Genomic DNA, 87,284 nt, shown 5'->3' on the forward strand with positions numbered 1-87,284 from the left:
GGAAGGGATAAACAATCGAATAAAGGTCATCAAACGGATGGCGTACGGTTACCGGGATAGCGAATTCTTTTTTATGAAGATCAAGAGCGTCTTTCCCGGTAATCCGTGAAGAACCAAAAAAAAGCGCTGCCATCCTGGCAGCGCTTTTTACAATCCGTTGTCTTTCTATCCTTTCACCACATCCCACAAAGCGTGCAGTTCGGCCTCGCTGAGCAACCCAGCGGGGTAACGTTCAATGATGATCCGGCGCGGATCAGGTTCCCTGATCTGACGCGTTCCATTGGACTTCAACCATTGCACCAGAACCCGCAGCGACTCGTTGCTCATTGCCAAGGGATGCGATGCCCGCTCGCTGACCCTATTCATTGCAGCGCTCTCTCCTGGTTCCTGAGCGACCTAACTTATCCAAGGTTTATGACAGAACAACAAAGTTCTCCATGTCTCAGAATCACCGCTGGGCAGATACAAGAGCTATGCCAACGTGGGATACGCGCCGACATACGGCCATAAAAAAGCCCGCAACCTGTCTAGGCTGCGGGCCTTGTGCAAACCGGCGAAATTCCCGCGGTTCGAACTACGTCAAACATCCGACCATTTTTGTTACATCGGCACTCAAACCCGTCGCCCGGCAGGTTGTTGCTGGGTAAGGCAATGGATGTTGCCGCCCCCCAGTAACAGTTCGCGCCCCGGCACCATCACCACTTCATGCTCGGGGAACAGCTGCTGCAGAATCGCCTTGGCCGGTTCATCCATGGGGTCGTCGAAACTCGGGGCGATGATCCCGCCATTGACGATCAGGAAGTTCACGTAGGAACCCGCCAGGCGCACCGATGGATTGCGCTCCTGACTGCCTTGCACCGCGTCGACGCCGGCACATTCTTCCTCGGTGGCATACAGCGGGCCGGGGATTGGCATCTTGTGCACCTTGAAGGCACGGCCCTTGGCGTCGAGGGTGGTTTCCAGCACCTGCATGGCTGCCCGGCAGCGAGGGAAATTGGGGTCCTGGGGATCGTCGGTCCAGGCCAGCAGCACTTCGCCCGGGCGCACGTAGCAGCAGAAGTTATCCACATGGCCGTCGGTTTCGTCGTTGTACAGGCCGTCCGGCAGCCAGACGATCTGCTGCACCGACAGTTGCTCACGCAGCACCGCCTCGATCTGTTCGCGAGTCAGGTGCGGGTTGCGGTTGTGGTTGAGCAGGCATTCCTCGGTGGTGATCAGGGTGCCTTCGCCATCGACGTGGATCGAGCCGCCTTCGAGCACGAAACCCTCGGTGCGGTACTCCTGGCAACGCTCGATTTCCAGCACCTTGCTGGCCACCTGTTCGTCACGGTTCCACGGCGCATACAAGCCGCCCTCGAAACCGCCCCAGGCATTGAAGCCCCAGTGCACGCCGCGTACTTCGCCGCTGTCGTTGATCACGAAGGTCGGACCGGTGTCGCGCACCCAGGCATCGTCGCTGGACATTTCCACGATGCGGATATTGGGTACATCCAGGCGCGCCCGGGCATTTTCATACTGGGCGGCGGACACCGCCACGGTCACCGGTTCGAAGCGCGCGATGGCCTTGGCCACCGCGGCATGGGCGGCTTGGGCCGGCTTGCCGCCCAGGCGCCAGTTGTCCGGACGCTCGGGCCAGATCATCCAGGCCTGGGTCTGGGTCGCCCACTCGGCCGGCATGTAGAAACCGTCGGCGCGCGGCGTGCTGTGCAAAATACTCATGTGTTCAGGACTCCAGGGAACCGTCGAGGGTTTTCAGCGCGCCATAGAGGTTCGGACGACGGTCACGGAAACTGCCCCAGGCGCTGCGGATGTGCTCGAGCTCGTCGAGGTCGAAGCTGTGCACAAGGATACCTTCTTCGCTTTGGTTGAGCTCTTGAACCTTCTCGCCGAACTGATTGGCGATAAACGACGAGCCGTAGAAGGTGATGTCGTAGCCGTCCTGCTCTTCGTTGCCGATGCGGTTGCTGGCGATCAGCGGCATCAGGTTGGCGCCGGCATGGCCCTGCTGCACACGCTGCCAGTGATCACGGGAGGAGATGCTCGCATCGTGAGGCTCGCTGCCAATGGCGGTGGGGTAGAACAGCAGCTCCGCGCCCTGCAACGCCATGCTGCGGGCACATTCGGGGAACCACTGGTCCCAGCAGATGCCCACGCCGATCTTGGCGTAGCGGGTGTTCCACACCTTGAAGCCGGTATCGCCCGGGTTGAAGTAGTACTTCTCGTGGTAGCCGGGGCCGTCCGGAATATGGCTTTTACGATAAATCCCCAGGTTGCTGCCGTCGGCATCGATGATGGCGATGCTGTTGAAACGCGCGCGGTTGGAGCGCTCGTAGAAGCTGATGGGCAACACCACCTGCAGCTCCCGGGCGACCTTCTGGAAATGCGCGATGGCGGCATTGCCATCCACCGAGGTGGCCAATTGCAGATAGTCCGGATTGGGCTTCTGGCAGAAGTACGGCGCCTCGAACAGCTCCTGGATCAGGATGATCTGCGCGCCCTTGGCGGCGGCTTCGCGGACCAGCCTTTCGGCACGTTCAAGGTTGGCCTCAAGGTCCCAGGAACAGGCCATCTGGGTAGCGGCGACGGTAACGATACGGCTCATGGAACAACTCCCGGACATGGATACGGTCGATGACAATGGCCACTTTATATCCGATAAATATCGGCTTTAGAAGCGAATAATATGCACTGAACAATAAATATTCGACTTAAAGCCGATAACAATCGAATTAATGATCAATGCAATCGCCGGCAAGCCGGCTCCTACAATGCCCTGTAGGAACCGGCTTGCCGGCGCAAGGGAGGAGATGCCTAGAGCTCTTCGCCCAGCACCCTGGACAGCATGTCGACGAAGAAATCCACGTTCTGCCGGGTGGTGACCATCGGCGGCTTGATCTTGAGAATGTTCAGGTAGTCGCCGGTGGGCTGCATGAAGATTCCCAGCTCCCGCAGGCGATTGCACAGCAGCGCGGTTTCCTCGGTGGCCGGCTCCAGGGTCTGGTGATCACGGATCAGTTCCAGGCCCAGGTAGAACCCGGAACCGTGCACCGCGCCCACCAGTGGATGCAGTGCCTTGAGCCCCTCCAGGCGCTGCCGGAAGTGCTCGCCCACCACCCGGGCATTTTCCCAGAGCCCCTCTTGCTGCATCACCTCCAGCACCGCGATGCCGATGCGGCAACTGACCGGGCTGCCGCCGGACGACGAGAAGAAGTAGCCCTCAGCCTCCAGCGCCTCGGCGATCTCGCGCCGGGTGATCACCGCGCCCAGGGGTTGGCCGTTGCCCATGCCCTTGGCCATGGTGATGATGTCCGGCACCACGCCCTGTTCTTCGAAGCCCCAGAAAAACTCGCCCATGCGCCCGTAACCCACCTGGACCTCATCGGCGATGCACACCCCGCCACGGGCCCGTACCCGCTCATAGACCTCCTTCAGGTAACCCGGTGGCAGGGAGATGCCCCCGGCGTTGCCATATACCGGCTCGCAGATGAACCCGGCCAGCTGGCGGCCCTGCTCATCCAGCTGGTGCAACTGCTGGTCGACGCTCTGCAGGTATTGCGCGGTGCTGTGGGGCCCGCGGAATTCGCCTCGATAGGTGTTGGGCGCGGTCACCGGGTGCACCCAGTCCGGGCGGCTGGTGAGCGCCTGGGGGTTGTCGGCAATGGAGGTGGACACCGCATCGGCCGCCACCGACCAGCCGTGATAGGCCTCCAGCACGCTGAGCATGTCGCGCCCGCCGCTGTAGGCCCAGGCCAGGCGGATTGCCAGATCGTTGGCCTCGGTGCCGCTGTTGACCAGAAACACCCGGTCCATGGAGTCCGGCGCCAGGGCCAGCAAGCGCTCGGAGAACTCGGTGACCGCCGCATAGTGGAAACGCGAGTTGGTATTGAGCAGCGACCACTGCCGCGCCGCCTCGGCGGCCATGCGTGGATGACCGTGGCCGAGCACCGCAACGTTGTTGAGCATGTCCAGGTAGGAACGCCCCTGCATATCGATCAGATGATTGCGCCAGCCACGCTCGATCCGCGGCGGATCGACGTAGTAGTGCTTCTGCGTGCGGGCAAAACTGGCGTCGCGCCGCTGCAAGAGGGCCTGGGCATCCACTTCCGGCTCGGCATCGCAGGCCAGCCCCAGCAAGGCCGCCGGAGACGGGCACAAGGCCTGCCAGGCCGCGGCCCGGGAAGCGCTGCAAAACAGCGGAGGATCGAGCTGCGCCACACGGCACAGTTGCACCTGCAGCCGGCCATCAGCAGCCACCGCCCCCAGCACCTGGCCCTTGACCAGGGCGGCCCCGGGCTGCAGCGAGGGTTCGACGCCCCACAGGTGCAGGCTCAGTGCCGGGCCATCCAGACGCAGCAGGCCGCTGGCACCACGCTGCAGCACACCGGCGAACGGCGCCTCCAGTGTCGTCCCCGTCGGCACCTGCAATTGCACGTGCAGTGGGCAGGTCTCGGGTTCCAGGGCACTGTCGGGACGCGTACGGGACAGGCGGTACTGGCCATAGCGACTGGCGGCCAGGCCATGGGCGGCGCCGGCCTCGGCCAGCAGGCGATCATCGATTCCCGGTTGCTCCCAGTTGCCAGCCTCGAAATGCGCACTGAGCACCCCCAGGTCGATCAGGGCGAACTCGCGGCCCACCAGGCTCGGCAGCAGGGGCGCGAAACCCGTACTGTCGATGGCCGGCAACGACTCCCCGACGGCGCTGAGAATGGCCGCTTCCATCAACTCGAAGGGCACCGAGCTGGCGACCCGGAAGATCTCCCACTCGTGCGCAAGGTTGGCCCGCGAATAGTCATTGCCCGGATCGATGCCGACCTGCTGCTCGCCACTGAGCACCAGCACCACGGCCCGGGCCACGATCAAGGGCCAGAGTGCCAGCAGCTCGGCCCGCTGCAGCGGATTGACCTGATGGTAGGCCTGGATCGCCGGCAGGATGCGCAGCGGATCGCCCTCGGCGTGATGCAACAGCGCGGCGCAGGTGACCGACAGGTCGGTGATGCGCCAGGTGCGGACCAGGTCGCCGAAATCTATCACCCCCTGCAACTGCCAGTGGCAGGCGGCATCGCGCTGCCAGACCACATTGTCGTCGGTGATGTCCATGTGGATGGCCTGCACTGGCAATTGCCCAAGCAGCGGTTGCAGGCGCCGCTCGGCACGCTCGGCGCTGTCGGCGAGCAGGGCGCGTTGCTGCGGGTCCTGGATGACCGGCAACAGATGCCGAATCAGGGCCTGGGCGTGCCGGGCATCCCATTGCAGGGTGCGCTCGAGCCCCGGATGGTCGAAGTCTGCCAGGGCCCGGTCCATTTCTGCGCACAACCGCCCCAGGCCCGCCACCAGCTCAACACCCAGATGCGGCAGGTGGGTCAGGGAACGGCCGTCGATATAGTCCAGCAGGCGTACGTGCAGCGCTTGCCCGGCAATCTCCAGGGACAGCAGGTCGGCGCCGTTGCTGGCCGGGATGACCCTGGGTACCCGCAATTCGGGATGCTGCTGCAGATGCCCCAGGCCGGCATGCTGCGCCTGCAACTCCAGGGTCGAGTAGTCGCCTCGGCAGATCTTCAGGACAAACCGGCCCTGGGGGCTGTCGACACGGAAGTTGAGGTCCTGCTGGCTACCCAGGGAATGCAGGCTGCCCTGCAGGCCGTAGTGGCTTTGCAGCAGTTCCTGCGCCTGCTGGGCGGTGACTTGCGGGCTGGGCAGACTGGCGCGGTGGATCAAGGTGGCGAGCAACATACAACGACCCCTGGAATTGTTATAGGGCGCCTATATCGCCATCCTCCAAAGCAATGCGCAACTGCAAGGTAGTCGAGACAAGACCCTGGTCTGCGATAAACTTCGGTTTGCAGAATATCCGACAGCTTGTAGTCGAACCCACTGCTTATGCCTATTGCACCAGGGGCTTGTTGCCGACAAGCTATGCTGCATTTTTACGGTAAATGACCGTTTTCAAGGACACAGGCCACCTCACATGCGCATTCTCGTTACTGGCGGAGCCGGTTTTATCGGCTCGGCCCTGGTCCGCCATCTGATCCAGAACACGGAACACGAAGTACTCAACCTGGACAAGCTGACCTACGCCGGCAACCTGGAATCGCTGCACAGCATCGCCAGCAACAGCCGCTACGAATTCGTCAAGGCCGATATCGTCGACCAGGCCACGGTCAGTGCTGTACTGGCGCGGTTCCAGCCCCATGCCATCATGCATCTGGCAGCGGAATCCCATGTCGATCGCTCCATCGATGGGCCATCGGACTTTATCCAGACCAATATCGTCGGCACCTACAGCCTGCTGGAAGCCACCCGCGCCTACTGGCACAAACTACCGGAGGCGGAGAAGGCGGCGTTCCGTTTCCACCATATCTCCACCGACGAGGTCTACGGCGACCTGCATGGCGTCGACGACCTGTTCACCGAAACCACACCCTATGCCCCCAGCTCGCCCTACTCCGCCAGCAAGGCGGCATCCGACCATCTGGTCCGCGCCTGGCAACGCACCTACGGCCTGCCGGTGCTGATCACCAACTGCTCTAACAACTACGGCCCGTTCCACTTCCCCGAGAAGCTGATCCCGTTGGTGATCCTCAATGCCCTGGCGGGCAAGCCGTTGCCGGTCTATGGCAATGGCCTGCAAGTGCGCGACTGGCTGTATGTCGAGGATCACGCCCGGGCCCTGTTCAAGGTGGTGACAGAAGGCAAGGTCGGCGAGACCTACAACATCGGCGGCCACAACGAGCAGAAGAATATCGATGTAGTGCGCGGCATCTGCAGCCTGCTGGAAGAGCTGGCTCCGGAAAAACCCCAGGGCGTGGCGCATTACGCTGACCTGATCACCTTCGTCCAGGACCGCCCCGGCCACGACCTGCGCTATGCCATCGATGCCGGCAAGATCGAGCGTGAGCTGGGCTGGGTACCGGAAGAAACCTTCACCACTGGCCTGCGCAAGACCGTGCAGTGGTACATGGAAAACCTCGAGTGGTGCCGCCGCGTACAGGACGGCAGCTACCAGGGCCAACGCCTGGGTTCCACCGACATCAAGGATCTGATTGCATGATTAAAGGCATTGTTCTGGCGGGCGGCTCCGGCACCCGCCTGCACCCCATCACCCTCGGCGTATCCAAGCAACTGCTGCCGATCTACGACAAACCGATGATCTACTACCCGATCTCGGTGCTGATGCTGGCCGGAATCCAGGACATCCTGATCATCTCCACTCCCCATGACCTGCCGCAGTACCGCAACCTGCTGGGTGACGGCAGCCAGTTCGGGGTGCGCTTCAACTACGCCGAGCAGCCGTCGCCGGATGGCCTGGCCCAGGCCTTCCTGATTGGCGAGGCGTTCATCGGCAACGACCCGGTGTGCCTGATCCTCGGCGACAACATCTTCCACGGTCAGTACTTTGGCGAACAGTTGCGCAAGGCCGCCAAGCGCAATTCCGGGGCCACGGTGTTCGGCTACTGGGTCAAGGACCCGGAACGCTTCGGAGTCATCGACTTCGACCACGAAGGCCGGGCGCTGTCCATCGAGGAAAAGCCCAAGAAGCCGAAGTCAAGCTATGCCGTCACCGGCCTGTACTTCTATGACAACGACGTGGTGCAGATCGCCAAGGCGGTCAAGCCTTCGCCTCGCGGCGAGCTGGAGATCACCGACGTCAACAATGTCTATCTCAAGCGTGGCGACCTGCAAGTGGAACGCTTCGGCCGCGGCTTCGCCTGGCTCGATACCGGCACCCACGACAGCCTGCTGGAAGCCTCACAGTATGTGCAGACCATCGAGCACCGCCAGGGCCTGAAAGTCGCTTGCCTGGAAGAGATCGCCTACGAGAACAACTGGATCAGCCGTGAGCACCTGCTTGAGCGCGCGGCCTACTTCGGCAAGACCGGCTATGGCCAGTACCTTTTCACCCTGGCCGGAGAGCCTGCATGAATGTCATCCAGACGAACCTTCCAGGTGTGCTGATCATCGAACCCAAGGTATTCGGCGACGAGCGCGGGTTTTTCTACGAGAGTTTCAATGCCAAGGCATTCGAAGAAGCCACTGGCCTGAACAAGCAGTTCGTCCAGGACAATCACTCGCGCTCAGCCAAGAACGTTCTACGTGGCCTGCATTATCAGATCGAACACGCTCAAGGAAAGCTAGTGCGGGTGATTGCCGGCGAGGTGCTGGATGTGGCTGTGGATATCCGTCGTGGGTCTCCCAGCTTCGGCCAGTGGGCCAGCGTCCGCCTGTCTGCTGCCAATAACCGCCAATTTTGGATTCCCGAGGGCTTTGCCCACGGTTTCGTGGTGCTTAGCGATTTCGCCGAATTTCTCTATAAAACCACCGATTACTACACGCCGTCCGCGGAGCGCTGTATCCGCTGGGACGATCCGACCCTGGCGATCGATTGGCAACTGGAAGGGACGCCAACGCTTTCCGCCAAGGACCAGAATGGCAAGAGCCTGAACGAGGCCGACCTGTTCCCATGAACCCGCCCTTGAAAATCCTGATCAACGGCCAGCACGGCCAACTCTCCCGCGAGCTGCGACAGCGCCTTGGCGACCTCGGCGAGCTTGTGGTCCTGGGTCGCGACCAGCTGGACCTGAGCCATCCGGAACAGATCCGCCAGCAGGTGCGCAGCCTGCGCCCGGGCCTGATCATCAACGCCGCCGCGCACACCGCCGTCGATCAAGCCGAAAGCGAGCCGGAACTGGCGTTCGCGATCAATGCCGTCGCCCCCGGGATCCTCGCTCAGGAAGCAGCGACCCTGGGCGTACCGCTGATCCACTACTCCACCGACTACGTCTTCGATGGCCGCAAGGACGGGCCCTACGTGGAGGATGACGAGCCCAACCCGCTGAGCGTCTATGGCCAGAGCAAGCTGGCCGGGGAACGGGCGATCAACCTGGTCCAGGGGCAGCACCTGATCCTGCGCACCAGCTGGGTCTACTCCAGCCATGGCAAGAACTTCCTGCTGACCATGCAACGCCTGCTGCAGGAAAAACCGGAGCTGCGGGTGGTGGCCGACCAGATCGGCGCCCCGACCTGGGCCGGCACCATCGCCATCAGCACCCGGGCGCTGATCCAGCGCTGGCTGGCCGGCAACCCCGGCGCCTGGGGTTCCTACCACCTCACGGCCCAGGGCGAGACCTCCTGGTTCGGCTTTGCCCAGGCCATCGGCGAACAGCTGCTGGCACTGGACAAACCGTGCGCGGTGCTGGAAGCCATCCCCTCCAGCGCCTACCCGACGCCGGCACCGCGGCCACTGAATTCGCGCCTCGACTGCAGCCGCCTGGCGCGCGAGTGGGGCGTGACCCAAGCCGAGTGGCACAGCGCATTGCGCGAGTGTCTTGCCGAGCAGGGCTAGGCATAATGCGCCTGTATCCACAGGCGCTTTTTCCATGACCACAGCCCTTCCCCGTCGTCCCCGCTGGCGCAGCCTGGCCTTGCTGGCCCTGTGCCTGGCGCCGCTGCTGTGGCCACTGGAACACCTGGCCGAGCGCTACTACCGCAACGAACTGACCAGCCAGAACCGCCAGACCCTCGACCTCTACGTGGCCAACCTGCTGGGCACCTTGCACCGCTATGAAGTGCTGCCACAGATCCTCGGCGACCTGCCGGCCCTGCGCGCGGTGTTGGGCGCGCCGGACGACGGCGTGACCCAGGGCAACGCCAACCGCCTGCTGAAGAACATCAGCGCCCAGAGCGGCGCCGAGGTCATGTACCTAATGGACACCAGCGGCAACACCCTGGCGGCCTCCAACTGGGACAAGCACGACAGTTTCGTCGGCCGCAACTTCGCCTTCCGCCCCTACTTCAGCGAAGCCATGGCCGGGCGCCTGGGACGCTTCTTCGGCCTGGGCACCACCTCGGCCAAGCGCGGCTATTTCTTCGCCGCCGCAGTCCGCGATGGCGAGCGCATCCTCGGCGTACTGGTGGTCAAGGTCGACCTGGACCACACCGAAAGCCTGTGGGGCAAGACCCCGGAACAGCTGCTGATGACCGACCACAACGGCGTGGTGATCCTCACCTCACGCCCGGAATGGCGCTTTCGCGCGACCCGGCCGCTGAGCGCCGAGGAGCGCCAGGCGATAGTCGCCATCCAGCCCTACCCGACCCGCGACCCTCGCCCGCTGAACCTCAACCCCGATGCCTGGCTGACCCAGACCCAGCAGATCGAGGAAACCGGCTGGAACGTCAGCATCCTCGCCCCGCGCACCCTGATCGACCGCCCGGTGCGTACCGTGGTGGCGGTGGGCGCCGCCACGCTGCTGGTGCTGATGCTGCTGCTCGGGCTGATGATGCAGCGCCGCCGTCACTACCTGGAGCGAATCGCCTTCGAGGCCAAGGCCCGGCAAGAACTGGAGCGCCGCGTGGCCGAACGCACCAGCGACCTGGAGAGCCTCAACCGACGCCTGAAACAGGAAGTGCTGGAGCGCGAGACCGCCCAGCAGGAACTGGTGCGCGCCCAGGACGACCTGGTCCAGGCCGGCAAGCTCTCGGCCCTGGGCACCATGTCGGCAAGCATCAGCCACGAGCTCAACCAGCCCCTGGCGGCGATCCGCAGCTATGCGGAAAACGCCGAGGTGCTGCTGGACCACCAACGCACCGATGACGCCCGCGGCAACCTCAAGCTAATCAGCGAGCTGACCGGCCGCATGGCCTCGATCATCGCCCACCTGCGGGCCTTCGCCCGGCGCGATCACCACGCCCCGGAAAGCGTCGCCCTGCAACCGGCCCTGGACGATGCCCTGGCGCTGCTGGCCAAGCGCCGACGGGCCATGGAAGTGGAACTGATCCGCGACCTGCCGGCTGCCACCCTGTGGGTCCAGGCCGGGGAAACCCGCCTGCGCCAGGTGCTGGGCAACCTCTTGGCCAACGCCCTGGATGCCCTGACCGAAAAGGGCCCGCCGCGCAAACTCTGGCTGAGTGCCGAATCCACTGCCAGCGGCGTCAACCTGTACATCCGCGATAACGGCCCGGGCTTCTGCATGGAAGCCCTGGGCCGCGCCGGAGAGCCGTTCTACACCACCAAGACACGCACCCAGGGCCTGGGCCTGGGCCTGGCGATTTGCGACACCCTGATGCGTGCCTTCGGCGGTGAGCTGTCGTTCGCCAACCATCGCGAAGGCGGCGCGCTGATCACCCTGCGTCTGCGCGCCGGGGCGCCCGGGGTCAACCTGCAGCCCTCCGAGGATCGCGGCGTATGAGGTACGTAGGCAGCCTGCTAGCCATCACAACCGGTGCGGCAGCGCCGACCATACCCTCTCTGGAAAGTGACCGATGAGCCGTCCCGATACCCTCGACCCGCAGTTGCAAGTGGTGCTGATCGATGACGACCCGCACCTGCGCCAGGCCCTGAGCCAGACCCTGGACCTGGCCGGGCTCAAGGTGTTGTCCCTGGCCGAGGCCCAGGGCCTGGCGCCGCGCCTGGAGCGGGACTGGCCCGGGGTGGTGGTCAGCGATATCCGCATGCCCGGCATCGACGGCCTGGAACTGCTCGAGCAGTTGCACGCCCAGGACCCGGAACTGCCGGTGTTGCTGATCACCGGCCACGGCGACGTGCCCCTGGCGGTGCAGGCCATGCGTGCCGGCGCCTATGACTTCCTGGAAAAGCCCTTCGCCAGTGATGCCCTGCTGGACAGCGTGCGTCGCGCCCTGGACTGGCGGCGCCTGGTGCTGGACAACCGCAGCCTGCGCCTGGCCTTGAGCGACCGCCAGGAACTCAGTGCCCGGCTGGTGGGCCAGTCGGCGCCGATGCTGCGCCTGCGCCAGCAGATCGGCGCCCTGGCCGCGACCCGCGCCGATGTGCTGATTCTTGGTGAAACCGGTGCCGGCAAGGAGGTGGTGGCCCGTGCCCTGCACGACCTGTCACCGCGACGCAACGGGCCGTTCGTGGCGATCAATGCCGGGGCCCTGGCGGAGTCGGTGGTGGAAAGCGAGCTGTTCGGCCACGAGCCAGGGGCCTTCACCGGCGCGCAGAAACGCCGCATCGGCAAGTTCGAATTCGCCAATGGCGGCACCTTGTTCCTCGATGAAATCGAGAGCATGAGCCTGGATGTGCAGGTCAAGCTGCTGCGCCTGCTGCAGGAGCGGGTGGTGGAGCGCCTGGGGGGCAACCAGCAGATCCCGCTGGATATCCGCATCATCGCCGCCACCAAGGAAGACCTGCGCCAAGCCGCCGACCAGGGACGCTTTCGCGCCGACCTCTACTACCGCTTGAACGTTGCACCGCTGCGCATTCCACCGCTGCGCGAGCGCGGCGAGGATGCGCTGATGCTGTTCCAGCACTTCGCCGACGAGGCCGCCACGCGCCATGGCCTGCCGCCCCAGGAACTGCAGCCCGGGCACCGTGCATTGCTGTTGCGTCACGACTGGCCGGGCAACGTGCGCGAACTGCAGAATGCCGCCGAGCGCTTCGCCCTGGGCCTGGAACTGGCCCTGGACCACAACCACCCCGAGCAGGTCGCCACTAACGCCCCGAGCCTGATCGTCGGCGGCTTGAGCGAACAGGTGGAGCACTTCGAAAAGTCGCTGATCGCCGCCGAACTGGCGCAGCCTCACAGCTCCATGCGCAGCCTCGCCGAAGCCCTGGGCATTCCCCGCAAGACCCTGCACGACAAGCTGCGCAAGCATGGTTTGAGTTTTGCCGACGGCGGCGCCAGCCACCCCGGCGATGAGTCCGAATAAGCCGCACCCGTGATCCCCTGACCCTTGAGGCCCGTGCATGAACCGCGACAGTCGATACCTGGAATCCATCCTCCATCACGACATCCCCCTGACCCGGGACATGGGCCTGAAGGTAGTCGACTGGCAGGCGCAGCAACTGCGCCTGCAACTGCCCCTGGAGGCCAACGTCAACCACAAGAGCACCATGTTCGGCGGCAGCCTGTATTGCGGTGCGGTGCTGGCCGGCTGGGGCTGGCTGCACCTGCGGCTCAAGGAGGAGGGGATCGATGACGGGCATATCGTCATCCAGGAAGGCCAGATCAGCTATCCGCTGCCGGTCACCGGCGATGCCGTGGCGATCTGCGCGGCGCCTGATGACAAGGTCTGGAAGAAATTCCTGTCGATGTACCAGCGCTACGGCCGTGCTCGCCTGACCTTGCACACCCGGGTGGTGAACGCCGGCAGCGACGAGGACGCCGTGCGCTTCGCCGGCCAGTACGTGCTGCACCGCTAGAAGCCAGCCCCCTGTAGGCGCTGGCCGGGCGATCAGCCGCGGGCCAGCTCCAGCAGCTTGCCGCGCCACGGCGCCTTGGCCGGCAACGCCAGGAAGAAGCCATTGAGCAACGACTCCCGCGGCGGGTAGCAGAACGCCGCGCCCATCAGGTCCAGCACTTCGCCACCCGCCCCTTCGAGCACACCCTGGGCCGCCGCCGTGTCCCACTGGGACGTGGGCGCCAAGCGTGGATAGCAATCCGCTGCACCTTCGGCCAGCAGGCAGAACTTCAGCGAACTGCCGATATTGGCCAGTTGCAGCTCACCCAGGGCCGCGCTCAAGCCACTGAGCAAATGCTCCTGCTCCGGGCTCGAATGTCGGCGGCTGGCCACCACGGTGAATGCTTCACCGGCACTCGGCTGCTCGCGCACGCGGATCGCCTGCGGCGCTTGTCCCGGGTCTTGGCGCCAGGCGCCAAGGCCGGCACCGCCGAGGTAGCAACGGCCATTGGTCGGCATCGACACCACGCCGAACACCACCCGCCCCTGCTCGATCAGAGCGATATTGACGGTGAACTCTTCACTGCCGGAAATGAATTCCTTGGTGCCATCCAGCGGGTCCACCAGCCACCAGCGCTGCCAGGCGGCGCGAGTGGCCTGGGGGATGTCGGCGTCCTCTTCGGAGAGCACCGGGATGCTCGGGTCCAGTGCCTTCAGGCCAGCCACGATCAAATGGTGCGCAGCCAGGTCGGCGGCAGTCACCGGCGAGGCGTCGGCCTTGTGCTCGACTGCCACTTCAGCACGCCAGAACGGCAGGATCGCCTCTCCGGCGCGCAACGCCAGCTCGACCACCGGAGCCAGCAAGGGATGGGGAAAATTCATCGATACGGTGCTCATGCAGGAAAGACTCCACGCTGGCTCAGCAGGTCGCGGGTCAGGTACAGCGCGGCCAAGGCTCGGCCTTCGCTGAATTGAGGGTTTTGCGCCAGGCTGGAAAGGTCCCGCAGGTTGACCTTGTCGACCCGCATCGGCTCGGGCTCGTCGCCCTCCAGGCGCTCTTCATACAGATCGCTGGCCAGCACCACCTGGATCTTCTGGCTCATGTAGCCCGGTGACAGCGACAGCTCGGTCAAGTGCTCCAGCTGCCGGGCGCCGAACCCGGCCTCTTCCTTGAGCTCGCGCTCGGCCGCCGCCAACACGTCCTCGCCCGGCTCGATCAGGCCCTTGGGCAGGGACAGCTCGTAGGCATCGGTGCCACCGCAGTACTCCTCCACCAGCACCGCGTGCTCGGCGTCGAGCATGGCCACCACCATCACCGCGCCGTAACCTGCGCCCTTGCCCACCAGCCGCTCATAGGTGCGCTCCACGCCATTGGCGAACCGCAACTGCACCTCTTCGACACAGAACAGACGACTGGTGGCGACGATCTCGCGGGCGAGTACGGTGGGTTTCTGGCGCATAGCGGGCTCCTTGGCGATGGCGGGTTACTATACAGCCTGTTGGCCGGCGACTGGGTTGCAGATTAGTGCTGCACGGGCCCAGTCGCCGGCCTATTGTTTACTGCGTGTGACCGCTCTGTTCAGGGCGGTTCTACTGCCGCTGGAGAAGTGTTCAATGGCCCTGCTGCCCTGGCGCGATATCGATACCGTCCTGTTGGATATGGACGGCACCCTGCTGGACCTGCACTACGACAACCATTTCTGGCTGGAGCACCTGCCCCAGCGCTACGCCGAGCTGCACGGCGTCAGCCGGGCCATGGCCGAGCTGGAACTGCAACCCTTGTTCGAGCGTAACGCCGGTCGGTTGCAGTGGTATTGCCTGGATTTCTGGAGCGCCGAGCTGAAGCTGCCGGTGCGCGAGCTGAAGCTCGAAACCGCGCACCTGATCGCCCTGCGCCCGGATGCCGACACCTTTCTTGCGGCCATCAAACAGGCCGGCAAGCGGGTGATCCTGATCACCAACGCGCACCGTGATTCCCTGTCATTGAAGCTGGAGCGGATCGAACTGGCGCCCTACTTCGAACGCCTGATCAGCTCCCACGACTACGGCTTTCCCAAGGAGAGCCCGCAGTTCTGGGATGCGCTGCAAGCCGATATCCGCTTCGACCCGGCCCGCAGCCTGTTTATCGACGACACCCTGCCGATCCTGCGCAGTGCGCGGGATTTTGGCGTGGGGCAATTGCTGGCGGTGAGCCAGCCCGATAGCCGCAAAGGGCCGAAGGACACGGCGGAGTTCGCGGCGGTGGGGGATTACCGGAAGTTGCTTGAAGGGCTGTGAAGCCTTTCGCGGGCAAGCCCGCTCCTACGAGGTTGTGTAGGAGCGGGCTGGCCCGCGAAGAGCACCGCTCATTCAGGAATACGCAGCACCTGGCCCGGGTAGATCTTGTCCGGGTGCGACAGCAGCGGCTTGTTGGCCTCGAAGATCTTGTTGTACTTGTTGGCGTCGCCGTACTGCACCTTGGCGATGGCGCTCAGGGTGTCGCCCTTCTTCACCGTGACGAATACCGCCGAGACCACCACCGGGCCGCTGACGCTGATCTGGTCCTCGACGCTGCCGACTCCGGCGATATTGCCCAGGGCCAGGAGGATCTTTTCCTTCTCTTCCTGTGTCGCCACTTCCCCCGTGACTATGACCTTGTCACCTTCGACCCTGGCCTGGACATTGGGGTTGCCCAAGCCGACCTTGGCGATGTGTTCCTTGAGCTGCTCGCTGGCATTGGCATTGCCCGGGGTCAGCAGGTCGATCAGTTTTTCACCGGCTTCTTTCACAAAGCTGAAAATACTCATGTCGCACACTCCTTGGTTGTTGGGTCCGGACGCGAAAGACTAGACCAGTCCCGCCGAATGAGGTTCCCCCGTGACCCAAGGCCGGGCCAGCGCGGTAGAATCCCGGCCTTTTGCCACCCGGGAGCGACGATGGACATCAAGCAGCTGAAATTCCTCGTCGCCCTGGATGAAACCCGCCACTTCGGCCAGGCCGCCGCCCGCTGCCACATCACCCAGCCGACCCTGTCCATGCGCCTGCGCAATCTCGAGGAAGAGCTCGAACTGCCGCTGGTCAATCGCGGCCAGCGCTTCGAGGGTTTTACCGCGCCCGGGGAACGGGTGCTGGCCTGGGCCCGCAGCGTGCTCACCGCCTACGACGGCCTGCTGGCCGAAGCCGCCGCCTGCCGCGGCAACCTGGCCGGCACCCTGCGCCTGGGGGTGGTGCCACTGTCGAACTTCGACCCCTCACCGCTGCTGCAACGCCTGCATGCCGAGCACCCGAACCTACGCTTCGAGCTGTGCGCCCTGAGTTCGGAGCAGATCCTCGAGCAACTGGCGAGCAATCGCCTGGACCTGGGGGTGTCCTACCTGGAGCGCCTGGACAGTGAACACTTCGATTCCCTGCCCCTGGAGGCAACCCATATGGGCCTGCTCTATGACCAGCGGCATTTCAGCTTCGGCGAGCAGCCATTGAGCTGGGAAGCACTGACCGAACTGCCCCTGGGCCTGCTCACCAGCGGCATGCATTTTCGCCAGTCCATCGACCATCACTTCCATATTCGCGGGCTGCAACCGCAGCCGCTGTTGCAGACCGATGCCGTGCATCAGCTGGTGCAGTTGGTCCACGGTGGCCTGTGCTGCGCGGTGCTGCCCCTGGACAGCGGCCTGGAGGTGCTGACCGAGCACCTGCGCCTGCAACCCATCAGCGATGCCCAGACCCTGGCCCGCCTGGGCCTGATCATGCGCCGCAGCGCGCCGCGCTCGGCCCTGGCGCAAGCCTGCTTCGCCCTCTACCAGGAATTTCTCGGCAAGCCCTGATCGACGCCATCTATCAATAGATCAGTACTAGCAATTAGACGCGACAGATTGCCGCGCTTAGGCTTGGGCCCCAATGTGCCACTGGCCCCTCAAGGGCACCGCCAGCCCCGCCATCCCTGCAACCGCGCTCGACGCCAGCCCGCCCCACAGCAACCTTGAGCGTGCATTAGCGGATGGCCACAGCCTGGCCGTGTTCCGGCCGCGCCCGCTCCGCCTCAACTTGCCCACCTGCCGCACAACTGTGCGCCGCGGGCCCACAGCCCCGCGATGGAGAATCCCCTGTGAGTACACACCACCAAGCCGATCAGAAACCCGTGGCCCGCTACAAGCCCTACAAGGGTCCGGCCGGTGGCTGGGGAGCCCTGATCAGCGTGGCCCAGGCCTGGCTGACCAGCGACAACGCGCTGAAGAACATCCGCATGATGCTCAAGACCAACCAGAACGGCGGCTTCGACTGCCCGGGCTGCGCCTGGGGCGACTCGCCGGAAAGCGGCATGGTCAAATTCTGCGAGAACGGCGCCAAAGCAGTGAACTGGGAGGCCACCAAGCGCCGGGTGGACGCGGCCTTCTTCGCCAAGCACAGCGTCACCTCGCTGCTGGAGCAGAGCGACTACTGGCTTGAATACCAGGGCCGGCTGACCGAGCCCATGAGCTACAACGCCGACACCGACCGCTACCAGCCCATCAGCTGGGAAAACGCCTTCAGCCTGATCGCCAAGCACCTGCACAACCTGCCCAGCCCGGACATGGCCGAGTTCTACACCTCGGGCCGGGCCAGCAACGAGGCGGCCTACCTGTACCAGCTGTTCGTGCGCGCCTACGGCACCAACAATTTCCCCGACTGCTCGAACATGTGCCACGAGGCCAGCGGCGTGGCCCTGGCGCAAAGCGTCGGGGTCGGTAAGGGCACCGTGACCTTCGATGACTTCGAACACGCCGACGCAATCTTCGTCTGGGGCCAGAACCCCGGCACCAACCACCCGCGGATGCTCGAACCCCTGCGCGAAGCGGTGAAGCGCGGCGCCCAGGTGGTGTGCGTCAACCCACTGAAAGAGCGCGGCCTGGAACGTTTCCAGCACCCGCAGAGCCCCATCGAGATGCTCACCAACGGCAATCGCCCGACCAACACCGCCTACTTCCGCCCGGCCCTGGGCGGCGACATGGCGCTGCTGCGGGGCATGGCCAAGTTCCTCCTGCAATGGGAACGCGAGGCGCAGAACGCCGGCACCGAATCGGTGTTCGACCACGACTTCCTCAATGCCCACACCGCCCAGGTGCTCGACTACCTGGGCAGCATCGACGACACCCCCTGGGAGCAGATCGTCGAGCAGTCGGGCCTGACCCTGGGGGAGATCGAACAAGCCGCGCGCATGTACACCAAGGGCAAGAACGTGATCATGTGCTGGGCCATGGGCATCACCCAGCATCGCCACTCGGTGGCCACCATCCAGGAAATCGCCAACCTGATGCTGTTGCGCGGCAACCTCGGCCGGCCCGGTGCCGGCCTGTGCCCGGTACGCGGCCACAGTAACGTGCAGGGCGACCGCACCATGGGCATCAACGAGCGGCCGCCGGTGGCCTTCCTCGACGCCCTGGAGCGGCGCTTCCAGTTCAAGGTGCCGCGGGACAACGGTCACAACGTGGTCGAGGCGATCCACGCCATGCTCGATGGCCGCTCCAAGGTCTTCATCGGCCTGGGGGGTAACTTCGCCCAAGCCACCCCGGACAGCCAGCGCACCTTCCAGGCCCTGAGCAACTGCGACCTCACGGTGCAGATCAGCACCAAGCTCAACCGCAGTCACCTGGCCCACGGCAAGGACGCCCTGATCCTGCCGTGCCTGGGCCGCACCGACATCGACCAGCAGGCCGGCGGCCCGCAAGCGGTGACCGTGGAAGACTCGTTCAGCATGGTCCACGCCTCCAATGGCCAGTTGCAGCCGCTGTCGTCGCAGATGCGCTCCGAGCCATGGATTCTCGCCGGTATCGCCGCCGCCACCCTGGGCAGCAAGCCGGTGGACTGGAACTGGCTGGCGGCGGATTACGGGCGCATCCGCGACCTGATCGCCGACACCATTCCCGGTTTCAAGGACTTCAACGAACGGCTCAAGCACCCGGGCGGTTTCTACCTGGGCAACAGCGCTGGCGCCCGGCAGTGGAACACCCCTTCGGGGCGCGCCAACTTCCGCGCCAATCGGCTGCCCAAGGACCTGATCCACGAGCGCACCCGGGCCACCGGCCAACTGCCGGACCTGATCCTGCAGTCGATGCGCTCCCACGACCAGTACAACACCACCATCTATGGCCTCGATGACCGCTACCGCGGGGTCAAGGGCCAGCGCGACGTGCTGTTCGCCAACGAGGCGGACATCATCCGCCTGGGCTTCAAGCCGGGGCAGAAGGCCGATATCGTCTCGCTCTGGGATGATGGCCGCGAGCGCCGGGTCAAGGGCTTCACCCTGCTGGCATTCGATATCCCGGCCGGCCAGGCCGCGGCCTACTATCCGGAAGTGAACCCCCTGGTGCCGCTGGAAAGCACTGGCGACGGCAGCCACACCCCGACCTCGAAGTTCATCGCCATCCGCCTGGAAGCGGCCAGCGACAATGGCCTGATCATGGCCCGCTCGGCCTGACTCCTGGCTTGAGGGCCTCTTCGCTGGCAAGCCAGCTCCTACAGCTAGCACAGGAAGCGTAGGAGCCGGCTTGCCGGCGAACGCCTCCCCACGGGGCTGAATCGCAGGCACAAAAAAGGCCGCTTTTGCAAAAAAGCAGCCGTTCCGAAGTAGCTAAAGACCGGCGAAAAGCAGTTAAGTTCCGCCCTAAAAACAATAAGTTACGCGATTGTGTACAACTCGTGCTATTCGTCGGATTTCGTTTGTAAGCACCCTGCTACAAGCCTCAGGATCGCGCCGTCATCCCTTTGAGGTTCCCCCATGAAGTTCTCCTCGATTCTCTTGTTGTCCCTTGGCCTGGTCAGCGGCTTCGCCTCTGCCGGTGGCACCACTGAAGCAGGTGTGGGCGGCGCATTGGGCGGGGTTCTAGGCTCGGTGGTCGGCCAGCAGCTCGGCGGCAATACCGGTTCGGCCATCGGCGCGGCCCTGGGTGGCGCAGGCGGCAGTGCGGTGGGTGCCGACAAGCGCAGCCGTGGCCAGGCGGCCATTGGTGGCGCCCTGGGTGCGGCCGGCGGCAACGTGGTGGGCCGCAGCATGGGCGGCAACACCGGCAGCCTGATCGGTGCCGCGGCGGGCGGTGGCGCCGGCGGCGCGCTGGGCAACTACATGGGCAATGAAAGCGCCCGGGAAGATCGCGACTACCGTGGCCGCGACGACCGCCGCTACTACCGCGACGGCCATCGTGGCCGTGGCCATGCCTACGGGCATCGCAAGCATCGCCACTGGCGCGACTGATTCAGCCGCTGCCGATCCAGGCGGTCAACCGACCAGCAGGTGCTCCAGGGCCGCTCGCAATGCGGGCGGAATGGGCACCGGCTGGTTCGACCGCCGATCCACGAACACGTGGACAAAACGCCCCGCCGCACAAGCATCCGCTTCCCCCGCCTTGAACACCGCCAACTCGTACTGCACCGAACTGTTGCCCAGCTTGCCGACCCGCAGGCCGATCTCGATACGCTCGGGAAAGGCGATTGAGGCGAAGTAATCGCACGCGGAACTGACCACGAATCCCACCACCTCGCCGTCATGAATATCCAGGCCGCCCTGTTCGATCAGGTAGGTGTTCACCGCCGTGTCGAAGAAGCTGTAGTAGGTGACGTTGTTCACATGACCGTAGACGTCATTGTCGTGCCAGCGCGTGAGGATCGGCTGGAAATGGCGGTAGTCACCGCGTTGCGGCATAAGCTCGGACATCAGGGCGGGTCTCCCATCGATTGCAGGCAAGGCGATCGGTCGATCGCCCAGCATTTCACCGCAGACGGTTAAGCCTGGGCAAGGGCCACGGATATCAGCCTTGGGCCTGGCACCACTGGCGCACCGCGGCGTAGGGGTAGTCTTCCAGGGCACCAAAGCCACGGATGCTGCGGGCCTTGAGCTTGGTGAACAGCGGCACGCTGATTCCGCAGAGAAAACGCGTCAGGCGTTGCGCCTCGGGCACATCGCCCGTGTGCTGCTGGTGCCTGTGGATAAATTCGCCGCACAGTTGATCGAAATTCTTATCCACAAGCGCGGGCAATGCCGGCGGCTCCGGCAAGCGCGCCACCCGGCCCTCGCACACCGAACAATGCCCGCAGGCCTGCGGCACCTGCTGGTCGCCAAAATACTGCGCCAGGCGCTGGCTCAGGCACTGCTCGCTGGCGAACAGATCGAGCATGGCGTGAATCCGTGCGATCTCGCTGCCCTCGTGCCGAGTGAAATAGGCATGCAGCTCGGCACTCAACACCGAGGCGTCGAAGTCGGTCTGCAACAGGCTGTAGACCTCGGTCATCTGCTTGCTTTCCAGCTCCACCCAGCCCTGTTCCTGGAAATAATCCAGGGCCTTGACCACTCGGCTGCGCGGCGCCTGGTACTGCTCGTAAAGCGCCTCGAAGTTCACCGTGGCCCAGGTCCGGGCCCGGCTCGAGGTATGGAGGATGGCGGCCACGAAGTCCCGGCGCTCGCCTTCGAAACGCGCCAGCAGCACCTCGGGCTCCAGCAGCAGCTTGAAGCGGTACTCGGCGAAATAGGCGTAACGCGGCGCGATCAGGCCGCGCAATTCAAGCTGCACCAGCAGGGTCTTGAGCGGCAGTTGGCGAATATTGCTCTGGTCCGCCAGGGGCCCAAGCAGAAACTCCCATTGCCCCTCGGGCGCCGACGCCTGCAATTCCTCCAGCACACAGCGAATGCCGCTCAGTTCCGGAGTGTCGCCGTAGACGAAGTTTTCCAGCACGTTGAGGCTGTCGCGGTTGGCCAGCACCAGGCAGTCCGATGGCTGGCCATCGCGCCCGGCACGACCGACTTCCTGGCTGTAGTTCTCGATGGACTTGGGCAAATCGAAGTGCAGCACATTGCGGATATCGCTCTTGTCGATGCCCATGCCGAAGGCAATGGTGGCGACTATGCAGTGGCTATGCCCTGCCATGAACCGCCGCTGGATCGACTCGCGCTGCTCATGGGGCAGGCCGGCGTGATAAGCCTCGGCGGCGATGCCCTGCTGGCTCAGGTGCTCGGCAACCTGCTCGGCGGTCTTCTGCAGGGTCACGTAGACAATGCTCGGCTGCCCGGCCCGCTCCCCCAGCCACTGCACCAGGCGCCGACGCTTATCGGCGCCACGCACCGGCTCCACCAGCAGCTTGAGGTTGGGTCGGTAGAAGCCGGTGGTGACTACATCCCTCTCCTCGATGGCAAACCTGGCCTGCATATCGGCGATCACTTTGGGGGTTGCGGTGGCCGTCAGCAGCAGCACCTGGGGAATATTGAACTGGCGCTGGTAGTCCGGCAGCTTCAGGTAATCGGGGCGGAAATTGTGGCCCCATTCGGAAATGCAGTGGGCCTCGTCCACCACCAGCAGGGACAGGGGCACCTGCTGCAGGAAGTGACGAAAGCGTTCGTTCTTCAGGCGCTCCACCGAGATCATCAGGATCTTCAGTTCCCCGGAACGGGCACGGGCCATGACCTGGTTGGCTTCATCCCGGCCCTGGGCCGAATCGATGCTGGCCGCGGCAATGCCATGACGCTGGAGAAAGGCCAGCTGGTCTTGCATCAGCGCCAACAGTGGCGACACCACCAGGGTCAGGTGCGGCAACAGCAGCGCCGGCAATTGATAGCACAGCGACTTGCCCGACCCCGTGGGAAAGATCGCCGCCGCCGAGCGCCCGGCCAGCACCGCGCTGATGGCCGCTTCCTGGCCCGGACGGAACTGTGGATAACCGAAGACCTGTTCGAGGGTGCTGTGCATAAGGGTCACTCCTGGGACCGCCGACCTGAGCCTGAAGACTAGCGGGACGGCGCGGCAGTTCGAGAAAAGGTCGCGGAAAATCCACTACCGGATGCTACCGCCAGGGCTGGCGAACCCGCATCTACAGGCTCCGGCAGTCCAGCCACTGCACGCCGTTGTAGCGGTTGCCATCCAGCAGCGCCGGCACCGCCAGCGCCGCCTTGGCGTGGGTGTCATGGAACAGGATGATGCCCCGGCGCCAGAGCAGCATCAGGGTCTGTACCCGCTGGGCGGCGGCCGTGGCACTGACCTTCTTGCTCCAGTCCTGGGAGTCGATGTTCCACAGCATCAGCTGCATGCCCTGGGCCTTGAAGAACCCGGCACTGTCGCTGCGCCGTTGCCCGTAGGGCGGTCGAAACAGCGGCTGGTATGCATCCGCCAGGGTACGGCTGGCCAGGTTAGCGCTATGGATTACCGAGTTCTGCCATTCGCCCCACGACGCATGGGATTTATGTTCCCAGCCGTGTATGCCCACGCACTGGCCGTCGTACAGGCCGCGCATCTGCACCTCCGACGACTGGTTCAAGCGCGCCTGGAACGAGTCCCCCAGGACAAAGAACAGGCCGTGCAGATCCTCGGCACGCAGCACCTCCAGCAATTGATCCGTACGTCCATCCCGCGGGCTCGGACCGTCATCAAAGGTCAGCAGGAACTGGCGGTCCGCCAGTTCATCGCCCAGGTGCTCGGCCGGGGCCATGCGCCGGATCTCGCTGCTGACGCTGGGAAACAGCGCCGCCAGCCGCAGCTGCTCGTGCAGGTACTGCTGATGAAAGCGCGCGCTGGCCTCGGCCCAGGCGCCGTAGGTGGCTTTGCTGTCGCCGGTGAAACCGGCCGCCAGCTGGCGCAGGTCCCCCAGGTTGCGCACCGGTGGGCAGAACGGCGCGCCGTCGCAGTCCTGGCTGGCCAGGCGGTAGTTTTCCAGCAGCAGCTCCCAGAAGCGCTGGCGCACCTGGTTCACCGAGGCCAGGTCCAGCTGGCGCACGCCCAGGCGCTGCTTCAGGGCCGACTCATCCAGTGCCTCGCTGGCCAGCAAGACCTTGGCGAACATCAGAATCTCGCCCCGTGATGCGGTGTCGAACTCCACAGAGCTGGTCAGGGAATTCGGCCAGCCACTGCGATCAATGGTGGCAAACTCCAACGGCCCAGCTGCTTGAGCCACGCCCATGGACAGGCACAGCGCCAGCAACCAGGAAAAAACAGCAGTGCGCATTACAACCTCCATAAATGCACAACGCGCCACTGCCGGCGCGTTGTGGGATAACTTTCGCCTGTGCGATCAGTGGCTGTTCAGCCGCTCTATCGCCTGGTCGTAGACCGGGTTGGCCTTCTGTTCCCGGGCCTTCCGATAGTGTTCCAGGGCCGTGGCCAACTGCCCGGCATCCTCGTAGATGCGCCCCATGTCGTAGTAGGCACTGGCGCGCACGGTGGATGCATTCGGGCCGCTGGCCAGGGCAATCGCCTGGCGGTCGGCGACTATCGCCTCGTCCGGCCGGCTGTGCTTGCGCGCGGCCAGGGCCAGGTTGCTGTAGGCCTGGGCATAGCCCGGCTCCAGCTCGATGGCTTCGCGGTAGTAGACGGTCGCCCCGCCGAAGTCACCCTTGCGGTAAGACGCCTCGCCTTTCTGGTTGAGGCTTTTCGCGGTGACCGGGCCCAGGTCCTTGGCCACTACTTCTTCGATGGTCTTGGACTTTTCCAGCAACGGATCGAACTCGCTCATCAGCGCATCCGGCTCCTGGCTGCTTTGCAGCATGCGGTCGATATCCTGCAACTGGCCATCGGCGCTCAGGCGAAACACCAGCCACAGGTTGCCCTGGCGGTTCTGCGGCACCCGGTAGCTGCGGATCAGCGCTGGGCCCTTGTAGACAAAGACCTGGGCCTGGCTGCGGCCCAGGCGCAGCGAGTCGGGGTTATTGCCATTGGTGAAATCGTGCACGGCATAGAGATAGGCATCGCCCGTCACACGCTGGTCGATGGTGATGGTTTCCGGCCCGCGGCTGTCGCTGCTGTCCGTATCCAGGTGGGCGCCGGGCCCTTTGCCATTGGCGAAGTACAGCAGCTTGTGGGGGTAGCTCAGGTGCGCGTCCAGGTCCTCCCCGGGTGCGCTCCAGCTCAGCACCACCCGCAGGCTCTCGGGGTTTTCCAGCAGCGGGCTCAAGGCATAGCTCAAGCCCTGGCACGGGCATTTGACCCGCAGCTCGCTGTACCCCGCCTTGCGCAGCAGCAGCTCAGTGGCCGAGGTATCGGCCGCATCCGTGGCCAGGGTCACCCGGCCCTCGGCGTCAGTACGCCCTGCCGCCCGGTTCGCCGCCTGTTGCACCTGCACGTCGGCATCGGCCAATGGTGCGCCCTTGGCCACGGCATCCAGCACCTGGATCGACAACGGCTGGGCCTGGGCCAAACTCGCTAGCATCCCTAGCCACAACAACGCCGCGAAGCGAAACAAAGCCATAACAAAATCCCTGTAGATAAAGGTGGCCAGGCCTCTGCCCCAGCCCACCCGCGAGCGGCGAACCATACACAGTTTTGCCCGCCAATGCTCGGCCCGAAATGCCAGAGGGGCCATGACGGGACAGTCACCAGTGCCTGCCTGCAGTCCACCTCGAGCACTTGCAAGCCAATCGGCAAATCGCCGTACACTGCCCCCTCTCAAAAGCTGCCAATGGACTGCGAATATGCACCTGGCCCCCGATTTTCCCGACGACGCCACCATGCGCCAACTGATGCAACTGCTGCATGAGGAGATCGGCCTGCCCGAGCGCAAGACCCTGCGCCTGAGCAGCGCGATCAACCTCGACCTGGGCTGCGACGGCGCCGATGCCCGGCATTTGCTGCTGGCCCTGGAAGAACAGTTCGACATCGACTTCGCCGACTTCGACAGCTACCGCTACTTCCAGCCCGAAGGCCATGACCCGGCGCTGAAACGCCGGGCCAAGGGCCGTGACGACAAGCTGCCGCTGACCATTGGCATGCTCTACCAGGCCATCAGGCACGGGCGTTGGGACACCGAGGAACTGGAGGGGCTCTGAGGCTGGGCGACTGAAGGGCTGAAGCTCAATATCAGCGAAGCCGACAACGCCCTGGACCTTGAACTGGCACGGGAAGTCGCGGCATATTTCCGCCTCTCTCGCGCAGAAGCCCAGGGCATTATCGAGCACTGCCAGAACGTGGTTCGCCAGTGGCCAACCCTGGCCCAGGCGCTCGGGCTGTCCCGGGCGGAACAGGAGCGCATGGCGCCGGCCTTTCGCCTCGCGGATCAGTAGCCAGCACGACCGTTGGACTTCTCCAACCGGTCAATCGACAAGGACAGTCAGTGGACGTATTGATGGGTTTGCTCGCTGCCCTGCTCTGGGGCGGCACCGATTTTCTCGTGGGCCTCAACGTGCGCGCCGTGGGCGTGAAACGTGCGGTGTTCTTCGGCCAGGCCCTGGGCGTTTGCCTGATGAGCCTGTTGCTGGTGATCTTTCCCGCCTACCTGTTCAAGGCCATGGCTGCGCCTGTGGAGGTCTGGTTGATGGGCGTGCTCGCCGCGGCCTTTACCGTCACCGGCGCCCTGGCCCTGGGCAAGGCCTTCGCCCTAGGCAAAGCATCCATCGTGGCGCCGCTGGTGACCTCCTATGGCGTGGTTACCACCCTGCTGTCCTGGGCCAGCGGCGAGCAGATCAGCCTGATCCAGCTGCTGTGCATCCTGTTGTGCGTGCTTGGCGTGATCCTCTCCAGCATGCACGCGGACTCCAAGCTGCCCCATAGCACCGACTTCGGCCGCTCAATCATCTACGCCCTGCTCTCGGCCCTTCTGTATGGCGCCAGCTTCTGGCTGCAGGGCCGCTTCACCCTGCCGCAACTGGGTCCCATCAGCATGCTCTGGCTGGGCTATGTGGTGGGCACCAGCGTGATGCTGTTGATGGTGCTGAGCATTCCCGATGGGCTGAAGATCCCGCCGCTGAAAAACTGCGGCACCCTGGCCGCCACCAGCCTGATGAACCTGGGCGCCTTCTTCGCCTTTTCCTGGGGCGCCATGAGCGGCTCGGTGTCGGTGGTGACGGTGATCAGCACCCTGTCCGGCGGCATTGCCGCAGTGCTGGGTTATCTGTTCTTCAAGGAGCGCCTGACGGCGGTGCAGGTGACGGGGGTGGCGCTGGTGCTGCTGGGGGCGTTGTTGCTGCACCTGAAGGCCTGACAGGCATAAAAAAACCGCCCCGAAGGGCGGTTTTTTTCATGGCGGGTCGAGGCTTACAGCTTCGGACCAGCAGCCTTGATCGCGTCGCTTACGTCGAACTTCTTGAAGTTCTCGATAAACAGGCCGGCCAGGGCCTTGGCGGCTTCGTCGTAGGCGGCTTGGTCAGCCCAGGTGTTGCGTGGGTTGAGCAGGCCGGTGTCGACGCCTGGAACGGCTTTCGGCACGTCCAGGTTGACGATGTCCAGGTGCTCGGTCTCGGCACCGATCAGTGCGCCGCTCTGGATCGCTGCAATCACGCCACGGGTGGTGGGGATGTTGAAGCGCTTGCCCACGCCGTAGCCACCGCCGGTCCAGCCGGTGTTGACCAGGTAGACCTTGGAGCCGAAGCCGCGGATACGCTTGATCAGCAGCTCGGCGTATTCGCCTGCAGGACGCGGGAAGAACGGCGCGCCGAAGCAGGTGGAGAAGGTCGACTTGATGCCCGAGCCCGAACCCATTTCAGTCGAGCCCACCAGCGCGGTGTAGCCGGACAGGAAGTGGTAGGCCGCTTGTTCTTCGCTGAGGATCGACACTGGCGGCAGTACGCCGGTCAGGTCGCAGGTCAGGAAGATCACCGCGTTGGGCTCACCACCGAGGTTCTTCGGTGCGCGTTTTTCGATCAGCTCGCGCGGGTAGGCGGCGCGGCTGTTCTGGGTCAGGCTGTCGTCGGCGTAGTCGGCCTTCTTGTTGGCATCCAGAACCACGTTTTCCAGAACGGCGCCGTGCTGGATGGCTTTCCAGATCACCGGCTCGTTCTTCTCCGACAGGTCGATGCACTTGGCATAGCAACCGCCTTCGATGTTGAACACCACGCCCACGCCCCAGCCGTGTTCGTCGTCACCGATCAGGTAACGGCTTTCGTCGGCCGACAGGGTGGTCTTGCCGGTGCCCGACAGACCGAAGAACAGGGTCACGTCGCCTTCTTCGCCCATGTTGGCGGCGCAGTGCATCGGCAGTACGTCGACCGCCGGCAGCAGGAAGTTCTGTACCGAGAACAGGGCTTTCTTCATTTCACCGGCGTAGCGCATGCCGGCGATCAGCACTTTCTTGGCCGCGAAGTTGATGATCACGGTGCCGTCGGAGTTGGTGCCGTCACGCGCAGGTTCGCAGACGAAGTTCGGCGCGTTGAGGATCTGCCACTCGGCCTTGCCACCGGCGTTGTACTGCTCTGGGTTGATGAACAGGCAACGGCCGAACAGGTTGTGCCAGGCAGTCTCGGTGGTCATTTTCACCGGCAGGTAGTGCGCCGGGTCGGAACCTACATGCACATGGGAAACAAAACGCTCACGCTCACCCACATAGGCTTCAACGCGGTCCCACAGGGCGTCGAACTTGGCCGCCGGGAACTTGCGGTTGATCGGGCCCCAGGCAATGGCGTCCTGGGTGCTGGGCTCTTCAACGATGAAACGATCCACTGGCGAACGGCCGGTACGATGACCGGTGCGTACCACCAGAGCGCCGGTATCGGCCAGTTCGCCCTCACCGCGGTTCAGGGCTTCTTTGACCAGATCATCCACACTCAGATCGGTGTACACGGCGTTATTGGCTTGCGTCATGAGGTTCCCCGTCGGCCAGTGGCCGAGTGCTCCAAACGTTTTGTAGTAGAAAGTCGCGCACTACTACCGCGAAAAAAGTGCGCCGGATTATGCCAGAAAAGCCCAAAAAAAGTAGGGTCCTCCCGTCAGTACGGCGTAATTCCGGCGTTTGCCAGGTAATTTACCTGCGCTGAACCGTTTTAGTGACGAGTATCTGACGGTGTATCCACACCCGCTCCGGCGAACAATTGCGCAATATCCGCGGCATCGAACAGGTAGCGTTCGTTGCAGAACTGGCAATCGATCTCGATGCTGCCGCCATGTTCCACCACCAGTTCCTGCGCATCTTCCAGCCCCAGGCTGACCAGGGCATTGCCCGAACGCTCGCGGGAGCAGCTGCAGCGGAAGCGCAGTGGCTGCACGTCGAACAGGCGCACGGCCTCTTCGTGGTACAGGCGATGCAGAATGGTTTCGTTGTCCAGGCTCAGCAGTTCATCAGCGCTCAGGGTGCTGGCCAGGGCGGTGAGGTGCTGCCAGTTGGCGTCGCGCTCTTCGGGGTCGCGCAGGCGGTCGGCGGGCAGCTGTTGCAGCAGCAGGCCACGGGCATTGCGGCCGTCGGCGTAGAGCCAGAAACGGGTGCCGGTCTGCTGCGACATGACGAAGTAGTTGGTGAAGCATTCCGCCAGGGTCGCGCCGTCCAGGTCGACGATGCCCTGGTAGCGCTGGCCCTGGGTCGGGTCCACGGTCAAGGCCAGGACGCCATCGGGCATCAGGTCGGCAAGGGTTGCATCCGGGGCGATCTGCGCGGCGTCGTAACGCGCCAGGCCGCGAATCTCGCGCTCGCTGGAGCACTCGATCATCAGCAACGGCACCGGGCCTTCGGAGCGCGCTTGAAGAATCAGCAAGCCATCGAACTTCAGGGTGCCGACCAGCAACGACGCCGCCGCCATCAGCTCGCCGAGCAGTTGCGCAACCGGCTCGGGATAGGGGTGTTTGGCAAGGACTTCAGCGTAACTGCGCTCCAGCGCCACCAGCTCGCCGCGGGCGTCGCTCTCATCGAAGATGAAGCGTTGAGTGAAGTCGGTATCCGGCAAATCAGTCATAGGTCTGGGTATCTGAATGATGACAAAAAGGTTACAAGCACCGAAAATTTGCGATCTGCACCATGAGGGTGCAGTTTTTTTGCGGTGATTGGAGATATTTTATGAACAATCCGGGTTTGTTCCAAGCAAGGTGGAACCTCGGCAAGCTGGCTCTGTGCAATCTACTCCCTTTGGCCCTGCTGGGTTTCTGGTTATGGCCCACCGGACAGACGCTCTGCTTGACGTTCGACGAATGGCTGTTCCATCACCTCAACGCTCCCCTCGCCACCCACTCCACCTGGCTGCATATCTGGGCCGTGGCCAGCCTGCGCCCCTTCGACGTGGTGGTGGGCCTGATCATGCTGGGCCTGCTGATTCGCGGTGACTGGGTGTTCAAGGCGGTGGACGTACGCCGAGCCTTTTTCGGCTTTCTGTCGATCCTGATTCTTATGGTGGTGATTCGCGCGCTGTTTTCCAAGTTGGTGGCGCTGATGAACTGGCAGCACAACAGCCCGTCCATGGTGCTCGACGGCGCGGTACACATGAGCGACTACTTCCCGGGCTGGGAAAAAACCTGGGAACTCAAGGACCGCTCGAGCCAGAGTTTCCCTGGCGACCATGCTTCGGTGCTGCTGATCTGGGGCTTGTTCATGGGCATTTTCGCCCGCAGCGCCGGCCAGTTCCTGACGGTCTGGGGCCTGACCCTGCTGTTCATGATGCCGCGCCTGGTGGCCGGTGCGCACTGGGGCCAGGACGACTATATAGGTGGCGTGCTGCTGGCGGTGCTGGCCCTGGGCTGGGGCTTCTACACCCCGTACGCGGCGCGGATGTCGAACTTCCTGCTGCGCCTGACCTACCCACTGTTCAAGCTGCTGGGTCATATGCCGCTGCTGTCACGCATGAGCGTGGTGCGCGCCAGCAGCCTGCTGCGCTAAGCAGCTCTGCAGGGCTTGCCAGCGAAGGCGTCCTCAAGGGCCCATTCGCCGGCAAGCCGGCTCCTACCGTCTTACTCGTGGCTGCTGCCATGGAACTTGAACAGGTCACGGCGCTGCTTCTTGCTCGGTTTGCCATCGGTGCTCACTCCCAGGGCGCCGGCCTTGCGCTGGGCGGCGGCGGTTTCACGCTTGGCGATACTGGCCGCGGTTTCCTCATACAGGGTCTGCGCCTCGGGAGCGCCGCGGCGCACGATGGACAGCGCCTGGACCACCACGGTGCGCTCATCGAAGCCGGCGCGGATCTGGTATTCATCGCCAATGCGCGGTTCCTTGCCCGGCTTGCAGCGCTCGCCACGGTGATGCACCTTGCCGCTTTCGATGGCGGCCTTGGCCAGGGCACGGGTCTTGTAGAAGCGCGCCGCCCACAGCCACTTGTCCAGGCGAACCTTGTCCTCTTCGTCTTCCTGCTTGTGCGCCACGGAAATTCCTCTGCTGAAAAATGCTGCAACTGTACAACCGCGCAGCCAATACTCATAAAGCTTGCCGTTCACCTAAAATACCGCAGCCGACAAGTCCCTCCAGCGCTGGAAATCCGACGTCGAGAAAGCTATCGCCATTTGCCGCGGATTCTGCGTGAATACCGCGAATCCGGCCCGGGCGGCTATTGTCACAATCTATGCCCAGTCGAAGGTTAGAGTTCAGCGCTGAACAAGACGCTCTCGGCAACGATAAAATTGGGCCACTGGCTCACCAACGCTGTATTCAACACCCTGGCCCCGGCCTGGAAAGGCTCATTGTGGATTGCCCTTATTGAAGACTTTTGACCAATTGACCGTTGTCGGTCTGCGCGAGTGGGTGGCGCTCCCGGATCTGGGAGTGGCCGGCCTGCGCGCCAAGATCGATACCGGCGCCAGTACCTCCAGCCTGCATGCCACCGAGATCGAGCCCTTCGAGCGCGACGGTGAGCAGTGGGTGCGCTTCAATGCCCATCTGGGCAGCGTGGTGCAATTGCGTCATCGGCGTTGCGAAGCGCCGCTGGTGACGATGAAAACCATCAAGAGCTCCAACGGCCAGGCCCAGGTGCGCTATGTGATCAGCACCACCCTGGCCCTGGGCGATCGCGTCTGGCGGGTGGAATTCACCCTCGCCTGCCGCAAGGCCATGCGCTATCGCCTGCTGCTGGGTTCCAAGGCCCTGATCCACGGCCAGTTGGTGGTCAATCCGGGTATCAAGTACGTACAAGACAAACCGGTGTTCCCGGTATCCACTACCTCTGCCACAGGTGTTGCATGAAGATCGCTGTGCTGTCGCGTAACCCGCGTCTGTATTCCACTCGTCGCCTGGTCGAGGCCGGCACCGAGCGTGGCCATGAAATGGTAGTGGTCGACACCCTGCGCGCCTATATGAACATCGCCAGCCACAAGCCGCAGATCCACTACCGCGGCAAGCCCCTGGAGGGCTTCGATGCGGTGATCCCGCGGATCGGCGCATCGGTGACCTTCTATGGCTGCGCAGTGCTGCGCCAGTTCGAAATGATGGGGGTGTTCCCCCTCAATGAATCGGTGGCCATCGCCCGCTCCCGGGACAAGCTGCGCTCGCTGCAGCTGCTGTCGCGGCGTGGCATCGGCCTGCCGGTGACCGGCTTCGCCCACTCGCCGGACGACATCCCCGACCTGATCGAGATGGTCAACGGCGCGCCGCTGGTGATCAAGGTGCTGGAAGGCACCCAGGGCATCGGCGTGGTGCTCTGTGAAACCGCCACCGCGGCGGAGTCGGTGATCGAGGCCTTCATGGGCCTGAAGCAGAACATCATGGTTCAGGAATACATCAAGGAAGCCGGCGGCGCCGACATCCGCTGCTTCGTGGTGGGCGACAAGGTGATCGCGGCGATGAAGCGCCAGGCCAAGCCGGGGGAGTTCCGCTCCAACCTGCATCGCGGTGGCAGCGCCAGCCTGATCAAGATCACCCCGGAAGAACGCATGACCGCGCTACGGGCGGCCAAGGTCATGGGCCTGAGCGTGGCGGGGGTGGATATCCTGCGCTCCAATCACGGGCCGCTGGTGATGGAAGTCAATTCCTCGCCAGGCCTGGAAGGTATCGAAACCACCACCGGCAAGAACGTGGCGGGCATCATCATCGAGCACATCGAGAAGAATGGCGGGCCAAACATGACCCGCACCAAAGGCAAAGGATAGGAGCAGGGGCGAGCTGTTAGCGGCAAGCGGCAAGAGAAAAGCACGCAGCCTTTCTCTTGCCGCTAGAAGCTTGCAACTTGCCGCTGCCCTTAATCTGCATCCCGTGGCAGCAGCAGTCCCAGCGGCAGCCGCACCCGGGCTTCCAGGCCGCCATCCGGACGGTTGCGCAGTTCGACGTTACCGCCATGCATCGCGGCAATCCGCTTGACGATAGCCAAACCCAGGCCGGTGCCCTTGCCGCCCCGGGCGCGGTCGCCGCGGGTGAAGGGGTTGAAGATCGCCTCCAGCTCCGAAGGATCGATCCCCGCGCCACGGTCCATCACGCTCAGCACCACATAGGGGGCACTGGTGTCGCCGGAGACATAGGCGGCCACGTCGACGTCGGTGCCCGCGTGGTTCAGGGCGTTGCCAATCAGGTTGTTGAGCAGGCGCTTCATCGACACCCGGCGCAGCGGAAATGGCTGGATCGGTTCCAGGCGCAGGTGCACCCGCTCTTGGTTCTGGTTATAGGGCGCCACCACTTCCTGCACCAGGTCGCCCAGGTCCACCTCTTCCACCGACTCGTCGCGACCATCGCGGATAAAGGCCAGGAACTGATCGAGAATGGCGTCCATGTCCTCGATATCCCGCACCATGTCGTCGGTCAGGTCGGTGTGATCCCCCATCAATTCCAGTGATAGGCGCAAGCGCGTCAGCGGCGTGCGCAGGTCATGGGACACCCCCGCCAGCATCAGCTCCCGTTCGCGTCCCGCCTGCTCCACGTCCTCGGCCATCTGGTTGAAGGCGCGATAGACCTCGGTCATCTCGCTGGGCGTATCGCTGATGGGCAAGCGCACGCTGCGCCCCTGGCCCAGTTGCCGCGCGGCATACACCAGGCGCTTGAGGGGCTGGTTGAGCTGGCTGACGAAAATCCACGCCGAAGCGGTGGACAGCAGGCCGATGGCCAGGAACCAGCCCAGCACGCTCCAGATCTTCTGCCCGCGCAGCGGGTGCGGGTACAACGGCACCTTGAGCCAGCCATCCCCCAGGCTCGGCGCCCGTACCCAGAGCGCCGGCGGCGCATGCATGCGCAAGCGCACCTCGGTGTCGGCGCCCAGCTCGGCCTGCATCTGCCGCTGGTAGATCTCGCTGTAGGGCCAGTGCTGTTCGCCGGCCGGAACGCCGCTGCCCACCACCTTGATCAGGCCGGCGGCCTCGGCGATCTGGTCGCGGTTGGATTCATCGGCAGCCCAATAGGCGCGCAGGGTCAGGGCCACGCCGTGGCTGTACTGGCGGTCCACCAGCACGTCCTCGTTCATCAACAGATAAACCAGGGTCAAGGCCTTGGAAAACAGCACCACGATCAGCACCAGCCACAGGGTGCGGGAGAAGAAACTCTGGGGGAACCACAGCGGGGTTTTCATAAACAGCCATTACACACTTTGCAGGAGCGAGTCGCGCTCACAGGGTGGCGGAATGCGAACGCCCGGGTCGACTGCCCGGGCGCTCGCTCCTACAAATCACCTATCACTTGGTCGCCGTGCCATCCGGCACAAAGACGTAACCCACGCCCCAGACGGTCTGGATATAGCGCGGCTTGGAAGGATCGGGCTCGATCATCCGCCGCAGGCGGGAAATCTGCACGTCGATGGAGCGCTCCAGGGCGTCCCACTCGCGGCCACGGGCCAGGTTCATCAGCTTGTCCCGGGTCAGCGGCTGGCGTGCGTTCATCACCAGGGCCTTGAGCACCGCGAACTCACCGGTGGTGAGCATGTGCACTTCATCGCCGCGCTTGAGTTCGCGGGTGGCCAGGGACAGCTCGTAGTCACCGAAGGTCACGCTTTCGTCTTCGCTGCCCGGTGCACCCGGCACCGGAGCCGACTGGCGGCGCAGCACAGCCTTGACCCGGGCCATCAGCTCGTCAGGGTTGAAGGGCTTGGCCAGGTAGTCGTCGGCCCCCAGTTCCAGGCCCTTGATACGGCTCAACTCGTCGCCCTTGGCGGTGAGCATGATGATCGGGATCTGGTTGTTCGCGCTGCGCAGGCGGCGGCAGGCAGTCAGGCCGTCTTCGCCGGGCAGCATCAGGTCGAGTACCACCAGGTTGAACACTTCGCGACCCAGCAGGCGGTCCATTTGCTCGGTGTTCGGAACTGCGCGGGCACGGTAGCCCTTGCTGACGAAGAAACGCTCCAGCAGGCTGCTCAGCCCTGGATCATCGTCAACAATAAGAATTTTTTCGCCTTCAGCAGTTTGTGCAGTGCTGCTCATTGGATGCTCCTCTAATCTCGGTGCGCATTATGGCGTAGCTGCCGTTATACGCACCGTGTGCATTGTTAGCAGATTTTTCCTCTATCGCCAGCAAACCCGCTGTCGGCCGGGCTTGCGCAAGCCCACCCGATTTCGGTCACGCTGGGTATAATGCGCCGCCTTTGGTGTTGGGCAATATTTGATCAGTACGTCTGCGGCCGGTTTATTTATGTGCCTGGGCCGGCAGTATTTTTTCGATTTCACGGGTCAACAGGCAGCCTTTTGATCCAGGTGGCGGCGCGCGCCAGGCCGCTCAACCAGACCCACCGGGAGCGCCAATCGTTCCCCCGGGCCTGCTTTCACACATTTGTCAGGTGGTTTTATGGACAGCATCAACAGCCGCATTGCCGAGGAACTCGGCGTACGCCCACAGCAGGTCGAAGCGGCCGTCGCACTCTTGGATGAAGGCTCCACCGTGCCCTTCATCGCCCGTTACCGCAAAGAAGTCACCGGCAGCCTCGATGACACCCAGCTGCGTCATCTGGAAGAGCGCCTGCGCTACCTGCGCGAACTCGACGAGCGGCGGATCAGCATCCTCGCCAGCATCGAGGAGCAGGGCAAACTGACCCCGGAACTGGCTCGCGAGATCAAGCTGGCCGACACCAAGACCCGCCTCGAAGACCTCTACCTGCCTTATAAGCAGAAGCGCCGCACCAAGGGCCAGATCGCCCTGGAAGCCGGCCTCGGCGAGCTGGCCGACGGCCTGTTCAACGACCCGGGCCTGACCCCGGAAGCCGAAGCCGCACGCTTTGTCGATGCGGAAAAAGGCGTGGCCGACGTCAAGGCCGCCCTGGAAGGCGCCAAGTACATCCTCATGGAGCGCTTCGCCGAGAACGCCAGCCTGCTGGACAAGCTGCGCAACTTCCTCAAGCAGGAAGCCACCCTCAGTGCCCGCGTGATCGCCGGCAAGGAAGAGGAAGGCGCCAAGTTCCGCGACTACTTCGAACACGATGAACCGCTGAAAAGCATGCCGTCGCACCGCGCCCTGGCGATTTTCCGTGGCCGCAACGAAGGCATTCTCAGCTCCGCACTGAAAGTGGGTGACGAGCTGCCGGGCACCATGCACCCCTGCGAAGGCATGATCGGCCAGCAATTCGGCATCCAGAACCAGAGCCGCCCAGCGGACAAGTGGCTGGGCGAAGTGGTGCGCTGGACCTGGAAGGTCAAGCTCTACACCCACCTGGAAACCGACCTGCTGGGCGAGCTGCGCGACGGCGCGGAAACCGAGGCGATCAACGTTTTCGCCCACAACCTGCACGACCTGCTGCTGGCCGCACCGGCCGGCCCGCGCGCCACCCTGGGCCTGGACCCGGGCCTGCGCACCGGCTGCAAGGTGGCGGTGGTGGATGCCACTGGCAAGCTGCTGGACCACGCCACCGTCTACCCCCACGTGCCCCACAACAAGTGGGACCAGACCATCGCCACCCTGGCCGCCCTGTGCGCCAAGCACTCGGTGGACCTGATCGCCATCGGCAACGGCACCGCCAGCCGCGAGACCGACAAGCTGGCCGCCGACCTGATCAAGAAATACCCGGCCATGAAGATGACCAAGGTCATGGTGTCAGAAGCCGGCGCCTCGGTGTACTCGGCCTCGGAACTGGCGGCCAAGGAATTCCCCGACCTGGACGTGTCGATCCGTGGCGCGGTGTCCATCGCCCGCCGCCTGCAAGACCCGCTGGCCGAACTGGTGAAGATCGATCCGAAATCCATCGGCGTCGGCCAGTACCAGCACGACGTGTCGCAGCTGAAACTGGCTCGCGGCCTGGACGCGGTAGTGGAAGACTGCGTGAACGCCGTGGGCGTGGACGTCAACACCGCTTCCGTGGCCCTGCTGGCGCGGATCTCCGGCCTTAACGCGACCCTGGCGCAGAACATCGTCAGCCACCGCGACGAGCACGGTGCCTTCAAGACCCGCGCCGCGCTGAAAAAGGTGGCCCGCCTGGGTGAAAAGACCTTCGAACAAGCCGCCGGCTTCCTGCGGGTGATGAACGGCGACAACCCGCTGGACGCTTCGGCGGTGCACCCGGAGGCCTACCCGCTGGTGCAGCGCATCGCCGCCGACACTGGCCGCGACATTCGCTCGCTGATTGGCGACAGCGGCTTCCTCAAGCGCCTGGACCCGAAGAAATTCACCGACGAAACCTTCGGCCTGCCCACCGTCACCGACATCCTCCAGGAACTGGACAAGCCCGGCCGCGACCCACGCCCTGAGTTCAAGACCGCCGAGTTCCAGGAAGGCGTCGAAGACCTCAAGGACCTGCAACCGGGGATGATTCTCGAAGGCGTGGTGACCAACGTCACCAACTTCGGCGCCTTCGTCGATATCGGCGTGCACCAGGACGGCCTGGTGCACATCTCGGCGCTGTCGGAAAAGTTCATCAAGGACCCCCGTGAAGCGGTCAAGGCCGGTGATGTGGTCAAGGTCAAGGTCATGGAAGTGGATATTCCGCGCAAGCGCGTGGGCCTGTCGATGCGCATGAGCGACACCCCGGGCGAGAAAGTCGACGGCGCGCGCGGTTCCCGTCCGGGCTCCGCACCACGCCAGTCCCAGGGCAGCGCGCCACGCAAGGAAACCGCCACCGCGGCGCCAAGCAACAACGCCATGGCCTCGCTGTTTGCCAACGCCAAGCAGTTGAAGAAACGTTGATGGAAGTCCCGGCCGGCCTGACCCAAAGCGCCTTCAGCCAACTGCTTGGCTGCCGCCTGCAACGCCTGGAGACCGGCGAGGCCGACGTCGCCCTGGAGCTGACCCCGCAACTGCGCAACCGCGGGCAGAAGCTCCACGGCGGGGCGATCTTCAGCCTGGTGGACATCGCCATGGGCCTGGCCTGCTCCAGCACCCATGGTTTTGACCAGCAGAGCGCCACCATCGAATGCAAGATCAACTACATCCGCGCCGTGGCCGAGGGTGAAGTGCTGTGCCGGGCCAGGGTGATCCACCCCGGCCGCCGCACCCTGGTGGTGGAAGCGGACGTGATCCAGGGCGACAAACTGGTCGCAAAAGCACAAGGCACCTTCGCGGTCCTATAGCTCCCCGTCATGAAATTGGGTTAATTTCGGCGCTGCAAAAGCGGCGTCGGAGTTTTCCTGCCCACGCTGAAGCCAGATTCAGGGATGAAGGATTGGCGTTTTCAAGCGAGTCGGCTTGACTCAAAAACCAGGCGAAAACGCCAGTTTTAACTTCACCCTTGTAGACCGTCCTGCCCACCCCCATATTGGGGCGACTGACGCGTGAAGGAATCCAACTTGAGCGAACTTCTCAACCGCCGCCTGGCTCTGCTCGGCGAGCGCGCTAACCTCTCCCTGCTCGAGCAGTGCCTGCACGGTATCGAACGTGAATGCCTGCGTGTCACCAGCGAAGGCCGCCTGGCACAGACCCCGCACCCGGAAGAACTGGGTTCCGCGCTGACCAACGAACAGATCACCACCGACTATTCCGAGTCGCTGCTGGAGTTCATCACCCCGGCCCTCAAGGACCCGGCGGATACCCTGGCCAGCCTCGACAAGATTCATCGCTTCGCCTACAGCAAGCTCGGCAACGAGTACCTGTGGAGTCCATCGATGCCGTGCCCGTTGCCGGCCGAGGAAGACATTCCGATCGCCTATTACGGCACCTCCAACATCGGCCAGCTCAAGTACGTGTACCGCAAGGGCCTGGCCCTGCGCTACGGCAAGACCATGCAGTGCATCGCCGGCATCCACTACAACTTCTCCCTGCCCGAAGCGCTGTGGCCGCTGCTCAAGCAGGCCGAGGGCTTCAGTGGTAGCGACCGTGACTACCAGTCCTCGGCCTATATCGCGCTGATTCGCAATTTCCGCCGCTACAGCTGGCTGCTGATGTACCTGTTCGGTGCCTCGCCGGCCCTGGACGCGGGCTTTTTGCGCGGTCGCGCGCACCAGCTGGAACAGCTCGACGCCGAGACCCTGTACCTGCCCTACGCCACCAGCCTGCGCATGAGCGACCTGGGTTACCAGAGCAAGGCCCAGGCCGGCCTGACCCCTTGCTACAACGATCTGAACAGCTACACCGACAGCCTGCGCAAGGCCGTGGCCACGCCCTATGCGCCTTATGTGGAAGTCGGCACCCACAAGGACGGCGAGTGGGTGCAGCTCAACACCAACATCCTGCAGATCGAAAACGAGTACTACTCCAATATCCGCCCCAAGCGCGTGACCTACACCGGCGAGCGGCCGATCCAGGCGCTGATGGCCCGTGGCATCCAGTACGTCGAAGTGCGCTGCCTGGACATCAACCCCTTCCTGCCCCTGGGCATCGACCTCCAGGAAGCCCGTTTCCTCGACGCCTTCCTGCTGTATTGCGCGCTCAACGACAGCCCGCTGCTGGAGAACAACGAGTGCGGCAACGCCTCCGCGAACTTCCTCGCGGTGGTCAAGGAAGGTCGGCGCCCGGGCCTGCAACTGCAGCGTCAGGGCCAGCCGGTAGAGATGAAGCAATGGGCCGCCGAGCTGCTGGAGCAGATCGCCCCGCTGGCCGCGCTGCTGGACCAGAGCCATGGCAGCGACGAACACAGCAAGGCCCTGGACGCCCAGCTGGCCAAGGTCAAGGATGCGTCCCTGACCCCTTCGGCCCAGGTGCTGGCGGCCATGAGCGCGCACAAGGAAAGCTTCAGCCAGTTCTCCCTGCGCCAGAGCCGGGCCCACGCCGAGCATTTCCGCAGCCAGGCCCTGGCCAAGGACGAGCAAGCCGCCTTCGAACAAGCCGCGCGCAAATCCCTGGAACAGCAAGCCGACCTGGAACAGAACGAGGTGGGTGATTTCGACGTATTCGTCGGCGCCTACCAGGCCAGCATCCTGGCCATCAGCAACTAGCGTGGCGAGGAGCTTGCTCCCGCTGGGTGGCGTAGCCACCCCAAACCTGACGACCGGATATTCCCGAATATCCGCGCCGCCTGAGTTGAGGGCTGCTTTGCAGCCCAGCGGGAGCAAGCTCCCTCGCCACGACAGCAGGCCGTATTTCCCCTCATAAGCTAATGCAAATAAGTTATTTATTTCTGCATTCTTAGATCATTTAGTCTCCTCCAACGCCGATCACCGGCCGCCTATGAGGAGCCCCCCGATGAAACTGCATTTCCCCCTTCGCCTCCTGGCGGCCGCGTCCCTGGCTGCAGCGAGCTTCCTGGCCCAGGCTGCAGACCTTACCGTCGCCTACCAGACCACCGTCGACCCGGCCAAGGTGGCCCAGGCCGACGGCAGCTATGAAAAAGCCACCCAGGCCAAGATCAATTGGCGCAAATTCGATAACGGCGCCGATGTGATCGCCGCCATCGCTTCCGGCGATGTGCAGATCGGCTACCTGGGCTCCAGCCCGCTGACCGCCGCCATCACCCGCAAGGTGCCGGTACAGACCTTCCTCATCGCCACCCAGATCGGTGCCGCCGAGGCCCTGGTGGCCCGCGATGGTTCCGGCATCAACAACCCGCAAGACCTGATCGGCAAGAAAGTCGCCGTGCCCTTCGTCTCCACCGGCCACTACAGCCTGCTGGCGGCGCTCAAGCACTGGAACATCGACCCGGCCAAGGTCCAGGTGCTCAACCTGGCACCGCCGGCGATCATCGCCGCCTGGAAACGCGGTGATATCGACGCCACCTACGTCTGGGACCCGGCCCTGGGCGTGGCCAAGGAAAACGGCAAGGTGCTGATCACTTCCGGTGAGCTGGCCAAGTTCGGCGCGCCGACCTTCGACGCCTGGATAGTGCGCAAGGATTTTGCCGAGAAGCACCCGGAAATCGTCAGCGCCTTCGCCAAGGTCACCCTGGATGCCTACGCCGACTACCGCAAGGACCCGCAGGCCTGGCTGGCCAAGCAGGACAACCTCGACAAGCTGGTGAAACTCTCCGGAGCCAAGGCCAGCGATATCCCACTGCTGCTGCAAGGCAACGTCTACCCATTGGCCGCTGACCAGGTGCTGAGCCTCGGCGCGCCCATCACCAAGGCCATCACCGACACCGCCGCCTTCCTCAAGGAGCAGGGCAAGGTCGACGCCGTACTGCCGGACTACGCCCCCTACGTCAGCGCCAAGTTCATCCCCGAGTAATCCGCCTCAGGACAGGAGATAGCCGTCATGGCCTTGCTACAACTGGAGCGCATCAGCGCACAGTACCCCGGCGCCGCCGACCCGGTGCTGGCGGATATTTCCCTGACCCTGGGACCGCAGCAACTGCTGGTTGCCCTGGGCCCTTCCGGCAGCGGCAAGACCTCACTGCTGAACCTGATCGCCGGCTTCGTCGCGCCCAGCGCCGGGCGCATCAGCCTCGACGGCGTGCCGGTGCAGGGCCCGGGCGCCGAGCGCGGCGTGGTGTTCCAGGATGACGCCCTGCTGCCCTGGCAGGACGTGCTGGGCAACGTCGCCTTCGGCCTGGAACTGGCCGGCGTGGCCCGCGCCAAACGTGAGGCCAGGGCCCGGGAGATGCTCGCCCTGGTGGACCTGGCCGGCTTCGACCAGCGCCGCATCTGGCAGCTCTCCGGTGGCCAGAAGCAGCGCGTGGGCCTGGCCCGCGCCCTGGCGGCCGACCCGCGAGTGCTGCTGATGGACGAACCCTTCGGCGCCCTCGACGCCTTCACCCGCGAGCAGATGCAGGAGCTGCTGCTGCAAGTCTGGCAACGCACCGCCAAGCCGGTGTTCCTGATTACCCACGACATCGAGGAAGCGGTATTCCTCGCCACCGACCTGATCCTGCTAGCGCCCAACCCGGGGCAGATCGTCGAGCGCCTGCACCTGGACTTCGGCCAGCGCTATGCCGCCGGCGAATCAGCGCGGGCGATCAAATCCGACCCGTTGTTTATCGAAACCCGCGAACACGTGCTGGCCCGGGTGTTCTCCCAGCGCAGCGCCAGCCAGCAGCAGGAGCGCCCATGAGCAGCTACCAGATTCCCGCCACCGCCACCCGTGAGGCCAAGCCGAAAGCGCCGCTGCCGGTGCGTCGCAGCCTGAGCACCCGCTGGATCAGCATGCTGACCCTGGTCAGCCTGCTGGCCCTGTGGTGGGCGGTCACCGCCACGGGCCTGATCGAACCGCTGTTCCTGCCGCCCCCATCGGCAGTGCTGGAAAAAGGCTGGTTGCTGGCCACCAGCGGCTATATGGATTCCACCCTCTGGCAGCACCTGGCGGCGAGCCTGCAACGCATCGGCCTGGCCCTGGGCTTTGCCGTGCTGACGGCGATACCGGTGGGCATCGCCATTGGCGCCAACCGCATTGCCCGTGGCGTGCTCGACCCCTTGATCGAGTTCTACCGACCGATTCCGCCCCTGGCCTACCTGCCGCTGATCGTCATCTGGTGCGGCATTGGCGAGCTGTCCAAGGTGCTGCTGATCTACCTGGCGATCTTCGCCCCGATCGCCATTGCCACCGCCACCGGCGTGCGCACCGTGGACCCGGCCAAGCTGCGCGCCGCCCAGTCCCTGGGTGCTACCCGGGCCCAGCTGATTCGTCATGTAATCCTGCCCAGCGCCCTGCCGGACATCCTCACCGGGGTGCGCATCGGCCTGGGCGTGGGCTGGTCGACCCTGGTGGCGGCGGAGCTGATCGCCGCCACCAGCGGCCTGGGGTTCATGGTGCAGTCCGCCGCGCAGTTCCTGGTCACCGATGTGGTGGTGCTGGGGATCCTGGTGATTGCCCTGATCGCCTTCGCCCTGGAAATGGGCCTGCGCGCCCTGCAACGCAAACTGGTGCCCTGGCACGGCCAATCTCACTGACAACGAACGATCCCTCTCCCCCGTGTAGGAGCTGGCTTGCCAGCGAACAGGCCCCCACGCCTGGCAGCGACCGCTCCTGCAACACCGCGAATACGAGAACCACCATGAGCCTGACCATCACCCCTTTAAGCTCCGCCCTCGGCGCCCAGATCAGCGGCGTCGATATCAGCCAGCCACTGAGCGTTGAACTGCGCGATGCCATCGAGCAGGCGCTGCTCAAGCACCAGGTGCTATTCCTACGCAACCAGCCCATCACCCCACAGCAGCAGGCGCACTTCGCCGCCAACTTCGGCGACCTGCATATCCACCCGATCTACCCCCATGTGCCGGAACAGCCGGAAGTGCTGATCCTCGACACCGCCGAAACCGACGTGCGCGACAACGCCATCTGGCACACCGACGTGACCTTCCTGCCCACCCCGGCCCTGGGCGCGGTGCTCAGCGCCAAGCTGCTGCCGGAGTTCGGCGGCGACACCCTGTGGGCCAGCGGCATCGCCGCCTACGAGGCCCTGTCGGAGCCGATGAAAAACCTGCTGCAGGGCCTGACCGCGACCCACGACTTCACCAAGTCCTTCCCCCTGGAACGCTTCGGCAATACCCCCGAAGACCTGGCGCGCTGGGAACAGGCCCGGCGCAACAACCCGCCGCTGTCGCACCCGGTGATCCGCACCCACCCGGTCAGCGGGCGCAAGTCGCTGTTCGTCAACGAAGGCTTCACCACCAGGATCAACGAACTGTCGGAGAGCGAAAGCGCCGCCATCCTCCCACTGCTGTTCGCCCACGCCACCCGCCCGGAATTCACCATCCGCTGGCGCTGGCAGGAAAACGACCTGGCCTTCTGGGACAACCGCGTGACCCAGCACTACGCCGTCGACGACTACCGCCCGCAGCGCCGAGTGATGCAACGCGCGACCATTCTGGGGGATGTGCCGTTCTTTCGTTGAAAGTGCGTGAACGGCAGTTCCTGACAGCCTGAGCGGCCATTGCGATGACTGATGATCCCTCCACAAATATGTGGGGGGAGTTGCAAAGAAATACCGCACCGTGAAAGTAACAAGCTTGCATGCTGGTAAGAGCGACAAAACTATAGAGAGGTGAGGCAAGGCCCCACAATCAGGCAAAGGCGTTGGAATGCGTAAGGAAAATCTATTTTCACAAATAGCCAGAAAGCGGCGCTAAAACGCGGCAAATACCTTGGATAAGCCATGAATCTGTCCTAAAAGTCCGCCAATCAAACAGATTGCGGTGAACAGTCATGGCAACCAAAGAAGAAATACAGCAGTTCATCAGGAGCCAGATTCATCAGGATTTTTTTGATGAGTTGGAGGTTCTGCTTCCCCAGACCTTTCAGAAGGCAGTGAAAGAGACCCGGGCATTATTGGCTCACACTCCTGCCGAATATCTTCGAGGGCAATTGCGCCACTCACTGGTCCAGGACGCACTGGCCAGCCTGCGACGCTGGAGTCCGGTGGTTCTGGCCACCGACCCGAGTGGGCACCACTACGTTCTGTTGAAAATTGGCTGTGTACGCATTACCGCCGTTGTCCTGCCGTGGCAGAAAGAAGTGCGCGAGGCAAAACATCGACGCGAACTGAAAGCATTGAACGAGTTTCTCGCCCCGACCCAACTGGACTGGATCGACGGTTTGCAACAAGCGCTGGACGAAAAGCTGATTCACGCTCTGGTCATCGTCCATGCCCCTCCACCCAACGAAACCGATCAATCGGAGCCCAGGGCCATCACCCTCGCGGTACCCTTTTTCAATGGCAAGGGCTTTCACATGAATTGTCCCCTGGAGGAACTGCTCGGAGGCTACTCCGGTGAGGCGCTCAACGAACAGAAACCCATGGAGCTGGTGGTATTGCGAGATAAGATGCAGCGCATCGAAGAGGCCGAAGCCCAACTCACCGATAAGCCTGTGGCCAAGAGGTAAACCATGAGAACTGGAGTCGCGAGCTTTTACTCAGAGCGCCTCAAACAGTTGCGCCTCGCTTTGGGGATCACCCAAACAGCATTGGCCGAAAAGGTGGGGCATACCTCTGGAAACATCTCAAAATGGGAAAATGGATTGCAGGAGCCTGAGGGTGAAGCCTTCCAGCGCTTGTGTGAAGTGTTTGGCGTCAGCGAAAACTGGCTGCTTGAACAGCCGGTTGAAACCGCTCAGAACACGCCATTTTTCTTCCGCTCCCAAGTCAGTACCACAAGCAATGCCCGAGACATTGCCGAGGTCCGCCTGGAGTGGCTGCAGAATATTTCTTACAAGCTTCAGGAAAGCCTTGAGTTCGCGGCGGTCAATGTCCCGCATTTGACAGAAACCAACTGCCAGGTGATCTCCGAACAGGAAATCGAGCAAATGGCCAGCGAATGCAGGCACGCCTGGGGGTTGGGAATCGCACCTGTTGCCAATGTGGTTCAAGCACTCGAGAACGCCGGAGTCATCTGCGCCCGGACCACATTGGGCCATCTGAAAATGGACGGTGTTTCAAACTGGTACGAACTGGACCAGCGGCCTTATGTACTCCTGGTCGCCGATAAGGCAAACGGCATCAGGAACCGTTTCGATGCAGCCCATGAACTCGGCCACATTGTTCTCCACCGCCATATTTCCAAGGAACAGTACGCCGCCAACCACGCGCTGCTTGAGTCTCAGGCCCACCGCTTCGCAAGCGCCTTCCTGATGCCTGCGGAAAGCTTCCTCCGGGAAATTCGCTGGCCCACCCTGGATACTTTGCTGGCGTTGAAGTCACGCTGGAAAGTCTCTGTCGCGGCCATGGTGCATCGTTGCGTGGATCTGGAAATCATCAACGACACCACGACGACTCGGCTGTGGAAAGCTAGATCAGCCAGAGGCTGGGTCAAAGGCGAGCCGATGGATGGCGACTTTGATTTTGAACGACCACAGCTGATTGCACGTGGCGTGAAAATGCTGGTGGAAAACAAAGTGCTTTCCAGGTCCCAGGTCAGGCAATTGCTGGGCTTGCCAGTGCCTATTCTGGAAAGCCTGTGCAGCCTGGATGAAGGCTACTTTGACCTTCCAGACCAGTCGCAGGTCATCAATATGCAACTCAGAAAACGCTCGGCGAGGGATCAGTTCTTTAGTGAAACCGCAGAAATTCTCGGCTTTCCCAATAAAAGATAATCCCCTGTAGGAGCGAGCTTGCTCGCGATGGCCGTGAACGATAACGCGCGTTCACTGGGAACGTGCGTCGCCTTCAAATTCATCGCGAGCAAGCTCGCTCCTACCATTGGCCAAGCACTACTTGGCAGTAGAACTCGGCGCCGGCTTCTTCTTGCGATTAGCGATATGAATCGCTCGGCCATTCACCGCCAGCGCGGCTTCATGCAGGGCTTCGGACAGGGTCGGGTGGGCGAATATCATCATGCCCAGGTCTTCGGCGCTGGTGCCGAACTCCATGCCGATCGCCTCTTGCTGCACCAGCTCCGCCGCGCCCGGGCCAATCACATGCACCCCCAGCACCCGGTCGCTGCGGGCGTCGGCTATGACCTTGACCAGCCCGGCGCTGTCATTGGCCGCCAGGGCCCGGCTGCTGGCGGAGAAGGGGAAGGTGCCGATATTCAGCTCGATTCCCTGGGCCTTGAGGGCCTGCTCGGTCTGGCCGACCCAGGCGATTTCCGGGTGGGTGTAGATCACCGAAGGAATCAGCCCGTAGTTGAGCGGATGCCGATGACCGACCAGGCTCTCGACCACCATCAGCCCTTCTTCCGAAGCCTTGTGCGCCAGCATTGGCCCACGCACCACGTCGCCGATGGCGAACACCCCGGGGACGCTGGTGCGGCATTGCTCGTCGACATGGATAAAGCCCCGCTCGTCCAGCGCTACGCCACTGTCGATGGCCAGCAGGTCGGCGGTCAGCGGGCGGCGGCCAACGGCGACAATCAGCCGGTCAAAGACCTGCTGTTGCTCCTCGCCCGCCTCGCTGAGGCTGACCTTGACCCTGTCACCCTGCACTTCAGTAGCCGTCACCCGGGCGCCCAGGCGGATATCCAGGCCCTGCTTGCCGAGGATCTTCTGCGCCTCCCTGGCAATCTGCAGATCCACCGCCGGCAGGAAGCTGTCGAGGGCTTCCAGCACCGTCACTTCGGCGCCCAGGCGAGCCCACACCGAGCCCAGCTCCAGCCCGATGACCCCGGCGCCGATCACCCCGAGGCGCTTGGGCACACGGGTGAACTCCAGGGCACCGCTGGAATCGACTATCACCTCACCCGCAAGCGGCGCCGCCGGGATCTCGATCGGCCGCGAACCCGGCGCAAGGATGATGTACTGGCCGCTGATGCACTGGGTACTGCCGTCGGCGCCGGTGACCTGTACCTGCCGGTTGGCCAGCAACCTGCCGTGGCCTTCCAGCAAGGCCACGCCATTGGCCTTGAACAGCGAGGCAATGCCGCCGTTGAAATTGCGCACCACGGCATCCTTGCGCGCCAGCATGGCCGGCACATCCAGCTGCGGCTCGAGGATCGAGATACCGTGCAGCGCAAAGCCGTGACGCGCCTGGTCATAGTGCAGGGAGCTGTCCAGCAGCGCCTTGGACGGAATGCAGCCCAGGTTCAGGCAGGTGCCACCCAAGGCGACCTTGCCGTCCTTGCCCTGGTAGCGCTCGATACAGACCGTGTTCAGCCCCAGTTGCGCGGCGCGGATCGCGGCGACATAACCGCCAGGGCCGCCGCCGATCACTATCACATCGTAGGCGTGGTTCATGCGCGCTCCTCCCCTGCACAGACAAAATCGACCACGGCGCCCAGGGTCGCCCGGTCCTTGAGAATCTTCAGATGGCCCAGCCCGCGGGTTTCCAAGACCTGCCGGTGATGCAGGGCGGCGGCAAAGGATTGAAGGTCACTGGCCGGAATCTCCTGGTCCTGCTGGTCGTGCACCAGCAGCACCGGAATCTGCACCTGAGGGCCATAACGGCTGACCGCCAGGCTGGCCATGTCCTGTTGGTAGCGTTGTTCAACTAGCAACTGCAGGCGCTGGCGAACCTTGTCGTTGATCCACAGGAACGCCGCGAAACGCCGCACCACGTCTTCGATATCCGCCGGCGCCGCCAACAGCACCGCCCGGTCAAAACCCCTACCAACCTCGGTACTCAAGGCATAGCCCGCAGCGGCGGCGCCCAGGGAATGGCCGACCAGGCTGTCGAACGGCCCCAGTTGCCGCTGCACCTGGTGGAGCATGGCGACAAAGGTTGGCAACGAAGCCTGCCGGCCGCCACTGGCGCCATGGCCGATGCAGTCGAAGCACAGCACTTCGCACTCCTGCTCCAGCAGCAGTGCAATCAGGTGCTGCCACTGGGTACTGGCGCCACTCCAGCCGTGCATCAACAACACTCGGCGACGCGCCTGCGGCGGGGCCCAACGAAAACAGCGCAAGCGGCCCTCGGCGGTGTCCAGGTCCTGCTCCGTGGCCCTGGGCAGCGTCGGCGGGAATGGCTGGCGCAGCCGTTGTGGCGTGGTGAACATCTTCAGCGCTCGCCGCGCGGCACGCCGAGGCAGCAAGCGCGACTCGATCCAGAAGCTGGCGCGCAGCGCGCCCAGCACCCCCTGGTAAATGCCCTTGAACAGGGTCTTCCTGAAGCCACCGCGGCGCGGTATCGGCAATGCTTCTTGCGTACTCATGGGGAACTGTCTCCTGAATTGCGGTTAGTCGGTGGTACGGCGGCTGGGCCAGCCAGGGCACCCTTGCACAGCGGCACCAGCAACAGCGCCACCACAAACATCAGCGCCATCAGGCGGAACACGTCGGCAAAGGCCAGGGTCAGGGCTTCGCGCCCCAGCAACCGGCCGAAGACGCCCTGGGCCATCAGCAGGGCCTGGCCGGGGTCGGGTGTGTCGGCGGCAATTTTCAGGGCCAGTTGCCCCATGAGTTCCTGGGCGGCAGTCGCTTGCCTGCCCAGGGACTCGGACAGGCGCAGCGCCTGGGTCCGGGCGTCGTCCTGCAACCAGGTATTGACCGTGGCGATGCCGATGGCGCCACCCAGGTTGCGCATCAGGTTGAACAGCCCAGAGGCCTGGCGCAGCGCCACGCCCTGGAACGAACCCAGGGCCATGTTGACGCTGGGCACTATGCACAGCATGAGGAACAGGCCACGCACCACCTGGGGCACCAGCAATTCGCCGAAGCCCCAGTTGGAGGTGATGCGCGAGGTCAGCCACAGGCTCAGGGCCAGCCCCAGAAAACCCACCGAGACGATCAGGCGTCGGTCGACTTTCTCCGAAGCCCGGGCCGCGATCACGGTGCTCAGCAGTTGCCCGATGCCCACCACAAACACCGTGGTGCCGATCTCCAGGCTGTCGAAACCGCGCACCCGGCCGAGGAACACCGGAACCAGATAGGTCGAGGCGTACAGGCCGAATCCAATCACCAGATTGAGCAGGCAGGCCACGCTGAAAGTGCGGTCGCGAAACGGCGCCAGCGACACGATCGGGTTGAGCGAATACAGCGAGCGCTCGATAAACAGGCCAAAGGACACCAGGCCAATCCACGCGGCGATCAGAATCCCGCTGTCACCGAACCAGTCCTTGCGCGGGCCCTCTTCCAGCACATATTCGAAGCAGCCCAGGGCCAGGGCCATAGCCAGCAGATGCAGCCAGTCGATGCGCCGCAGCAGGGACAGATCGGCACGATCGACATCGATCAGCAGGGCCGCGCCGATGCAAATCAACAGGCCCGGCAGCAGGTTGATAAAGAAGATCCAGCGCCAGTCCAGGTAGAAGGTCACCAGCCCGCCCACCGTGGGCCCCAGGGTCGGCGCCAGCACCGCGGTCATGCCGAGAATCGCCGGCACCAGTGCCCGCTGCTTGCCTTCGAACAGCAGGAAGCCCATGGCAAATACCGTGGGCACCATGGCCCCGCCGGCAAAACCTTGCAGCGCCCGTAACACGATCATCGACTCGATGTTCCAGGCCAGCCCGCAGCCCATGCTGAACAAGGTGAAGAACGCCGCGCTGGCACTGAACAGCCAGCGCGTGGACAGCGCCTGGGCGAGAAAGGCCGAGAAGGGAATCATGATCAGTTCGGCGATCAGATAGGCCGTCTGCACCCAGCTCACTTCATCGGGCCCGGCACTGAGCCCGGCCTGCACATCATTTAGCGAGGCGGCGACTATCTGGATATCGATCAGCGCCATGAACATGCCGAAGGCCATGACGGTGAACACCAGGAACTTGCGCCGGGCAGGTGCCTGGGCTGCTGCACTCGGGAGCTCGGATACGCTTGTCGTCACGCTGAATCTCCCCGGTAGAATTTCGCCCATCACATGAATATTATGATCGTAATATAAATTGCCATGGAGCTTCAACATGGAGCACAGCACCCAGGCGCAGAGCGCCATGCAACAGGCCACGCCAGAGGCTTCAGCACCGCGCCGGCGCTCCAGACGGCCACTGTTCGCCGGGATTGCGGCCCTGCTTTTGGTGATGGCCGGGGTGGGCTGGGTGCTGCTGGCGCCTTCCAGCGAAAGCACCGACGACGCCTATATCGCCGCCGATGCCACCTCGGTCGCGCCACGGGTGCATGGCCTGGTGAGCGCCGTGCTGGTCAGCGACCACCAGAACGTCAGCGCCGGCCAACCCCTGGTACGAATCGACAGCGAGGAATTCGACAGCCGGGTCAACCTGGCCAGCGGCGACCTGGCCGACAGCCTGGCGCAAGTCGCCCAGGCCCAGGCCGCGCTGCAGATCCAGGACGCGCAACAGCGCCTGGCCGATACCCGAGTGCTGGCGGCACGTACGTCGATCCGCAGCACCCAGGCCGAATCCCTGCGCGCCGGCACTGAGCGCAAGCGCTTCGATACCCTGGTCAATTCGGGCGCCGTGGCCCGCAACGAAGTCGACAAATACACCACCCAGGCGATCTCGGCCGAGCAGGGCCTGGCCCACGCCCAGGCCCTGCTGCAGGTGGCACAAAGCGACCTGGCGGTGACCCTGGCACAACGCCAGCGCCTGCAGGCGCAATTGCAAATTGCCCAGGCCAGGGTGCTAAGCGCCAGGGCTCGCCTGGAACTGGCGCAACAGGACCAGCGCCACGCCACCGTCTATGCACCCATGGACGGCACCGTGGGCAATCGTCAGGTTCAGGTGGGGGATTACGTGCAACCGGGCTCGCGCCTGCTGACCCTGGTACCACTGCATCAACTCTACGTGCTGGCCAACTTCAAGGAGACCCAGACCCAGCACATGCACCCGGGCCAGCCGACGCGAATTCGCATCGATGCCCTGCCGGGAGTGACCCTGACCGGCACCGTGGACAGCCTGGCCCCGGGCTCGGGTTCGACCTTCGCCCTGCTGCCCTTCGAACCGGGCACCGGCAACTTCACCAAGATCGTGCAGCGAGTGCCGGTACGCATTCGCTTCGACGCCCAACAGGCGGATCTGCAACGCCTGCGCCCGGGCCTGTCGGTGACCGCCAGGGTCGACCTGGACGATACGCAGCAAGCGCCCCTGGCCGATACCCGACCCGCCCTGACGATCAGCGCCAACAGCAGCCGATAGGCGCCCTCGCCACTCGGCAAACGGCCCCCGACAGATCCCTCTGCCGGAGGCCGTTGCCTTCAATTCGCCAACAGGCGCCCTACTCCGCCAGCGACGGTTTCTCCCACAGGTTGATCCGCCCTTCCCGGGCAAAGTGATCGATCTGCACCAGCTCCTCGACGCTGAAGCTGAGGTTTTGCAGGGCACCGACGTTTTCCACTATCTGCTCCGGCCGACTGGCGCCGATCAGTGCCGAAGTCACCCGCGGATCGCGCAGGGTCCAGGCCAGGGCCAGCTGCGCCAGGCTTTGCCCACGGCTGCTGGCGATTTCATTCAGGGCCCGCACCAGGGCGATATTGGCCTCGGACAAATGCGCCGCCTGCAACGAGCCGCCACCCGGGCGATTGACCCGCGCATCCTCGGGAATGCCATTGAGGTACTTGTCGGTGAGCAGGCCCTGGGCCAGCGGGGTAAAGGCGATCACCCCGACCCCCAACGCCTCGGTGGTGTCCAGCAGATCCTTCTCCACCCAGCGGTTGAGCAGGTTGTAGGCCGGCTGATGAATCAGCAGCGGCACCTTCCACTCCTTGAGCAGCGCGACCATTTCCCGGGTCTTCACCCCCGAGTAGGAAGAGATGCCAATATACAGCGCCTTGCCCTGCTGCACCGCACTGGCCAGGGCGCTGGCGGTTTCCTCCAGCGGCGTGTCCGGGTCGAAGCGGTGGGAATAGAAGATATCCACATAGTCCAGGCCCATGCGCTGCAGGCTCTGGTCGAGGCTGGCCAGCACATATTTGCGCGAGCCACCGCCCTGGCCGTAGGGGCCGGGCCACATGTCCCAGCCGGCCTTGCTGGAAATGATCAGCTCATCGCGGTAGGCCTTGAAGTCTTCCTGCAGCAGGCGGCCGAAATTGATTTCGGCGCTGCCATAGGGCGGCCCGTAGTTGTTGGCCAGGTCGAAGTGGTTGATCCCCAGGTCGAAGGCGGTGCGCAGCAAGGCGCGCTGGGTGTCGATCGGCGTGCTGTCGCCAAAGTTGTGCCACAGCCCCAGCGACAGCGCCGGCAAGACCAGGCCGCTGCGACCGACACGACGATAGGGCATGGCTTCATAGCGATTTTCGGCAGCTTGATAAGTCATCGGATCCTCTCTGGATTGGAGTGCCCCGATACGACCGATAGGGCCGCTCGGGCTTCGAGCACCGCCAGCAGTGGCAGGGCCCCGGTAAACGACTTCTTCAGTGATAACGACTCTTGGCCTGGCCCAGTGTCCGGCCTGCCCATGCTGTTCTGAGCCAGGTAGGCCGTGGCAGTTCCTGTGGAATTCTCGTCAATCTGCACATTCGGGCCTGACAACCATGATTTCGTACCGAATTCGTACTGACTAACAGCCTGTTTCAACGCCCTAAAAACCCAAAAACCCTGTCTAGCACAGGCCACCAAGCAGCATTTATTGCGTATTTACTGGCAAAAACTGCCGCTCAGCCCCTAAAAACAGCTATTTCGGCATTCATTGGCCTGTATCGAATGAAGCAAGGGAAAGTGCTGAATATTTGCATTTACGTACTACATACCACAGTACTTTATCGTAGCTAGCATTGATGGCAATCTGCCCCATCAGCGAGCTGGCAGTCGCCAGGGCGCAAGGCCGGGGCAGGCGTTCGAGGCAATAGGCGAAATGCAGCCGCCAATGGGTGCGGGCAAGCAGTCATGGGCGTCAGGTTCCGGGTAGCAAACCAGGCGTCGAAACCCGCCATCCAAGGGCTCTGCGCCTATTATTTATAGACCGCATGCAGCACTTCTGCCCGGCCCTGGAGCAGGGAAAAAGGGCGCGAAATAGGCTTAAAAAGAGGTTGGAAGGGATGCCAGAAGGGCCTCCCCCCTGCACATAAAGGGGGAGTGAATTGGGGCCCGTCACCGAGGCGGCCATTGCGGCAGCGGCGGGTAACGGGCAGCTAAAGCCAAGGGCACACAGCAGGGCCCAACGTAGCACCCGGCCGAACGGCGATGCCTATTGTCAGGCAGACAGCTCGCGCAGCGCGGCGGCCGCCAGAAAGCCGGAACGGGAGCTGTAGCGCTGATCACGCTTGACCCGCTGGTCGATGCGTTCGAGCAGATGCTCGGGCAAGGTGGCGTTAAAGCGCACCGATTTGCCGAAGTACGGCGTCACATCGAACTCCACCACCCCCCATACGCCACCGGCGTATTCAGGGTTGTCCAGATGCAGGTCGATCTCGTGCACCTGGGGCAGTGGCTCGCCATCGGCCACCAGCCCCTCGTAATGCAGCGACAGCGCTTCCTTGACGTTCTCGAACGCCTGGGACACGGTCTGGCCGGCGGAGTAACAGCCCGGCACATCCGGGACTATCACCCCGTATTCGGAGTCGGCATCCTTGTGCAGAACCACCGGAAATTTCATCTCGTTGGACTCCTCGTGCAGTAACGGGCTCATTTCAAACCCACCTTACCCAACCAGGCAGGCGCAATACACACCATACACACTTAGTTAACCACTACGCTGACGGCCCATCGCCTGACCACAGCCCGCCTCTACTCCGCCTCGGCAAACACCTGGGCCAGCCAGTCGACAAATACCCGCACCCGCGGCGACAGATGGCGGCTGTGGGGGTAGACCACCGACACCGGCATGGCCGGCGGTGGCGTGTCGCTGAGGATTTCCCGCAGCCGCCCCTGGGCCAGCGCTTCGGCCACGTGATAGTGCGGGCACTGGATGATGCCCAGCCCGGCCAGCGCCGAAGCGCTGTAGATCTCGGCGCCGAATACCGACAGGGCGCCGTCGATATGCACCTGGCGAACCTGGCCATCGCGCACGAATTCAAAGGGATAGAGCCGGTTGCCAGTGCGCGATACATAGTTCACCGCGCGATGTTCCGCCAGATCCCCCAGGCAGTGGGGCTGACCATGGCGTGCCAGGTATTCGGGGCTGGCACAGGTGACCTGGCGCAGGCTCGCCACCCGCCGGGCCACCAGGCTGGAATCTCCCAGGTGGCCAGCGCGCAATACACAGTCCACGCCTTCGGCGATCAGGTCGACGAAGTGATCGGCCTCGCTGATAGCCAGTTCGATCTGTGGATAACCTTGCATGAACTGCCCCAGCCGCGGGATCACGAAATGCCCGGCCAGGGTGCCGTGCATATCCACTCGCAGGCGCCCCTGGGGTTGCACCGTGCGAAACGCCAGTTCGGCCTCCTCCAGCTCCGCCAGCAGTTGCACGCAGCGCGGGTAATAGGCCTCGCCATCCAGGGTCGGGCGTACCCGGCGGGTGCTGCGCTCCAGCAGCCGAGTGCCGAGCCAGGCCTCGAACTGGTTGAGGGTATGGGTCAGGGTCGCCCGGGGCAGATTCAGATCGTCGGCGGCCAGGGTGAAGCTGCTGCGCTCGTAGATCCGCACGAAGACTTTCATCGCTTTGACTTGATCCACAGCGCACTCCACAGGCTTGATTGTTGGTGAATATTGAACAGTCAAGGCAACTCTGGCGCATTTATCCACAGGGGTAAATCGGTGATTCTGCGGCCACTCCCCTCCCCCAGAAGGACATTCCCATGACCGCTCAAGCCAGCAAAGTCGCCCTCATCACCGGAGCCTCCCGCGGCATAGGCGCGGTGATCGCCCGCCAGCTGGCCCGTGATGGCTACGCCGTGGCGATCAACTACTCCAGCAGCAGCGAGGAGGCTTCGAAATTGGTGGTGGAACTGCGCCAGGCCGGTCACCGAGCCATAGCGGTCAAGGCCGATGTGGCCAGCGCCAGCGACGTGCGTCGGCTGTTCGAGGAAACCGAAACCCAGCTGGGCAAGGTCGATGTGCTGATCAACAACGCCGGCATCCTCAAGGTGCTGCCGCTGGCCGAGCACAGCGATGAACTTTACGAGCAGACTTTCGCCATCAACACCCGCGGCACGTTCAATACCCTGCGCGAAGCGGCCGAGCGCCTGAATGACGGCGGTCGTATCGTCAACTTTTCCAGCAGCACGGTGGGCCTCAACTTGCCGGGCTACGCGGTGTACATCGCCAGCAAGGCGGCGGTGGAGTCCCTGACCCAGGTCTTTGCCAAGGAGTTGCGTGGGCGTCAGATCACGGTCAACGCCGTGGCGCCGGGGCCGGTGGCCACCGAGCTGTTCCTCAAGGACAAGAGCCCGGAGCAGGTGGCGAACTTCGCCAAGATGCCGCCCCTGGAGCGCCTCGGGCAGCCGCAGGATATCGCCGGCATCGTCAGCTTCCTGGCGAGCCCGGCGGCGGCCTGGGTCAACGGGCAGATCCTGCGGGCCAATGGCGGGCTGGTTTGATGCCTATGCTCGATACATGCGCCGGCTAGCCGGCACCCCGGAGTAGCCATCATGCACACCACCATCATCATCACCTTCGGCCTGATCCTGCTGGCCCTGGTGCTGTTTATCGGCGAACGGCTGGGCTTCAGCCGGCAGACCCTGAGCTACGGCTTTATCGGCCTGTGGCTGGCCCTGACGGTGATCAACGGTGCGGTGGGCATGGTCAGCGCCCAGCAACCCCTGAGGTCGGAGTTGCTGGTGGGCTGCCTAGTGTTCGCGGTACCGCTCGCGGCCCTGGCGCTCTATCTGCTGCTCGCCAGGGCCTGAGCGCCTGGCTCAACGCACCAGGTGCAGGAACTGCATATGGCGTTCGTACTGGTCGAGGATGTCGTTGATGATCTGCTCCTTGGAGTAGCCCATCAGGTCGTAATCCTGGCTGCCCTCGGCCAGGTGCACCTCGGCCCGGTAGTAACGGCGATTGCGCAGCTCTTTCGGGCCCATGCCGCCACGGGCGAAGGACGGGGTGAAGTAACCGCGCATCTGCACCTGGTAGATGAACGGATGCTGGTCACCGTGACCGATTTCCAGGCTCACGCTGTCGTTGGCCGGATCGGGCTGGGTGACCACGTTCAGGCCCTTCTCGACGAACACCGCGGTCACCTCCTCGATGGCCGGGCGCACCGTCTGGTCGAGGAAGCGATACACCTCATCGCGGGACGGGAAATGCACCGCCTGGCTCAGGCGCTGGCGCCAGCCGCCCTTGCCGCGACGTGACGGCGCCACTGGCGCCAGGGAGTGCAGCTGGGCAATGCGCCGTTGCGACTCCAGGTAGAAGGCCTTGTGCAGCCCCCACATCATCAGCAGCAGGATCAGCGAGAACGGCAGCGAGGTCAGCACCACCGCCGACTTCAGCGAATCGATGTTGCCGGCGAACAGCAGCGCACTGGTGACCAGCGCGGTCATGGCGCCCCAGAACACCCGCAGCCATTTCGGCCCGTCCTCGTCGGCGTTGTTGCCACGGGCGGAAAGGGTCGAGAGCACCACGGTGCCGGAATCCGCCGAGGTGACGAAGAACACGAAGCTGATAAACACCGTGACGGCGATCACGGTCTTGCTCCAGGGGTAGGTTTCCAGCAGCAGGTAGAGGGTCATCGACGGGTTGTCGATGGCCGACATTCCCAGGGCGCTCATGCCGTGGTTGAGCACCTGGTCGATGGCGCTGTTGCCGAAGATCGACATCCACGCCAGGGTGAAGCCCAGGGGAATCAACAGCACGCCAAAGACGAATTCACGGATGGTCCGCCCGCGGGAAATCCGCGCGATGAACAAACCCACGAACGGCGACCAGGCAATCCACCAGGCCCAGTAGAACACCGTCCAGCCACCCAGCCAGTCGCTGGGCTTGTTGTAGGCGTACACATCGAAACTCTTGGCCGGCAGCGCCCCCAGGTAGTCCCCGAGGTTCTGGATCAGGGTATTGAGCAGGTGCTGGGTCGGCCCGGCGAACAGCACGAACAGCAGCAAGGCCACCGCCAGCAGCATGTTGATGTCGGACATCACCCGCACGCCCTTGTCCACGCCGGACACCGCGACAATGATCGCCGCGCCCATCATCAGGCTGATCAACCCAACCTGCACCCACTGGGTATGGGCGATGCCGAACAGGTAGTCGAGGCCGGAATTGAGGTGCAGCACGCCAAAGCCCATGTCAGCACCCAGGCCGAACACCGTGGCGATGATGCCGAAGCCGTCCACCGCGTAGCCGATGGGGCCGTTGATGCGCTTGCCAATCAGCGGGTACAGCGCCGACCGCAGGGCCAGCGGCAGGTTATGCCGGTAGGCGAAATAGGCCAGGGCCATGCCGACGAAGGCGAACACTCCCCAGCCATGCAGGCCCCAGTGCAGGAACAGCAACTGCATGCCCTGGCGCGCCGCCTCGGCGGTGCCGGCCTCGCCCTGGGGCGGTTGCAGCATGTGGGTCAGGGGTTCGGAAACGCAGAAGAAGAACAGGGTGATGCTGATCCCGGCGGCGAATAGCATGCCGGCCCAGGACAGGTAGCTGAACTCGGGTTCGTCGTGGTCGGCACCGAGCTTGATCTTGCCGTAGCCGGACAAGGCGGTGACCACCACGAAGACCAGGTACAGGGTCATGGCCAGCATGTAGTACCAGCCGACCGTATTGGCCGCCCAGTTTTGCGCTGCCAGCAGCCAGGCACCGGCCTGTTCGGGCAGGGAAATCACCACCAGGCCGAAGGCCAGGATAAAGCTCGCGGCGAAGTAGAACACCGGCGGGTTCATGCGAATCAGGGTGTTCGCGGGGGAGGACGATGCACTCATCAAAGGTGCACCTCGAAGGGATGGAACATGGCTGAAAGGTACGGACTCAGCAAAGGCAAGCCTCCTGTTGTGAGCGGGCGGCGAACCACCGGTTTAACTTGAACAAGCGTTCAAGTTAAACATGGATAGGCGGTCGAGGACTAATCGCAAGGCTCAGCGGTACTTTTCGTACGCTAGCTCAAGGGAGGGTATGAGGCGTGTCGAACGCAATCGTTCAGCACAAAAAAAACGCATCCTGTAGGAGCCAGCTTGCCGGCGAAGAGGCCCTAAAGCCTTGCACTGCCCTCGAAGACGTCTTCGCTGGCAAGCCAGCTCCTACACAAGCCAGCTCCCTACACAAACAGCCTGCCGCCACAGGGTGGGGCGTTTATTTTTGCGAACCGTCGTCGTGCTGCAGGTTGGCCTGGGTCAGGTTGCAACCCGCCGGCACGCTGCGGGTCAGCCAGACATTGCCGCCAATGGTCGAACCCTTGCCGATGGTGATGCGCCCGAGGATGGTGGCGCCGGCATAGATCACCACGTCGTCCTCGACGATCGGATGGCGCGGGTGACCCTTCTGCAACTGGCCGTCCTCGTCCGCCGGGAAGCGCTTGGCGCCCAGGGTCACGGCTTGGTAGATGCGTACCCGCTCGCCAATGATCGCGGTCTCGCCGATCACCACGCCGGTGCCATGGTCGATAAAGAAGCTGCGGCCGATCTGCGCCCCCGGGTGAATGTCGATGCCGGTGGCCGAATGGGCGATTTCCGCACTGATGCGCGCCAGCAGGGGCAAGCCGGCGCGATACAGATGGTGCGCCAGACGGTGATGGATCACCGCCAGAATTCCCGGGTAGCACAGCAGCACCTCATCCACGCTGCGGGCCGCCGGGTCGCCGTGATAGGCCGCCAGCACATCGGTGTCCAGCAACACCCGCAGCCCCGGCAGGGCCAGGGCGAAATCCTGGATCAGGCGAATGGCCTTGGCGTTGACCTCGGCATCGGCCTCGCCGTTCTGCCGGGCCACATAGCGCAGCTCCAGGCGGGCCTGGGCCAGCAGGGCATTGAGCGCCGCGTCCAGGGTGTGGCCAACGTAGAAGTCCTCGCTCTCCTCGCGCAGGTCCACCGGCCCCAGGCGCATGGGAAACAGGGCGCCGCACAGGGCCTCGAGAATCTCCGCCATGGCCGCTCGCGACGGCAGTTCGCGACCGCCCTGCTCGCCGCTGACCCGGCCGTTGCTGCTACGCCACTGATCACGGGCATCGCGCAGTTGGCCAACGATGGTCTGCAACTGCCAATGGCTGGAACGCTCGCTCACGATAAGTCTCCTCACTCGGGCGGCCGGACAATCGGGCCGCGCAAACGGCGATCACTTTACGCCCCGACACGGTGAGGTTTAAGAACTAATTGTTTGGCCAAAAGCACTTTTTTGCATAAGCGATTCGCAGTTGCCCAGGCAAATGGGCCTGCCTATAGTCCTTGCACCTTCCCTGTTCCGTGCGGACTCATGATCAAACAACAGCTGGCCCGCTTTAACCGTCTCGACCTGCTCGGGTCTACCACCGCCCTGGAAAAACTCCAACGCCTGTCGGCCTGGGTCGGCCGCGATGTCTACGTCAAGCGCGACGACACCACGCCCCTGGCCATGGGCGGCAACAAGCTGCGCAAGCTCGAATACCTGGCCGCCGACGCCCTGGCCCAGGGCGCCGATACCCTGATCACCGCCGGTGCCATCCAGTCCAACCACGTGCGCCAGACCGCAGCCCTGGCCGCCAAGCTGGGGCTGGGTTGTGTGGCCCTGCTGGAAAACCCCATCGGCACCACCGACCCCAACTACCTGGGCAACGGCAACCGCCTGCTGCTGGAGCTGTTCGATGCCAAGGTCGAACTGGTGGACAACCTCGACCACGCCGACGAGCAGTTGCAGGCCCTGGCCGCGCGCCTGCGCAGCAACGGCAAGAAGCCCTACCTGGTGCCCATTGGCGGCTCCAATGCCCTGGGCGCCCTGGGCTACGTGCGCGCCGGCCTGGAGCTGGCACAGCAGATCGAGGACAGCGGCCTGGCGTTCGCCGCCGTGGTGCTGGCCTCCGGCAGCGCCGGCACCCACAGCGGCCTGGCCCTGGCCTTGAGCGAGGTGCTGCCGCAATTGCCGGTGATTGGCGTCACTGTTTCGCGCAGCGAAGAAGACCAGCGACCCAAGGTCCAGGGCCTGGCCGAACGCACCGCCGAGCTGCTGGGGGTCAATCTGCCCGCGGCGTTCAACGTCCAACTCTGGGACGAGTATTTCGCTCCGCGCTATGGCGAGGCCAATGCCGGCACCCTGGCCGCGGTCAAGCTACTGGCCAGCCAGGAAGGCCTGCTGCTGGACCCGGTGTACACCGGCAAGGCCATGGCCGGCCTGCTGGACGGCATCGGCCGCCAGCGTTTCGATGAGGGCCCGATCCTGTTCCTGCACACCGGCGGCGCCCCGGCGCTGTTCGCCTATGCCGGCTCCTTCGCGTAGGAGCCGTTTTGCGTAGGAGCCGGCTTGCCGGCGAAGAGGCCCTTGAGTCTTGCAGCGTTCTTGGGGCCCCCTTCGCTGGCAAGCGGAACGCCGCCCGGCCAGCTCCTACGGAAGGGGGGCTCGGTTAATCACAAAAAGGCATAACAAGCTAAATTTATATTATTTTTCAACCTATTAGCGCCGTCTTATAGTCGCGCCACAGGCTGATTTTCAAAAAGACGCATAAGCTGCATTCAGGCAGGATAAACGTCTGTTCCGGCTCACCGATCGACCTGCATTTCCCACCCGTACCGTGCATAAGAAAACACACAGGGGCTTGTCATGAACTTTTCCGTACTGCGTCGCAATCTGCTGATTGGCACACTGGGCCTGGCCCTCGGTGCCGGACTCATGGGGCAAGCGGTTGCCGGCGAGCAACTGCAGAAGATCAAGGATGCAGGCGTGATCAACGTCGGCCTGGAAGGCACCTACCCACCCTTCAGCTATGTCGATGAAAACGGCAAGCTGGCCGGCTTCGAAGTGGAGTTCTCCGAGGCCCTGGCGAACAAGCTCGGGGTCAAGGTCAAGCTGCAACCGACCAAGTGGGACGGCATCCTCGCGGCCCTGGAATCCAAGCGCCTGGACGCGGTGGTGAACCAGGTGACCATCTCCGAGGAGCGCAAGAAGAAGTACGACTTCTCCACCCCCTACACCGTCTCCGGCATCCAGGCCCTGACCCAGAAAAAGGATGAAGGCAAGTTCAAGACCGCCGCCGACCTGGCCGGGCACAAGGTTGGCGTGGGCCTGGGCACCAACTACGAGCAGTGGCTCAAGGACAATGTGCCGGCCGCCATCATCAAGACCTACGACGACGATCCGACCAAGTACCAGGACCTGCGCGTAGGCCGTATCGACGCCATTCTGGTGGACCGCCTGGCGGCCTTCGAGCTGATCAAGAAAACCAAGGACACCCTGGTGGTTTCTGGCGAGCCCTTCTCCCGCCAGGAAGCCGGCGTGGCCCTGCGCAAGGGTGAACCTGAACTGCTGGCGGCGGTGAACAAGGCCATCGAGGAACTGCGGGCCGACGGCACGCTGAAGAAGCTCTCGGAGAAATACTTCAACGCTGACGTTACCCAATAATGGAAGCAGGCCTGCAACTGGCGCTGGATTCAGCGCCATTTCTTCTCAAGGGCGCGTATTACACGGTCATCCTCAGCCTCGGCGGCATGTTCTTCGGCCTGCTGCTGGGCTTTGGCCTGGCCTTGATGCGCCTGTCGCGCTTCAAGCTGGTGAGCTGGATTGCCCGGGTCTATGTGTCGTTCTTTCGCGGCACGCCACTGCTGGTGCAATTGTTCGTGATCTACTACGGCCTGCCACAGCTGGGGCTGGAACTGGACCCGCTGCCCGCGGCGCTGATCGGCTTTTCCCTGAACATGGCGGCCTACGCCTGCGAAATCCTCAGGGCCGCCATCGGCTCCATCGAGCGCGGCCAGTGGGAAGCCGCCGCCAGCATCGGCATGACCCGGGCCCAGACCCTGCGCCGGGCGATCCTGCCGCAAGCCATGCGCACCGCCTTGCCGCCGCTGGGCAACAGCTTCATCTCCCTGGTCAAGGACACCGCCCTGGCGGCCACCATCCAGGTGCCGGAACTGTTCCGCCAGGCGCAGCTGATCACCGCCCGGACCTTCGAAATATTCACCATGTATCTTGCCGCCGCCCTGATCTACTGGATTCTCGCCAGCGTGCTCGCGCACCTGCAGAACCGGCTGGAAGAGCGGGTCAATCGGCATGACCAGGAGTCTTGAAGCCATGATCGTGGTGGAAAAACTGACCAAGCAGTTCAAGGGCCAGACGGTGCTCAATGGCATCGACATGGAGGTCAAGGAAGGCGAAGTGGTGGCCATCATCGGCCCCAGCGGCTCGGGCAAGACCACCTTCCTGCGCTGCCTGAATTTCCTCGAGGAGCCCAGCAGCGGCCGCATCCGCATCGGCGACATCGCCATCGACGGCAGCCTCCCCCTGAACCATCAACAGGGGCGGATTCGCCAGCTGCGCCAGCAGGTGGGTTTCGTGTTCCAGAACTTCAACCTGTTCCCCCACCGCACCGCCCTGGAAAACGTCATCGAAGGCCCGCTGGTGGTGAAGAAGACCCCAAGGGAGCAGGCCCAGGCCCTGGGTCGCGCGCTGCTGGCCAAGGTCGGCCTGGCGGGCAAGGAAGATGCCTACCCCAGGCGCCTGTCCGGTGGCCAGCAACAGCGGGTGGCGATCGCCCGGGCCCTGGCCATGGAACCCCAGGTGATCCTCTTCGACGAACCCACCTCGGCCCTCGACCCGGAACTGGTGGGTGAGGTGCTGGCGACCATTCGCGGCCTGGCCCAGGAGAAACGCACCATGGTCATCGTCACCCACGAGATGAGTTTTGCCCGCGACGTGGCCAATCGGGTGATCTTCTTCGACAAGGGGGTGATCGTCGAACAGGGCGAGGCCAAGGCGCTGTTCGCCAACCCCAGGGAAGAGCGCACCCGGCAGTTCCTCAGCAAGTTCATCAGCTCCGGCCCCTCCGCGGCCTGACCCCCTACATACCACCCCACCGCCCCGTAACAGCCGGCTTGCCGGCGAAGGGGCCTCAAGCCTTGCTCCGCCCTCAAGGACGCCTTCGCTGGCAAGCCAGCTCCTACACAACGGGGCTGGCTCGAATCCGTCTTGCGTAGGAGCCGGCTTGCCGGCGAAGGGGCCCTCAAGCCTTGCACCGTCCTCAGGAACGCCTTTTCTGGCAAGCCAGCGCCTACAAATCCTGCGCGTGCAGAAACCACGCAAGGCCTTGATCCATAAAGCCTGCAGGCTTCGATCCAACCCTTCTATTGTTATTCCTAAAAGTTAGTTTATTTAATTTTTATACGCGCTTAGGGTATATGCACCGGACCACCGGACAGTCTTGATTCTGATTTCGCCGCACTCAGCGGCCTATCCAAAAGATGTGAGGTAGGTATGGTCCGGAACACAATCACCCCAGTGCAGATCGCCAGGGCATTGCGTGCAGCCAAGGAGTGGCACTGATGTCCAGTCTGGTTGAAGCACAAGTCCAGAGCGATCTGGACATCGCCCCCCTGTTGTTGCCCGCACAGGTTCTGCGCAATGACGCAGAGGCCCTGCAAGCCGCCCATGAGCTGGCCGATGTGGCCCGCCAGCAAGCGGCCCAACGCGACCGTCAGCGCAAGCTGCCCTGGGCGCAGATCGAACAGTTCACCCGCAGCGGCCTGGGGAGCATTTCCATCCCCCGCGCCTATGGCGGGCCAGAAGTGTCCTTCGTCACCCTGGCCGAAGTATTCGCGATCATTTCCGCGGCCGACCCGGCCCTGGGGCAGATCCCGCAGAACCAGTTCGGCATCCTCCAGCTGATTCTCGGCTGCGGCACCGAACGGCAAAAAGAACAGCTGCTGCAAAGCGTCCTTGAAGGCTGGCGCATCGGCAATGCCGGCCCGGAACGCGGCACCAGGAACACCCTGGAACTCAAGGCGCGGATCACCCGCGATGGCGAAGGCCATGTACTCAACGGCCAGAAGTTCTACTCCACCGGCGCGCTGTTCGCCCATTGGGTCGCGGTCAAGGCGCTGAACGACGACGGCCGCCAGGTGCTGGCCTTCGTCCGTCGTGGCACCCCGGGACTGCGCATCGTCGACGACTGGTCGGGCTTCGGCCAGCGCACCACCGCCAGCGGCACCATCCTGCTCAACGAGGTGCGGGTCGACAGCGAGCTGGTGCTGGACAACTGGAAGATCAACCAATCGCCGAATATCCAGGGCGCCATCTCGCAGCTGATCCAGGCCGCCATCGACGCCGGCATCGCCCGCGAAGCCGTGGCCGACGCCAGTGCCTTCGTGCGTGAACGGGCACGGCCGTGGATCGACGCCAACGTCGAGAAAGCCAGTGACGACCTGTATGTGATCGCCGATATCGGCCGTTTGCAGATCGAGCTGCACGCCGCCGAGGCCCTGCTGCGCAAGGCGGGCCAGGTGCTCGACCAGGTCAGCGCGGCACCCATCACCGCCGAGTCCGCAGCCCGCGCCTCGATCGCCGTGGCCGAGGCCAAGGTGCTGACCACCGAGATCTCGCTGCAAGCCAGCGAAAAGCTCTTCGAGCTGGCCGGCAGCCGCGCCACCCTCGCCGAGTTCAACCTCGACCGCCATTGGCGCAACGCCCGAGTGCACACCCTGCACGACCCAGTGCGCTGGAAATACCACGCCATCGGCGCCTATCGCCTCAATGGCACTCTGCCCGCGCGTCACTCCTGGATCTGACCGCCGAAAACACTTTTGACCAGATCTCTGGAGAAACACATGAGCCTCTCTCAACACGTCGCGGTCATCGCCAGCGACGAGCAAGCCCTGATTGTCGCCAACGACCTGGCGGAAGATTTCAAGCGTGACAGCGCCCTGCGCGACCGCGAACGGCGCCTGCCGCATGCCGAACTGGAAGCCTTTTCCCGTTCCGGACTATGGGGCATCAGCGTGCCCAAGGAATACGGCGGTGCCGGCGTTTCCAATGTCACCCTGGCCAAGATCATCGCGCTGATTGCCGAGGCCGATTCCTCCCTCGGGCAGATCCCGCAGAACCATTTCTACGCCCTGGAAGTGCTGCGGGTGAACGGCAGCGAGCAGCAGAAACAACGGCTGTACACCGAAGTGCTGGCCGGCCGGCGCTTCGGCAATGCCCTGGCCGAGCTCGGCACCAAGACCGCCCACGACCGCACCACCTGCCTGAGCCGCGACCACAGCGGCCAGTACCGCATCGATGGGCGCAAGTTCTACGCCACCGGCGCTATCTACGCCCAGCGCATCCCCACCTCGGTGGTGGATGAACATGGCGTGCAGCACCTGGCCTTCGTTGCGGCCGATGCCCCGGGCTTGAGCGTGATCGACGATTGGTCGGGCTTTGGCCAGCGCACCACCGGCAGCGGCTCGGTAGTGTTCGACAACGTGGCGGTGGACGAGGCCGACGTGGTGCCGTTCCAGAGCGCCTTCGAGCGCCCGACCCCGGTGGGCCCGCTGGCGCAGATCCTCCACGCCGCCATCGACACCGGCATCGCCCGCGCCGCCTTTGAAGACGCCCTGCGCTTCGTGCGCAGCAAGACCCGGCCGTGGATCGACTCCGGCAGCGACCAGGCCACCGACGATCCACTAACCCTCAAGAGCTTCGGCCACCTGAGCATCCGCCTGCACGCCACCGAAGCCCTGCTGGAGCGCGCCGGGGAATTCCTCGACCTGGCCCAGGCCCGGACCAACGCCGACACCGTGGCCGCCGCCTCCATCGCGGTGGCCGAGGCACGCGCCCTGAGCACGGAAATCTCCCTGGCCGCTGGCAGCACCCTGTTCGAACTGGCCGGCAGCCAGGCGACCCTGGCCGAACATGGCCTGGACCGCCACTGGCGCAATGCCCGGGTGCACACCCTGCACGACCCGGTGCGCTGGAAGTACCACGCGGTGGGCAACTACTACCTCAACCAGCAGAACCCGCCGCTGCGGGGGACCATCTGATGGCCACACCGGCAACCGCCAAGAAGAAGATCCTGCTCAACGCCTTCAACATGAACTGCGTGGGGCATATCAACCACGGCCTGTGGACCCACCCGCGGGACAATTCAACCCAGTACCAGAGCCTCGAATACTGGACCGAGCTGGCCCAGTTGCTGGAGCGCGGCCTGTTCGACGGGCTGTTTATCGCCGACATAGTCGGGGTCTACGACATCTACCAGGGCTCGCTGGACGTGACCCTCAAGGAGTCGATCCAGCTACCGGTGAACGACCCGCTGCTGCTGGTTTCGGCCATGGCCGCGGTCACCCGCAACCTGGGTTTCGGCCTCACCGTCAACCTCACCTACGAGGCGCCCTACCTGTTCGCCCGCAAGCTTTCCACCCTCGACCACCTGAGCCGTGGCCGGGTCGGCTGGAACATTGTCACCGGCTACCTGGACAGCGCCGCCCAGGCCATGGGCCTGAAGCAGCAGATCGAGCACGACCGCCGCTACGACCAGGCCGACGAGTACCTGGAGGTGCTGTACAAACTCTGGGAAGGCAGCTGGGAAGACGACGCGGTGATCAACGACCGCGAGCAGCGCATCTATGCCCGGCCGGACAAGGTGCACAAGGTCGAGCACCAGGGCGAGTTCTACCAGGTCAGCGGTTATCACCTGTGCGAGCCGTCGCCGCAGCGTACCCCGGTGCTGTTCCAGGCCGGCAGCTCGGAGCGCGGCCTGCTGTTCGCCGGGCGCCACGCCGAATGCGTGTTCATCAGCGGGCAGAACAAGGCCGCGACCAAGGCCCAGGTGGACAAGGTGCGCGCCAGCGCCGTGGCCGCCGGGCGCAACCCGGACGACATCAAGGTGTTCATGGGCCTGAATGTGATAGTCGCCGAGACCGAGGAACTGGCCTGGAAGAAACACGCCGAGTACAAAAGCCATGCCAGCGCCGAAGCCGGGGTGGCGCATTTTTCCGCCTCCACCGGCATCGACTTCGCCCAGTACGACATCGACGAGCCGATCCAGTACGTGAAAAGCAACGCCATCCAGTCGGCCACCCAGCACCTGCAGAACAACGACTGGACCCGGCGCAAGCTGCTGGAGCAGCACGCCCTGGGCGGCCGCTATTTCACCCTGGTGGGCTCGCCGCAACAGGTGGCCGACGACCTCGAATTCTGGATCGCCGAAACCGGCCTGGACGGCTTCAACCTGACCCGCATCGTCAGCCCGGAAAGCTATGTCGACTTTATCGAGCTGGTGATTCCCGAACTGCAACGACGCGGCTCCTACAAGACAGCCTATGACAGCGGCACCCTGCGGGAAAAACTCTTCCACCAGGGCCGCAAGCTGCCTGAACGACACACCGGCGCGGCTTACCGCCGCTGAACGCTTCGCTCTTGTGGCGAGGGAGCTTGCTCCCGCTGGCTTGCGCAGCAAGCCCAAACCCAGACCGCGCGATACACCGGCAAGACCGCGCCGCCTGAGTCCGGGGCCGCTACGCAGCCCAGCGGGAGCAAGCTCCCTCGCCACAGACAGCGGTCTTGCCCACACCCAAACGCAACGGTTCAACCTCTTCATTCGCATCGACTGGAAGTAACCATCATGAAAACCAAGCTCCTGAGCCACCCGCTCAAAGCCCTGGCCCTGGCCCTCGGCCTGTTCAGCAGCCACCTGTTCGCCGCTGAAGCAGCGCTCAAGGTCGGCACCACCGCCGCCTTCGCCATCCCCCTGGAAGCCGCCGTCACCGAGGCCGGCAAGCAGGGCCTGAAGGTGGAGCTGGTGGAGTTCAGCGACTGGATCGCGCCCAACGTCAGCCTGGCCGCCGGCGATATCGATGTGAACTACTTCCAGCACATCCCCTTCCTGGAAAACGCCAAGGCCGCCGCCGGTTTCAACCTGGTGCCCTTCGCCCCGGGCATCATCAACAACGTCGGCCTGTACTCGAAGAAATACAAAAGCTTCGCCGAGCTGCCCGAGGGCGCCAGCGTGGCCATCGCCAATGACCCGATCAACAGCGGCCGCGGCCTGCAGCTGCTGGCCAAGGCCGGGCTGATCAGCCTCAAGCCCGGGGTCGGCTACAAGGCCACCGAAGAAGACATCGTCGCCAACCCGAAAAAGATCAAGATCCTCCAAGTGGAAGCGGTGCAACTGGTGCGCGCCTATGACGATGCCGACCTGGTGCAGGGCTACCCGGCCTATATCCGCCTGGCCAAGACCTTCGACGCCGGTTCGGCCTTGCTCTTCGACGGCCTGGACCACAAGGAATACGTGATCCAGTTCGTGATCCAGCCCAAGAGCCAGAACGACCCGCGGCTGATCAAGTTCGTCGATATCTACCAGCATTCGCCCGCGGTACGCGCGGCCCTCGACCAGGCTCACGGCACGCTCTACCAAGCCGGCTGGGAAGGCTGATATGAGTGTCGCCACGCTCCAGCGCCAACTGCCGCAAAGCGCCCCCCATAGCGCCGAGCAAAGCGAGCTGCACCCCGAGCTGAACCGCGCCCAGGTGCGCTTTATCGGGGTCGGCAAGACCTACCAGGGCCAGCAAGGCCCGGTAGCGGCCCTGCAGGGCATCGACCTGGCCATCCAGCGCGGCGAGGTGTTCGGCATCATCGGCCGCAGCGGCGCCGGCAAGTCGTCGCTGATCCGCACCATCAATCGCCTGGAGCAACCCAGCAGCGGCCGGGTGCTGATCGACCAGGTGGACATCGGCGCCTTCGACGAAGACCGCCTGGTGGCCCTGCGCCGGCGCATCGGCATGATCTTCCAGCACTTCAACCTGATGTCGGCCAAGACCGTGTGGCACAACGTCGAGCTGCCGCTGAAGGTAGCTGGCGTGCCCAAGGACCAGCGCCAGCGTAAAGTGCGCGAACTACTGGAACTGGTGGGCCTCAAGGACAAGCACACGGCCTACCCGGCGCAGCTTTCCGGCGGCCAGAAACAGCGGGTGGGGATCGCCCGGGCCCTGGTCCACGACCCACAAATCCTGCTGTGCGACGAGGCCACCTCGGCCCTGGACCCGGAAACCACCCAGTCGATACTCAGCCTGCTGCAAGAGATCAACCAGCGCCTGGGCCTGACCATCATCCTGATCACCCACGAGATGGCGGTGATCCGCGAAATCTGCGACCGGGTGGTGGTGCTGGAGCAGGGGCGGATCGTCGAGCAGGGGCCGGTGTGGCACGTCTTCGGCAACCCGCAACACCCGGTCAGCAAGACCCTGCTGGCGCCCTTGCAACAGGCATTGCCCGAGGAGCTGCAAAGCCGCTTGCGCAGCCACCCCGAATCCTCTGATGCGGCTGTGGTACTGAACCTGCGCTTTAGCGGCAGCCAGCGCGACGAACCCGACCTGGCGGCGCTGTTCAGCGCCCTGGGCGGTCGTGTGCGCCTGCTCCAGGGCGGGGTGGAACGCATCCAGGGACATGCCTTGGGGCAACTGCTGCTGGCGGTCCAGGGTTCGTCCCTGGGCGCCGAAGAACTGCGCCAGCGCGCAGCGCACTGGGCACAACAGGTGGAGGTACTGGGCTATGTGGTTTGAGCGCTTGCTGCAGGGTGTGCTCGACACCCTGCTGATGGTCGGCGTGTCGTCGCTGATCGCCTTGCTGGCGGGGATTCCCCTGGCGGTGATCCTGGTCACCAGCGGCCAGGGCGGGATCTACCAGGCCCCGCTGCTGAACCGCGCCCTGGGGGCCTTCGTCAATCTGTTTCGCTCGGTGCCGTTCCTGATCCTGATGGTGGCGCTGATCCCCTTTACCCGCTTGATTGTCGGCACCACCTACGGCGTATGGGCGGCGGTGGTGCCACTGACCATCGCCGCCACGCCGTTCTTCGCGCGCATTGCCGAGGTCAGCCTGCGGGAGGTCGACCAGGGCCTGATCGAAGCGGCCCAGGCCATGGGCTGCCGGCGCTGGCACATCATCTGGCATGTGCTGCTGCCCGAAGCGCTGCCGGGCATAGTCGGCGGTTTCACCATCACCCTGGTGACCATGATCAACTCCTCGGCCATGGCCGGGGCCATTGGCGCGGGCGGGCTGGGAGATATTGCCTACCGCTATGGCTACCAGCGTTTCGACAGCCAGATCATGCTCACGGTGATAGTGCTGCTGGTGCTGCTGGTGGCGGCCATCCAGTTGGGTGGCGACCGCTTGGCGCGGCGTTTGAACAAGCGTTGAAGGGTGTGGTGTCTGTTCTGACGCCTTCGCGAGCAAGCGCGCGCCTACAAGGGGTTGCACACCCCCCGTAGGAGCGAGCTTGCTCGCGAAGAGGCCCCCCAGGTGGTCATTGGCGGTATATTCGACACCTCCCCCGCCACCCGCGCAGCCCGCCATGAAACTTGCCCCCGACGATCTCGCAACCATCACCGCCACCACCCTCGGCCATTACAACCAGGTGGCCGAAGATTTCCGCACCGGCACCCGCGACCACGATGTCAGCCAGAACATCGATGCGCTACTGCGGCATATCCAGGGCCCGGCGCCCTTCACCCTGCTGGATTTCGGCTGTGGCCCCGGCCGCGACCTGCAGACTTTCACCCGCCTGGGTCATGTCGCCATCGGCCTCGACGGCTGTGAGCGTTTTGCCCAGATGGCTCGGCAAGACAGCGGCTGCGAGGTGTGGCAGCAGGACTTTCTCAAGCTCGATCTGCCGGCTGGGCACTTCGACGGCATCTTCGCCAACGCCGTGCTGTTTCATATCCCCCGCCAGGAGTTGCCACGGGTGCTTCGGCAGTTGCAGGCCAGCCTCAAGGCAGGCGGCGTGCTGTTCAGCTCCAACCCCCGGGGCGACAACCAGGAAGGCTGGAACGGTGCGCGCTATGGCGCCTACCACGACCTCGCCAACTGGCAGGCGCTGCTGGGCGAAGCCGGCTTCGTCGAGCTGGAGCACTACTACCGCCCCGCCGGCCTGCCCCGGGAACAGCAGCCGTGGCTGGCCAGTGTCTGGCGCAAGGCCTGAGGCCACAGCCTGCCGCCGGGCGGCTCAGGGCTGGCGCGCGACCTGATACTCACGCACCTCGCCGTCCGCCAGCAGCGCCTTGATGCTCTGCCCCGGCAACCTCACGCCCTGCACTTCACGGGCTTGGGCATCGAAATTCGCCAGCAGCCGCGAACCGTCGGCAAAGGTGGTCTGCTGCACCTGGCGGTCCGCTGTCAGCCAGCGAAAATCCGTGAGGGCCTGAGTGCCCAATCGCTGATGCAAAGGCCGGAAAAATGCATCCTGGCGGACCATCGGCGGCAGGCGCTGGCGCAGCGTGGCGGCACTCAGGTGATACAGGGGCGGCACGTTGTAGAGCAACTGGGCCAACTCGTTCTCGACCCGCACATTGCTCAATTTGAGGCTGTCGAACAGCCAGTGGTGGCTGGTCACCAGCGACCCGTGGAACACCGCCTGGTACAACGGCACACGTGTCGCCGGCGCGAAATACACGGTGCGGTAAGGCTCCTTGAGCGGCGCGCTCTTGAAGAACACTGCTGGCTGCTCCGGCGGGTACCAGTTGCCCAGGTAGTAGGGCGACTTCACCTCCTTGCTCATCTGCGCATCGCCCCAGCCCATGACCGGGGTCTGCATGCCGTGGGCGAACAGCACGCCGCCGGCCGTCACCCCATTGCCGTCTTCGGAACCGCTGACCAGTTGCTGCTGCTCGGCCATCCAGCGCGAAGCATCCATATTGCCCTCGGCGTTCTGCGCCTGGGTCATCGGCCTTTCGGCGCGGTAGCTGTCGAACAGCATGCCGGTGGCGTAGGCATCGAGGAACCAACTGTTGAACCCGACCCGGGCCTGCACCGCCTTGACCCGGGCCTCCAGCAAGGGCCTGACGCAACGAGGGTCGGTGTAATGCCCGGACTGCTGGAAACCGCTTTTGAGCTGGCCGTTTTCCAGCACGATCGCGCACTCGCGGTTGGCCCGCGAGCCCAGGTGGGCGGTGCTCCAGTCGGGGTTTTCATCGCTGCGCAACGCAGTCTCGTAGGAGTCGTAGGGCGCCACCAGATAACCCGCGGCCACCCCGGCCCGCACCGCTTCGGGGTGCCATAGCCCGCCCTCCCAACCTTCGCCGAGGCCCAGCCACAAACGGCTCAGCCCGGCCGCCTGCAAACGCTCCATGGTCGCCAGCGACAGGCTGCTGCCCCAACGCGCCGGATCGGTGTTCAGGGCCGTGGCGAAGACCTTGGCCATCTGCGTGCGCAGCTCGCCGTAACCCTGGGCCAGGGCTTGCATGTCGGGCTCTTCCGCGCCCTGCCAGCCCAGACGGGCCTGCTGGTTCAGCGCGCTGTTGAGGCCGCGCAGCAGAGTGGTGCGCTGATAAGCATCCAGGTTGGCCGCGGGCACCTTGAGGATCTTCGCGCTGTCCTTGTCCAGGCCGGCCCGCAGCTTCATCGCCAGCGGCTCGTTACCCTGCAAGTCCTGCAGCAACTGCGGCCAGTTGCGCACATCCTCGACCCCCAGCAGGTCGTTGCCCCACAGATAAACATGACTGGCCCCCAGCAACTGGCTGCCTTGCGGCGTGCGCGCCAGCTTGGCCTCCAGGGTCTCGTAGCGCCCGTTGTCGATCAGCCATTGGCGATAGCGCTTGGCGCCCGCCAGCAGGTCGGCGTCCCCCAGGTACAAGGTCATGGTCAGCGGTGCATCGGGTTCCAGGCGGGTGAACTGATGCTGCCCCGTCAGCGCCATGGCCGGCCCTTCGGCGCTCAGGCTCAGGCGGTTGTTATAGGGTCGGGTCAGTAGCCAGCTCAGGGTGAAAGCGCCGTGATCCAGGGTCCACAGCGGCAGGCTCAGGTCCTGGGTACTGTTGACCTCGCCCTGGTCCAGCAGAAACCGTTGCCAGCGCAGGTCCCCCGTCGGTACGTAATGCCCCTCGGCCAAAGGCCAGACAAGGCCCTTGCCCATGGCGCTGGCCGGCTGGCGCAGAAACGTCAGCGAGCCCGGCTCCCGGGCCTGGATGGAGAGCACCAGGTCACGCTGGCGCAGGGTCGCACTAAGGCTCCAGGCGCCATCGTCCCATTGCCAGCTGAGCTGCTGCGGCGTCTGCTGCAGGGCGCTGACCCGGTGTCTGTCCACACCCGCCGAGGCTTGCACGGCCGACTGGCCAGCTGGAGTCACGCGAAGCGCCAGGGTCGCCGGATCGATCTCGACCCGCCACAGCGGGTTTTCCAAGGACGGCTGGGCCAGCACCCAGGGCGACAGCAGCAAGGCGGCGGCAAGCAACAGGCCACGAAGAGGCCGGGCAACGCAGGACATGAGCAATCCCTTCTCGAATGAAGGGCCAGAGTGTAAAGCAAAGCGCAGCCCGCTCGGCCGGCACCCGGGCAAAACCCTGCGCGCAAAGGGCGCAGGGCCCTGCCTCAACCGGCTTCTTTCTTCGGTTCGCGAATCTTGTACCAGGCCACATAGAGCGCCGGGAGGAACAGCAGGGTGAGCAGGGTGGCAACGATGATGCCGCCGATCATGGCGTAGGCCATCGGCCCCCAGAACACTTCCCGGGCAATCGGGATCATCCCCAGGCTGGCCGCCGCGGCGGTCAGCAGGATCGGCCGCTGGCGGTGCTGGGTGGCTTGCAGTACCGCGTCCCAGGGGTGATAGCCCTCACGCTCGTATTCGTCGATCTGGGTCACCAGGATCACCGAGTTGCGGATGATGATGCCGATCAGCGCAAGGATCCCGAGAATCGCCACAAAGCCCATGGGCGTGCCGGTGGGCACCAGGGCCAGGACCACGCCGATCAGCCCGAGGGGCGCCACGCTGACCACCAGGAACAGCTTCTGCACGCTGTGCAGTTGGATCATCAGGAAGGTCGCCATCAGGAACAGCATCAGGGGCACCACCTTGGCGATCGGCCCCTGGGCCTTGCTACTTTCCTCCACGGTGCCGCCGGTGGCCACCGAATAGCCGACCGGCAGGCCGGAGGCGAACTTGTCGATCACAGGTTTCAGCTGCTTGACCAGGTCGGTGGGCTGGATCGCATCGCGCACCGCAGCCTTGATGGTGATGGTGGGCTTGCGGTCGCGGCGCCACACCAGCGGCTGCTCCAGTTCGTAGCGCACGCTGGCAAAGGCCAGCAGCGGAATCGAGGTGCCGCTGGGGGTGACGATCTGCAGGTTCTGCAGGGTTTCCGGTGAACCGCGCTCGCTGTCGACGGCGCGCCCCACCACATTGATCAGGTAGATATCGTCATGCACCTGGGTCACGGTGGAGCCGCTGACGATGCTGTTCATCAACTGCGCCACGTCCTCCGAGGACAGCCCCAGCTGCCGCGCCTTGTCCTGGGCGATGTCGATGCGCAACACTTTGCCCGGCTCGTTCCAGTCGTAGATGATCTCGCCGATATGCGGGTTGTTATCCAGCTCGGTGGCCAGGTCGATGGCGTGCTTGCGCACCTGGTCGATGTCCTTGCCGCTGACCCGGTACTGGATCGGCCGCCCCACCGGCGGGCCCATTTCCAGGGCCTGGACGAAACCGCCGATACCGACGAAATCCTCCCGCAGGCGCTTGCGCAAGCGTTCGGCCAGGGCTGCGCGCTGCTCCAGGCCCTTGCTGACGATCACCAGCTGGGCGTAGTAGGGGTTTTGCAGCTGCTGGTCCAGGGGCAGGTAGAAACGTATCGCCCCCTCGCCGATATAGGTGCTCCAGCGCACGATATCCGGGTCGTCCTTGAGGGTCGCCTCCAGGCGGTCCACGGCTTGGCGGGTCTCGTTGATCGAGGCGTTCTGCGGCAGGTTGAGGTCCACCAGCAATTCCGGCCGGTCCGAGGACGGGAAGAACTGGTTCTGCACCAGGCGCATGCCCAGCACCGAGGCAAAGAACAGCAGCACAGTGATGCCGATGGCCCACCAGCGATTGCGCATGGCCCACAGCAGGCCGCCATTGAAGGCGCGGCCGATGCGCCCCGGCTCCGCGGAGTGGGGTTTGACCTGGGTGCTGAGGATATGGATGCCAATCACCGGGGCAAACAGCACCGCGACCACCCAGGACACCAGCATGGCCACCGCGATCACCGCGAACAGGGTGAAGGTGTACTCCCCGGCGGAGCTGGCGTTGAGGCCGATGGGCACGAAGCCAGCCACGGTCACCAGTGTGCCGGTGAGCATCGGGAAAGCCGTGGAGGTATAGGCGAAGGTCGCCGCCTGCTCCTTGCTCTCGCCCATTTCCAGGCGCGTGACCATCATCTCCACGGTGATCATCGCGTCGTCCACCAGCAGCCCCAGGGCGATGATCAAGGCCCCCAGGGAAATACGCTGCATGGTGATGCCGGTGTACTCCATAAACACGAAGACCATGGCCAGCACCAGCGGAATCGAGCAGGCCACCACCAGCCCGGCGCGCACCCCGAGGCTGACGAAACTCACCACCAGCACAATCACCACCGCCTCGAACAGTGCGCTGGTAAAGCCGCCCACCGCCTCTTGCACCACCTCAGCCTGGTCGGAAACATTGTGCACCCCGACCCCCACCGGCAGGTCGGCGGTCAGTTGCTGCATGCGCGCATGCAGGGCCTTGCCGAAATCCTGGATATTGCCGCCCTTCTTCATGGCGATCGCCAGGCCGATGGCCGGCTGGCCATTGAAGCGAAACAGCGGGGTCGCCGGGTCGACATAACCACGACTGATCTGGGCGATGTCCGCCAGACGATAGAAGCGGTCGTTGAACCGCAGGTTGACCGTGGCCAGGTCCTGCTCCGAGGCGAACTGCCCCGAGGTGCGCACCGAAATCCGCTCCGGCCCGGCCTCGATCACCCCGGCCGGGGTCACCGCATTCTGCGCTTGCAGGCTTTGCAGCACCTGGCGCTGGTCGATGCCCAGGGCCGCCAGTTTGCGGGTGGAGAAATTCAGGTAGATCACCTCGTTCTGCTCGCCGACCATCTCCACCTTGCCCAGGTTCGGCACCTCGCGAATCTCCGCTCGCACCTGCTCCACGTAGTCACGCAGTTGGCGCAGGTTCAGGCCGTCGGCGGTGAAGGCGTAGATCGAGCCGAACACATCGCCGAATTCATCGTTGAACCCCGGCCCCTGCAAACCCTGGGGAAAGTCGCCACGGATATCGTTGATCTTCTTGCGCACCTGGTACCAGATCTGGGGAATGTCCTTGCCGGCGGTGGTGTCCCGCAGGTTGACGAACACCGTGGATTCGCCCGGGCGGGTGTAGCTCTTCACGTAGTCCAGGGAGTCCAGTTCCTCGAGTTTCTTCTCGATGCGGTCGGTGACCTGCTTCAGGGTTTCTTCCTGGGTCGCGCCGGGCCAGCGGGTCTGGATGACCATGGTCTTGATGGTGAAGGACGGGTCTTCCTCGCGCCCCAGGTTCATGTAGGAGAAGACGCCCATCAGCAGCGCGACGAACATCAGGTACCAGACAAAGGACTGATGCTTGATCGCCCATTCGGACAGGTTGAAGCTTCCTTGGCTGGGCGTCATTGGCCGCGGTCCTCGTCGATTTTGACTTTCTGCCCCGGCTTGAGGCTGTTGACCCCGGCACTGACGATGCGCTCGCCGGGTTGCACGCCCTGGCCGATCAGCGCCGAGTCGCCGTCGCGGCCGAGCACCTTGACCTCACGCGGGGCTACCGTCTGGCTCTGCGGATCGATGACCCAGACCCGGGTATGGCCGTCCGCCTGTTGCAGGGCCGACAGCGGCAGCTCGGTACGCGGCGCGATGGCCGAGCTCAGGGTCACGCTGATGGCGGTGCCCAGGCGGAATGTGGGCGGAGTGTCCTTGAGGGTCAGGCGCGCGCGACGGGTACGGGTGGCGCTCTGGGCCTGGGGCTCGATCTCGCGCACCGTGGCCTGGGTGCTGATGCTCGGGTCCAGCTGCGCCGCGACCTTGAACTCCACGTCCGCCGGCAGTTGGTCCACCAGGTTCGCCGGCAGGTCGATCACCGCCTCCTTGATTTCCGGCCGCGCCAGGGTCACCACCTGCTGGCCGGCCTTCACCACCTGCCCGGCCTCGGCGTTCCAGGCGGTGATCACCCCGCCGTGGTCGCTGCGCAGCTGGCTGTAGCCGAGCTGGTCCTGGGCCTGGCGCACCGCGGCCTTGGCCTGGGCCAGGGCGGCGCCGGTGGTTTTCAGGTCGGTCTGAGCCACGTCCAGTTGGGCCTGGGCACCGACGCCACGGTCGAACAATTCTTGCTGGCGCCGGGCATTGGCCTGGGCGTTGATCCACTGCGCCTCGACCTTGGCCAGATCGCCCTGGGCGGCGCGCAACTGGTTCTGCTGGTCGGTGGGATCGAGGGTCGCCAGCAAGGTCCCCGGGCCCACTTCGGCACCGACATCGACATTGCGATTGGCGATGCGCCCCGGCACCCGGAAGCCCAGGTTGGTTTCGTAGCGAGCCTGGATATTGCCGGCAAAGCGCCCCAGGCTTTCCTCGGACTGCGCTGCCACCTGTACCCAGAGCACCGGGCGTATCGGCTCCGGCGCCGGCTCCTGCTTGGAGCAGCCTGCCAGCAGCACGCCGGCCCACAACCACAGCGGCCAATGCTTCATGGTTGCGCTCCCTGATCCTGCCCGGCGATCTCCACCTGCACTCCCGGATGCAGCAACTGACCACCGGCCACCACCACTTTCTCACCGCCTTCGAGGCCCTCGCTGATGATCACCTTGCCGGTCAGGTAACGCCCGACCTTGACGCTGTGCAGCAGCGCCTTGCCGTCCTCGCCCACCAGCCACACCGCCGGTTCGCTGAGGTTCTTGGTCAAGGCCGCCCAGGGCAGCACCACACTGGCCTTGCCATGGGCACGGGCCGTGGCGCTGACCACCGAGCCCAGGTCCATGCCCGAAGGCAAGGCATCGAGCACCACCTTGACCTGCACCGTGCCGCTTTGCGCCGAGACCACCGGGGTCACCTCCCGGACCTTGCCGGTGGTGCTCACCTGGGGGTTGTCCAGCAGGTGGACCTGGATGGTTTCCTGGCCTGGTGGCTGCATCAGCAACGACTCGTAGACATTGAACACCGCATCGCGCTCGCCATCCCGGGCCAGGCTGAAAATCGGCACGGTGGCCTGCACCACCTGGCCCACCTCGGCCTGGCGCGCGGTGATCACCCCCGGCGCCTCGGCCACCAGTTCGGTGTAGCTCAATTGCTCCTTGGCATTGGCCAGTTGCGCCTGGGCCGCGCTCAGGGCGCTCTGGCTGCTGCGCAGGGCGGCCTGGGCCGAATCGTATTCGCTCTGGCTGGTGTAGCCCTTGGGCAGCAGCTTCTGCTGGCGGACGAACGCCGCGCCCGCCTGCTGGACCCGGGCCTGCTCGGCGAACACCGCGGCAGCGGCGGAATCGACGTTGGTCTGCAAGTCCTTGGGGTCGAGCCGGGCCAGCACCTGCTGCGCCGAGACCCGCTGGCCAACATCCACCAGGCGCTGGATGATCTTGCCGCCAACGCGAAACGACAGCTCGGTCTGCACCCGCGCCTGGATATCCCCGGTAAGGGTCACTGAGGGCGCGAAGTCGCTGCTTTGCACGGTCTGGATACGCACTCGCGGGTGCTCCTTGGCGGTGGGCTGTTCCGCCCCGCAACCGCCGAGCAGGGCCAGCACGCCCAGCCCCACTATCCACTTCGAAATGAGACCGACCATGCAGGCTCCTTGTGTGTAATTGTCGTGCCAGTGACGTTACGACTCTGAGCTTAGAACAGGGTTCAAGCCCTGCACGCCGGTCGCATGATCGGCGCCTGCCACTGCACAAATCAGGCACACTGCCCGGCGCACAACAGGAGACCCGCATGCTCAAGACCCTGGCAGTGGCCAACTACCGCTCCATCAACAAACTGGTAATTCCCCTCGGTCGGCTGAACCTGATCACCGGCGCCAACGGCAGCGGCAAATCCAACCTGTATCGCGCCCTGCGCCTGCTGGCGGAAACCGCCCAGGGCGGGGTGGTCAATGCCCTGGCCCGGGAAGGCGGGCTGGACTCGACCTTCTGGGCCGGGCCGGAAAACATCAGCCGACGCATGCGCAATGGCGAGGTGCCGATCGAAGCTGGCGTGCGCTCTTCCAGCAAGCGCCTGCGCCTGGGCTTTGCCGGCGAGGACTTCAGCTACGCCATCGCCCTGGGCTTGCCGGAGCCGAGCCGCTCGGTGTTTTCCCTGGACCCGCAAATCAAGCGCGAGTGCATCTGGTCCGGGCCCTTCTACCGCCCCGCCAGCTTGCTGGTGGATCGCAACGGCCCGCTGATTCGGGTGCGCCAGGGCCGCGGCTGGGATGTGCTCAGCCAGCACGCGCCAAACTTCGACAGCCTGTTCGACCAGGTGGGCAGCCTGCGCGGCTCGCCGGAGGTGCTGCAGATGCGCGAATTCATCCGCCGCTGGCGCTTCTACGATCACTTTCGCAGCGACAGCGAAGCCCCGGTGCGTCAGCCACAGTTGGGCACCCGCACCCCGGTGCTGCACCACGACGGCCGAGACCTGGCGGCGGCCTTGCAGACCATCCGCGAGATCGGCGATCCCGAGGCCTTGCAGGCGGCCATCAGCGACGCGTTTCCCGGGGCGCGACTGGATATCGCCCCGCTGCAGGGCGGACGCTTCGCCATCGAGTTCTATCAGGAAGGATTGCTGCGACCCCTGTCGGCCGCGGAACTGTCCGACGGCACCCTGCGCTACCTGTTGCTGGTAGCGGCCCTGCTGACCCCGCGCCCGCCGAGCCTGATGGTGCTCAACGAACCGGAAACCAGCCTGCACCCGGACCTGTTGCCGGCCCTGGCGCGCTTGATCATTCGTGCATCAGAGGAGTGCCAGGTGTGGGTGGTGTCCCACGCCCGGCGCCTGATCGCGGCCTTGCAGCAAGACCCCGAGTGCAACTGCATCGTGCTGGAGAAGGAGCTGGGCCAGACCGGCATCGTCGGCCAGCGCATGCTCGACGAACCGGCGTGGCACTGGCCTGATTAAGGCCAGGGCCTACAGGACAAGGGGGATCAACCCTGCCATTTGCCGCCTTCGACAATCACGCTGTCGGGGTTGGTGTCGTCGCTCAGTTCCTTGCGCACGTACTGGTCGTAGAGCTTGAGCAGGTACTTCTGCTCGCCCAGGCGGGCCAGCTCGGCGTTCACCCAGTCACGCAGCTCGATATTGCCCTTCTTCACCGCCGGGGCAATCGGTGCCTGCTCGCCCAGGGTCTGCGGCAGCACGCGGTAGCCCGGGTTCTGCTTGGACCAGCTGAACAGAATCAGGTTGTCCTGGGCATAGGCATCGCCACGGCCGTTGGCCAGGGCCTGCAGGGACTCGGTGTTCTTCTCGAACTTCAGCAGTTTCCAGTCCGGGTGGTTGCGGGTCAGCCAGATATCCGCGGTGGTGCCGGTGGTGACGATGGTGGTGCGCGTCGCCAAGTCCTCCAGGCTCTTCACGGCGCTGCCTTCAGGCACCAGGGCCTGCACCGCCACCTTGAGGTTGGGGTTGGTGAACTCCACCGCTTCCTTGCGCTCGGGGGTCACGGTCATGTTGGCCAGGATCAGGTCGACCTTGTCACTTTGCAGGAAGGGAATGCGGCTGGCCGGCTCCACAGCGACGAACTCCACCTTGTTCTCGTCGCCCAGCAGGTCCTTGGCCAATTGCCGGCCGATATCGGTATCGAAGCCCACGTAGCGCCCGGCTTCATCGACGAAACCGAACGGCGGCTTGTCGGTGAACACACCGACGATCAACTTGTCCCGGGCCTTGATCTTGTCCAGGTAGCCGGCTGCCGGCGCGGCGCTGGCAGCGCTCGCCGCAGGCTTGGGTGCTTCAGCGGATTTATCGCAGCCGGCCAACAGGGCCAGACCCAGCAGCGGCAGTAACAACAGGGAAGACTTGGCAGTTTTCATAAGAGCTCCAGTTCCTTTTTAGGGGCTTTCTTGGGCAGTGCTTCAACAAACGAGAACTTCTCCAGGAACTGCTGCGCGCGTGCGCTCTGCGGGTTGCTGAAGAACGCCTCGGGGGTGTTCTGTTCCAGGATGCGGCCGCCGTCCATAAACAGGATGCGATCGGCCACGGCCCGGGCGAAGGCCATTTCATGGGTGACGATCAGCAGGGTCATGCCGTCCCGGGCCAGGTCCTGGATCACTTGCAGCACCTCCTTGACCATCTCCGGGTCCAGCGCCGCAGTGACCTCGTCGAACAGCATCACCTGGGGGTTCATGCACAGCGAACGGACAATCGCGATGCGCTGCTGCTGGCCGCCGGACAGCTGCCGGGGGAAAGCCTGGCGCTTGTCCAGCAGGCCCACCCGCTCCAGCAGCGCCTCGGCCTGGTCCTGGGCTTCGCGGCGCTGGCGCTTCTGCACCTTGAGCGGGCCGAGGAGGATGTTGTCCAGCACGTTCATATGGGGAAACAGGTGATAGCTCTGGAACACCATGCCGACCTGCTGGCGCACCTGGCGCCAGTCGGTGGTCGGCGCCAGCAGCTCGCGCCCGGCAAAGCGCAGATGGCCGCTGTGGGCACTTTCCAGGCCGTTGAGGCAGCGCAGCAGGGTGCTCTTGCCGCAGCCGCTGGGGCCGAGGATAACGATCACTTCCCCCGCAGCCACGCACAGGTCGATGTCCTTGAGCACCTGCTGCGAGCCGAAGAACTTGTTGAAACCCTGGAACTCGATCAATGCACTCATGCTTGCGTCCAGCGCCGCTCCAGCACGCGGGAGGCGGCCGACAGCGGGTAGCAGATAAAGAAGAAAAACAGGAACAGCACGCCGTAGATCAGCACCGACTCGTAGGTGCGCTCGATGATCTGCTGGCCGACCTTGATCACGTCCACCACGCCGATCAGCACCGCCAGCGAGCTGGTCTTGATGATCCGCGTGTAGACGTTGATGGTCGGTGGCGTCATGCGTTTCAGCGCCTGGGGCAGCAACACATAGCCATACAACTGGCTGGCGGACAGACCGATGGACAGCCCCGCCTCGCGCTGGCCCCGAGGCAGGGATTGCAGGGCCCCGCGCACCACCTCGCCCACCTCGCTGGCGCCCCACAGCGACAGCACCAGCACCGCGCAGGTGAAGCTGGGAATGCTGATGCCGAAGAAGATCGGAAAACCGAAGAACAGCAGGTACAGCCAGACCAGCACAGGGATCGCCCGGAACAGCTCCAGGTAGATTCGCAGGGGCAGTTCCAGGGCCCGTCGTTGCAGACTGCGCAGCACACCGTAGAGCACCCCGCCGAGGGTGCTGAAGGCAATGCTCAAGAGGGAAATCGACAAGGTCTGCGCGGCGCCCCGGGCCAGTTGCGGCAGGGACACCAGCAACAGTTCAAGACCCGAACTGGCCATGTTGCAACCTCCTTTCCAGACGGCTGAGCAACAGCGACAGGGGCAGGAACAGCAGCACGCAGATCAGCGTCAGCACCGCGAGCATTTCGTAGGTCTTGTAGTACAGGGCGATGTAGCTCTTGGTGGTGTAGAGGATTTCCGGCACCGCCACCGCCGAGACCACGGTGGTTTCCTTGAGCAGGAAAATGAAATTGGCGAACAGCGACGGCAGGCTGAGGATGCCCGCCTGGGGCAGGATCACATGGCGCAGCAGCTGCCAGCGCGACAGGCCGATGGACAGCCCCGACTCCAGTTGCGCCTGGGGCACGGCATCGACTCCGGCACGCAGCACCTCGGTGAGGTAGGCGCCGCCGAGAAAGGTCATGGTGATGATCGCCGCGGTGAATCCCGACACCTTGATGCCCAGGGCCGGCAACGCGAAGTAGACGAAAAACAGCTGGATCAGCAGCGGCGTGTTGCGCGCCAGCTCCACGTACAGGCCAATCAGCCGCTGTACATAGGGAGTGCGCAGAACCAGCAGCGTGGTGTTGACCAGGGCCACCAGCAAGGAGGTGCCGATGGCGATCAGGCCGACCTGCAGGGTCACCCCCACGGCCTTGAGAAAGGCCGGCAGGGTGCTGAGGATAAACGCGTAGTCGAGGGTCATTGATCATCCTGAACGCCGCTGGGGTACAGCGGCGGTGGTGCAGTCCATGGGGCGATGGGTAACCGCCCGGCTGCCGCGACTTTATAGCTATAAAAAGCAGAATTTAAATACCGTTAAGGCATATTGATATCACCCAAAAACCTAACCCACGGATTTGCCGGGCTGGCGCCGGGCTACTACCTTTTCTGCCGGGTCTGCCGGGTTGTTTCCTGCTCGTGCAGCCACACCGGACGCTGCACCTCTCAAGGACGACCGCCATGGCCGATGCCAAGCCCCCGCAACCGCTGGACCCCCACGAACTGCTGAAATGGCTGACGGCCCTGCGCCGGGCCACCCAACCCGCCAGCCAAAGCGCTGCTGCTTAGGCGTCCGCGAGGGCGGTGCATGCTGCGGCTTTGCTGCGGGCAATAAAAAACGCCGACGCTGCAGTAGCCGTCGGCGTTTAAAACCTTGAAGGGGTTTGTCGCGTCTGAAGCCTAGTTCATCAGAACGCCGGCAGGACCGCGCCGTTGTATTTCTTCTCGATAAAGGCTTTGACCTCGGGGCTGGTCAGGGCCTTGGCCAGCTTCTGGATCGCCGGGCTGTCCTTGTTGTCCGGACGGGCCACCAGGTAGTTCACGTACGGCGAGTCGGAACCTTCGATCAGCAGTGCGTCCTTGGCCGGGTTCAGGCCCGCTTCCAGGGCGTAGTTGGTGTTGATCAGGTCCAGGTCAACCTGGTCCAGAACCCGTGGCAGCATGGCCGACTCCAGTTCCTTGAACTTGAAGTTGTGCGGGTTCTTGGCGATGTCCTTGGGCGTGGCCACAGCGTTCTTCGGGTCCTTGAGCTCGATCAGCCCGGCCTTCTGCAGCAGGATCAGGGCCCGGCCGCTGTTGCTGCCTTCGTTGGGGATGGCGATGGTGGCGCCGTCCTTCAGCTCGGCCAGGCTCTTGACCTTCTTCGAGTAGCCGCCGAAAGGCTCGACGTGCACGCCGATCACGGTTTCCAGGTGAGTGCCCTTGCCTTCGTTGAAGTTCTTCAGGTACGGCAGGGTCTGGAAGTAGTTGGCGTCCAGGCGCTTCTGGTCCACCTGGACGTTGGGTTGCACGTAGTCGGTGAAAACCTTGATTTCCAGATCCACGCCTTCCTTGGCCAGGGTTGGCTTGATCAGCTCGAGGATCTCGGCGTGGGGTACCGGGGTGGCGGCCACCACCAGCTTCTCGCCGGCCTGGGCAATACCTGCGCTCAGGGCTGCCGCCAGTGCGGTGAACAACAGAACTTTTTTCATGCAAGGTCCTTAAGGTGTCGAGATCGACGACGGCTTCAAATGAGGTGTTGGTCAGGGTGCCAGTGAAGTGCCACTGCTGGCGTGAAGCGGACAATACCGAGATTTTTTATTCCCGAACAATATCTTTTATTCACGTTCATATTCCATTTTGTTCATACAGCGGCGCAGCGCTCTAGCCCGCTTTTCCCGCAGGAGCGGGATCGAAATCGTCTTGCGTAGGAGCCGGCCGGGCGGCGTTCCGCTTGCCGGCGAAAGGGCCCGCAAGCCTTGCACCGTTCTTACGGACGCCTTCGCTGGCAAGCCAGCTCCTACGGGACGGTTGGGGCGGGTCAGGGCAGCTGGATGCCTTGCAGCAGTTGCTGCAGGGCATGGCGCTCCGGCGCCGAGCCGATCTCGGTGATCTGCTGCAGCAACTGCTGGATCTGTTCCAGCGGCGAGGGCGTCGGCGGCAGGTTGAGGTGCTCGGGAAGAATCTCGCTGCCGCTGCTGACCAGCAGCGCAAAGTGAATGACGTTCTCCAGCTCCCGGGTATTGCCCGGCCAGCTGTGGCGCTCCAGGGCCTGTTGCGCCGCTTCGCTGATCAACGGCACCGGCAGGTCCAGGCGCTGGCTGTAGATGCCCAGGAAATACTCGGCCAAAGACTCGATATCCCCCACCCGCTCGCGCAGCGCCGGCAACTCCAGCTGGCCTTCGCTGAGGTAGTGGTACAGGCGCTCATGGAACTTGCCCGCCGCCACTGCCTGGGCCAGGTCGATGCTGGTGGCGGCGACCAGGCGCACATCCACCGGGCTGGGTTGCTGGGCGCCGACCCGGGTCACTTCGTGGTTTTCCAGGGCCGCCAGCAGCTTGGTCTGGATCGGCAGCGGCAGGTCGCCGATTTCGTCCAGGTACAGGGTTCCGCCATTGGCCGAACCGAACCAGCCGGCACGGCTGCTGGCCGAACCGCTGAAGCTGCCGGCGGCGTAGCCGAACAATTCGGCATCGGCATAGGTGGGGCTGATGGCCCCGCAGTTGACCGAGACAAACAGCCCGCCGCGATCACTGGCGCGGTGGATATGCCGGGCCAGCAGTTCCTTGCCGGTGCCGGTTTCGCCACGGATCAGCACCGAGAGCGAACGGGGCGCCAGTTGCTCCAGTTCCTCGCGCAGTTGCCGCGAACGCGGGTCGACAAATACCAGCGCCTTGGCGCGGATGCTCAGGGGGCTTTTCTCGGCATCGGGAAAGGTCAGCAGCGGCTGACCGAAAGGGTTGTGAGAACTCATGCTGGACTCCCGCCCCAGGCCGCCTGGGGACGGGGCGTTTAGAAAGGAAAACGATCAGGCACGACGCAGGGCGTGTTGTTCCATGCGGCTCTGCAAACGATAGAGGTAGGCAAAACCCTGCTCCCAGCGCTGGTGGCCGGACTTGACGTTGATATGCCCGGCGCCGGCGAGAATCCCCGCTTCAGCGCCCCAGTCACGTGCCAGTTCCAGGGCCCGGGGGGCGCTGATGGCGCTGTCGTTGTCCGAACTCACCACCTGGCTGGGGAAGGGCAGCAACTGGCGAGGAATGGGCGCGAAATTGCGCAGCACCGGAACGCAGGCCGGACGCTCGACATCCGCCGGCGCCACCAGCAACGCCCCGCGCACCTGGCGCAAGGCGGCTGCCGACGCACCTGCGGCCCAGTGGGCCACGGTGATGCAGCCCAGGCTGTGGGCGATCAAAATCACCGGCGTAGCGTCGCTGGCGATGGCTTCGGCCAGCGCCGCCACCCAGTCTTCGCGGCGCGGCGTCAGCCAGTCGGCCTGCTCCACCCGCGTCCCATTGGGCAGCCTGTGCTGCCAGTGGCTTTGCCAATGATCTTCTGGCGATCCTTGCCAGCCCGGCACAATCAAGTAGCGAATGGATTCGTTGCGCATGGGGAACTCTCCTGCTGCGTGTCTGTTCCCGGACGAGTATAGGGAGGGGATATATATTCGTTAAGGAATAAGAAGCTATTTATTTATTCGTTAAACGAATATAAAAAATCACCTCCCCGATCCTTTTGCCGGCGCGCAAACAATTCGCTGCCAACGAACCATGGGCAAAAAATAAACGACTTTTTCTTGCCCAGGCGGGCTGCCTAGGATGAGCACCACTCACTCATTTGAGGCATGGCTGCCATGAGCATCGGTGAACCCTGGATGTGGGCTGCTTTCCTGGTTTTCGTCGTCGCCGTACTGGCGCTCGATCTGTTCGTGCTCGGTGGGCGCAAGGCCCATCGGGTGTCGGCCCGGGAGGCGCTGGCCTGGGTGATTGCCTGGGCCAGCCTGGCGCTGCTGTTCGCCGGGCTGCTCTGGTGGTACCTGAACGAGACCCAGGGCAGTGCAATCGCCCAGCGCAAAACCCTCGAATTCCTCACCGGTTACCTGATCGAACAGTCGCTGTCGATCGACAACATGTTCGTCTTCGTGATGATCTTCAGCTACTTCGCCGTACCGCCCCCCTTGCAGCGGCGCGTTCTGCTGTATGGCGTGCTCGGCGCCATCGTCATGCGCGCAGCGATGATCTTTGCCGGCGTCTGGTTGATCCAGGAGTTTGCCTGGCTGCTCTACGTGTTCGGTGCCTTGCTGGTGATCACCGGGATCAAGATGCTGATCTTCGCCGAGCACCAGCCCGACCTCGACAACAACCCGCTGCTGCGCTGGATGCGCAACCACCTGCGGGTGACCCCGGAGTTTCACGGCGAGCGCTTTTTTGTCATCCGCAACGGCCTGCGTTGGGCGACGCCGATGTTCCTGGTGCTGGTGCTGATCGAGGCCAGCGACCTGATTTTCGCGGTCGACAGCATTCCAGCGATTTTCGCCGTGACCACCGACCCGTTCATCGTGTTCACCTCCAACATCTTCGCCATCATGGGCCTGCGCGCCCTGTACTTCCTGCTCGCCGACATGGCCGAGCGCTTCCACTTGCTCAAGTACGGGCTGGCCCTGGTGCTGGTATTCATCGGCAGCAAGATGCTCGCCGCGCCCTGGTTGCACATGCCGGTGCACTGGTCGCTGGCCATAGTCGGCGGCATCATCCTCAGCGCGGTGATCCTCAGCCTGGCACTGACCCGGGGCGGCAGCGGCAGCACGCAACAACCCTGAAGCCCGAGGCACTGGCAAGGCAAAGATGCCGGGCAAAAAAAAGGTTCTTCACGGAATCCCGGGAAACTCAGAAACAAAAACGCCGATTTGATAGATGATGTTCGTGCGAGCAAACAGATCTAAAAAACCGGCGTTCTTATGCGTGATATTAATACTTT

Annotated in this window: 77 protein-coding genes and 1 pseudogene; 43 read left to right on the forward strand and 35 right to left on the reverse strand. The window is 64.0% G+C overall.

Annotated features, from left to right (window positions below; all coding sequences use genetic code 11):
- Positions 1 to 109 (forward strand): transposase (locus J4P02_RS27600; RefSeq protein WP_163003228.1); only part of this gene is annotated, 109 nt, incomplete at its 5' end.
- A gap of 56 nt (positions 110 to 165) precedes the next feature.
- On the opposite strand, the gene J4P02_RS27605 is transcribed toward J4P02_RS27600, so the two are convergent.
- From J4P02_RS27605 to J4P02_RS27620, 4 genes are all read right to left on the reverse strand, one after another.
- Positions 166 to 366 (reverse strand): hypothetical protein, encoded by a 201-nt coding sequence (locus tag J4P02_RS27605; RefSeq protein WP_426196367.1) that lies wholly within the window; start codon positions 364 to 366, stop codon positions 166 to 168.
- Between the two features lie 246 nt (positions 367 to 612).
- Entirely contained in the window at positions 613 to 1,719 is a 1,107-nt protein-coding gene (aguA, locus tag J4P02_RS27610; protein WP_426196369.1) for an agmatine deiminase, read from the reverse strand.
- Between the two features lie 4 nt (positions 1,720 to 1,723).
- On the reverse strand, positions 1,724 to 2,602 hold the full coding sequence (gene aguB / locus J4P02_RS27615; RefSeq protein WP_426196371.1) for an N-carbamoylputrescine amidase: 879 nt from the start codon (positions 2,600 to 2,602) through the stop codon (positions 1,724 to 1,726).
- Between the two features lie 209 nt (positions 2,603 to 2,811).
- The gene (locus J4P02_RS27620) at positions 2,812 to 5,730 is read right to left on the reverse strand and encodes an aminotransferase (RefSeq protein ID WP_426196373.1); all 2,919 of its coding nucleotides are present in this window, start codon (positions 5,728 to 5,730) and stop codon (positions 2,812 to 2,814) included.
- Positions 5,731 to 5,965: 235 nt separating this feature from the next.
- Here J4P02_RS27620 and rfbB point away from each other — a divergent pair, with 235 nt between their 5' ends.
- The 7 genes from rfbB (at position 5,966) to J4P02_RS27655 (ending at position 13,156) form a co-directional block, all read left to right on the forward strand.
- The gene (gene rfbB / locus J4P02_RS27625; RefSeq protein ID WP_426196375.1) at positions 5,966 to 7,048 is read left to right on the forward strand and encodes a dTDP-glucose 4,6-dehydratase; all 1,083 of its coding nucleotides are present in this window, start codon (positions 5,966 to 5,968) and stop codon (positions 7,046 to 7,048) included.
- Complete coding sequence (gene rfbA / locus J4P02_RS27630; protein WP_426196378.1) at positions 7,045 to 7,920, forward strand: glucose-1-phosphate thymidylyltransferase RfbA; 876 nt, start codon at positions 7,045 to 7,047, stop codon at positions 7,918 to 7,920. Before rfbB ends, rfbA begins: the two co-directional genes overlap by 4 nt.
- Positions 7,917 to 8,462 carry a dTDP-4-dehydrorhamnose 3,5-epimerase gene (rfbC, locus tag J4P02_RS27635; RefSeq protein WP_426196380.1) on the forward strand — a complete coding sequence of 182 codons (546 nt, stop codon included), beginning with the start codon at positions 7,917 to 7,919 and terminating at the stop codon, positions 8,460 to 8,462. The genes rfbA and rfbC overlap by 4 nt, the downstream gene beginning before the upstream one ends.
- Positions 8,459 to 9,340, forward strand: a complete 882-nt coding sequence (rfbD, locus tag J4P02_RS27640; protein WP_426196382.1) for a dTDP-4-dehydrorhamnose reductase — start codon at positions 8,459 to 8,461, stop codon at positions 9,338 to 9,340. Before rfbC ends, rfbD begins: the two co-directional genes overlap by 4 nt.
- Positions 9,341 to 9,374: 34 nt before the next feature.
- Positions 9,375 to 11,183, forward strand: a complete 1,809-nt coding sequence (locus J4P02_RS27645; protein WP_426196384.1) for a sensor histidine kinase — start codon at positions 9,375 to 9,377, stop codon at positions 11,181 to 11,183.
- 73 nt (positions 11,184 to 11,256) lie between these two features.
- On the forward strand, positions 11,257 to 12,663 hold the full coding sequence (locus tag J4P02_RS27650; RefSeq protein WP_426196386.1) for a sigma-54-dependent transcriptional regulator: 1,407 nt from the start codon (positions 11,257 to 11,259) through the stop codon (positions 12,661 to 12,663).
- Positions 12,664 to 12,700: 37 nt separating this feature from the next.
- Positions 12,701 to 13,156 (forward strand): YiiD C-terminal domain-containing protein, encoded by a 456-nt coding sequence (locus J4P02_RS27655; RefSeq protein WP_426196389.1) that lies wholly within the window; start codon positions 12,701 to 12,703, stop codon positions 13,154 to 13,156.
- Positions 13,157 to 13,188: 32 nt separating this feature from the next.
- Here the strand turns inward: J4P02_RS27655 and cysQ are convergent, their stop codons facing one another.
- A complete protein-coding gene (cysQ, locus tag J4P02_RS27660) occupies positions 13,189 to 14,016 on the reverse strand; it encodes a 3'(2'),5'-bisphosphate nucleotidase CysQ (RefSeq protein ID WP_426196516.1) in 828 nt (275 codons plus the stop codon).
- Between the two features lie 11 nt (positions 14,017 to 14,027).
- The gene (nudE, locus tag J4P02_RS27665; protein WP_426196391.1) at positions 14,028 to 14,594 is read right to left on the reverse strand and encodes an ADP compounds hydrolase NudE; all 567 of its coding nucleotides are present in this window, start codon (positions 14,592 to 14,594) and stop codon (positions 14,028 to 14,030) included.
- 154 nt (positions 14,595 to 14,748) lie between these two features.
- On the opposite strand from nudE, the gene yrfG reads away from it, so the two are divergent.
- Complete coding sequence (gene yrfG / locus J4P02_RS27670) at positions 14,749 to 15,411, forward strand: GMP/IMP nucleotidase (protein ID WP_426196393.1); 663 nt, start codon at positions 14,749 to 14,751, stop codon at positions 15,409 to 15,411.
- Between the two features lie 68 nt (positions 15,412 to 15,479).
- Here the strand turns inward: yrfG and lysM are convergent, their stop codons facing one another.
- Positions 15,480 to 15,920 carry a peptidoglycan-binding protein LysM gene (gene lysM / locus J4P02_RS27675; protein ID WP_426196395.1) on the reverse strand — a complete coding sequence of 147 codons (441 nt, stop codon included), beginning with the start codon at positions 15,918 to 15,920 and terminating at the stop codon, positions 15,480 to 15,482.
- Between the two features lie 129 nt (positions 15,921 to 16,049).
- Here lysM and J4P02_RS27680 point away from each other — a divergent pair, with 129 nt between their 5' ends.
- The 3 genes from J4P02_RS27680 (at position 16,050) to J4P02_RS27690 (ending at position 20,341) form a co-directional block, all read left to right on the forward strand.
- Positions 16,050 to 16,937 carry a LysR family transcriptional regulator gene (locus J4P02_RS27680; protein ID WP_426196397.1) on the forward strand — a complete coding sequence of 296 codons (888 nt, stop codon included), beginning with the start codon at positions 16,050 to 16,052 and terminating at the stop codon, positions 16,935 to 16,937.
- Positions 16,938 to 17,218: 281 nt separating this feature from the next.
- Complete coding sequence (locus J4P02_RS27685) at positions 17,219 to 19,567, forward strand: FdhF/YdeP family oxidoreductase (protein WP_426196400.1); 2,349 nt, start codon at positions 17,219 to 17,221, stop codon at positions 19,565 to 19,567.
- 300 nt (positions 19,568 to 19,867) lie between these two features.
- Entirely contained in the window at positions 19,868 to 20,341 is a 474-nt protein-coding gene (locus tag J4P02_RS27690; protein ID WP_426196402.1) for a YMGG-like glycine zipper-containing protein, read from the forward strand.
- Between the two features lie 24 nt (positions 20,342 to 20,365).
- Here the strand turns inward: J4P02_RS27690 and J4P02_RS27695 are convergent, their stop codons facing one another.
- The 4 genes from J4P02_RS27695 to J4P02_RS27710 all read right to left on the reverse strand — a co-directional run bounded on the left by J4P02_RS27695 (position 20,366) and on the right by J4P02_RS27710 (position 25,311).
- Positions 20,366 to 20,800: an acyl-CoA thioesterase gene (locus tag J4P02_RS27695; RefSeq protein WP_426196404.1), complete on the reverse strand. Its 435-nt coding sequence runs from the start codon at positions 20,798 to 20,800 to the stop codon at positions 20,366 to 20,368.
- 94 nt (positions 20,801 to 20,894) lie between these two features.
- Positions 20,895 to 22,823 carry a RecQ family ATP-dependent DNA helicase gene (locus J4P02_RS27700; RefSeq protein WP_426196407.1) on the reverse strand — a complete coding sequence of 643 codons (1,929 nt, stop codon included), beginning with the start codon at positions 22,821 to 22,823 and terminating at the stop codon, positions 20,895 to 20,897.
- Between the two features lie 121 nt (positions 22,824 to 22,944).
- A complete protein-coding gene (locus tag J4P02_RS27705) occupies positions 22,945 to 24,072 on the reverse strand; it encodes a polysaccharide deacetylase family protein (protein ID WP_426196409.1) in 1,128 nt (375 codons plus the stop codon).
- Between the two features lie 66 nt (positions 24,073 to 24,138).
- A complete protein-coding gene (locus tag J4P02_RS27710; protein WP_426196411.1) occupies positions 24,139 to 25,311 on the reverse strand; it encodes a tetratricopeptide repeat protein in 1,173 nt (390 codons plus the stop codon).
- 223 nt (positions 25,312 to 25,534) lie between these two features.
- On the opposite strand from J4P02_RS27710, the gene J4P02_RS27715 reads away from it, so the two are divergent.
- The 3 genes and pseudogenes from J4P02_RS27715 (at position 25,535) to J4P02_RS27725 (ending at position 27,039) form a co-directional block, all read left to right on the forward strand.
- Complete coding sequence (locus J4P02_RS27715; protein WP_426196413.1) at positions 25,535 to 25,888, forward strand: DUF1493 family protein; 354 nt, start codon at positions 25,535 to 25,537, stop codon at positions 25,886 to 25,888.
- Positions 25,889 to 25,900: 12 nt separating this feature from the next.
- Positions 25,901 to 26,122: pseudogene (locus J4P02_RS27720) on the forward strand (type II toxin-antitoxin system HipA family toxin); the annotation flags it as partial.
- A 62-nt stretch (positions 26,123 to 26,184) separates the two neighbouring features.
- Entirely contained in the window at positions 26,185 to 27,039 is an 855-nt protein-coding gene (locus J4P02_RS27725) for an EamA family transporter (protein WP_426196415.1), read from the forward strand.
- A 53-nt stretch (positions 27,040 to 27,092) separates the two neighbouring features.
- Here the strand turns inward: J4P02_RS27725 and J4P02_RS27730 are convergent, their stop codons facing one another.
- Positions 27,093 to 28,634: a phosphoenolpyruvate carboxykinase gene (locus J4P02_RS27730; protein WP_426196417.1), complete on the reverse strand. Its 1,542-nt coding sequence runs from the start codon at positions 28,632 to 28,634 to the stop codon at positions 27,093 to 27,095.
- Between the two features lie 179 nt (positions 28,635 to 28,813).
- Positions 28,814 to 29,716, reverse strand: coding sequence for an Hsp33 family molecular chaperone HslO (gene hslO, locus J4P02_RS27735; RefSeq protein WP_426196419.1), 903 nt, complete (start codon positions 29,714 to 29,716; stop codon positions 28,814 to 28,816).
- A gap of 101 nt (positions 29,717 to 29,817) precedes the next feature.
- Here hslO and J4P02_RS27740 point away from each other — a divergent pair, with 101 nt between their 5' ends.
- Positions 29,818 to 30,630: a phosphatase PAP2 family protein gene (locus J4P02_RS27740; RefSeq protein WP_426196421.1), complete on the forward strand. Its 813-nt coding sequence runs from the start codon at positions 29,818 to 29,820 to the stop codon at positions 30,628 to 30,630.
- A 71-nt stretch (positions 30,631 to 30,701) separates the two neighbouring features.
- Here J4P02_RS27740 and J4P02_RS27745 read toward each other — a convergent pair whose 3' ends face one another.
- Complete coding sequence (locus J4P02_RS27745; RefSeq protein ID WP_426196423.1) at positions 30,702 to 31,109, reverse strand: RNA-binding S4 domain-containing protein; 408 nt, start codon at positions 31,107 to 31,109, stop codon at positions 30,702 to 30,704.
- A 331-nt stretch (positions 31,110 to 31,440) separates the two neighbouring features.
- Between J4P02_RS27745 and J4P02_RS27750 the strand changes: the two genes are divergently transcribed.
- Together J4P02_RS27750 and rimK are read left to right on the forward strand one after the other, a co-directional pair.
- Positions 31,441 to 31,923, forward strand: a complete 483-nt coding sequence (locus tag J4P02_RS27750) for an ATP-dependent zinc protease (RefSeq protein WP_426196425.1) — start codon at positions 31,441 to 31,443, stop codon at positions 31,921 to 31,923.
- Positions 31,920 to 32,825, forward strand: a complete 906-nt coding sequence (gene rimK / locus J4P02_RS27755; protein ID WP_007931744.1) for a 30S ribosomal protein S6--L-glutamate ligase — start codon at positions 31,920 to 31,922, stop codon at positions 32,823 to 32,825. The genes J4P02_RS27750 and rimK overlap by 4 nt, the downstream gene beginning before the upstream one ends.
- An 89-nt stretch (positions 32,826 to 32,914) precedes the next feature.
- Here rimK and J4P02_RS27760 read toward each other — a convergent pair whose 3' ends face one another.
- Together J4P02_RS27760 and ompR are read right to left on the reverse strand one after the other, a co-directional pair.
- On the reverse strand, positions 32,915 to 34,228 hold the full coding sequence (locus tag J4P02_RS27760; protein WP_426196429.1) for an ATP-binding protein: 1,314 nt from the start codon (positions 34,226 to 34,228) through the stop codon (positions 32,915 to 32,917).
- A gap of 103 nt (positions 34,229 to 34,331) precedes the next feature.
- Positions 34,332 to 35,072, reverse strand: coding sequence for a two-component system response regulator OmpR (gene ompR / locus J4P02_RS27765; protein ID WP_016966992.1), 741 nt, complete (start codon positions 35,070 to 35,072; stop codon positions 34,332 to 34,334).
- A gap of 361 nt (positions 35,073 to 35,433) precedes the next feature.
- Here ompR and J4P02_RS27770 point away from each other — a divergent pair, with 361 nt between their 5' ends.
- The 9 genes from J4P02_RS27770 (at position 35,434) to J4P02_RS27810 (ending at position 45,963) form a co-directional block, all read left to right on the forward strand.
- Entirely contained in the window at positions 35,434 to 37,758 is a 2,325-nt protein-coding gene (locus J4P02_RS27770; protein ID WP_426196432.1) for a Tex family protein, read from the forward strand.
- Entirely contained in the window at positions 37,758 to 38,141 is a 384-nt protein-coding gene (locus J4P02_RS27775) for a PaaI family thioesterase (protein WP_426196434.1), read from the forward strand. Before J4P02_RS27770 ends, J4P02_RS27775 begins: the two co-directional genes overlap by 1 nt.
- A 216-nt stretch (positions 38,142 to 38,357) precedes the next feature.
- A complete protein-coding gene (gshA, locus tag J4P02_RS27780) occupies positions 38,358 to 39,941 on the forward strand; it encodes a glutamate--cysteine ligase (RefSeq protein ID WP_426196436.1) in 1,584 nt (527 codons plus the stop codon).
- A 247-nt stretch (positions 39,942 to 40,188) separates the two neighbouring features.
- The gene (tauA, locus tag J4P02_RS27785) at positions 40,189 to 41,166 is read left to right on the forward strand and encodes a taurine ABC transporter substrate-binding protein (protein ID WP_426196439.1); all 978 of its coding nucleotides are present in this window, start codon (positions 40,189 to 40,191) and stop codon (positions 41,164 to 41,166) included.
- A gap of 27 nt (positions 41,167 to 41,193) precedes the next feature.
- Complete coding sequence (tauB, locus tag J4P02_RS27790) at positions 41,194 to 41,988, forward strand: taurine ABC transporter ATP-binding subunit (RefSeq protein ID WP_426196441.1); 795 nt, start codon at positions 41,194 to 41,196, stop codon at positions 41,986 to 41,988.
- On the forward strand, positions 41,985 to 42,824 hold the full coding sequence (gene tauC, locus J4P02_RS27795) for a taurine ABC transporter permease TauC (RefSeq protein WP_426196443.1): 840 nt from the start codon (positions 41,985 to 41,987) through the stop codon (positions 42,822 to 42,824). The genes tauB and tauC overlap by 4 nt, the downstream gene beginning before the upstream one ends.
- 104 nt (positions 42,825 to 42,928) lie before the next feature.
- Entirely contained in the window at positions 42,929 to 43,768 is an 840-nt protein-coding gene (gene tauD / locus J4P02_RS27800; protein ID WP_426196445.1) for a taurine dioxygenase, read from the forward strand.
- A 311-nt stretch (positions 43,769 to 44,079) separates the two neighbouring features.
- Complete coding sequence (locus tag J4P02_RS27805) at positions 44,080 to 44,757, forward strand: hypothetical protein (protein WP_426196447.1); 678 nt, start codon at positions 44,080 to 44,082, stop codon at positions 44,755 to 44,757.
- A gap of 3 nt (positions 44,758 to 44,760) precedes the next feature.
- On the forward strand, positions 44,761 to 45,963 hold the full coding sequence (locus J4P02_RS27810; RefSeq protein WP_426196449.1) for an XRE family transcriptional regulator: 1,203 nt from the start codon (positions 44,761 to 44,763) through the stop codon (positions 45,961 to 45,963).
- A gap of 117 nt (positions 45,964 to 46,080) precedes the next feature.
- On the opposite strand, the gene lpdA is transcribed toward J4P02_RS27810, so the two are convergent.
- From lpdA to J4P02_RS27825, 3 genes are read right to left on the reverse strand one after another with little or no spacing between them, the layout of a single operon-like run.
- Positions 46,081 to 47,541, reverse strand: a complete 1,461-nt coding sequence (lpdA, locus tag J4P02_RS27815) for a dihydrolipoyl dehydrogenase (protein WP_426196451.1) — start codon at positions 47,539 to 47,541, stop codon at positions 46,081 to 46,083.
- Positions 47,538 to 48,455, reverse strand: a complete 918-nt coding sequence (locus J4P02_RS27820; RefSeq protein ID WP_426196453.1) for an alpha/beta hydrolase — start codon at positions 48,453 to 48,455, stop codon at positions 47,538 to 47,540. Before J4P02_RS27820 ends, lpdA begins: the two co-directional genes overlap by 4 nt.
- On the reverse strand, positions 48,452 to 50,062 hold the full coding sequence (locus J4P02_RS27825) for a DHA2 family efflux MFS transporter permease subunit (protein WP_426196455.1): 1,611 nt from the start codon (positions 50,060 to 50,062) through the stop codon (positions 48,452 to 48,454). Before J4P02_RS27825 ends, J4P02_RS27820 begins: the two co-directional genes overlap by 4 nt.
- A 76-nt stretch (positions 50,063 to 50,138) precedes the next feature.
- Between J4P02_RS27825 and J4P02_RS27830 the strand changes: the two genes are divergently transcribed.
- Positions 50,139 to 51,329 carry an HlyD family secretion protein gene (locus tag J4P02_RS27830; protein ID WP_426196457.1) on the forward strand — a complete coding sequence of 397 codons (1,191 nt, stop codon included), beginning with the start codon at positions 50,139 to 50,141 and terminating at the stop codon, positions 51,327 to 51,329.
- Between the two features lie 79 nt (positions 51,330 to 51,408).
- Here the strand turns inward: J4P02_RS27830 and mgrA are convergent, their stop codons facing one another.
- The 3 genes from mgrA to J4P02_RS27845 form a co-directional block, all read right to left on the reverse strand.
- Positions 51,409 to 52,446, reverse strand: coding sequence for an L-glyceraldehyde 3-phosphate reductase (mgrA, locus tag J4P02_RS27835; RefSeq protein ID WP_426196459.1), 1,038 nt, complete (start codon positions 52,444 to 52,446; stop codon positions 51,409 to 51,411).
- Between the two features lie 876 nt (positions 52,447 to 53,322).
- Complete coding sequence (locus J4P02_RS27840) at positions 53,323 to 53,724, reverse strand: type II toxin-antitoxin system HicB family antitoxin (protein ID WP_426196518.1); 402 nt, start codon at positions 53,722 to 53,724, stop codon at positions 53,323 to 53,325.
- A 131-nt stretch (positions 53,725 to 53,855) separates the two neighbouring features.
- Complete coding sequence (locus J4P02_RS27845) at positions 53,856 to 54,746, reverse strand: LysR family transcriptional regulator (protein ID WP_426196462.1); 891 nt, start codon at positions 54,744 to 54,746, stop codon at positions 53,856 to 53,858.
- A gap of 122 nt (positions 54,747 to 54,868) precedes the next feature.
- Between J4P02_RS27845 and J4P02_RS27850 the strand changes: the two genes are divergently transcribed.
- On the forward strand, positions 54,869 to 55,609 hold the full coding sequence (locus tag J4P02_RS27850; protein WP_426196464.1) for an SDR family oxidoreductase: 741 nt from the start codon (positions 54,869 to 54,871) through the stop codon (positions 55,607 to 55,609).
- A 51-nt stretch (positions 55,610 to 55,660) separates the two neighbouring features.
- Entirely contained in the window at positions 55,661 to 55,918 is a 258-nt protein-coding gene (locus J4P02_RS27855) for a hypothetical protein (protein WP_426196466.1), read from the forward strand.
- Positions 55,919 to 55,927: 9 nt separating this feature from the next.
- Here J4P02_RS27855 and betT read toward each other — a convergent pair whose 3' ends face one another.
- Positions 55,928 to 57,889, reverse strand: coding sequence for a choline transporter BetT (gene betT, locus J4P02_RS27860; protein ID WP_426196521.1), 1,962 nt, complete (start codon positions 57,887 to 57,889; stop codon positions 55,928 to 55,930).
- 406 nt (positions 57,890 to 58,295) lie between these two features.
- On the reverse strand, positions 58,296 to 59,222 hold the full coding sequence (gene epsC / locus J4P02_RS27865; RefSeq protein ID WP_426196468.1) for a serine O-acetyltransferase EpsC: 927 nt from the start codon (positions 59,220 to 59,222) through the stop codon (positions 58,296 to 58,298).
- Between the two features lie 189 nt (positions 59,223 to 59,411).
- Here epsC and J4P02_RS27870 point away from each other — a divergent pair, with 189 nt between their 5' ends.
- From J4P02_RS27870 to J4P02_RS27920, 11 genes are all read left to right on the forward strand, one after another.
- The gene (locus tag J4P02_RS27870; protein WP_426196470.1) at positions 59,412 to 60,407 is read left to right on the forward strand and encodes a D-cysteine desulfhydrase; all 996 of its coding nucleotides are present in this window, start codon (positions 59,412 to 59,414) and stop codon (positions 60,405 to 60,407) included.
- 321 nt (positions 60,408 to 60,728) lie between these two features.
- Positions 60,729 to 61,526: a cystine ABC transporter substrate-binding protein gene (tcyJ, locus tag J4P02_RS27875; protein ID WP_426196472.1), complete on the forward strand. Its 798-nt coding sequence runs from the start codon at positions 60,729 to 60,731 to the stop codon at positions 61,524 to 61,526.
- Positions 61,526 to 62,191: a cystine ABC transporter permease gene (gene tcyL / locus J4P02_RS27880; protein ID WP_402892981.1), complete on the forward strand. Its 666-nt coding sequence runs from the start codon at positions 61,526 to 61,528 to the stop codon at positions 62,189 to 62,191. The genes tcyJ and tcyL overlap by 1 nt, the downstream gene beginning before the upstream one ends.
- 4 nt (positions 62,192 to 62,195) lie before the next feature.
- Positions 62,196 to 62,957, forward strand: coding sequence for an L-cystine ABC transporter ATP-binding protein TcyN (gene tcyN, locus J4P02_RS27885; RefSeq protein ID WP_426196523.1), 762 nt, complete (start codon positions 62,196 to 62,198; stop codon positions 62,955 to 62,957).
- A gap of 485 nt (positions 62,958 to 63,442) precedes the next feature.
- Positions 63,443 to 64,684, forward strand: a complete 1,242-nt coding sequence (locus J4P02_RS27890) for an SfnB family sulfur acquisition oxidoreductase (protein WP_426196475.1) — start codon at positions 63,443 to 63,445, stop codon at positions 64,682 to 64,684.
- A gap of 39 nt (positions 64,685 to 64,723) precedes the next feature.
- Positions 64,724 to 65,920 (forward strand): SfnB family sulfur acquisition oxidoreductase, encoded by a 1,197-nt coding sequence (locus tag J4P02_RS27895; protein WP_426196477.1) that lies wholly within the window; start codon positions 64,724 to 64,726, stop codon positions 65,918 to 65,920.
- Positions 65,920 to 67,287 carry an LLM class flavin-dependent oxidoreductase gene (locus J4P02_RS27900; protein WP_426196479.1) on the forward strand — a complete coding sequence of 456 codons (1,368 nt, stop codon included), beginning with the start codon at positions 65,920 to 65,922 and terminating at the stop codon, positions 67,285 to 67,287. The genes J4P02_RS27895 and J4P02_RS27900 overlap by 1 nt, the downstream gene beginning before the upstream one ends.
- Before the next feature lie 216 nt (positions 67,288 to 67,503).
- On the forward strand, positions 67,504 to 68,313 hold the full coding sequence (locus tag J4P02_RS27905) for a MetQ/NlpA family ABC transporter substrate-binding protein (protein WP_426196481.1): 810 nt from the start codon (positions 67,504 to 67,506) through the stop codon (positions 68,311 to 68,313).
- 1 nt (position 68,314) lies between these two features.
- A complete protein-coding gene (locus J4P02_RS27910; RefSeq protein WP_426196483.1) occupies positions 68,315 to 69,439 on the forward strand; it encodes a methionine ABC transporter ATP-binding protein in 1,125 nt (374 codons plus the stop codon).
- Positions 69,429 to 70,073 (forward strand): methionine ABC transporter permease, encoded by a 645-nt coding sequence (locus J4P02_RS27915; RefSeq protein ID WP_426196485.1) that lies wholly within the window; start codon positions 69,429 to 69,431, stop codon positions 70,071 to 70,073. The genes J4P02_RS27910 and J4P02_RS27915 overlap by 11 nt, the downstream gene beginning before the upstream one ends.
- Positions 70,074 to 70,227: 154 nt before the next feature.
- Complete coding sequence (locus J4P02_RS27920) at positions 70,228 to 70,854, forward strand: class I SAM-dependent methyltransferase (protein ID WP_426196487.1); 627 nt, start codon at positions 70,228 to 70,230, stop codon at positions 70,852 to 70,854.
- A gap of 24 nt (positions 70,855 to 70,878) precedes the next feature.
- Here the strand turns inward: J4P02_RS27920 and J4P02_RS27925 are convergent, their stop codons facing one another.
- From J4P02_RS27925 to J4P02_RS27940, 4 genes are all read right to left on the reverse strand, one after another.
- The gene (locus J4P02_RS27925; protein ID WP_426196489.1) at positions 70,879 to 73,134 is read right to left on the reverse strand and encodes a glycoside hydrolase; all 2,256 of its coding nucleotides are present in this window, start codon (positions 73,132 to 73,134) and stop codon (positions 70,879 to 70,881) included.
- A 104-nt stretch (positions 73,135 to 73,238) separates the two neighbouring features.
- Positions 73,239 to 76,301 carry an efflux RND transporter permease subunit gene (locus tag J4P02_RS27930; RefSeq protein WP_426196491.1) on the reverse strand — a complete coding sequence of 1,021 codons (3,063 nt, stop codon included), beginning with the start codon at positions 76,299 to 76,301 and terminating at the stop codon, positions 73,239 to 73,241.
- Complete coding sequence (locus J4P02_RS27935) at positions 76,298 to 77,368, reverse strand: efflux RND transporter periplasmic adaptor subunit (protein ID WP_426196493.1); 1,071 nt, start codon at positions 77,366 to 77,368, stop codon at positions 76,298 to 76,300. Before J4P02_RS27935 ends, J4P02_RS27930 begins: the two co-directional genes overlap by 4 nt.
- Positions 77,365 to 78,453 carry an efflux RND transporter periplasmic adaptor subunit gene (locus tag J4P02_RS27940; protein WP_426196495.1) on the reverse strand — a complete coding sequence of 363 codons (1,089 nt, stop codon included), beginning with the start codon at positions 78,451 to 78,453 and terminating at the stop codon, positions 77,365 to 77,367. The genes J4P02_RS27935 and J4P02_RS27940 overlap by 4 nt, the downstream gene beginning before the upstream one ends.
- 146 nt (positions 78,454 to 78,599) lie before the next feature.
- On the opposite strand from J4P02_RS27940, the gene J4P02_RS27945 reads away from it, so the two are divergent.
- Positions 78,600 to 79,760 (forward strand): AAA family ATPase, encoded by a 1,161-nt coding sequence (locus J4P02_RS27945; protein WP_426196497.1) that lies wholly within the window; start codon positions 78,600 to 78,602, stop codon positions 79,758 to 79,760.
- 26 nt (positions 79,761 to 79,786) lie between these two features.
- On the opposite strand, the gene J4P02_RS27950 is transcribed toward J4P02_RS27945, so the two are convergent.
- From J4P02_RS27950 to J4P02_RS27980, 7 genes are all read right to left on the reverse strand, one after another.
- Positions 79,787 to 80,671 carry a transporter substrate-binding domain-containing protein gene (locus J4P02_RS27950; protein WP_426196499.1) on the reverse strand — a complete coding sequence of 295 codons (885 nt, stop codon included), beginning with the start codon at positions 80,669 to 80,671 and terminating at the stop codon, positions 79,787 to 79,789.
- Positions 80,668 to 81,450 carry an amino acid ABC transporter ATP-binding protein gene (locus J4P02_RS27955; RefSeq protein WP_426196501.1) on the reverse strand — a complete coding sequence of 261 codons (783 nt, stop codon included), beginning with the start codon at positions 81,448 to 81,450 and terminating at the stop codon, positions 80,668 to 80,670. The genes J4P02_RS27950 and J4P02_RS27955 overlap by 4 nt, the downstream gene beginning before the upstream one ends.
- Positions 81,447 to 82,106, reverse strand: a complete 660-nt coding sequence (locus tag J4P02_RS27960) for an amino acid ABC transporter permease (RefSeq protein WP_426196503.1) — start codon at positions 82,104 to 82,106, stop codon at positions 81,447 to 81,449. Before J4P02_RS27960 ends, J4P02_RS27955 begins: the two co-directional genes overlap by 4 nt.
- Positions 82,087 to 82,752, reverse strand: a complete 666-nt coding sequence (locus tag J4P02_RS27965; RefSeq protein ID WP_426196505.1) for an amino acid ABC transporter permease — start codon at positions 82,750 to 82,752, stop codon at positions 82,087 to 82,089. Before J4P02_RS27965 ends, J4P02_RS27960 begins: the two co-directional genes overlap by 20 nt.
- A 484-nt stretch (positions 82,753 to 83,236) precedes the next feature.
- Positions 83,237 to 84,019, reverse strand: a complete 783-nt coding sequence (locus J4P02_RS27970) for a MetQ/NlpA family ABC transporter substrate-binding protein (protein WP_426196508.1) — start codon at positions 84,017 to 84,019, stop codon at positions 83,237 to 83,239.
- A gap of 329 nt (positions 84,020 to 84,348) precedes the next feature.
- Positions 84,349 to 85,281, reverse strand: a complete 933-nt coding sequence (locus tag J4P02_RS27975) for a sigma 54-interacting transcriptional regulator (protein ID WP_426196510.1) — start codon at positions 85,279 to 85,281, stop codon at positions 84,349 to 84,351.
- A gap of 54 nt (positions 85,282 to 85,335) precedes the next feature.
- On the reverse strand, positions 85,336 to 85,917 hold the full coding sequence (locus J4P02_RS27980; protein WP_426196512.1) for an alpha/beta hydrolase: 582 nt from the start codon (positions 85,915 to 85,917) through the stop codon (positions 85,336 to 85,338).
- Between the two features lie 234 nt (positions 85,918 to 86,151).
- Here J4P02_RS27980 and J4P02_RS27985 point away from each other — a divergent pair, with 234 nt between their 5' ends.
- Positions 86,152 to 87,126 (forward strand): TerC family protein, encoded by a 975-nt coding sequence (locus tag J4P02_RS27985; RefSeq protein WP_426196514.1) that lies wholly within the window; start codon positions 86,152 to 86,154, stop codon positions 87,124 to 87,126.
- Positions 87,127 to 87,284: the final 158 nt, after the last annotated feature.

It is taken from the genome of Pseudomonas sp. NFXW11 (genome assembly GCF_049887815.1).
Lineage (GTDB): Bacteria > Pseudomonadota > Gammaproteobacteria > Pseudomonadales > Pseudomonadaceae > Aquipseudomonas.

Coding starts and splice junctions, on each gene's coding strand:
- J4P02_RS27605 (WP_426196367.1), bottom strand. CDS start 366: ATGAATAGGGTCAGCGAGCGGGCATCGCATCCCTTGGCAATGAGCAAC.
- aguA (WP_426196369.1), bottom strand. CDS start 1,719: ATGAGTATTTTGCACAGCACGCCGCGCGCCGACGGTTTCTACATGCCG.
- aguB (WP_426196371.1), bottom strand. CDS start 2,602: ATGAGCCGTATCGTTACCGTCGCCGCTACCCAGATGGCCTGTTCCTGG.
- J4P02_RS27620 (WP_426196373.1), bottom strand. CDS start 5,730: ATGTTGCTCGCCACCTTGATCCACCGCGCCAGTCTGCCCAGCCCGCAA.
- rfbB (WP_426196375.1), top strand. CDS start 5,966: ATGCGCATTCTCGTTACTGGCGGAGCCGGTTTTATCGGCTCGGCCCTG.
- rfbA (WP_426196378.1), top strand. CDS start 7,045: ATGATTAAAGGCATTGTTCTGGCGGGCGGCTCCGGCACCCGCCTGCAC.
- rfbC (WP_426196380.1), top strand. CDS start 7,917: ATGAATGTCATCCAGACGAACCTTCCAGGTGTGCTGATCATCGAACCC.
- rfbD (WP_426196382.1), top strand. CDS start 8,459: ATGAACCCGCCCTTGAAAATCCTGATCAACGGCCAGCACGGCCAACTC.
- J4P02_RS27645 (WP_426196384.1), top strand. CDS start 9,375: ATGACCACAGCCCTTCCCCGTCGTCCCCGCTGGCGCAGCCTGGCCTTG.
- J4P02_RS27650 (WP_426196386.1), top strand. CDS start 11,257: ATGAGCCGTCCCGATACCCTCGACCCGCAGTTGCAAGTGGTGCTGATC.
- J4P02_RS27655 (WP_426196389.1), top strand. CDS start 12,701: ATGAACCGCGACAGTCGATACCTGGAATCCATCCTCCATCACGACATC.
- cysQ (WP_426196516.1), bottom strand. CDS start 14,016: ATGAATTTTCCCCATCCCTTGCTGGCTCCGGTGGTCGAGCTGGCGTTG.
- nudE (WP_426196391.1), bottom strand. CDS start 14,594: ATGCGCCAGAAACCCACCGTACTCGCCCGCGAGATCGTCGCCACCAGT.
- yrfG (WP_426196393.1), top strand. CDS start 14,749: ATGGCCCTGCTGCCCTGGCGCGATATCGATACCGTCCTGTTGGATATG.
- lysM (WP_426196395.1), bottom strand. CDS start 15,920: ATGAGTATTTTCAGCTTTGTGAAAGAAGCCGGTGAAAAACTGATCGAC.
- J4P02_RS27680 (WP_426196397.1), top strand. CDS start 16,050: ATGGACATCAAGCAGCTGAAATTCCTCGTCGCCCTGGATGAAACCCGC.
- J4P02_RS27690 (WP_426196402.1), top strand. CDS start 19,868: ATGAAGTTCTCCTCGATTCTCTTGTTGTCCCTTGGCCTGGTCAGCGGC.
- J4P02_RS27695 (WP_426196404.1), bottom strand. CDS start 20,800: ATGTCCGAGCTTATGCCGCAACGCGGTGACTACCGCCATTTCCAGCCG.
- J4P02_RS27700 (WP_426196407.1), bottom strand. CDS start 22,823: ATGCACAGCACCCTCGAACAGGTCTTCGGTTATCCACAGTTCCGTCCG.
- J4P02_RS27705 (WP_426196409.1), bottom strand. CDS start 24,072: ATGCGCACTGCTGTTTTTTCCTGGTTGCTGGCGCTGTGCCTGTCCATG.
- J4P02_RS27710 (WP_426196411.1), bottom strand. CDS start 25,311: ATGGCTTTGTTTCGCTTCGCGGCGTTGTTGTGGCTAGGGATGCTAGCG.
- J4P02_RS27715 (WP_426196413.1), top strand. CDS start 25,535: ATGCACCTGGCCCCCGATTTTCCCGACGACGCCACCATGCGCCAACTG.
- J4P02_RS27725 (WP_426196415.1), top strand. CDS start 26,185: ATGGGTTTGCTCGCTGCCCTGCTCTGGGGCGGCACCGATTTTCTCGTG.
- J4P02_RS27730 (WP_426196417.1), bottom strand. CDS start 28,634: ATGACGCAAGCCAATAACGCCGTGTACACCGATCTGAGTGTGGATGAT.
- hslO (WP_426196419.1), bottom strand. CDS start 29,716: ATGACTGATTTGCCGGATACCGACTTCACTCAACGCTTCATCTTCGAT.
- J4P02_RS27740 (WP_426196421.1), top strand. CDS start 29,818: ATGAACAATCCGGGTTTGTTCCAAGCAAGGTGGAACCTCGGCAAGCTG.
- rimK (WP_007931744.1), top strand. CDS start 31,920: ATGAAGATCGCTGTGCTGTCGCGTAACCCGCGTCTGTATTCCACTCGT.
- J4P02_RS27760 (WP_426196429.1), bottom strand. CDS start 34,228: ATGAAAACCCCGCTGTGGTTCCCCCAGAGTTTCTTCTCCCGCACCCTG.
- ompR (WP_016966992.1), bottom strand. CDS start 35,072: ATGAGCAGCACTGCACAAACTGCTGAAGGCGAAAAAATTCTTATTGTT.
- J4P02_RS27770 (WP_426196432.1), top strand. CDS start 35,434: ATGGACAGCATCAACAGCCGCATTGCCGAGGAACTCGGCGTACGCCCA.
- J4P02_RS27775 (WP_426196434.1), top strand. CDS start 37,758: ATGGAAGTCCCGGCCGGCCTGACCCAAAGCGCCTTCAGCCAACTGCTT.
- tauA (WP_426196439.1), top strand. CDS start 40,189: ATGAAACTGCATTTCCCCCTTCGCCTCCTGGCGGCCGCGTCCCTGGCT.
- tauB (WP_426196441.1), top strand. CDS start 41,194: ATGGCCTTGCTACAACTGGAGCGCATCAGCGCACAGTACCCCGGCGCC.
- tauC (WP_426196443.1), top strand. CDS start 41,985: ATGAGCAGCTACCAGATTCCCGCCACCGCCACCCGTGAGGCCAAGCCG.
- tauD (WP_426196445.1), top strand. CDS start 42,929: ATGAGCCTGACCATCACCCCTTTAAGCTCCGCCCTCGGCGCCCAGATC.
- J4P02_RS27805 (WP_426196447.1), top strand. CDS start 44,080: ATGGCAACCAAAGAAGAAATACAGCAGTTCATCAGGAGCCAGATTCAT.
- J4P02_RS27810 (WP_426196449.1), top strand. CDS start 44,761: ATGAGAACTGGAGTCGCGAGCTTTTACTCAGAGCGCCTCAAACAGTTG.
- lpdA (WP_426196451.1), bottom strand. CDS start 47,541: ATGAACCACGCCTACGATGTGATAGTGATCGGCGGCGGCCCTGGCGGT.
- J4P02_RS27820 (WP_426196453.1), bottom strand. CDS start 48,455: ATGAGTACGCAAGAAGCATTGCCGATACCGCGCCGCGGTGGCTTCAGG.
- J4P02_RS27830 (WP_426196457.1), top strand. CDS start 50,139: ATGGAGCACAGCACCCAGGCGCAGAGCGCCATGCAACAGGCCACGCCA.
- mgrA (WP_426196459.1), bottom strand. CDS start 52,446: ATGACTTATCAAGCTGCCGAAAATCGCTATGAAGCCATGCCCTATCGT.
- J4P02_RS27840 (WP_426196518.1), bottom strand. CDS start 53,724: ATGAAATTTCCGGTGGTTCTGCACAAGGATGCCGACTCCGAATACGGG.
- J4P02_RS27850 (WP_426196464.1), top strand. CDS start 54,869: ATGACCGCTCAAGCCAGCAAAGTCGCCCTCATCACCGGAGCCTCCCGC.
- J4P02_RS27855 (WP_426196466.1), top strand. CDS start 55,661: ATGCACACCACCATCATCATCACCTTCGGCCTGATCCTGCTGGCCCTG.
- betT (WP_426196521.1), bottom strand. CDS start 57,889: ATGAACCCGCCGGTGTTCTACTTCGCCGCGAGCTTTATCCTGGCCTTC.
- J4P02_RS27870 (WP_426196470.1), top strand. CDS start 59,412: ATGATCAAACAACAGCTGGCCCGCTTTAACCGTCTCGACCTGCTCGGG.
- tcyJ (WP_426196472.1), top strand. CDS start 60,729: ATGAACTTTTCCGTACTGCGTCGCAATCTGCTGATTGGCACACTGGGC.
- tcyL (WP_402892981.1), top strand. CDS start 61,526: ATGGAAGCAGGCCTGCAACTGGCGCTGGATTCAGCGCCATTTCTTCTC.
- tcyN (WP_426196523.1), top strand. CDS start 62,196: ATGATCGTGGTGGAAAAACTGACCAAGCAGTTCAAGGGCCAGACGGTG.
- J4P02_RS27890 (WP_426196475.1), top strand. CDS start 63,443: ATGTCCAGTCTGGTTGAAGCACAAGTCCAGAGCGATCTGGACATCGCC.
- J4P02_RS27895 (WP_426196477.1), top strand. CDS start 64,724: ATGAGCCTCTCTCAACACGTCGCGGTCATCGCCAGCGACGAGCAAGCC.
- J4P02_RS27900 (WP_426196479.1), top strand. CDS start 65,920: ATGGCCACACCGGCAACCGCCAAGAAGAAGATCCTGCTCAACGCCTTC.
- J4P02_RS27905 (WP_426196481.1), top strand. CDS start 67,504: ATGAAAACCAAGCTCCTGAGCCACCCGCTCAAAGCCCTGGCCCTGGCC.
- J4P02_RS27910 (WP_426196483.1), top strand. CDS start 68,315: ATGAGTGTCGCCACGCTCCAGCGCCAACTGCCGCAAAGCGCCCCCCAT.
- J4P02_RS27915 (WP_426196485.1), top strand. CDS start 69,429: ATGTGGTTTGAGCGCTTGCTGCAGGGTGTGCTCGACACCCTGCTGATG.
- J4P02_RS27920 (WP_426196487.1), top strand. CDS start 70,228: ATGAAACTTGCCCCCGACGATCTCGCAACCATCACCGCCACCACCCTC.
- J4P02_RS27925 (WP_426196489.1), bottom strand. CDS start 73,134: ATGTCCTGCGTTGCCCGGCCTCTTCGTGGCCTGTTGCTTGCCGCCGCC.
- J4P02_RS27930 (WP_426196491.1), bottom strand. CDS start 76,301: ATGACGCCCAGCCAAGGAAGCTTCAACCTGTCCGAATGGGCGATCAAG.
- J4P02_RS27935 (WP_426196493.1), bottom strand. CDS start 77,368: ATGAAGCATTGGCCGCTGTGGTTGTGGGCCGGCGTGCTGCTGGCAGGC.
- J4P02_RS27940 (WP_426196495.1), bottom strand. CDS start 78,453: ATGGTCGGTCTCATTTCGAAGTGGATAGTGGGGCTGGGCGTGCTGGCC.
- J4P02_RS27945 (WP_426196497.1), top strand. CDS start 78,600: ATGCTCAAGACCCTGGCAGTGGCCAACTACCGCTCCATCAACAAACTG.
- J4P02_RS27950 (WP_426196499.1), bottom strand. CDS start 80,671: ATGAAAACTGCCAAGTCTTCCCTGTTGTTACTGCCGCTGCTGGGTCTG.
- J4P02_RS27955 (WP_426196501.1), bottom strand. CDS start 81,450: ATGAGTGCATTGATCGAGTTCCAGGGTTTCAACAAGTTCTTCGGCTCG.
- J4P02_RS27960 (WP_426196503.1), bottom strand. CDS start 82,106: ATGGCCAGTTCGGGTCTTGAACTGTTGCTGGTGTCCCTGCCGCAACTG.
- J4P02_RS27965 (WP_426196505.1), bottom strand. CDS start 82,752: ATGACCCTCGACTACGCGTTTATCCTCAGCACCCTGCCGGCCTTTCTC.
- J4P02_RS27970 (WP_426196508.1), bottom strand. CDS start 84,019: ATGAAAAAAGTTCTGTTGTTCACCGCACTGGCGGCAGCCCTGAGCGCA.
- J4P02_RS27975 (WP_426196510.1), bottom strand. CDS start 85,281: ATGAGTTCTCACAACCCTTTCGGTCAGCCGCTGCTGACCTTTCCCGAT.
- J4P02_RS27980 (WP_426196512.1), bottom strand. CDS start 85,917: ATGCGCAACGAATCCATTCGCTACTTGATTGTGCCGGGCTGGCAAGGA.
- J4P02_RS27985 (WP_426196514.1), top strand. CDS start 86,152: ATGGCTGCCATGAGCATCGGTGAACCCTGGATGTGGGCTGCTTTCCTG.